The sequence below is a fragment of the Stenotrophomonas sp. TWI273 genome, from assembly GCF_039674765.1.
GTDB lineage: Bacteria > Pseudomonadota > Gammaproteobacteria > Xanthomonadales > Xanthomonadaceae > Stenotrophomonas.
The window spans coordinates 112,711-227,304 of sequence record NZ_JBDJOA010000002.1 but is presented as its reverse complement, the minus strand read 5'-3'; the positions used below and the strand labels follow the sequence as shown (position 1 = coordinate 227,304).

The 114,594-nt window shown below is 67.8% G+C and carries 93 protein-coding genes, 1 tRNA gene and 2 pseudogenes (2 of these 96 cut by a window edge); 52 read left to right on the top strand and 44 right to left on the bottom strand.

The features are described 5' to 3' along the window. The 8 genes from ABE571_RS03425 to ABE571_RS03390 all read left to right on the top strand — a co-directional run. Window positions 1-97, top strand: partial view of a phosphoribosylaminoimidazolesuccinocarboxamide synthase gene (locus ABE571_RS03425; RefSeq protein WP_019185298.1) — the final stretch only. It extends 830 nt beyond the left edge of the window; only the last 97 of its 927 coding nucleotides appear in the window; the start codon falls outside the window, past its left edge; it ends in the stop codon at window positions 95-97. A 179-nt stretch (window positions 98-276) separates the two neighbouring features. Continuing rightward, entirely contained in the window at window positions 277-759 is a 483-nt protein-coding gene (locus ABE571_RS03420; protein WP_121040632.1) for an Mpo1-like protein, read from the top strand. Window positions 760-1,118: 359 nt separating this feature from the next. Then, window positions 1,119-3,947 carry a monovalent cation/H+ antiporter subunit A gene (locus ABE571_RS03415; protein WP_313211055.1) on the top strand — a complete coding sequence of 943 codons (2,829 nt, stop codon included), beginning with the start codon at window positions 1,119-1,121 and terminating at the stop codon, window positions 3,945-3,947. Then, a complete protein-coding gene (locus tag ABE571_RS03410) occupies window positions 3,947-4,330 on the top strand; it encodes a Na+/H+ antiporter subunit C (RefSeq protein ID WP_019185295.1) in 384 nt (127 codons plus the stop codon). The genes ABE571_RS03415 and ABE571_RS03410 overlap by 1 nt, the downstream gene beginning before the upstream one ends. Then, window positions 4,327-5,862 carry a monovalent cation/H+ antiporter subunit D gene (locus tag ABE571_RS03405; RefSeq protein ID WP_123729955.1) on the top strand — a complete coding sequence of 512 codons (1,536 nt, stop codon included), beginning with the start codon at window positions 4,327-4,329 and terminating at the stop codon, window positions 5,860-5,862. Before ABE571_RS03410 ends, ABE571_RS03405 begins: the two co-directional genes overlap by 4 nt. Next, entirely contained in the window at window positions 5,859-6,365 is a 507-nt protein-coding gene (locus ABE571_RS03400) for a Na+/H+ antiporter subunit E (RefSeq protein ID WP_313211054.1), read from the top strand. Before ABE571_RS03405 ends, ABE571_RS03400 begins: the two co-directional genes overlap by 4 nt. Beyond that, window positions 6,362-6,646: a K+/H+ antiporter subunit F gene (locus ABE571_RS03395; protein WP_070472350.1), complete on the top strand. Its 285-nt coding sequence runs from the start codon at window positions 6,362-6,364 to the stop codon at window positions 6,644-6,646. Before ABE571_RS03400 ends, ABE571_RS03395 begins: the two co-directional genes overlap by 4 nt. Next, window positions 6,643-7,056: a Na+/H+ antiporter subunit G gene (locus ABE571_RS03390; protein WP_123729953.1), complete on the top strand. Its 414-nt coding sequence runs from the start codon at window positions 6,643-6,645 to the stop codon at window positions 7,054-7,056. Before ABE571_RS03395 ends, ABE571_RS03390 begins: the two co-directional genes overlap by 4 nt. 75 nt (window positions 7,057-7,131) lie before the next feature. Here ABE571_RS03390 and ABE571_RS03385 read toward each other — a convergent pair whose 3' ends face one another. Both ABE571_RS03385 and ABE571_RS03380 read right to left on the bottom strand, forming a co-directional pair. Then, window positions 7,132-8,088 carry a sodium:calcium antiporter gene (locus tag ABE571_RS03385; RefSeq protein WP_346464443.1) on the bottom strand — a complete coding sequence of 319 codons (957 nt, stop codon included), beginning with the start codon at window positions 8,086-8,088 and terminating at the stop codon, window positions 7,132-7,134. A gap of 100 nt (window positions 8,089-8,188) precedes the next feature. Further along, the gene (locus tag ABE571_RS03380) at window positions 8,189-8,797 is read right to left on the bottom strand and encodes a hypothetical protein (RefSeq protein WP_346493184.1); all 609 of its coding nucleotides are present in this window, start codon (window positions 8,795-8,797) and stop codon (window positions 8,189-8,191) included. A 130-nt stretch (window positions 8,798-8,927) separates the two neighbouring features. Here ABE571_RS03380 and ABE571_RS03375 point away from each other — a divergent pair, with 130 nt between their 5' ends. Continuing rightward, complete coding sequence (locus ABE571_RS03375; RefSeq protein ID WP_346493183.1) at window positions 8,928-9,452, top strand: hypothetical protein; 525 nt, start codon at window positions 8,928-8,930, stop codon at window positions 9,450-9,452. Window positions 9,453-9,459: 7 nt separating this feature from the next. On the opposite strand, the gene hmgA is transcribed toward ABE571_RS03375, so the two are convergent. Together hmgA and hppD are read right to left on the bottom strand one after the other, a co-directional pair. Beyond that, window positions 9,460-10,761 carry a homogentisate 1,2-dioxygenase gene (gene hmgA, locus ABE571_RS03370; protein ID WP_346493182.1) on the bottom strand — a complete coding sequence of 434 codons (1,302 nt, stop codon included), beginning with the start codon at window positions 10,759-10,761 and terminating at the stop codon, window positions 9,460-9,462. Window positions 10,762-10,867: 106 nt separating this feature from the next. After that, on the bottom strand, window positions 10,868-11,983 hold the full coding sequence (gene hppD / locus ABE571_RS03365) for a 4-hydroxyphenylpyruvate dioxygenase (RefSeq protein ID WP_313211049.1): 1,116 nt from the start codon (window positions 11,981-11,983) through the stop codon (window positions 10,868-10,870). A 127-nt stretch (window positions 11,984-12,110) separates the two neighbouring features. Between hppD and ABE571_RS03360 the strand changes: the two genes are divergently transcribed. Next, window positions 12,111-12,599 carry a MarR family winged helix-turn-helix transcriptional regulator gene (locus ABE571_RS03360; protein WP_088433561.1) on the top strand — a complete coding sequence of 163 codons (489 nt, stop codon included), beginning with the start codon at window positions 12,111-12,113 and terminating at the stop codon, window positions 12,597-12,599. 24 nt (window positions 12,600-12,623) lie between these two features. On the opposite strand, the gene ABE571_RS03355 is transcribed toward ABE571_RS03360, so the two are convergent. The 5 genes from ABE571_RS03355 to ABE571_RS03335 form a co-directional block, all read right to left on the bottom strand. After that, window positions 12,624-13,766, bottom strand: a complete 1,143-nt coding sequence (locus tag ABE571_RS03355) for a hypothetical protein (protein ID WP_346493181.1) — start codon at window positions 13,764-13,766, stop codon at window positions 12,624-12,626. Window positions 13,767-13,884: 118 nt separating this feature from the next. Continuing rightward, window positions 13,885-14,493, bottom strand: a complete 609-nt coding sequence (locus ABE571_RS03350) for a thioredoxin family protein (RefSeq protein WP_313219417.1) — start codon at window positions 14,491-14,493, stop codon at window positions 13,885-13,887. A gap of 8 nt (window positions 14,494-14,501) precedes the next feature. Beyond that, window positions 14,502-16,004 carry a peptide MFS transporter gene (locus tag ABE571_RS03345; RefSeq protein ID WP_121040656.1) on the bottom strand — a complete coding sequence of 501 codons (1,503 nt, stop codon included), beginning with the start codon at window positions 16,002-16,004 and terminating at the stop codon, window positions 14,502-14,504. A gap of 243 nt (window positions 16,005-16,247) precedes the next feature. Then, entirely contained in the window at window positions 16,248-17,126 is an 879-nt protein-coding gene (locus ABE571_RS03340) for a tryptophan 2,3-dioxygenase family protein (protein ID WP_346493180.1), read from the bottom strand. A gap of 71 nt (window positions 17,127-17,197) precedes the next feature. Continuing rightward, entirely contained in the window at window positions 17,198-17,836 is a 639-nt protein-coding gene (locus ABE571_RS03335; protein ID WP_346493179.1) for an NAD-dependent dehydratase, read from the bottom strand. 133 nt (window positions 17,837-17,969) lie between these two features. Here ABE571_RS03335 and ABE571_RS03330 point away from each other — a divergent pair, with 133 nt between their 5' ends. The 3 genes from ABE571_RS03330 to ABE571_RS03320 are packed head-to-tail and all read left to right on the top strand — an operon-like array spanning window position 17,970 to window position 20,772. After that, complete coding sequence (locus tag ABE571_RS03330) at window positions 17,970-19,532, top strand: diguanylate cyclase (protein ID WP_346493178.1); 1,563 nt, start codon at window positions 17,970-17,972, stop codon at window positions 19,530-19,532. A 45-nt stretch (window positions 19,533-19,577) separates the two neighbouring features. Continuing rightward, window positions 19,578-20,126, top strand: a complete 549-nt coding sequence (locus ABE571_RS03325) for a sigma-70 family RNA polymerase sigma factor (RefSeq protein WP_346493177.1) — start codon at window positions 19,578-19,580, stop codon at window positions 20,124-20,126. Then, window positions 20,113-20,772, top strand: a complete 660-nt coding sequence (locus ABE571_RS03320; protein ID WP_346464461.1) for a hypothetical protein — start codon at window positions 20,113-20,115, stop codon at window positions 20,770-20,772. The genes ABE571_RS03325 and ABE571_RS03320 overlap by 14 nt, the downstream gene beginning before the upstream one ends. 12 nt (window positions 20,773-20,784) lie before the next feature. Here ABE571_RS03320 and ABE571_RS03315 read toward each other — a convergent pair whose 3' ends face one another. Beyond that, window positions 20,785-21,696 (bottom strand): DUF808 domain-containing protein, encoded by a 912-nt coding sequence (locus ABE571_RS03315; RefSeq protein ID WP_121040668.1) that lies wholly within the window; start codon window positions 21,694-21,696, stop codon window positions 20,785-20,787. A gap of 166 nt (window positions 21,697-21,862) precedes the next feature. Between ABE571_RS03315 and ABE571_RS03310 the strand changes: the two are divergent. Together ABE571_RS03310 and ABE571_RS03305 are read left to right on the top strand one after the other, a co-directional pair. Further along, window positions 21,863-23,518 (top strand): annotated as a pseudogene (locus tag ABE571_RS03310) (AarF/UbiB family protein); the annotation flags it as partial. 271 nt (window positions 23,519-23,789) lie between these two features. Continuing rightward, window positions 23,790-25,892 (top strand): phosphoglycerol transferase I, encoded by a 2,103-nt coding sequence (locus ABE571_RS03305; RefSeq protein WP_346482159.1) that lies wholly within the window; start codon window positions 23,790-23,792, stop codon window positions 25,890-25,892. 163 nt (window positions 25,893-26,055) lie between these two features. Here the strand turns inward: ABE571_RS03305 and ABE571_RS03300 are convergent, their stop codons facing one another. Next, window positions 26,056-28,470 (bottom strand): DUF3772 domain-containing protein, encoded by a 2,415-nt coding sequence (locus ABE571_RS03300; RefSeq protein WP_346465899.1) that lies wholly within the window; start codon window positions 28,468-28,470, stop codon window positions 26,056-26,058. Window positions 28,471-28,588: 118 nt separating this feature from the next. Beyond that, window positions 28,589-28,837, bottom strand: coding sequence for a hypothetical protein (locus ABE571_RS03295; protein ID WP_313212460.1), 249 nt, complete (start codon window positions 28,835-28,837; stop codon window positions 28,589-28,591). Window positions 28,838-29,020: 183 nt separating this feature from the next. Here ABE571_RS03295 and ABE571_RS03290 point away from each other — a divergent pair, with 183 nt between their 5' ends. The 3 genes from ABE571_RS03290 to ABE571_RS03280 all read left to right on the top strand — a co-directional run bounded on the left by ABE571_RS03290 (window position 29,021) and on the right by ABE571_RS03280 (window position 31,339). Beyond that, entirely contained in the window at window positions 29,021-29,515 is a 495-nt protein-coding gene (locus ABE571_RS03290) for a lipocalin family protein (RefSeq protein WP_123729936.1), read from the top strand. Window positions 29,516-29,522: 7 nt separating this feature from the next. After that, the gene (locus ABE571_RS03285; protein WP_346464469.1) at window positions 29,523-30,734 is read left to right on the top strand and encodes an FAD-dependent oxidoreductase; all 1,212 of its coding nucleotides are present in this window, start codon (window positions 29,523-29,525) and stop codon (window positions 30,732-30,734) included. 98 nt (window positions 30,735-30,832) lie between these two features. After that, window positions 30,833-31,339, top strand: a complete 507-nt coding sequence (locus ABE571_RS03280; RefSeq protein ID WP_346493176.1) for a hypothetical protein — start codon at window positions 30,833-30,835, stop codon at window positions 31,337-31,339. A gap of 82 nt (window positions 31,340-31,421) precedes the next feature. Here ABE571_RS03280 and ABE571_RS03275 read toward each other — a convergent pair whose 3' ends face one another. After that, window positions 31,422-31,856, bottom strand: a complete 435-nt coding sequence (locus tag ABE571_RS03275; protein ID WP_313219401.1) for a PepSY domain-containing protein — start codon at window positions 31,854-31,856, stop codon at window positions 31,422-31,424. A 197-nt stretch (window positions 31,857-32,053) separates the two neighbouring features. On the opposite strand from ABE571_RS03275, the gene ABE571_RS03270 reads away from it, so the two are divergent. Genes ABE571_RS03270 through ABE571_RS03260 form a run of 3 tightly spaced genes read left to right on the top strand, consistent with a single transcriptional unit; the run spans window position 32,054 to window position 34,280 of the window. After that, window positions 32,054-32,296: a PepSY domain-containing protein gene (locus ABE571_RS03270; RefSeq protein WP_313212462.1), complete on the top strand. Its 243-nt coding sequence runs from the start codon at window positions 32,054-32,056 to the stop codon at window positions 32,294-32,296. Continuing rightward, window positions 32,296-32,958 (top strand): response regulator transcription factor, encoded by a 663-nt coding sequence (locus ABE571_RS03265; protein WP_346493175.1) that lies wholly within the window; start codon window positions 32,296-32,298, stop codon window positions 32,956-32,958. The genes ABE571_RS03270 and ABE571_RS03265 overlap by 1 nt, the downstream gene beginning before the upstream one ends. After that, window positions 32,955-34,280, top strand: a complete 1,326-nt coding sequence (locus ABE571_RS03260; protein ID WP_346493174.1) for an ATP-binding protein — start codon at window positions 32,955-32,957, stop codon at window positions 34,278-34,280. The genes ABE571_RS03265 and ABE571_RS03260 overlap by 4 nt, the downstream gene beginning before the upstream one ends. A 109-nt stretch (window positions 34,281-34,389) precedes the next feature. On the opposite strand, the gene ABE571_RS03255 is transcribed toward ABE571_RS03260, so the two are convergent. Both ABE571_RS03255 and speA read right to left on the bottom strand, forming a co-directional pair. Beyond that, window positions 34,390-34,713: a DUF6122 family protein gene (locus tag ABE571_RS03255; RefSeq protein WP_313212454.1), complete on the bottom strand. Its 324-nt coding sequence runs from the start codon at window positions 34,711-34,713 to the stop codon at window positions 34,390-34,392. 94 nt (window positions 34,714-34,807) lie between these two features. After that, window positions 34,808-36,697 carry an arginine decarboxylase gene (gene speA, locus ABE571_RS03250; protein WP_313219397.1) on the bottom strand — a complete coding sequence of 630 codons (1,890 nt, stop codon included), beginning with the start codon at window positions 36,695-36,697 and terminating at the stop codon, window positions 34,808-34,810. Between the two features lie 191 nt (window positions 36,698-36,888). Between speA and speE the strand changes: the two genes are divergently transcribed. Next, the gene (speE, locus tag ABE571_RS03245; RefSeq protein WP_313212452.1) at window positions 36,889-37,743 is read left to right on the top strand and encodes a polyamine aminopropyltransferase; all 855 of its coding nucleotides are present in this window, start codon (window positions 36,889-36,891) and stop codon (window positions 37,741-37,743) included. A gap of 270 nt (window positions 37,744-38,013) precedes the next feature. On the opposite strand, the gene ABE571_RS03240 is transcribed toward speE, so the two are convergent. Next, a complete protein-coding gene (locus ABE571_RS03240; protein WP_172407521.1) occupies window positions 38,014-38,919 on the bottom strand; it encodes an aspartyl/asparaginyl beta-hydroxylase domain-containing protein in 906 nt (301 codons plus the stop codon). Window positions 38,920-39,136: 217 nt separating this feature from the next. Here ABE571_RS03240 and ABE571_RS03235 point away from each other — a divergent pair, with 217 nt between their 5' ends. After that, window positions 39,137-40,093 carry an alpha/beta hydrolase gene (locus tag ABE571_RS03235; protein WP_346493173.1) on the top strand — a complete coding sequence of 319 codons (957 nt, stop codon included), beginning with the start codon at window positions 39,137-39,139 and terminating at the stop codon, window positions 40,091-40,093. A 200-nt stretch (window positions 40,094-40,293) separates the two neighbouring features. After that, entirely contained in the window at window positions 40,294-40,947 is a 654-nt protein-coding gene (locus ABE571_RS03230; protein ID WP_313212449.1) for an RIO1 family regulatory kinase/ATPase, read from the top strand. A 30-nt stretch (window positions 40,948-40,977) separates the two neighbouring features. Here ABE571_RS03230 and ABE571_RS03225 read toward each other — a convergent pair whose 3' ends face one another. Next, window positions 40,978-41,316 carry a P-II family nitrogen regulator gene (locus tag ABE571_RS03225; RefSeq protein ID WP_070472404.1) on the bottom strand — a complete coding sequence of 113 codons (339 nt, stop codon included), beginning with the start codon at window positions 41,314-41,316 and terminating at the stop codon, window positions 40,978-40,980. Between the two features lie 126 nt (window positions 41,317-41,442). Between ABE571_RS03225 and ABE571_RS03220 the strand changes: the two genes are divergently transcribed. Further along, complete coding sequence (locus ABE571_RS03220) at window positions 41,443-41,706, top strand: accessory factor UbiK family protein (protein WP_313212448.1); 264 nt, start codon at window positions 41,443-41,445, stop codon at window positions 41,704-41,706. Between the two features lie 23 nt (window positions 41,707-41,729). Here ABE571_RS03220 and yidA read toward each other — a convergent pair whose 3' ends face one another. After that, window positions 41,730-42,569: a sugar-phosphatase gene (gene yidA, locus ABE571_RS03215; RefSeq protein WP_346481703.1), complete on the bottom strand. Its 840-nt coding sequence runs from the start codon at window positions 42,567-42,569 to the stop codon at window positions 41,730-41,732. 160 nt (window positions 42,570-42,729) lie between these two features. On the opposite strand from yidA, the gene ABE571_RS03210 reads away from it, so the two are divergent. Beyond that, the gene (locus ABE571_RS03210; RefSeq protein WP_346493172.1) at window positions 42,730-44,232 is read left to right on the top strand and encodes a YifB family Mg chelatase-like AAA ATPase; all 1,503 of its coding nucleotides are present in this window, start codon (window positions 42,730-42,732) and stop codon (window positions 44,230-44,232) included. Between the two features lie 31 nt (window positions 44,233-44,263). Here ABE571_RS03210 and ABE571_RS03205 read toward each other — a convergent pair whose 3' ends face one another. Then, entirely contained in the window at window positions 44,264-45,214 is a 951-nt protein-coding gene (locus ABE571_RS03205; RefSeq protein WP_346493171.1) for a glutathione S-transferase family protein, read from the bottom strand. Between the two features lie 195 nt (window positions 45,215-45,409). Here ABE571_RS03205 and ABE571_RS03200 point away from each other — a divergent pair, with 195 nt between their 5' ends. Further along, window positions 45,410-46,081 carry a VOC family protein gene (locus ABE571_RS03200; protein WP_346493170.1) on the top strand — a complete coding sequence of 224 codons (672 nt, stop codon included), beginning with the start codon at window positions 45,410-45,412 and terminating at the stop codon, window positions 46,079-46,081. Window positions 46,082-46,145: 64 nt separating this feature from the next. On the opposite strand, the gene ABE571_RS03195 is transcribed toward ABE571_RS03200, so the two are convergent. The 3 genes from ABE571_RS03195 to ubiA form a co-directional block, all read right to left on the bottom strand. After that, a complete protein-coding gene (locus tag ABE571_RS03195; protein ID WP_179459806.1) occupies window positions 46,146-46,289 on the bottom strand; it encodes a hypothetical protein in 144 nt (47 codons plus the stop codon). A 267-nt stretch (window positions 46,290-46,556) separates the two neighbouring features. Next, a complete protein-coding gene (locus tag ABE571_RS03190) occupies window positions 46,557-47,981 on the bottom strand; it encodes a TIGR00366 family protein (protein WP_346481662.1) in 1,425 nt (474 codons plus the stop codon). A gap of 206 nt (window positions 47,982-48,187) precedes the next feature. Then, entirely contained in the window at window positions 48,188-49,081 is an 894-nt protein-coding gene (ubiA, locus tag ABE571_RS03185; RefSeq protein WP_313212439.1) for a 4-hydroxybenzoate octaprenyltransferase, read from the bottom strand. Window positions 49,082-49,239: 158 nt separating this feature from the next. Here ubiA and ABE571_RS03180 point away from each other — a divergent pair. The 3 genes from ABE571_RS03180 to ABE571_RS03170 all read left to right on the top strand — a co-directional run bounded on the left by ABE571_RS03180 (window position 49,240) and on the right by ABE571_RS03170 (window position 50,584). Then, a tRNA-Arg gene (locus tag ABE571_RS03180) sits at window positions 49,240-49,316 on the top strand. Window positions 49,317-49,469: 153 nt separating this feature from the next. Then, complete coding sequence (locus ABE571_RS03175; RefSeq protein ID WP_346493169.1) at window positions 49,470-50,174, top strand: DUF433 domain-containing protein; 705 nt, start codon at window positions 49,470-49,472, stop codon at window positions 50,172-50,174. Next, window positions 50,171-50,584 carry a DUF5615 family PIN-like protein gene (locus tag ABE571_RS03170; RefSeq protein ID WP_346493168.1) on the top strand — a complete coding sequence of 138 codons (414 nt, stop codon included), beginning with the start codon at window positions 50,171-50,173 and terminating at the stop codon, window positions 50,582-50,584. The genes ABE571_RS03175 and ABE571_RS03170 overlap by 4 nt, the downstream gene beginning before the upstream one ends. Window positions 50,585-50,719: 135 nt before the next feature. Here the strand turns inward: ABE571_RS03170 and ABE571_RS03165 are convergent, their stop codons facing one another. The 10 genes from ABE571_RS03165 to ABE571_RS03120 form a co-directional block, all read right to left on the bottom strand. After that, on the bottom strand, window positions 50,720-51,502 hold the full coding sequence (locus ABE571_RS03165) for a SapC family protein (RefSeq protein WP_346493167.1): 783 nt from the start codon (window positions 51,500-51,502) through the stop codon (window positions 50,720-50,722). A 68-nt stretch (window positions 51,503-51,570) separates the two neighbouring features. After that, window positions 51,571-53,301: a putative porin gene (locus tag ABE571_RS03160; RefSeq protein ID WP_346493166.1), complete on the bottom strand. Its 1,731-nt coding sequence runs from the start codon at window positions 53,299-53,301 to the stop codon at window positions 51,571-51,573. A 50-nt stretch (window positions 53,302-53,351) separates the two neighbouring features. Beyond that, a complete protein-coding gene (locus ABE571_RS03155) occupies window positions 53,352-54,044 on the bottom strand; it encodes an energy transducer TonB (protein ID WP_346481659.1) in 693 nt (230 codons plus the stop codon). Window positions 54,045-54,048: 4 nt separating this feature from the next. Then, window positions 54,049-54,462 carry a biopolymer transporter ExbD gene (locus ABE571_RS03150; protein ID WP_088433529.1) on the bottom strand — a complete coding sequence of 138 codons (414 nt, stop codon included), beginning with the start codon at window positions 54,460-54,462 and terminating at the stop codon, window positions 54,049-54,051. A gap of 10 nt (window positions 54,463-54,472) precedes the next feature. After that, entirely contained in the window at window positions 54,473-56,284 is a 1,812-nt protein-coding gene (locus ABE571_RS03145) for a DUF2341 domain-containing protein (RefSeq protein WP_346481658.1), read from the bottom strand. 37 nt (window positions 56,285-56,321) lie between these two features. Then, window positions 56,322-57,944: a ShlB/FhaC/HecB family hemolysin secretion/activation protein gene (locus ABE571_RS03140; protein WP_346493165.1), complete on the bottom strand. Its 1,623-nt coding sequence runs from the start codon at window positions 57,942-57,944 to the stop codon at window positions 56,322-56,324. 151 nt (window positions 57,945-58,095) lie between these two features. Continuing rightward, the gene (locus ABE571_RS03135) at window positions 58,096-71,718 is read right to left on the bottom strand and encodes a filamentous haemagglutinin family protein (protein ID WP_346493164.1); all 13,623 of its coding nucleotides are present in this window, start codon (window positions 71,716-71,718) and stop codon (window positions 58,096-58,098) included. Window positions 71,719-71,907: 189 nt separating this feature from the next. Continuing rightward, complete coding sequence (locus ABE571_RS03130; protein ID WP_346463345.1) at window positions 71,908-72,933, bottom strand: DUF4880 domain-containing protein; 1,026 nt, start codon at window positions 72,931-72,933, stop codon at window positions 71,908-71,910. Then, window positions 72,930-73,460, bottom strand: coding sequence for a sigma-70 family RNA polymerase sigma factor (locus ABE571_RS03125; RefSeq protein ID WP_346463347.1), 531 nt, complete (start codon window positions 73,458-73,460; stop codon window positions 72,930-72,932). Before ABE571_RS03125 ends, ABE571_RS03130 begins: the two co-directional genes overlap by 4 nt. Next, window positions 73,460-74,092: an STN domain-containing protein gene (locus ABE571_RS03120; protein ID WP_346493163.1), complete on the bottom strand. Its 633-nt coding sequence runs from the start codon at window positions 74,090-74,092 to the stop codon at window positions 73,460-73,462. The genes ABE571_RS03125 and ABE571_RS03120 overlap by 1 nt, the downstream gene beginning before the upstream one ends. 203 nt (window positions 74,093-74,295) lie before the next feature. On the opposite strand from ABE571_RS03120, the gene ABE571_RS03115 reads away from it, so the two are divergent. Beyond that, the gene (locus ABE571_RS03115; protein WP_346463350.1) at window positions 74,296-74,643 is read left to right on the top strand and encodes a hypothetical protein; all 348 of its coding nucleotides are present in this window, start codon (window positions 74,296-74,298) and stop codon (window positions 74,641-74,643) included. 3 nt (window positions 74,644-74,646) lie between these two features. Here ABE571_RS03115 and ABE571_RS03110 read toward each other — a convergent pair whose 3' ends face one another. The 4 genes from ABE571_RS03110 to ABE571_RS03095 form a co-directional block, all read right to left on the bottom strand. Next, the gene (locus tag ABE571_RS03110; RefSeq protein WP_346465729.1) at window positions 74,647-75,102 is read right to left on the bottom strand and encodes a hypothetical protein; all 456 of its coding nucleotides are present in this window, start codon (window positions 75,100-75,102) and stop codon (window positions 74,647-74,649) included. Window positions 75,103-75,209: 107 nt separating this feature from the next. After that, window positions 75,210-76,565, bottom strand: coding sequence for a Gfo/Idh/MocA family oxidoreductase (locus tag ABE571_RS03105; protein ID WP_346493162.1), 1,356 nt, complete (start codon window positions 76,563-76,565; stop codon window positions 75,210-75,212). Between the two features lie 53 nt (window positions 76,566-76,618). Then, on the bottom strand, window positions 76,619-79,591 hold the full coding sequence (locus ABE571_RS03100) for a TonB-dependent receptor (RefSeq protein WP_313219383.1): 2,973 nt from the start codon (window positions 79,589-79,591) through the stop codon (window positions 76,619-76,621). A gap of 138 nt (window positions 79,592-79,729) precedes the next feature. Further along, a complete protein-coding gene (locus ABE571_RS03095; protein ID WP_346493161.1) occupies window positions 79,730-83,089 on the bottom strand; it encodes a TIM-barrel domain-containing protein in 3,360 nt (1,119 codons plus the stop codon). Between the two features lie 333 nt (window positions 83,090-83,422). Here ABE571_RS03095 and ABE571_RS03090 point away from each other — a divergent pair, with 333 nt between their 5' ends. The 6 genes from ABE571_RS03090 to ABE571_RS03065 are packed head-to-tail and all read left to right on the top strand — an operon-like array spanning window position 83,423 to window position 90,647. Further along, window positions 83,423-84,580: an SIS domain-containing protein gene (locus ABE571_RS03090; RefSeq protein WP_313209334.1), complete on the top strand. Its 1,158-nt coding sequence runs from the start codon at window positions 83,423-83,425 to the stop codon at window positions 84,578-84,580. A 6-nt stretch (window positions 84,581-84,586) separates the two neighbouring features. Continuing rightward, entirely contained in the window at window positions 84,587-85,513 is a 927-nt protein-coding gene (locus ABE571_RS03085; RefSeq protein ID WP_346493160.1) for an ROK family protein, read from the top strand. Window positions 85,514-85,536: 23 nt separating this feature from the next. Then, a complete protein-coding gene (locus ABE571_RS03080; protein ID WP_346481650.1) occupies window positions 85,537-86,865 on the top strand; it encodes a D-tagatose-bisphosphate aldolase, class II, non-catalytic subunit in 1,329 nt (442 codons plus the stop codon). A gap of 34 nt (window positions 86,866-86,899) precedes the next feature. Further along, window positions 86,900-87,676 (top strand): DeoR family transcriptional regulator, encoded by a 777-nt coding sequence (locus tag ABE571_RS03075; RefSeq protein WP_123729905.1) that lies wholly within the window; start codon window positions 86,900-86,902, stop codon window positions 87,674-87,676. Next, entirely contained in the window at window positions 87,673-88,788 is a 1,116-nt protein-coding gene (nagA, locus tag ABE571_RS03070) for an N-acetylglucosamine-6-phosphate deacetylase (protein ID WP_346493159.1), read from the top strand. The genes ABE571_RS03075 and nagA overlap by 4 nt, the downstream gene beginning before the upstream one ends. 53 nt (window positions 88,789-88,841) lie before the next feature. Further along, window positions 88,842-90,647 (top strand): MFS transporter, encoded by a 1,806-nt coding sequence (locus ABE571_RS03065; RefSeq protein ID WP_313209344.1) that lies wholly within the window; start codon window positions 88,842-88,844, stop codon window positions 90,645-90,647. 23 nt (window positions 90,648-90,670) lie between these two features. Here the strand turns inward: ABE571_RS03065 and ABE571_RS03060 are convergent, their stop codons facing one another. The 3 genes from ABE571_RS03060 to ABE571_RS03050 all read right to left on the bottom strand — a co-directional run bounded on the left by ABE571_RS03060 (window position 90,671) and on the right by ABE571_RS03050 (window position 92,564). Next, on the bottom strand, window positions 90,671-91,171 hold the full coding sequence (locus tag ABE571_RS03060; protein WP_346463366.1) for a hypothetical protein: 501 nt from the start codon (window positions 91,169-91,171) through the stop codon (window positions 90,671-90,673). Window positions 91,172-91,218: 47 nt separating this feature from the next. Further along, the gene (locus ABE571_RS03055) at window positions 91,219-91,779 is read right to left on the bottom strand and encodes an HdeD family acid-resistance protein (RefSeq protein ID WP_313209348.1); all 561 of its coding nucleotides are present in this window, start codon (window positions 91,777-91,779) and stop codon (window positions 91,219-91,221) included. 71 nt (window positions 91,780-91,850) lie between these two features. Then, entirely contained in the window at window positions 91,851-92,564 is a 714-nt protein-coding gene (locus tag ABE571_RS03050; RefSeq protein ID WP_313219373.1) for a ComF family protein, read from the bottom strand. A gap of 70 nt (window positions 92,565-92,634) precedes the next feature. Between ABE571_RS03050 and bioB the strand changes: the two genes are divergently transcribed. From bioB to bioC, 5 genes are all read left to right on the top strand, one after another. Continuing rightward, window positions 92,635-93,669: a biotin synthase BioB gene (gene bioB / locus ABE571_RS03045; protein ID WP_346481648.1), complete on the top strand. Its 1,035-nt coding sequence runs from the start codon at window positions 92,635-92,637 to the stop codon at window positions 93,667-93,669. Window positions 93,670-93,731: 62 nt separating this feature from the next. Continuing rightward, entirely contained in the window at window positions 93,732-94,943 is a 1,212-nt protein-coding gene (bioF, locus tag ABE571_RS03040) for an 8-amino-7-oxononanoate synthase (protein WP_313219369.1), read from the top strand. 16 nt (window positions 94,944-94,959) lie between these two features. Further along, the gene (bioH, locus tag ABE571_RS03035) at window positions 94,960-95,721 is read left to right on the top strand and encodes a pimeloyl-ACP methyl ester esterase BioH (protein WP_313209356.1); all 762 of its coding nucleotides are present in this window, start codon (window positions 94,960-94,962) and stop codon (window positions 95,719-95,721) included. A 60-nt stretch (window positions 95,722-95,781) separates the two neighbouring features. Further along, on the top strand, window positions 95,782-96,564 hold the full coding sequence (locus ABE571_RS03030) for an SDR family oxidoreductase (RefSeq protein ID WP_313209358.1): 783 nt from the start codon (window positions 95,782-95,784) through the stop codon (window positions 96,562-96,564). A 37-nt stretch (window positions 96,565-96,601) separates the two neighbouring features. Next, window positions 96,602-97,486: a malonyl-ACP O-methyltransferase BioC gene (bioC, locus tag ABE571_RS03025; RefSeq protein WP_313209360.1), complete on the top strand. Its 885-nt coding sequence runs from the start codon at window positions 96,602-96,604 to the stop codon at window positions 97,484-97,486. Window positions 97,487-97,582: 96 nt separating this feature from the next. Here bioC and ABE571_RS03020 read toward each other — a convergent pair. Both ABE571_RS03020 and ABE571_RS03015 read right to left on the bottom strand, forming a co-directional pair. Next, window positions 97,583-98,182: pseudogene (locus tag ABE571_RS03020) on the bottom strand (YdcF family protein); the annotation flags it as partial. After that, on the bottom strand, window positions 98,167-99,126 hold the full coding sequence (locus ABE571_RS03015; RefSeq protein WP_346465710.1) for a pyridoxal-phosphate dependent enzyme: 960 nt from the start codon (window positions 99,124-99,126) through the stop codon (window positions 98,167-98,169). The pseudogene ABE571_RS03020 and the gene ABE571_RS03015, both read right to left, overlap by 16 nt. A 148-nt stretch (window positions 99,127-99,274) precedes the next feature. Here ABE571_RS03015 and ABE571_RS03010 point away from each other — a divergent pair, with 148 nt between their 5' ends. The 9 genes from ABE571_RS03010 (at window position 99,275) to ABE571_RS02970 (ending at window position 109,831) form a co-directional block, all read left to right on the top strand. Continuing rightward, entirely contained in the window at window positions 99,275-99,799 is a 525-nt protein-coding gene (locus ABE571_RS03010) for a hypothetical protein (protein WP_346463372.1), read from the top strand. A gap of 492 nt (window positions 99,800-100,291) precedes the next feature. Beyond that, on the top strand, window positions 100,292-102,181 hold the full coding sequence (mnmG, locus tag ABE571_RS03005; protein WP_346493158.1) for a tRNA uridine-5-carboxymethylaminomethyl(34) synthesis enzyme MnmG: 1,890 nt from the start codon (window positions 100,292-100,294) through the stop codon (window positions 102,179-102,181). A gap of 135 nt (window positions 102,182-102,316) precedes the next feature. Beyond that, on the top strand, window positions 102,317-102,847 hold the full coding sequence (locus tag ABE571_RS03000; RefSeq protein ID WP_313209370.1) for a gamma carbonic anhydrase family protein: 531 nt from the start codon (window positions 102,317-102,319) through the stop codon (window positions 102,845-102,847). 121 nt (window positions 102,848-102,968) lie between these two features. Beyond that, window positions 102,969-103,658, top strand: coding sequence for an RDD family protein (locus ABE571_RS02995; RefSeq protein WP_346465704.1), 690 nt, complete (start codon window positions 102,969-102,971; stop codon window positions 103,656-103,658). Further along, window positions 103,655-104,647, top strand: coding sequence for a stage II sporulation protein M (locus ABE571_RS02990; RefSeq protein WP_313209374.1), 993 nt, complete (start codon window positions 103,655-103,657; stop codon window positions 104,645-104,647). Before ABE571_RS02995 ends, ABE571_RS02990 begins: the two co-directional genes overlap by 4 nt. Then, window positions 104,637-106,322, top strand: a complete 1,686-nt coding sequence (locus tag ABE571_RS02985) for a DUF4129 domain-containing protein (RefSeq protein WP_346493157.1) — start codon at window positions 104,637-104,639, stop codon at window positions 106,320-106,322. The genes ABE571_RS02990 and ABE571_RS02985 overlap by 11 nt, the downstream gene beginning before the upstream one ends. Then, window positions 106,319-107,497 carry a DUF4350 domain-containing protein gene (locus ABE571_RS02980; RefSeq protein WP_313209379.1) on the top strand — a complete coding sequence of 393 codons (1,179 nt, stop codon included), beginning with the start codon at window positions 106,319-106,321 and terminating at the stop codon, window positions 107,495-107,497. The genes ABE571_RS02985 and ABE571_RS02980 overlap by 4 nt, the downstream gene beginning before the upstream one ends. After that, complete coding sequence (locus ABE571_RS02975; RefSeq protein WP_346493155.1) at window positions 107,494-108,501, top strand: MoxR family ATPase; 1,008 nt, start codon at window positions 107,494-107,496, stop codon at window positions 108,499-108,501. Before ABE571_RS02980 ends, ABE571_RS02975 begins: the two co-directional genes overlap by 4 nt. A 31-nt stretch (window positions 108,502-108,532) precedes the next feature. After that, complete coding sequence (locus tag ABE571_RS02970) at window positions 108,533-109,831, top strand: DUF58 domain-containing protein (protein ID WP_346493154.1); 1,299 nt, start codon at window positions 108,533-108,535, stop codon at window positions 109,829-109,831. A 3-nt stretch (window positions 109,832-109,834) separates the two neighbouring features. Here the strand turns inward: ABE571_RS02970 and ABE571_RS02965 are convergent, their stop codons facing one another. After that, entirely contained in the window at window positions 109,835-111,013 is a 1,179-nt protein-coding gene (locus ABE571_RS02965; RefSeq protein ID WP_313219357.1) for a glutathionylspermidine synthase family protein, read from the bottom strand. A 3-nt stretch (window positions 111,014-111,016) separates the two neighbouring features. Continuing rightward, complete coding sequence (locus ABE571_RS02960; protein ID WP_259262015.1) at window positions 111,017-111,580, bottom strand: DUF1190 domain-containing protein; 564 nt, start codon at window positions 111,578-111,580, stop codon at window positions 111,017-111,019. A gap of 204 nt (window positions 111,581-111,784) precedes the next feature. Here ABE571_RS02960 and ilvD point away from each other — a divergent pair, with 204 nt between their 5' ends. Continuing rightward, a complete protein-coding gene (ilvD, locus tag ABE571_RS02955) occupies window positions 111,785-113,623 on the top strand; it encodes a dihydroxy-acid dehydratase (protein ID WP_313209533.1) in 1,839 nt (612 codons plus the stop codon). Between the two features lie 164 nt (window positions 113,624-113,787). Here the strand turns inward: ilvD and dinG are convergent, their stop codons facing one another. After that, window positions 113,788-114,594 carry the 3' portion of an ATP-dependent DNA helicase DinG gene (gene dinG / locus ABE571_RS02950; RefSeq protein WP_346493153.1) on the bottom strand. 1,296 nt of this gene lie beyond the right edge of the window, so only the last 807 of its 2,103 coding nucleotides appear in the window; its start codon lies off the right edge, out of view — the gene reads right to left on this strand; it ends in the stop codon at window positions 113,788-113,790.

Sequence of the window (114,594 nt, the reverse complement as noted above, 5' to 3'; positions counted from 1 at the left end):
CGCCCCGGGCCCGAGCATCCCGGCCGAGATCATCGAGCGCACCCGGGCCAAGTACGCCGAGGCGCTGCAGCGCCTGGCCGGTATCTCGGTCGACTGATTCGCCTGCGCCCCCGGCCGTGATGGCCGGGGGTCCCGGCCGTAGAGTCGACCGCTGGTCGACTGCCGCGGACGTTGGTGGCCTATCGCGTGCAGCACGAGGGGTATCGTCTGGGTGAGAGCAAGCCGACCAACGGTCGGCTCTACGGGCGGTATGCTCTGCAGATCCTGGGAGGGAACATGGCCACCACCACCGTCGCACGCCCGATCGACCGCTATTTCGCCAGTTATTCCGACGATCACCGCAATGCGCTGAACCAGCGCATCCACGTCGTGGCCGTCCCGGCGATCGCGTGGTCGGTGATTGCCCTGCTGTGGTGCCTGCCGCCGCTGATCACCTGGTTCCAGAACGGGATCTGGGCCGGCCTGGCGATGTTCGCCGCCTGGTGCTTCTATAACCGCCTCTCGCGCACGCTGGGCTACGGCATGCTGGCGTTCTTCTTCGTCAGCGGCTGCGTCTGCCGGCTGCTGGAAGCCGAGATCGGCCTGGTCAACCTGTTCTGGCTGGCCCTGGGTGTCTTCGCCGTGGCCTGGGTCGCGCAGTTCATCGGCCACAAGCATGAAGGCCGCAAGCCGAGCTTCCTGACCGATCTGGTCTACCTGCTGATCGGCCCGCTGTGGGTCCTGGCCAAGCTCTACCGCCGGATGGACTGGCGCTACTGACCGGTTTTTCCTGAACGAGCGAGGACGCTCACCGGCACTCCACGCCGGACCGTCCAGCATCGTCCGCAGTGGCCTTTCGAGCGACGGTCACCGTTCATCTTCGTGCACGCCCACGCGGTCCCGCAGCCCCTGTGACGACTGGTTCCCGACCCGATTCGACGGGCGCCGGGAGGCCACACTCGGCAAAGTCGCCAGCGGGTCTCCATACGGCGGCCGACGCGCCCGAATGGGGCCACGCGCCGCCCTGAAAAAATGAATCAGCGCACGTTACATGCAATTGAGGGCGTATTCGGGTGTATCGGCAGCAATTGCCTGCCTGTTAGACTGAACGACCTGCTCGTGAATCCCGCATTCCCTGCATGAATCCTAGTCTGCTCCTGCTGCTCGCCCTGCCCTTCCTGATGGCAGTGGCCGTCGCTTCATTCCGCCGCACCTCCCGCTCCACGGCCGCCTGGGTAGCCGCGGCCGCTCCGCTGGGAGGACTGGCGCTGTTGGCGACGATGACCCCGGCCATCATGGACGGCGGGATCGTCCGCAGTTATGGGGAGTGGATACCGCAGATCGGCCTGGCCTTCTCACTGCGCCTGGATGGCCTGGCCTGGATGTTCGCCGGCATGGTGCTGGCGATCGGTGCACTGGTGGTGATGTACGCCCACTACTACCTCAGTGCCCGCGACAGCGCCCACCGCTTCTACTGCTACCTGCTGCTGTTCATGGGCGCCATGCTGGGCATGGTGCTCTCGGGCAACCTGTTGCTGTTGATGGTGTTCTGGGAAATGACCAGCATCAGCTCGTTCCTGCTGATCGGCTTCTGGTCGCATCGCCAGGATGCCCGGGAGGGGGCCCGGATGGCCTTGGTGGTCACCGGCGGCGGCGGTCTGGCCCTGCTCGGCGGCGTGCTGCTGATCGGTCGCATCGTGGGCAGCTTCGAACTGGATGCCGTACTCGCCGCGGGCGATCTGATCCGCGCCAGTTCGCTGTACCCGTATGCCCTGTTCCTGGTCCTGGCCGGCATCTTCACCAAGAGCGCCCAGTTCCCGTTCCACTTCTGGCTGCCGCACGCGATGGCCGCGCCGACCCCGGTCTCGGCCTACCTGCATTCGGCGACGATGGTCAAAGCCGGCGTGTTCCTGCTGGCCCGGTTGCACCCGGCGCTGGCCGGCACCGATCTGTTCTTCTATACGGTCAGCGGCATCGGGGCGATCACGCTGCTGATCGGCGCCTGGAACGCGATCTTCCAGCATGACCTCAAAGGCCTGCTGGCCTATTCGACGATCTCCCATCTGGGCCTGATCACCATGCTGTTCGGCCTGTCCACACCGATGGCGGTGGTGGCCGGCGTGTTCCACATCCTCAACCACGCCACCTTCAAGGCGTCGCTGTTCATGGCTGCGGGCATCATCGACCACGAGACCGGCACCCGTGACATGCGCAAGCTGGGCGGCCTGCGGCGGTTGATGCCGATCACCAGCGCGCTGGCGATCATCGCCTCGCTGGCGATGGCCGGTATTCCGCTGCTCAACGGCTTCCTGTCCAAGGAAATGCTGTTCGCCGAAGCGCTGACCGCGGGCGGTCCGGAAACCATGCGCGTGGTGATGTCGATCGCCGCACTGCTGGCCGGCGTGTTCGGCGTGGCCTACAGCCTGCGCTTCGTGCACGACACCTTCTTCGGCAAAGGCCCGCATGATCTGGACCGCGTCCCGCATGAGCCGCCGCGCTTCATGAAGGTGCCCGTCGAGATCCTGGTCGTGGTCTGCGTGGCCGTCGGCGTCGCCCCGGCGATCACCATCGCCCCGGTGCTGCACGCGGCCGCCTCCTCGATCCTCGGCGCGGCGATGCCGGCCTACAGCCTCTCGGTCTGGCATGGCTTCAACACCCCGTTGATGATGAGCATCGCCGGCGTCATTGGCGGTATCGCGCTGTACTTCGGGCTGCGCCGCCTGATCAACCTGCATGCGGTGGTCAGCCGCAGCATCGGCCGCAACCTGTTCCACAAGCAGCTGGACCTGGTGTTCGGCTTCGCCCACCGGCTCACCCAGGGCCTGGCCAACGGCAGCCTGCAGCGCATGCTGATGGCGCTGGTGGTGGTGGCGATCATCGTCGCCGCCGCACCGTTCGTGGCCAATCCGGCGTCGCCCAACTGGCCCTCGCCGCAGCCGATCCCACTGCTGGGCTGGGCGCTGTGGCTGGTGATGATGGCCTGCGCGCTGGGCGCACTGTTCGTCTACCGGCAGCGCCTGCTGGCGGTGCTGGTGGTCGGCGGTGTCGGCCTGATGGTCTCGCTGACCTTCGTGTTCCTCTCCGCGCCCGATCTGGCCCTGACCCAGCTGCTGGTGGAGATGGTCACCCTGGTGCTGATGCTGCTGGGCATGAACTACCTGCCGATCCAGTCGCCCCCGGAGAAGTCGGTCTGGCGCAAGCGGCGCGATGCGGTGATCGCGATCGTCGCCGGCGGCGGCCTGGCCGCGATGGCCTACACCGCCATGACGTTGCCGCCGAACACAATGGCCGGCGAGCTGCTGGCGCGTGCGCTGCCGGAGGCGTATGGGCAGAACGTGGTCAACGTGATCCTGGTCGACTTCCGTGGCTTTGATACCTTCGGTGAGATCACCGTGTTCGGCATCGCCGCGCTGGTGGTGCACGCCATGCTGCGCCGCTCGCGGATGGCGCCGGAACAGATCATGCCCGGCCCGCCGATCAAGCTGCCGGTGCCGGCCGATCTGGCCCAGATCATGTTCCCGCTCACCCTGACCGTCTCGATCTTCCTGTTCCTGCGCGGCCACAACGCGCCCGGCGGCGGCTTCATCGCCGGCCTGGTGCTGGCCGTGCCGCTGCTGATCCAGTACGTCATCCAGGGCACCACCTCGGTGGAATCGCGCTTCGGCTTCGATTACATCCGCTGCATCGGTGCCGGTCTGCTGATCGCCATCCTCAGTGGCTGCGCGTCGATGCTGTTCGGCGTGCCGTTCCTGACCAGCGGCCATCTGGACCTGCACATTCCGCTGATCGGCGAGGTACCGCTGGCCAGTGCGATCGGCTTCGATACCGGCGTGTACCTGGTGGTGTTCGGCGGCGTGATGCTGATGCTCTCGATGATGGGCACGATCAAGCCCTCGCGCACCCGCAATGCCCGTAAAGGCGAAATCGATCCCAACCGCCGTTCGGCAAAAACCGGGGAGATGCACTGATGGAACTGGCTCTGGCAAGCGCCATCGGCGTACTGAGCGCGATCGGCATCTACCTGTTGCTGCGCGCGCGCAGCTTCGATGTGATCCTCGGCATGACCTTCCTGTCGTATGCGACCAACCTGCTGATCTTTGCCGGCGGCCGGCTGGTGCAGGGCAAGGCACCGGTGCTGCGTGAGGGCATCGACAGCGACCTGGGCAACTACACCGATCCGCTGCCGCAGGCGCTGGTGTTGACCGCCATCGTGATCGCCTTCGCGATGACGGCAGTCAGCATCGTGCTGGCGATGCGCAGCCGCAGCGACAACCACAGCGACCACGTGGACGCGCACGAAGAAGAAGAGCTGCCTGCCGATACCGCGCCGGGCCGGGAGGGCGGCGCATGAATCATGCGGTGATCCTGCCCATCCTGATTCCACTGTTCGGCGCGGCCTGCTCGCTGTTCGTCGAGCATCGCCGCTACGGGCCGAAGGTGCAGCGCACGGTGGCGTGGACCACGCTGACCGCGCTCGCCGCGGCCGTCGCGCTGCTGTTCGCGCAGACCGCTGACGGCAGCATCGCGGTGTACCTGCTGGGTGACTGGCCCTCGCGCCTGGGCATCGCGCTGGTGGCCGACCGCCTCTCGGCATGGATGCTGGTGACCACGCTGCTGCTGGCCATCCCCTGCCTGCTGCACGCCTGCTCGGGCTGGGACCGGCGCGCGCCGCACTTCCATGCGTTGTTCCAGTTCCAGCTGGTCGGCCTCAACGGCGCGTTCCTGACCGGCGATATCTTCAATCTGTTCGTGTTCTTCGAGGTGATGCTGATCGCCTCCTATGGCCTGCTGCTCAGCGGCGGGCGCGGCCTGCGCATGCGCATCGGCCTGCACTACGTGGTGTTCAACGTCACCGCCTCGACCCTGTTCCTGATCGCACTCGGCCTGCTGTACGCCTCGCTGGGCTCGCTCAACATGGCCGAACTGTCCCAGCGCATCGCTGAAGTGCCGGCCTCGCACCTGACCCTGGTCAAGGCGACCATGGGGCTGTTGCTGCTGGTGTTCTGCAGCAAGGCCGCGCTGATGCCGCTGTATCTGTGGCTGCCCGAAGCGTATGCGCGTGCGCCGGCGGCGGTGGCGGCGCTGTTCGCGATCATGACCAAGGTCGGCCTGTACGCGGTGTTGCGGGTCAGCACGCTGTGGTTCGGCGAGGGTGCCGGACCGATGGCCGGCTACGGCAGCCAGTGGCTGCTCTGGGCCGGTGTGGCCACCCTCGTGCTGGGCGGCCTGGGCGTGCTCGCTGCGGCACGCCTGCGCGTGCTGATCTCCTACCTGGTGGTGGTCTCGGCGGCGACGCTGTTCATCGCCTTCTCGGTGCGTACGCCCGAAGTGCTCTCGGCCGGCCTCTACTACCTGCCGCACAGCACCTTCGTGGCCGCCGCGCTGTTCCTCATTGCCGATCTGATCCGCCGCCGCCGCGGCGGTGCCAGCGATCGCAAGGAAGTCATCGCGCCGATGCCGGGCAAGGAAACGCCTGCGGTGCTGTTCCTGATCGGTGCGGTGTCGGTCGCGGGCCTGCCGCCGCTGTCCGGCTTCCTGGCCAAGGCTGCGCTGCTGGCCGGGATGCCGGCGCAGTACACCTGGGCGGTGTGGGCCGCCGTGCTGGGCAGCAGCCTGATGGTCATCGTCGGCCTGACCCGCGGCGGCATCCGCCTGTTCTGGCGCGTGCCGGTGGTCGAAGAAGGCGCACCCAAGCCGCGCAAGGCACCGACGCGCACCGTGGAATTGTTCGCCGCCGCGCTGCTGCTCAGCTATGGCATCGCGATGAGCGTGTTCGCCGGCCCGCTGATGCAGCACACCGATGCGATGGCCACCCAGCTGCTGCAGCCCCAGGACTACGTGGGTGAACTGCGCGCCACAACGCCGGAGATCCGCCAGCCATGACCGGCAAGCCTTCCCTGTACAAGCGCATCCTGCCCTCGCCCTCGCTGAGCGTGATGGTGGTGGCGTTCTGGCTGTTGATGTCCGACAGCTTCACCCTGGGCCAGTTCGTGCTCGGCATGATCCTGGGCGTGGTGGTGCCGCTGTTCGCCGCCCGGCTGGACCGCGAGTTCGCGCGGATCGGCTCGCTCAAGCCCCTCCCCAAGCTGTTGTTCGTGACCCTGTGGGACATCCTGATCTCCAACATACGGGTCGCGATCCAGGTGCTGGGGCCGGAGCGCCGCATCCACCCCGGCTTCATCTGGCTGCCGCTGGATATCGCCAACATCCACGGCATCGCCGCGTTGACCAGCATGATCACGTTGACCCCGGGCACGGTGTCGGCGGCCTTGTCCGATGACCGCAGGTATCTGCTGGTGCACGTGCTGCATCTGGATGATCCGGATGCGCTGATCCGGCAGATCAAATCCCGCTACGAAGCCCCGCTGATGGAGATCTTCCCATGACCGGATACATGTTCATCCAGACCACGATGGTGGTGTGCATGCACGTGGTCGGCCTGGCCATGCTGCTGGCCACCTGGCGCCTGCTGCGCGGCCCCACCGTGCCCGATCGCATCCTTGCGCTGGACACCTTGTCGGTGACGGCCATCGCTGAACTCATGTTGTTCGGCATGTACCTCAACTCGGCGGTGTACTTCGAAGCGGCGCTGATCATCGCCATGCTCGGCTTCGGCAGCACGGTGGTGCTGAGCAAGTTCGTGCTGCGCCGGGACATCGTCGAATGATCACCTTCATCCAGATCGTGCTGTCGATCCTGCTGCTGTTCGGCTGCTTCTTCATCCTGGTCGGCGCGCTCGGCCTGGTGAAGCTCTCCACCTTCTTCAAGCGCCTGCACGCCCCGACCAAGGCCAGCACGCTGGGCGTGGGCTGCGTGCTGGTCGGCTCGGTCTGTTACCACATCTTCCTCGGCGAAGACCCGCAGCCGCGCGAACTGCTGATCACCGTGTTCCTGTTCATCACCGCACCGATCAGTGCGCACATGATGGCCAAGGCCGCGTTGTCGCTGCTGATGGAAACCCGGCCGGACCTGCCGGGCCACAAGACCGCCAAGGAAGAACAGCTGCCACCGCCGGAGCCGCGCCATCCGGGCGACACCGAGGGTGCCGAGGCACCGGTTTCCCGGGACAGCCAGTAGAGCCGACCGTTGGTCGGCTGCATGCAGCGTGGCAGACGGCAGCCGACCAACGGTCGGCTCTACGCATTTCGACGGTCAGCCGCCCCAGACCAGCGCCAGCTCCAGCGCGATCCAGCCGACGAAGGCCACCACCAGCACCGCGCCCTCACGCCGGCTGATCGTCAGATCACCGCGCAGCATCGGGTAGAGCACCAGCACGAAGGCGATCGCCGCCGGCAGCTCCAGTTTCACGAACGATTCGGGCAGCGCCAGCGGACGCAATGCGGCCATGCCGCCGACCACCACCAGCAGGTTGAACAGGCTCGAGCCGATCACATGGCCCAGCACCATGTCGCCCTGGCCACGCCGGGCGGCGGCAATGGCCGCCGCCACTTCGGGCAAGGCGGTGCCGATCGCCACCGGCAGCAGGCCGACCAGCAACGGTGACCAGCCCAGCCCGGCGCCAAACACCGGCGCGGCCTGCACGATCCAGCGCGCGCCGAAATACAGGCACACCGCCGCGAACAGCAGCCGCAGGAGGTTGAGGAACAGTCCCGTGCGGGTCATGGCGTAGCCGGCGATGCCCTCACGCACCGGCTCGACTTCCAGCCGCGCGCGGCGCAGCAGGAACACCAGCAGGCCGACAAAGGCGAGCAGCAGCACGGCCCCTTCCCAGCGTGCGATCACGCCATCCAGGCCGAACAGGATCAGCAGCGCACTGGCGGCGGCCAGGCAGACCAGCAACGGTGACAGCAGGCGCGCACGGACCAGCAGCGGCGCAGCAAGCGCCGCCAGGCCCAGGGTCAGGCCGACGTTGACGATGTTGCTGCCCACCGCGTTGCCGAGCGCGAGTTCTTCCGCGCCGACCACGAAGGCACGGGCGTTGACCACCAGCTCCGGCAGCGAGGTGCCGAAGGCCACCAGCAGCAGCCCGGCCACGAACGGCGACGCGCCGAAGCGCTGGGCCAGACCCGAGGCGGCCCGGACGATGGCGTCGCCGCCCAGTGCCAACAGCACCAGGCCCAGCACGAACCAAACAGTGGCAGCAATCATCTGGTGCTCCCCGGTGACAGATGTGGGCCGATTCTAGGGCCAGCCCACGCCAAACAGTGAAGGCCCGCCCCGGCCCTGTGGCCGGCGCGGTGCCGATGGCTCAGGAGCAGCCTTCCACGTAATCGACCTGCGGGGTCTTGCCGACCCGCCATGCGGTCACATTGCCATCGCCGTTGATCTCGAAGTTGACCAGCGCGCCGCCCTCGGTCGCCGGGCGCACGCGCAGGTTGTGGCCGTGCTCGTCGTACTTGTGTGGGGTCAGGTCGCCGCGATCCGGGTACAGCGTCTGCAGCTGGCCGAGCGACATGCCGACCTTGCCGCCACCGGGGGCGACGATGCGGTCGTTGCGCACGTCGTACCGGACCAGACGCTTGCCTTCGATCATGAAGATCACGTCCTCGGCCTGCGCGCCTTCCGGCCGCAGCGCATGGCAGTAGTCGTCAGCGACGTCGCCCTGCAGGGGTGTCTTCCAGGCCGCCCGGACCTCGTCCAAGGTGCTGCCCAGCGCCACCGGGCCGTAGCCATCCAGGCGTGCAGGACCCTGCGTCACCGTGCCCGGGGCCGACGTGGCAGGCGCTGCCGGCGCGGTGTCCGCCGCCGGTGCAGGCACGGCCGCCTCGGCATCGGCCGACGGCGTCTCCGGCGTGCGCTCGCACGCGGCCAAGGCCAGCACCATCCCCACTGCCATCACGCTTCCCAGCTGTCTCATGCCTGCATCCTCCCGGTGAATGGGCGCAGCCTAGCGCGAGCGCCGTGTGGGCGGCATGCACAGTGTCGCTGTCATCCGCGTTTCACCTGCCGCGTTCAGGCTCGGCCTGCACCGCATCGACCCCGCCCCCATGCAACCGCAGAAGACCGACCTCGCCCGCACCGCTTTGCAGGCCCACCGCGCGCCCCTGGACATGCGCCAGCGCCGGCTGTTGATCCTGTGCGACGGCCAGCGTGACCTGGTCCAGCTGGGCCAGCTGGTGGGCCCGGAAACCCCGGCGATGGTGATCCAGCTGATCCAGAGCGGGTATCTGGTGTCCAGTGCGGTCGCGGAGGCGGCCATTGTCGCGCCCGCCGCCCCCGCGCCGGGCGTGATGCAGACAGCGGCGCCGGTGACCGAACGCCGCCGCTCGCTGGTCGCCGCCCGCATCTATCTGCTAGACATCCTGGAACTGCAGCGTCATCCGCAGGCGGCAGCGCTGTTCCACACCCTGCAGCAATCGCGCAGCGACGAGACGGTCATGGCCGCGCTGCAGGCCGCACTGGATGCGCTGCCGGGCCTGACCTCCACCGGCTACGCCGAGCGGGTGCGGCAGCGGTTGCTGGAGGTGCTGCCGAAGGAGCATGCCGAGCGCTTCCAGATCGCGCTGGTTTGAGCCTGCGTCAGCCCGAGAAATTCGCCTTCAATCCCTGCCAGCAGCGCTGGTACCCGCGCTGGCGGTGCGTCGCGTCCATCGCCTGGGCGGTGGGGCGGATCACGCCGCGGGTTTCGAACATGAAGGCCATGGTGTCCTTGATCACGTCCGGCCTGCTCAGGTCGGCGGCGGAGGCCTTCTCGAAGGTCGCCGCATCCGGGCCGTGGCCGCTCATGCAGTTGTGCAGCGAGGCACCGCCGGGCACGAAACCTTCGGCCTTCGCATCGTAGGCGCCGTGGATCAGGCCCATGAATTCGCTGGCGATGTTGCGGTGGAACCATGGCGGGCGGAACGTGTTCTGCGCGACCAGCCAGCGCGGCGGGAAGATCGCGAAGTCCATGTTGCTCGTCCCCGGCGTGTCGCTGGGCGAATGCAGCACGAGAAAGATCGAGGGATCGGGATGATCGTGGCTGATCGAGCCGATCGTGTTGAAGCGGCGCAGATCGTAGCGGTAAGGCGCGTAGTTGCCGTGCCAGGCGACCACGTCCAGCGGCGAGTGATCGATATCCGCACGCCACAGCTGGCCCTCGAATTTGGCAATCAGTTCGAACGCGCCGTCGATATTCTCGAACGCTGCATGGGGCGTTTCGAAGTCGCGCGGATTGGCCAGGCCATTGGACCCGATCGGGCCCAGGTCGGGCAGCTTCAGCAGCGCGCCGAAGTTCTCGCAGACGTAGCCACGTGCGTCGCCGTCAGGCAGTTCGACACGGAAGCGCACACCGCGCGGGATCACCGCGATCTGCTGCGGCTCGATCTCGATCACGCCCATTTCGGTGAGCAGGCGCAGGCGGCCCAGCTGCGGGACGATCAGCAGCTCGCCATCGGCGTTGTAGAAATAGCGGCCCTGCATGTCGCGGTTGGCGGCGTACAGGTGGATGCCCACGCCAGCGTGGGCGTCGGGCGAGCCGTTGCCGCCCATGGTGTACAGCCCCTCGATGAAATCGGTGGGCGTGCTGGGCAGCGGCAACGGATCCCAGCGCAACTGGTTGGGCGAGACCGGGCCCTGCGCGACGTCTCCGTGCAGGTGCGGCTGGATAAAGGGGGTGAATTCGCCGTGGGTCACCGCGGGGCGGATGCGGTACACCCAGCTGCGGCGATTGCTGCCGCGCGGCGCGGTGAACGCGGTGCCGGACAGCTGTTCGGCATACAGACCATGCGCGACACGCTGCGGGGAGTTCTGCCCCACCGGCAGTGCACCCGGCACCGCCTCGGTGGCGAACTCATTGCCGAAACCGCTCTGGTAGCCGCGCGATGACATCGGGTTGTTCATGGTCCTGCTCCGCCGGAGGCGTGGATGGCAAGGGAAGACAGCCGGTGGCACCCGCGCGGGCGCGGATGCCACCGTTGAAGCGTAACGCGGGTGGCGGCCGAGTGCCTTACAGCACGCCGCGCTTCATCTGGTCGCGCTCGATGCTTTCGAACAGCGCGGTGAAGTTGCCTTCGCCGAAGCCTTCGTTGCCCTTGCGCTGGATGATCTCGAAGAAGATCGGGCCGATGCAGTTGGTGGTGAAGATCTGCAGCAGTTTGCGCTGTTTGGTCTCCGGGTCGGCATCGATCAGGATCTTGTTCTTCGCCAGCCGGGCCACGTCTTCACCGTGGTTGGGCACGCGCATGTCGATCACATCGAAATACGTGTCCGGCGTGTCCAGGAACTCCACGCCCTGGGCGCGCATCGCTTCCACGGTGTCGTAGATGTTCTCGGTGAAGCAGGCGATGTGCTGGATGCCCTCGCCCTTGTAGGCGTCGAGGTATTCGTTGATCTGGCTCTTCGGATCGGAGGATTCGTTGAGCGGGATGCGCACGATGCCGTCCGGGGCGGTCATCGCCTTGGACACCAGGCCGGTCTTGAGGCCCTTGATGTCGAAGTAGCGGATCTCGCGGAAGTTGAACAGGCGCTCGTAGTAATCCGACCACTGCTGCATGTTGCCGAAATACAGATTGTGGGTCAGGTGATCGATGAAGGTCAGCCCGAAGCCCTTCGGGCGCGGGTCCACGCCGTCGATCGGCGCGTAATCGGTATCGAACATGCTGCCGTTGGCGCCGTAACGGTCCACCAGGTACAGCATGCAGTCGCCGATGCCCTTGATGATCGGGGCGGCGACGGCGCGGGTGTCAGGCTTGAAGTCGATCGGTTCGGCACCGTTGCCCAGGGCCATCTGGTAGACCTCATCGCCCGGCTTCTTGAAGCGGATGGCGAAACCGCAGGCGCACGGACCGTGCTTCTCGGCGAAGTCCGAGGCGAACGAGTCCGGCTCTTCATTGACCAGGAAGTTCACGTCGCCCTGGCGATAGACCGTGATCGCACGCTGCTTGTGGCGCAGCACCGCGGTGAAGCCCATCTTGCGGAAATAGTCGTGCAGTTCCGCGCCACGGCCGGCCGGGGCGGCGAACTCGACGAACTCGAAACCATCGATGCCCATCGGGTTTTCGAAGGTGGTGACCTGCATGCCCGGATCGGGTGCGAAGGACGCGGTGCTCGTTTGGCTGGTCATGCTGTGGCTCCAAAGCAATCCGCATCGGAAAAAACCAGGTGCGGTAGGAAGGCAGACCCGCGAGAATGCGGAGTCCGGAACGTAGGTTATAGTTTCACATGAAACCACCATCAAGGTGCACCGCAGCATGAGCCCGCCCGATCCCAGCAGTCACAGCATCCGCGCATCGCACGCCCTGCTCGATCTGGAGCAGTTCCTGCCCTACCGGCTGAGCGTTCTGTCCAACCGCGTCAGCGGCAACATCGCCAAGCTGTACGGGGACCGTTATGGCCTGGCGATCCCCGAGTGGCGGGTGATCACGGTCCTGGCGCTGTACCCGGGCTCGTCGGCCAGCGAGGTGTCCGATCGCACCGCGATGGACAAGGTCGCGGTCAGCCGCGCCGTGGCCAGACTGCTCGAACGGGGCTTCATCAAGCGTGAAACCCATGGCGATGACCGCCGCCGCTCGGTGCTGGCGCTGTCGGCCGCCGGATTCGAGGTGTACGAGACCATCGCGCCGCTGGTGATCGACATCACCCGCAAGCTGATGTCCGTGCTCAGCGAGGACGAAGAACAGATGCTGGAGACGCTGATCCTGCGCCTGGCCGGGGAAGGCCTGCAGCGGATGGACGAGTAGGCAACGACCGTTGGTCGTTGCCGCTCAGCTCAGGTGCTTGCGCCGCGCATGTACCCACGGTGCGGCCAGCGCGCCGATGGCACCGCCGGCAAATCCCAGCGAGGCGGCCACGGCGGCCGCTTCGATCGCACCCGGCAGGGCCAGCGCGGCGACCACCAGCAGCAGCGATGGCAGGCCGATGAAGGTCGCCATGAAGTAGCGCCAGCGCGGTGACCACGTGCCGACCTGGAGCAGACTGACCGGCATCCAGGTTTCGCCGGAGGCGTCCTGGGCAACCTTCGCGGCCACCTTGCCCAGGTCCGCTTCGACCGGCCCCTTGCCGCCACGCGCGGCAGCCAGCATCGCGGCCACCTCTTCAACCGCCGGGAAGCTGGTCGGCCAGGTCTGCGGGGCGTTGACTCCGTAGGCAGTCAGCAGCGGCAGGCTGATCCAGGGCGCCAGCAACGGACGCACCTTGCGACGGTCCAGCACACACCAGATCTGCGTCACGCCATGCGCGGTCACGCTGTACAGCGCCAGCTGCGCCGCCGCCGGATACGGCAGCAGGTGCACGCGCGCGGCCATGCTGTCGTAGCCCATCTCACGCAGGAAGCCCGGGCGGGTACGGCCCTCGTGCGCCCAGGCCAGGCCGAGCGCGCCGACCAGATACACCTCGGCCGGATCCTTCGTGCCGGCGGTGGCGCGGTCATCGCTGGCCAGGAAGAACGCCAGCGATTTGGGTTCGGCGACGTCGTGCTGGTCCCAGCGCCCGGCGTCGCCCAGCACATGCTTGAGCGGCAGGCGCGCCGGGGCGGTTTCGTCCTTGCTGGCGTTCTGCAGGAACGGCACCACGCTCAGCACGAAGCCCTGCAGGTCCACGCCGCGCAGGCCGCCGCCCTGCCACTCGGCCGGGATCAGGCCGGGCAGGCTGCCCTGGCGTGCCAGCGTGTCCAGCTGCGCCTTCTGCTCCACCAGTTTCTGCACGGCCGCCTTGAGCAGTACGTTGTCGGGCACGGAGACCATCGGCAGGCGGTAGCGGATCGCGCCGGGCGCCGGGGCCTGGCCGTCGCCATCGAGCGCATCCGGCGCGGTGTGGTCATCCAGCAGCACGTCGACCGGCGGCAGGCTCACGCCGGCCGGCGCATCAAGGGAAACATCGGTGGTGCTGTCGCTGGTGCCCGGCTGCATGCGTCGATTCCGTCGGTTGTCCGCCACGAACAGCGCGGCATGAGGTCCTTGGGGGTAGCGGCCGGGTGGCGCGGAAATTGAGCGCAAAAAAAAGCCGCGGAATCCGCGGCTTTTTCGATCACGACGCCTTGGGTGGCGCCCATTGCTTCATGAAGGCGAAGAAGCGGCCACGGTCGTAGCCCTTCTTCTGCCCCTTGTCCGCTTCCAGCTCACCGGTGAACTGCGAATGCAGCAGCGTGCCGTCGGCATCGAGCACGAACAGGTGCGGGTAGCCCTTCACTGCCGGGAACTGCGACAGGAACGCCGCGTTCTCGTTTTCTTCGCTGTAGTTGACCTTCATCCAGACGTAGTTCGCATCGCGGAAGCGGCGGATCTCCGCATCCCCTTCGATGAAACCGTCCATCAGATGGCACCACGGGCACCACTCGCCGCCCACATCCACGATGATCCGCTTGCCGCCGCGCTGGGCCTCGACCTTGGCCGTGGCCAGATCGGCGACCGGATCGCGGGCCGGATCGAACTGGGCATTGAGCGCCGCGATCGCGGCGATGTCCGCCGCGGCCGGGGTGTTGCCCGAGGCCACCGGTTCGCCGGGATCGGCGACCGGGGCCTTCTGCTCGGAGGTATCCAGCGGCTGCGCAGGCGCTGCGGTAGGCGCCGACGACGGCGAACAGGCGGCCAGCAGGCCGGCCACGATCATCGACATTGCCACGGCTTTCATGCGCATCGCCTTCCTCACTTGACGCCGTGCATCAGCTTGTTGATCAGCGGTGCGACCAGGAACAGGACCACGCCGGAGATGATCAACGCCCAGAAGCCGAACGTGTAGCCCTTCAGCGCCGATTCCACGGTCATGCCGCCTTCGCCGCTGACCACGCCGGCGAAGATGCCCGACATGTTGTTGCCGATGCCGGTGGACAGGAACCAGCCGCCCATGCCGAAGCCGACCAGGCGCACCGGGGCCAGCTTGGTCACCATCGACAGGCCGATCGGCGACAGGCACAGCTCACCGACGGACTGGATCACGTAGACCATGAACAGCGTCCAGAACGGAATCTTGCCGTCCACGACCATGCTCGACAGGGCCACCATCAGCAGCGCGAAGGCCGCACCGTTGAACAGCAGGCCCAGGCCGAACTTGCGCGGGATCGACGGGTTGGCGCGGCCCAGCTTGATCCAGATCCAGGCAATGATCGGGGCCAGCGTGATGATCGCCACCGAGTTGACCGACTGGAACCAGGCGGTCGGGAATTCCCAGCCGCCCAGGTTGCGGTTGACGATGTTGTCGGCCAGGAAGGTGAACGAGCTGCCGGCCTGTTCGAAGAACATCCAGAACATCACGTTGAAGGTGAAGATGATCAGCATCGCGATCACGCGGTCGCGCTGGACCTTGCCTTCACGGATGCCTTCGACCAGCAGCAGGATCGCCAGCGCGATGAACATCGCGCCCAGGATCCAGGCCAGCGCGGTGGCGCCGGTGGAGAGCAGGAAGAACGCGATCGGGATCGCCACGATCGCACCGATGAACACCATCACGATGCGGCCATAGCCCTCTGCACCGGCCGGCGGGGCGCCGATGCCCTTGAGGCCGGCACGGCCAACGTAGAACCAGGCCAGGCTGATCAGCATGCCGATGCCCGAGGCGATGAAGACCATCTTGTAGGACGGCATCGCCTGGGTGCCGAACACGCGTTCGGCCAGGTACTGGGTCAGCACCGGGGCGATCATTGCGCCGATGTTGATGCCCATGTAGAAGATGGTGAAGCCCGAATCGCGGCGCTCATCCTTCAGGCCGTACAGCTTGCCGACCATGGTGGAGATGTTGGGCTTGAACAGGCCGTTGCCGATGATGATCGTGGCCAGGCCCAGTTCGAAGATTTCCTTGTTGGGCATGGCGACCATGAACAGGCCGGCGGCCATGATCACCGCGCCGGTCAGGATGGAACGCTGGTAGCCCAGCACGCGATCGGCGACGTAGCCACCGAAGATGGCGGCGGCGTACACCAGCGCCAGATAGGCACCGTAGGTCCGGCTGGCGGCGGCCTGGCCGGCCGAATCACCGTCGAAGAACTGCGCGACGATGTACAGCACCAGGGCCCAACGGATGCCGTAGAACGCAAAGCGTTCCCAGAATTCGGTCATGAACAGCATCCACAACGGGCGCGGATGGCCCAGCGTGGTCTTGAACTCCGGCAGCGCCGGATCGGGAACGGATTTCGCGGCGGCGTCTACGCTCATGCGGGATTCCTGGGTTCGGTGGAAGACATGCACGTCCGATGTGCGAAAGCAGCGCGGGAGAATCCCAGACCAACCACGTTCACGTCAAATACACGCTGATGTGGACCGCTGGCAGCATGGTCGCTGAACTTGCATCTGCAACTTCCGGGCAAAACCCGGCAGCGCAGCAACGGCGGGGCCTGCCGCACCGTACGGCGGATGGGGCAGGTAAATATGAATAGGCTTATTGCGGTCGATGCCGGATCAGGCGTCCGGCGGCATCGGGTCGTCGTTGCGGATCGTGGTGCGCACCTGGAACAGCTCCGGGAAGAAGGTCAGTTCCAGCGCCTGGCGCAGGAAGCCGACCCCGCTGGAGCCGCCGGTACCGCGCTTGAAGCCGATCACCCGCATCACGGTGCGCATGTGGCGGAACCGCCACAGCTGGAAGGCCGTCTCCAGATCGACCAGGTCCTCGCACAGCGCGTATTCGCGCCAGAAGCGGTCGGTGTTCTGGTAGATCCGCTCGAACACCGGGTGCAGGGCATCGTCGGCCACGTGCGGCTGCTGCCAATCGCGCCCCTGATAGCCGGCCGGGACCGGATGGCCGAAGCGGGCCAGGTAGCGCAGGAACTCCTCGTACAGGCTGGGGGCATCAAGCACTTCCTGCAGCTGGGCCTGGCCGGCCGGGTCGTGCGAGAACACCTGCAGCATCTGCGCGTTCTTGTTGCCCAGCAGGAACTCGATGTAGCGGTACTGCAGCGACTGGAAGCCCGAGGACGGGCCCAGCACATCGCGGAAGCCCATGTATTCGGAGGGGGTCAGCGTCTCCAGCACCGACCACTGCTCGGTGAGCTGGCGCAGCACCTGCTTGCTGCGCGCCAGCACCTTGCGGCACTGCCAGACCTCGTCGCGCTGCAGGAACCCGATCGCCGCGCGCAGCTCGTGCGCCAGCAGCTTCAGCCACAGCTCCGAAGTCTGGTGCTGGATGATGAACAGCATTTCGTCATGGTGCGGCGGGCTGGACAGCGGCTGCTGGGCCGACAGCAGCTGATCCAGGCGCAGGTAGCCGCCGTAGGTCAGCCGCCCCTCCAGATCGGTGTGGATACCAGCTTCGAGATCGCGTTGGTTCTTGTCGACGGACATGGCAGGGACCGCTTGAGGGGCAGAAAGGGTAGCGCAGTGGCCGGGGGGCCGCGCATCCGGCCGTCAGCGGCTCAGCGCGCCACCAGATCGGCCGAGCCCACGATCCTGACGCCAGGCGTCGGCACCAACGCCGCCTCGACCAGCGCGGCGGCGATGGTCTCGGCCGGATTGATCCGCCAGGCGCGCGGCAGGACCGGACCGAGCACACCCAGCACCACGCTGGCCAGATGCTCGCCGGTGCGCCGCTCGGCACGCTCGCCCCCGATCAGCCCGGGGCGGACCAGGGTCAGGGAGGGGTAGCCCAATCCCCGCAGGTCCTGCTCCAGCCGGCCTTTGACCTGGTTGTAGAAAATCCGCGCGCCGGGGTCGGCGCCCATCGCCGAGTTCAACGCGAAGGCATGCGCGCCGCGGGCGCGTGCCCGCTGTGCCACGGCCAGCGGAAAATCATGGTCGACCCGCGCGAACGCCTCCTTGCTGCCGGCCTGTTTGATCGTGGTACCGAGCGCGCAGATCACGGCATCCACCGCCCACCAGTCGGCCTCGGCCGGCAGCTGCGCGAAGTCCACCACCGGATTGAGCAGCGCCGCATCCGTGGTGTCCAGCGGGCGGCGGGTCGGAGCGACCACCGCATCGCAGCGCGGGTCGTCCAGCAGTTGCCGCAGCACATGACCACCGACCAGCCCGGTCGCCCCCACCAGCATCACCTTCATCGCACTCTCCTGCCGTCGCCGTGCTTACCATCCTGCCATGCATGACCGGTTCAAGGCCGGCCGCACTGCGCCGATACTGTTCCCACCTCTCCACCGCTCCGGCCTCCGGCCGTGCCCTGCAAGGATCTGCCGCATGACGGACCCGCACGACGCTCCCCCCAGCCCCGGCACCGCCGTCGGGCGGCTGTTGTCGCGGCGGCAGAGCGTGGGCACGGGGGTGGAGGCCGCCAGCGAGCCGGCGCCCGGCCCCAAGGGGGGCAGCAGCGCGATGCTGCAACGGTTGTTCGCCGGCATCGATGCGCCCGAGCCGCTGCTGGCTGCGTTCGCCAATGGCATGTCCACCCTGCCCGGCGAGCTGGGCGACATGGGCCTGCGCCTGCAGTCGGCGCAGCGCAGCGCGGATTGGGTCAGCTATGGCCGCGCGATGCGCCAGCTGATCGACAAGTACATCCGCACCATCGAGCAGGAATCCCCGGATGGCCAGCCCGACAGCCTGCGCCTGCGCGAGCTGCTGCGGCATACCGTCGGGGTGACCGTGGCCAGCCTGCTGCAGAACATGCCGGAACTGCGCGAGGAGCCGGTGCAGCTGGCCGGTGAACTGCGCCACTGGCATCCCGGCCAGCCGCTGCAGCCGATCGAACAGCGGCTGCGCGAGCTCTCGCACCAGATCGGCGTGCGCAGCGATGGCTGGCAGGAACAGCAGGAGCTGCTGCTGAGTCTGTTCGATCTGCTGTTGGACAACATCAGCGAGCTGCTGGATGACAGCAGCTGGCTGCATGGCCAGGTCCACGCGGTGCGTTCGCTGATCGGCGGCCCGCTGGATCGCGATTCGGTCGAACAGGCGCGCGCCAACCTGCGCGAGGTGATCTACAAGCAGGGGCTGCTCAAGCAGGGCATCGTCGAATCCAAGGCGGCGATGAAGAACGTCATGGGGGGCTTCATCGAGCGCCTGGACGGCATGGCGGTGAGCACGGGCGAATACCATGACCGGATCAGCAGCTACGCGCTGGCCCTGAAGGAAGCGCGCAGCATCGCCGACCTCAACCAGCTGCTGCAGGACGTGCTGCAGGACACCGGCCGCGTGCAGGATCAGGCCCTGCAGGCGCGCGATCACCTGGGCAATGCACGCCGTGAAGTGGAACAGGCCGAACAGCGCATCGCCGAGCTGGAACAGGAGCTGCGCGAGGTCGCCGGGTTGATCCGCACCGATCCGCTGACCGGTGCGCTCAACCGCCGCGGTCTGGACGAGCTGCTGGAGCGCGAACTGGCGCGTGCCGCCCGCCACGGCCATCCGCTGGCGCTGGCCCTGCTGGATCTGGACGATTTCCATCAGACCAATACCCTGCATGGCCATGCCGGTGGCGATGCGGTGCTTCGCCACCTGGTAACCGTCTGCCAGCTGCACCTGCGCAGCAGCGATGCCATCGCCCGGCTCGGCGGCGATGAGTTCGTGCTGCTGCTGCCGGAAACACCTGCGGCGGACAGCATGTCCACCCTGCTGCGGCTGCAGCGCTCGTTGGCACAGCGGCCGCTGCCGCTGGACGAACAGCGCGTGCCGGTGCATTTCAGCGCCGGGCTGGCGCAATGGCAGCCCGGCGAGCCGGCCGAGGCGCTGCTGCGGCGCGCCGATGCGTCGCTGTATGCGGCCAAGCGGGTCGGCAAGAACCGCGTACTGGCGGCCGAGCCACCGCGCTGAGCCCGCGCCTGTGATATTCCGCGCACCGGCGCGAATCATCCGGGTATGGACATGACACTGCCCGCTACCGACATCGATCTGCGCCCGCGCTTCGCCGCGCTGCTGGAACAGCACCGCGGCATCGTGCTGAAGGTGGCGCGCGGCTATTGCCGCCACCCGGAGGATCGGCTCGATCTGGTCCAGGAGATCAGCGTGCAGGCGTGGGCGGCATTCGAGGATTTCGACCCGGCGCGGGCGCGCTTCTCCACCTGGCTATACCGGCTTGCGCTCAACGTGGCGATCTCGCAATGGCGTCGCCAGCAGCATCGCCAGCGCCACCACACGCCGCTGGACGACGCGCTGCCTGCCGCCGACGACCGTGCACCGCCCGAGCAACGCCATGCCCTGCACCAGCTGGAGGTCGCCATCCATGCGCTGCCGCCACTGGACCGTGCCCTGATGCTGCTGCACCTGGACGATCACGACCACCGGCAGATCGCCGAGGTACTGGGCATCAGCGTCGCCAACGTCTCCACCCGCCTGCACCGCCTGCGCCAGCAACTGCGCACGCGCCTGAACCCCACCGACCGAGGCCCGCGCCATGCAACCGGATGAACTCAAGCAGCTGTGGAACAGCGTCGGCAAGCCCACCGATGCGCAGGAGGGCTTCGCGCTGGAGGCGTGGCGCAGCCATCGGCACCGCAGTGTCCAACGCCAGCTGGGCCTGTTCAGCCTGTGGCAGGGGCTGCAGCTGGTGGTCTGGCTGGCCGTGGCGGTGTACTGCGGCAGCCAGTGGTGGCAGCACCCTCCGCTGGCGGTGATGCTCAGTGCGTTGGCGCTGCATGCCTATTGCATCGCGGTGATCATCGCCAGCATCACCCGCCTGCATCGCCGCCGGCAGTTGCAGCCGACGCAGACGGTGCTGGCGCAATCGCAGCAGCTGGCGGCGCTGCGCCGCCATACCGCACTGACCGAGCTGCTGCTCGGCCTGCCGTGGTGCTGGCTATGGTTGGCCGTGCCGGTGCTGTTGGCCTGGCAGGCGTGGGGCGTGGATCTGGGCGCCTTTGCCGCACCGTGGCTGCTGGCCTCGCTGGGCGCGGGGACGCTGGCCATGCTGGCCGCGTGGGTCGTTGCCCGCCGCTGGGCCCAGCGCGCACCGGCCTCACCGTGGCTGCAGCGCGCGATCGACGCGCTGTCCGGCCGCCGGCTGGCCCGCGCCCGCGCCGAGCTGGAGGCCCTGCGCGGCTGGGAGCCGGCCTGATGGGGTCGCCCCTCAGTGCGCGGGCTTGGCCCCGCGCAACTTCTGGAACCCGGTCACCGCTGCCAGGACCACCGCGCCGATCACCACGCCGACGATCACGTTGCCCAGCGCGTTGATCAACCAGCCCCAGCTGCCATCGCCGCCCATCGCTAGGATGGCGTGATGCAGCGGCGCGATGCTGTGCACCAGGATGCCGCCCCCGACCAGGAACATCGCTGCGGTACCGGCCACCGAGAGGAACTTCATCAGCCACGGCGCCGCCACCAGCAGGCCCCGGCCCACCGCAGCCAGCGCCGCGCCCTTGCGCGATAGGTACAGGCCCAGATCGTCGAGTTTGACGATGCCGGCGACCAGGCCGTAGACAAACACCGTCATCGCCAGCGCGATCACCACCAGCGCGCTGACCTGGTTGAGGAACGGCGCGCTGGAGACCACGCCCAGCGACAGCACGATGATCTCCGCCGACAGAATGAAGTCGGTGCGGATCGCGCCCTTCACCTTGTCCTTCTCCCACGCGACCATGTCCACCTTCTCGTCGGCCAGGGCCTTGGCCCGCTCGGCCTTGCGCTGCTCATCCTCATCGCGCGAATGCAGGAAGCGGTGCGCCAGCTTCTCCACGCCCTCGTAGCAGAGGAAGGCGCCACCGATCATCATCAGGGGGGTGATCGCCCACGGCAGCCAGGCGCTGATCGCCAACGCGGCCGGCACCAGGATCGCCTTGTTGACCAGCGAGCCCTTGGCCACTGCCCACACCACCGGCAGCTCACGGTTGGCGCTGACGCCGGTCACCTGCTGGGCGTTCAGCGCGAGGTCGTCGCCGAGCACGCCGGCGGTTTTCTTGGCCGCGACCTTGGTCAGCACCGACACATCGTCCAGCAGGGACGCAATGTCATCGAGCAACGCGAACAGACTGGCACCGGCCATGGTGGATCCAAAGGAGGAAGCGGGAGCGCCGATTCTGACCGATCCGACCCCTGTCGCGGTAGCCGGAGCGGATTCACCAGTCCACCACTGCCGCCCGGCCACACTGCCGGTGATCGTCGCCCCGGAGTCCTGCTTGAACACCACGCCCGTCCTTCCCGGTTCGCCGTCGCTGGTCAAGGGCATGAACCGCCGCAGCCAGATCCTGCGCCTGCTGTTGCGCTACCGTAATTCCGGCGTGTTTTCCGGCATGAACCTGGACGCAGGTGCGGTCCACGATGTGCCACCGGAGGGCAACCCGGAACAGTTCGTCACCGACCTGGAATCGCTGGGGCCGACCTTCGTCAAGCTGGGCCAGATGCTCTCCACCCGCCCGGACATGGTGCCGGTGGAATTCGCCACGGCCCTGGAGCGCATGCAGGAGAACGTCGCGCCGATCCCGGTCGAGCGCGTCGCGGCGATCATCGAAAAGGAACTGGGCGCGTCGGTGTCCAAGCTGTTTGCCAGCTTCGACCCCGTCCCGCTGGGCTGCGCCTCGATCGCCCAGGTGCACCGCGCCGAGCTTCACGATGGCCGCCAGGTCGCGGTCAAGGTGCAGAAGCCGGAGGTCGCCGCCCAGCTGCGCTCGGATCTGGACGTGCTGCGCAGCTTTGCGCTGGCCGCCGACCATCTCACCCAGGTCGGACGCCGCGTGCGCCTGCGCGACTGGCTCAATGAGTTCGCCAAGACCCTGATGCAGGAGCTGGACTACCAGGCCGAGGCCGAGAACCTGCAACGCTTCGGCCAGCATCTCAAGCCGTTCAAACCACTGTGGGTGCCGCAGCCGATCTGGGATTACTGCAGCCACCGCGTGTTGACCATGGAGCTGGCCCAGGGCGTGCGCGTGGACATGATCCCCGACGTGCGGCGCACCGAGCAGCCGATGGCGCCGCTCGCTGCGGCATTGATCCGTGGCTATGTGGACCAGATCTTCGTGCATGGCGAGATCCACGCCGATCCGCATCCCGGCAATCTTCGCGTCACGCCGGCCGGTCGCCTGGCGATCTTCGATCTGGGCATGGTCGCGCACATGCCGCCACGCCTGCGCGAGCGCCTGTTGAAACTGCTGTTCGCGGCAGTGGATGGGCGCGGCGAAGAAGTCGCCGATGAGATCATCGGCATCAGCACGCGGCTGGAGTTCTTCGATGAAGAACGTTACCTGCGCGAGACTGGGCAGATCATCGCGCGCTATGCCGCCAACAGCAGCTTCTCCGAAGGCCGGGTCGTTCTTGATCTGGTCCGCATCGCCACCGCCAGCGGCCTGCGCACCCCGCCGGAGCTGAGCCTGCTCGGCAAGGCGCTGTTGAATCTGGAAACCGTGTGTCGGCTGCTGTCGCCGGACCTGGATACCCGGCGCATCGTGGAGAAACAGCTGCAGCACGTGATGCGGGCGCGACTGAAGAAATCCCTGTCCGCCGCCAATCTCGCCAGCGAGGCGATGGAGATGCAGCAGCTGCTGCGCGATGGGCCGCGCAAGATGACCGACATCCTCGCGCTGCTCGCCGAGAACCGCCTGCAGATGAAAGTCACCGGGCTGGAAGAATCCCGCCTGATGGAGAACCTGCAGAAGATCGCCAACCGCGTCTCTGCCGGCATCGTCACCGCCGCACTGATACTCGCTGCGGCGATGATGATGAAGGTCGATACCGGCTGGCATCTGTTCGGCTATCCGGCGATCGCATTCACCTTGATGTTGATCGGCGTGGTCCTCGGATTGGGCATCATCCTCAGTGCGCTGATCTTTGATCGTCGCGCACGCTCCAAGGAAGAACGCGGGCACCGGTGACACGTTCGCACGCACGTCACGCCTTCAGCCGACCCTGAACACGCGCGATGCAGTGCAGCATCGCGCGCGCTTCTTCACGCGCGTTTTACGTCGCATATCGCAGTGCGAAGCGGGATGTTCATTGTCGTTTTCAACAAACATTTCAGTCAGGTTCGTGCAGGCATGATCGAGTCATCGGCTTGTCATGCATGTGTGGTTGGGACAGCCGGTCGGATGGGACATACGTCGTCATGGCGTCCATCACCACCTGTCTCCACTGCCAAAAGTGCTTATGCTCTGGATCCTGCTGCTGTCACTGTTGCTGCTCGCCTGGCTGTTCCTCGCATCTGACAAGTGGGTGTGGTGGAAGGCAAGCCTCATGTCATTGCTGCTGCTGACCCTCAGTGCGTGGTGGTTGATCAACAAGTTGTCCGGTGACGGTCTCAATGCCGCCACGCTGTACCACCTCGGCGCGGACATGGAAGGCGCCGGTGTCGCCGACTTCAAGCACTACATCGCCGGCTTCATCGCGCTGGCCCTGGTCTCGCTCACCCCCTTGCTGCTGGCGCGCCTGCGTCGTCGGCACCGCCCCGCGCATGGCAAGGCGGTGTTTGCCGGCTTCATGGCGATGTGGCTCGTCGCCATCGTGGTGAGCCCGCTGTACAGCGATGGCCAGCGTCTGTACCAGCAGATGCGCCCGGTCGACTACAGCATGGTCAAGGCCGAGTACCGCGTGCCCACGCAACCGCTGACCAAGCCGCGCAACATCGTGTGGATCTACGGCGAAAGCCTGGAGCGCACCTATCTCAATGAAGAAACGTTCCCGGACCTGATGCCCAACATCAACCGTCTGGCCGCGCAGTCGCTGGACGTGCGCGGGCTGGTCTCGGCCGAAGGCGGTGGCTGGACCATCGCCGGCCTGGTCTCCTCGATGTGTGGTGTGCCGCTGACCACCGCCAAGGAAGACGAAAACAGCATGGGGCGCATGGGCAGCTTCCTGCCCGAAGCGGTCTGCCTGGGCGATTACCTCAAGCAGCAGGGCTACACCAATCACTACCTGGGCGGGGCCAACGGCCAGTTCGCCGGCAAAGGCCAGTTCCTGGCCACGCATGGCTTCGATACCGTGGATGACCTGGCCTGGTTCAAGCAGCAGAAGATCACCCGCGCGCACTTCTCGCCGTGGGGCGTGCATGACGATGTGCTGCTGGACAAGGCATACGACCGCTTCGTGCAGCTCTCGCGCAAGGGCGAGCCGTTCATGCTGACCACGCTGACGATGGACACCCATCACCCCGCCGGGCACCTGCCGGTGGCCTGCAAAGGCACCCGCTACCAGAGCGAGCACGGCAACATCGGCATGCTCAATGCGCTCAAGTGCACCGACGGGCTGATCGCCAAGCTGGTCGACCGCATCCAGGCCAGCCCGTACGGCGAAGACACCCTGATCGTGATCGCTTCCGATCACCTGGCCATGCCGAATGATCTCAGCCACATCCTCGCCAAGCAGGACCGCGAGAACCTGCTGCTGTTCCTGGGCAAGGACATCGCCCCGCGCCAGCTGACCGCGCCGGCCGGTTCGACGCTGGATTCGGGCGCGACCCTGCTGAGCCTGATCGACCCGGCCATCGATTCGATCGGCTTCGGTCGCTCGCTGCTGCACCCGGAACGTTCGGACAGTGCCAGCGCCGCGGTGTTCCGCGATAACGGCAAGGACTACCCGCGTTACCTGGCGTTCTCGCGCTCGCTGTGGCTGGGCGACAAGACCCGCCAGCTGCGCATCGATGACGACAACCAGGTGGTGATCGGCCTGCAGCATGTGCAACCGCCGGTGCTGCTGGAGTACGACAAGCATTGGGATCTGAAATCGGTCTACCTGGAGAACACTTCCAAGCAGTTCGATCTTGCCGATCCGTCCAATACGTTGGCCTACGTGGATCGCTGCACCGCGTTCGAGGACGGCTCGGCCGATGGCGACTGGTGCGCGATGCTGGTCAACCAGGACAAGGGCATCAAGCTGTTCCGCGATGACCAGCTGCGCGGGGGCGTGGCGGTGGATGGCCCGCTGGATCCGTTCAACGGCCCGCGCCCGAGCATCCGCCAGGCGCACATGATCACGCAGAAGGGTCGCCGCACCCGGGCCGGCCAGTACATGGTGCAGCTGGTGACCAAGCAGTCACCCGACCGCGGCTTCTGGATCGAAGCGGTCTCCTCGCAGCGCAAGGTGGTGGTCGCCCAGCAGTGGGTACAGCCGGATGCCGAGGGTCGCATCAACCTGAGCTTCGGCCTGGACCACGAGGTCGATGATCTGGAAGTACGGGCGTGGTTGAACCACGCCGAGAAGCTCGCCGTGGATACCTTCGCGCTGGTGCCGTCGCGCCGCGGCAACCGCGGCTGATCCGGCCCTCCCGACCGACATCGGGGGCGGTCCGCCGTTCGTGTCGGTAGTGCCGGCCGCTGGCCGGCTCCCGGTTCTCTCTGCATCGTGCAGCTGCCGGCCAGCGGCCGGCACTACCTGGATCGCGACGGTACCGGTCAGCGGCCGGTACCTGCCGGCCTTGTTATGCGTCCGGGTCCGGCGTCGCCGCTGGATCCCGCACCAGATGGATATCGGTCGGCGAAGACAACGCGATCCCGGCCGCCGCAAACTTCTGCAGCACCGTGAAGTACAGCTCGCTGCGCGCGCCGTATACCGCACGCGGGCCTGACACGTAGGCAAAGCTGTTGATCGCGATCTGCCCATTGGCGATCGAGTCGATGAACACCGACGGTGCCGGGTCGCTCAGCACGCCCGGGTGATCGGTGTAGGCATCCAGCAGGATCTGCCGCAATGCGGCCACGTCCGTGTTCAACGGCACCGAGAACTGGATCTGGATCCGGCCCTGCGCGTTCCCCATCGTCATGTTGCGGATGGTCTTGGTGATCAGCTCGGAATTGGGCACGATCAAGGTGGACTTGTCGCCGACCTGGATCTCGGTCGAGCGCACGCTGATCCGCTTGATGTCGCCTTCCTGGTCGCCCAGCTTGACCCAGTCGCCGATCTTGACCGGCCGCTCGGCCAGCAGGATCAGGCCCGAGACGAAGTTCTGGGTGATCGCCTGCAGACCGAAACCGATACCGACCGACAGCGCGCTGACCACCAGCGCCAGCTTCTCCAGGCCGATGCCCAGCGCGGTGACGCCCCACAGCACCGCGGCGATGATGCCGAGATAACGGGTGACGGTGCTGATCGAGTTGCGCGCACCGGCATCCAGCTCGGTCTTGGGCAGATAGGTATCGCTCAGCCAGCGCTGGAAGGTCTGCATCACCGCCCACACCACCAGGAACACCAGCACCGCATACAGCACGCTGCCCGGCCGGAGCGTGGTCTCACCGATCTTCAGGCCGCCGGACAACGAGTCCAGCCCGCCCAGGAAAGCGTTGAGGTTGCCGAATGGCGCGGCCAGCATCAGCACGCCCAGCACGATCACCCCGACCCGCAGCACCGCCGAGAGCAGCACGCCGGCCTGCTCCACCCGCGACTCACTGAGCCCGGTGGTCAACACGATGGTCTGCCCGGCACGGCTGCTGGGCGCGAGCACCCAGGTGGCCAGGTCATCGGCAAACTTGAGCAGCAGCGAGACCGCCATGAACACCACCGCGACCCAGACCAGCTGCTGGGCCACGAACAGCGCGAAGTTGAGATACCCCAGCAGTGTGGCGATCACCGCCGCAGCCACGGCGATGTGGCCGACCAGGCGCGCCAGCACGATCCAGCCACTGCGGCGAGGCGCCCCGCGCACCTTGCCATCGCCACCGGCGCGGGGATCGGCCCGTGCTTCGGCCTCGGCGGCCTCGGCCGCCTGGCGGTTGTGCATGCGCGCCAGCGAGGTCAGGATCGCGATGATCAGCCCCAGGTAGGTCAGCGCCATCAACCCATCGGCGGCCACCGTGGTCACCTCGCTGGTGCGGGCTGCATGGTCGAGGGCAGCCAGCATGATGCTCAGCCAGGTCAGGCCGGCCGCGCCCCACGCGTACTTGCGCAGCCGCAACGCCGCACTGTCATCCAGCGGCAGCAGCCGCCACGACGGGCGCTTGGGTACCAGCAGACAGGCGCTGAGCGCAGCGATGAAAGCCGCCACGAAGGTGGCCATCTCGAACGTCTCGGCCACCTGCTGCAGGCGCGGCGGGATCGCGCCGATCGCATCCAGCGACTCCACCAGCGCCACCGCCGCCAGGCCCGGCAACAGCGTGCCGACCAGCAGCAGCCACACCGCCAGGCCAGAGCGGCGCAGGCGTCCATCGGGTGCACGCTCGGAGGCGGCAAAGCGGCGCCCCAGCGCGCGCAGCCACAGCCGCAACGGGAAGAACATCACCAGTGCGACCGCCAGCCCGATCAAGGGCGCGTTCCAGCCATGCTTGGCAATGGCCTTGCGGGCCGCGTCTTCGCCCAGCCGATAAAGAATGGCCAGGCGGTGCACATCGTCCGGCACATCCTTGGCGAAGCTGCGCCACAGCGCAGGCGACAGCGGTGAGGCGACCTTGCGGCTCAGCTGTTCGCTGAACTGGGTGACCCGCATCTTCTCGATGCGCTCGCCGAGCTGCTTGGCATCCACTGAAAGCAGCTTGGCGCGGGCGATCTGCGCGGTGATGTCGGCCTTCTGCTGGTTCAGCGCCTTGCGCTGCCGGCTCACTTCCGGCGGCTCGACGGTGCCCTCGGCGACCTGGCCAAGCTGCTCAAGCCGCGCATCCACCTGCTGAAGCTGCGGGTCGAGGGCGCTCTGCAGGCCGTCGGCATCGCGCTGGACGGCCAGGGCGCGGTCGGACAGCGCCTTCAGGGTTTCAGTGGTGCCCGCATCCTCCAGCGCATCACTGGTGGCGCGCAGCGCTTTTTCGGCCTGGACCAGTTGTTTGGCCGTATCCGGGGGCGGATCCGTGGCCTGCCCGAGAGCGACCGGCGCGGCGCCAAGCCAGGCGAACAACAGCAGCCACGACAACGACCGCACCACAAACGAAGAATGACGAAGCGACACGCCAGCACCAACGGTTCGCGCGGACCACCGCGCCTGCCCGCGACTATAAACCGGGCCCCGTTCAGAACAGGTATGCGGCCCCTCAGTACTTCAGGCGGAGCTCTTCGACCTGCGGCTGCAGGCGCGCATACCAGTCCTGGAACTCTTCCTCGGTGATCTCTTCGGGCGCGTAGACCGCGATCTCGTCCCAGGCATGATCGGTCGGCAGCGGCTGCCGCGGCCCGGCGCGCAGGGTGTAGGTCACGCCTTCATGGTCGACCACATCATCGGCCGTCTCCCGTTGTTGGCGGGCAACGCCATTTTCGCTCTTGAGCAGAATCAGCTGGTACATCCGCATCTCCATCGCTGTTGAAAGAAGCGCTCATGGCGCCCCGCCCCAGCATAGCGCCGCCCACGCGGCCGGAGCATGACGCATCGACAACGCAGCGTTCTCGACACCGCACTCGCCCCGGCTTCACCCGGCCGTGGCAGCAGCCCCGGCATCGTGGGATCGCATTCCCACCAGCCGTTGCCCATGACCACACAGCCCGACCTGAAAACCGTTCCCGACCTCAAGCTGCCGCGTTACCTGGGCACCTGGTACGAGATCGCCCGCCTGCCGATGAAGCACGAGCCGGAAGGCTGCACGGATGTCTCCGCGCATTACAGCCTGAAAGACAACGGCCATGTCGCCGTGGTCAACCGCTGCCGCATGGGCAACGAGATCGAGGAAGCCGATGGCGAAGCCTGCCCCGTGGACAACGACACCGCGCGGCTGGAGGTCAGCTTCCTGCCCAAAGGCCTGCGTTGGCTGCCCTTCACCAAGGGCGACTACTGGGTGATCCAGATCGCCCCGGATTACAGCGTCTCGCTGGTCGGCAGCCCGGACCGCAAGTTCCTCTGGCTGCTCTCGCGCACCCCCACGCTCGACCGCACCACGCAGGAGCACTACCTGGCCCAGGCGCGGCTGCAGGGCTTTGACCTGACGGAGCTGATCCAGACCCCGCACACCGGCCACCCCACCGCCTGAGGCTGCCATGGATCTGAAGAGCGGATACCCGTTCTGGGCCGTGCGCAACGGCCTGATGCATGCGTTTCCACCGCTGGAGAAAGATCTCAACTGTGAGGTGCTGGTAGTCGGCGGCGGCATCAGCGGCGCGCTGATCGCCGACGAGCTGTGCGCGCACGGGCACGATGTGGCCCTGATCGAACAACGCGACATCGGCTGGGGCAGCACGGCGGCCAGCACCGCGCTGCTGCAGTACGAGATCGACACCCATCTCATCGATCTTGCCCAACGCTATGGCGAGGACGCCGCCGTGCAGGCCTACCAGGCCTGTGCCGAGGCGATCCCGGCCATCTGCGCGGTGGCCGCGCCGTTCCGCGACGTGGATTGCCACCGCATGGCCAGCCTGTACTACGCGAGCAAGCGCGGGCATCAGGCCGTACTGGTTGAAGAATGCGCGCTGCGTGCCAGGCACGGCTTCGATGTGCGCTGGCTGGACAGCGAGGCGGTCGCAGACGAGTACGGTATCCGCGCACCGGGCGCGATCCTCAGTGCGCTCGCCGCACGCATCGACCCCTACCGGCTCACCTACCGGCTGCTGATGCGGCTGCACACGCGCGGCTGCGGCGTCTATGACCGCACCGTGCTGGATACGCTCACCCCGACCCCGCGCGGCGTCACCGCGACCACCCTGGGCGGCGCGCGCATCCGTGCCCGCCACGTGGTGCTGGCCACCGGCTATGCCGGGCAGCGCTGGTTGAAGCCCTCGGTGGCCCGCAACCGCAGCAGCTATGCCTTCATCACCGATCCGATCCACCCGGACCTGCTCGGCCCGCTGCGCGAGACGATGGCCTGGGAATCGGCGCGCCCCTATCTCTACCTGCGCAGTACCGGCGACCACCGGCTGCTGATCGGTGGTGAGGACGATGCCATCGATCTCCCGGCGCGGCGCGACCGGCGGGTGGAGAGCAAGACCGGCAAGCTGCTCAAGAAGACCGCCAAACTGTTCCCGCACCTGCCGCTGCAGCCGGCCTTCTCCTGGGGCGGCACGTTCGCCGAGACCCACGATGGCCTGCCGTTCTTTGGCCCGCACCCGCAATGGGGGCCACGGGTACTGTTCGCGATGGCCTACGGCGGCAACGGGATCACCTACTCGATGATCGGCGCCGGACTGCTGCGGGCGCAGATCGAACGCCGCCGGCATCCGCTGTCCACGCTGTTCGGATTTGACCGGTTGGGCTGAGTTCCCCTTGCAACACACGCCATGACAGGCATCATTCAAACTACGGCTGCTAGCGTCAGCGCTGTCGGCCGTCCCGCCTGTCTGCTCCGGAGCCTCTCATGATCCGCCTGCTTCTCCTGCTGCTGTGCCTGTCCCTGCCCGGTGTGGCGCTGGCCCAGTCTGCCGCAGGCGCCACCGGCCCGCAGTCCTCGACCGGGCTGGACCTGAGCATCCCGGACGCCCCCCTGCAGTACCTGAGCGATCAGTCGCTGCGCGGCGATCCGCCGGGCACGTTCTACGGTGACCGCACCGGCCGGCGTTCCACCGACCGGGCCGCCAACGGCATCGCCCACGTGACCGATGACAAGCTGCGGGTCAACGGCAGCTTCACCACCGGCATCGGCTATTCCGAGAATTACGGCAACAGCCATTACAACGCGGCCGAGCTCAATCTGAGCAAGAACTACACCACGGACGAGGGCAACACCCGCAACGTCAACGTCAACATCCGGGTGAGCGAGGGCAAGGGCCCCGGCTTCTTCGGCCCGTACGGTTACGACGGTTTCGATGGTTACGGCGGTTACGGCCGCGGCCCGGGCTACTGGGATTACCCGGCGCGCTGGTAAGCGCTGCCGCCCCCAGGCACATGCGCGGACGGCCGGGGAAATCCGGCCGTTCGTACATCCAGCGCGCGGTGGCGCGGCCGGATCAGTCCCACCAGCCATCGCGCTTGCTGGCCAGCACGCGGCCGTCGTGACCGCTCATGCGTACTTCCACGCGCTGGTTGCGGGCATTGCGCGCATCCAGGGTCCAGGTGGCGCCATCGCGCTCGAGCGAGTCGATCTGCGTCAACCCGGCCTTGCCGGCCAGCGCCAGGATCTGCCCGGCGTCCAGCACGGCGCGGCCATCGCGCGGATCGAAGATCTCGCCCTTGGTGTCATCGATGATCACTTCATCGACCGTGCCATCCTTGCGGGTCACGTCTGCTTCCCACACGCCATCGTCGTGCTCCAGCTCATGCACCTGGGTGTAGCCGGCCGCGCTCAGCTTGGCCTGGACCTGGGCAGCCGACAGGTTGGCGGCGAAGGCCGGGGTGGCGAACAGCGCAGCGGCCAGGGCGGTAGCGGCAATCATCGTCTTCATGGGAATCCTTGAGGGGGGCACCGGTCCATTCCGGCACCGCCAGTCTGGCCACCGCGCCTAACCGGACCATGAGGGGGACTGTTAGATACTGTTTAGACAGCCCGGGTATACCGGTGCCCGCCCTTCGCCTGCGTGCCCGCATGTCTGCCCTGTCCCTGATCCTGCCCCTGCTGCTGACCCTCGCCCCGCAGGACCCGATGCGGGTCCTCGACGGTGGCAGCCATCAGCAGGACAGCGTTCGCCAGGCGGTGCGGCAGGGCCGGTTCGTGCCGCTGGAGCAGGTCGTCGCCGACGCGCTGCGTCGCTACCCCGGCAAGCTGATCGAGGTGGAACTGGATGACGGAAAGTACGAGATCGAGATCCTTGGCCCGGAGGGCGTGGTGATGGAGTTGGATTACGATGCCGCCACCGGCCGCCTGCTGAAGATGGAAAAAGACTGATGCGCGTGCTGCTCGCCGAAGATGACGCCCTGCTCGCCAGCCGGCTGCAGACGCTGCTGGAAGAGGCCGGCTATGTGGTCATCCACAGTGCGGAGGGCCGGGATGCCGAGTACCAGGGGCAGATCGAGGACATCGCCGCGGCCGTGGTCGATCTGGGCCTGCCGGGCCTGGACGGGCTGAGCGTGATCGAACGCTGGCGCCAGGCCGGGCGCGACTTTCCGGTGCTGGTACTGACCGCCCGCGCCCGCTGGCACGACAAACTGGCCGGCTTCGATGCCGGTGCCGACGACTACCTGACCAAACCCTTCCAGCCCGAAGAACTGCTGCTGCGCCTGCGCGCCCTGATCCGCCGCAGTGCCGGTCACGCGCATCCGCGCCTGCAGTGCGGCCCGCTGGTGCTGGACGTCAACGCCGGCCGCTTCGAGCTGGACGGCTCGCCCCTGGCACTCAGCGCGCAGGAGCACCGCATCCTCAGCTACTTCATGCATCACCCGGACACGGTGTTGAGCCGTTCCCGGCTGGGCGAGAACGTCTACGAAGACGGCTTCGATCCAGATTCCAACACGCTCGATGTACTGATCGGCCGCATCCGCCGCAAGCTCGGCAGCGAGCTGATCCACACGCATCGCGGCCAGGGCTTCCGCCTCTCGGCGACGCCATGACCACCGGCTCGCTGCGCACCCGCCTGCTGGTCGCCGGTGGCCTGGGCCTGGTGCTGGTCTCGGCACTGGCCACGTGGTGGCTGGGCGCGATGTTCGAGCGTTCGGCGCGCACCGCGATGGATGAGCGCCTGGGCAACGATCTGATCGCGGTACTGGCACTGGCCGAGAGCGATGCCAACGGCCAGCTGCAGTGGCGCGACACCTTGGCCGACGAGCGCTACCGCCGTGTGTTCTCCGGCGACTACTGGCAGGTGCTGGACCCGCAGGGCCGCCCGCTGGGGCAATCGCGCTCGCTCTGGGACGGCTCGCTGGCCGCGCCGAGCGCACTGCAACCGGGGCCTGCGCAGGCCTTCGATGCTCGCGGCCCGCTGCAGCAATCCCTGCGTGTGCTGGCCCAGCAGGTCACCCTGCCCCGCGCCGCCGCGCCGGTGATCGTGATGGTCGCCACCGACCGCAGCCCGCTGGATGCCCAGGTCGCCAGCTTCCGGCAGCGCACCGCGCTTGCCTTGGCCGTGCTGATCGCGCTGTGGTTCGGCGTGCTGGTCACCCAGGTGCATTACGGCCTGCGGCCGCTGGCCGAACTGGGCCGCATTGCCGGGCAGGTCCGCAACGGCGAGAACGTACGCTTTCCGCAGCAGGGCCTGGTGAAGGAAGTCGCGCCACTGGCCGGCCAGCTCAACGCGCTGCTCGATCATCACCAGCGCATGGTGGTGCGCGCACGCCGCAGCGCCGAAGACCTCGCGCATGCGCTGAAGACGCCGCTGACCGTGCTCACCACCGAGGCCGAGGGCGACGGCAGCGACTGGCGGCAGACCCTGCGCAGCGAGACCGCGCGCATGCAGGCCAGCATCGATCGTTACCTCGCTGCAGGCCTGGGCGCGGACAGCCAGCAGCGCACGCCGGTGGCACCGGTGGTGAGCGCACTGTGCGGGCTGATGCAGCGCGTGCATACCGCGCGCGGGCTGCGTTTTGCGTGCGACAGCGACACCGCGGGTGTGTTCGCTGGTGCGCGCGAGGATCTGGAAGAGATGCTGGGCAACCTGCTCGACAATGCGGGCAAGTGGGCCGCGCAGGCAGTGCGCGTGGACGTGGCACGGGAGGGTACGCAGCTGCGCATCACCGTGGCCGATGATGGTCCGGGACTCCCGCCAGAGCAGCTGGAGCGTGTGCTGGAACGCGGCGTGCGGCTGGATGAGCGTGCTTCGGGGAGCGGCCTGGGATTGTCGATCGTGGCGGACATCGCCGAGAGTTACGGCGGGACGCTGGTGCTGGCCAATGGCGCGCCGGGGTTGCGGGCGACGTTGACGTTGCCGGCCGGCTGACCAGCCACCGGGTAGAGCCGACCGTTGGTCGGCTGCTTTTCGCGAGCACCCGAACGCGCCCAGGTTTGCGTCAGCCGACCAACGGTCGGCTCTACCGGGGACCGGTGGTTCAACGGGTCTGGTGCATCCACCAGCAATCAATGGCATCCAGCACGATGTGGATCATCAGCCCGATCCCGAACAGGCGCGTCTTCTTCGGTACACACAGCCCCGCATACACCGCGATCGCCGGTGCAGTGTGCAGCGGATGGAAACCGATGCTGCAGCGGTTAGGGGCGTAGATCGGGTCGGCCAGCAGATGGTCCAGATCGATGATCCAGCCCAGCAGCATCAGCACCCAGGCGGACATGAAACGCTTGCGCCAGAACATCCACGCCAGCACCGCCGGCACGGCTGCATGCAGGAACAGATGAAAGATCGCGCGGGCGCTCATGGGGTTTCCAGGTGCCTTGAGGGGGCCGCCAGGCAGTGCCCGACGCTACGGACGGCCGGGTGAGGCCCGAAGGCCATCACCCGTCGCCACCGGTTTACGCCAGGGGCTCGTCGGACAGGTAGGTGTAGCCGGTCAGACCCGCTTCCAATGCCTCGGACAGTTCCTGCGCGCGCTCGGGCGAGAGCTTCGCGGCCGCCACGCGCTCGGCGTAGCTGGCGCGCAGGTCGGCCAGGCTGTAGCCCACGTAGTCCAGCATCACATCGGTGGTATCCCCGCGGCGCTGCTGGGTGATCGCGTAGCCATCGGCATCGGCCAGCACTTCCACCGCGTCGGTATCACCGAACAGGTTGTGGATATCGCCCAGGATTTCCTGGTACGCGCCCACCATGAAGAACGCGATGCGGTAGCTCTCACCGGACTTCAGCGCATGCAGCGGCAGCGAGGTATCCAGGCTCTCGTTCTCGACATAGGTTTTCACCATGCCGTCCGAATCGCAGGTCATGTCCGCGATGATGCCGCGACGCTCGGGCTGCTCGTTCAGGCGCTCGATCGGCACGATCGGGAACACCTGGTCGATCGCCCACGCATCGGGAATCGACTCGAACACACTGAAGTTGACGAAATACTTGTCCACCAGGCGTTCGTTCAACTCGTCCAGCGCCGGGCGATGGCTCTTCTCGTCGTAGCTCAGGCGCGCACGCACCGCATGGGCGATGGCGTAGAACAGGTCATCGATGCGCGCACGCTGCGGCAGGTCGATCTGGCCCAGCGCATAGCTGGACAGGCCTTCGGCATGGAAGTGCTGCGCTTCCTGGAACAGCTCCACCGCCGGGCGCTCATCGAGCTCGGCGTGGATCTCACGCAGGTGGCGGATCGCCGCCGGCTCGTCGTCGTGCTGGTCCGGCACGCGGCCTTCCTGCGCCTCTTCCACCTCGGAGACGTTGGCGATCAGCACCGCGTGGTGCGCGGTCATCGCGCGGCCGCACTCGGTGACGATCCGCGGCGGGGTCAGGCCGTGCTCTTCGCAGGCATTGGCCAGCGGCTGCACGATGTTGCTGGCGTACGAATTCAGCCCGTAGTTGATCGAGCAGAAGCTGCGCGAGCGGGTGCCTTCGTAATCCACGCCCAGGCCACCACCGACGTCCACGTGGGTGATCTTCGCGCCCAGGCGCGACAGTTCCACGAAGTAGCGGGTGGCTTCGCGCATGCCATTGGCGATGTCGCGCACGTTGGAGATCTGCGAGCCCATGTGGAAATGCAGCAGGCTCAGGCAGTCGGCGTATTCGGTATCGCGCAGCGACTTCCACAGGTCCAGCAGCTGGCGCGGCGAAAGACCGAACTTGGCCTTGTCGCCACCGCTGTTCTGCCACTTGCCCGCGCCCAGCGAGGCCAGGCGCATGCGCACGCCCAGGCCCGGCTTGACGTCCAGCGCCTTGGATTCCTCCAGCACCAGCTTCAGCTCGGACGGCTTCTCGATCACGATGAAGGTCTGCAGGCCCAGCTTGCGGCCGATCAGGGCCAGGCGGATGTACTCGCGGTCCTTGTAGCCATTGCAGACGATCAGCCCGCCCGGGCGCGACAGCGCGAGCACGGCCATCAGCTCGGGCTTGCTGCCCGCTTCCAGGCCGAAACCCTCGCCGTGGTGGCTGGCCAGGGTGCCGGCCACGCCACGGTGCTGGTTGACCTTGATCGGGTACACGGCGGTGTAGCCGCCCGGGTAGTCCCAGTCGGTCTGCGCCTGCGCGAACGCGGCCTGCAGCTTGCCCAGGCGCTGGCCCAGGATATCCGGGAAGCGCACCAGCAGCGGCAGCTTGGCGCCGGCCTCGCGGGCGGCGTCCACGATCTTGGGCAATGACACCACCGGGCCGTCCTGGCCAGTCGGTCTCACCACCATGTGTCCTGCCTGATCCACGTCGAAGTAGCCATCCGCCCAATGCGGAATCGAGTAGGTCTTGCGGGCTTGGTCGAGGGACCAATCGGTCATTTCAGTGGGCCTGGTTGGTAAAAAAGGGGGTGCATGATAACGCCTATGTGGCGACAGCTCCGTTATCATGCGCGCCCGCGCCCGTGCTCAGGCTTGAAACCTGAACGGGCAACCCGTCCGGACGTGGCTTGCGCCACGCGGCACCGCCGCCAGCCCGGCTCCAACACCCTTCCGAACAGGACTGCTATTCCATGACTGACAACAACAACTGGTACATCGAGCATTTCGAGCGCACCGGCTCGGCCATCGGCTACCGCCTGACCGGCAAGCTGGATGAAGTGCAGTCGCCGTTCCAGAAGATCGAGATCTTCGCGACCACCGATTGGGGCAACCTGATGACCATCGATGGCGCCATCATGTTGACCAGCAAGGACAACTTCTTCTATCACGAGATGATCAGCCACCCGGTGCTGTTTACCCATGCCGCGCCCAAGCGCGTGGTGATCATCGGCGGCGGCGACTGCGGCACCCTGCGCGAAGTGCTCAAGCACGAAGGCGTGGAGAGCGTGACCCAGTGCGACATCGATGAGCAGGTCACCGTGATGGCCCGCAAGCACTTCCCGGAGCTGTGCGATTCCAACGACGACCCGCGCGCCGAGCTGATGTTCGACGACGGCGTGGCCTACATGGCCAACTGCCCGGCCGGCAGCGTGGACGTGGTGATCGTGGATTCGACCGATCCGGTCGGCCCGGGCGAAGGCCTGTTCAACAAGGCGTTCTACGAGAGCTGCTTCAAGGCCCTGAAGGACGACGGCATCCTGGTGCAGCAGTCCGAATCGCCGCTGATGCAGCTGGACCTGATCAACGAAATGCGCACCGAGATGGGCAAGGCCGGCTTCGGTTCGTTCAAGACCCTGCCGTTCCCGCAGCCGTGCTACCCGACCGGCTGGTGGAGCGTGACCCTGGCCCGCAAGGGCGAGAGCAGCTTCGACTTCCGCCAGGCCGATTCGGCTGGCAAGTCGTTCGACACGCTGTACTACACCGCCGCGCTGCACACCGGCGTGCTGGTCACCCCGCCCTTCGTGGCGGCGGCCCTGAAGGGCTGATGCGTCAAGCGTCGGTGTCGATCGTTGCCGCGCTTCGCGCGGTCAGCCGACCAACGGTCGGCTCTACCGGTCGGCTCTACCGGTCGCCTTCGGCCCGGGTGTTGATCGGCCGGCCCCGGCAATGAAGGGGTAGGCACCGACCGTTGGTCGGTGCGCCCTGAAACCGCGATGCATGCGGACAAACAAAAAACCCGCGCTGGCGACAGCGCGGGTTTTTTGCGTTTCCGGTAGTGCCGGCCGCTGGCCGGCAACCCCCTGAACCCCAAGGCCTCAGATCGCCCAGATCCCAGCAATCACCGCCACCACCAGGCCCCACTTGATCACCTGGTAGGCCACCACGCTGCGCTCGCGCAGCGCCTTGGCCTTCAGCCGCACCTTGTACACGCCGCCAAACGCCTTGTTGACCCCACCGGTGGGGTCGCCCGGCAGGTTCGGCGAGGCGCCACCGGCCAGCAGCGTGGACGCCACCGCGCGGTTGAACAGGCCCGGCAGGCCGAAGCGCAGCGGGCGGGCGATGTCGCAGAACAGGATCACGCGGTCGTCCGGCGTCTCGTTGTGCGCGTGGTGGATGTAGGTCTCATCGAACATCATCCACTCGCCATCACGCCAGCTCTTCTTGATGCCATCCACCACGATGTAGCAGCCATCGTCGTTCGGCGTGGCCAGGCCCAGGTGCAGACGCAGCGAGCCGGCGAAGGGATCGCGGTGCGGGCGCAGTTCGCTGCCCGAGGGCAGCTGGGCGAACATCGCCGCACGCACGTCCGGCAGTGATTCCAGCAGCGCGGTGGTCTTCGGGCACAGCGCCTTGGCCGAGGGGTGCGAGGGGCCGTACCACTTCAGATAGAAGCGCTTCCAGCCACGACGGAAGAACGAGTTGAAGCCGGCATCGTTGAACGTGCTGGACGCGGCGATCTTGTCCGCGTCGCGCAGGGCCAGCGCTTCGTCGCGGATCATCTGCCAGTTCTGGCGCAGCGGCTCGAGCTGCGGGAATTCCTTGCCCGGATCCAGGAACGGCGTGGTCGGTACCTTCGAGAACGCGTACATGATCACGTTGATCGGGGCCATGAAGCTGGAGTGGTCCAGCAGCTGGCGCGACCAGCGCGCACGCACTTTGCCGCGGTAATGGATGTACAGCACGCAGGCGATGAACAGCCCTGCCAGCACGATCTTGATCATCAGTCTTCCTCCGGCATGGCCGGACCCGAAATGGTGGGGGCGATGCACGGCAGTGACCGGCATCGATAGGGCGGCAGGAGGCGGGGACGTGCCGGGGAGGGGCGGCCGCCGATGTCGCGAGCAACAGCATATGGTCGGCAGCGCCCGCGTCGCGGTCAAGCACGAGGTGGGCGGCGTTCAGCGCAGCGTGGCTGAACAGACCGCCTAGACTGTCCCGATGCACGGTCCGGCCGCCTTCGATCCCTACCCCGCCCTCAGCCAAGCCTACCAAGGGTTTTTCGACCCGGTAGCCGGTGCTGTGGCGGCACGTGCGGAGCGCATTGAAGGTCCCTTCGGCGCGCTGCAGCTGGATCGCCATGGCCCGGCCGATGCCCCGCTGAGCGTGGTGCTGGTGCATGGCGCCGGCGGTTACGGGCGGATGTTCGCGCCCTTGGCACAGCGGCTGGCGGTGGCAGGCCATGAAGTATTGGCCCCTGATCTGCCGGGCTATGGGCTCAGCCCGGCGCCCTGGTCACAGGTGGACTACGCGGCGTGGAAGCGCAGCCTTCTGGCACTGATCGAGGCCGAGCAATCCCAACGTGCGCGGCCCTTCGTCCTGCTGGGTGCCAGCATTGGCGGCTATCTGGCGTATCTGGTGGCCGCCGAATCGCCGTGGGTGCGCGGGCTGGTGGCCACCACCCTGGCCGACCCGCGCGATCCGATCGTACAGGCCGCACTGGTGCGCCAGCCCTGGATGCGTCGGCTGCTGCCCACCCTGCGGCCCTTGAGCCGCCTCACCCGGGGCCTCCGCCTCCCCGTTCGCTGGTTTACCCACATGGACCGGATGTCGCGCGATCCCGCGCTGTCAGCGCTGGTCTGCCGCGACCCGCTGGGCGGCGGCAACCGGGTACCACTGGGCCTGCTCGCGTCCTTGTTCGACACCCCGCCGGCCGTGGAGCCTGAGCGGTTCACCCGGTGCCCGGTGCTGATGGTCCATCCCGCGTGCGACGCGTGGACGCCGGTGCAGATCAGCGACCGCTTCTTCGAGCGGCTGGCCGCGCCGCGCCAGCGGGTACTGCTGGAGGCGTGCGGTCACTTCCCGATCGAACAGCCCGGTCTGGACCAGATGCGCGACGCACTCCTGCCGTTCCTTCAACGCATTGCTCAATCGCCCGCTACCCAAGCAACTGATTGAAAACGAAATTATTCCAAACGATACAAGATTGTCCGCTTCAGCGTGACGAACTGTTCCAGGCTGCGCTACGACATTTCTCCGACATCGTCTGGATTCGTGTACTGGCGAGTACTAAAATTAACGAAATCTTTAGTTCCCCACAGTAAGCAGCACCGGTACGCCTGACGCATTGCGCCGACCGCCGGGTCGCACAGACCCCTATGAACACAATTGTTGCCCCGTGTGTCGATGACACCGCCCCCGCCGAGCTGCTCAAGCGCGGCGAACGCCTCCTGGAACCTGACGTCTACCGCACCTGCCTCAATGGCCAGCCCGCGGTGGTCAAGGATTACACCCGGTATCGCGGCACCCCGCTGTCGCCGATCGCCCGCCTGCTGGTCCGCCGCGAGGCGCGCATCCTGCAGCGCCTGAGCGGCTGGAAGCACGCGCCGGCCCTGCTCGGCACCATCGGTGGCCTCGCGCTGGGCATGGAGTTCATTCCCGGCCAGACCCTCAGCGCGGCCCAGTCGGTCGGTATCGAGGTCTTCGAGCAGCTGCAGTACGCGCTCACCCGCCTGCATGCCGCCGGCATCACCCACAACGATCTGCATGGCACCAACGTGATGGTCAGCGGTGGCGTGCCGGTGCTGGTGGATTTCACCTCGGCCTGGCGCAGCCCGCGCTGGCTGCCGGTGCACCCGGTCTCGCGCCAGCTGCGCCGCAGCGACATGAAGAACCTGCTGAAGATGCGCCAGCGCCTGACCGGCGAGCGTCCCAGCCCCTCCGAGGCGGCCCAGGTGGCCGACCCGCGCTGGGTGGCCGGCGTGCGCGTGGCCTGGAAGCGCTTCTACCGCTGGTTCAAGGGCCACGCCTGACAGCGGGCGGCCTGGGAATGCCGGCGCGCGTTACAGCGCGTCGGCGTCCAGCTCACCGGTGCGGATGCGCACCACGCTGCCCAGGTCGTACACGAACACCTTGCCGTCGCCGATCTTGCCGGTGCCGGCGGCTTTGACGATGGCTTCCACCACCTCCTCGACCTGGTTGTCGACGACGGCCACTTCGATCTTCACCTTGGGCAGGAAATCGACCACGTACTCGGCCCCGCGGTAGAGCTCGGTGTGGCCTTTCTGCCGCCCGAAGCCCTTGACCTCGGTGACCGTGATCCCGGTGACGCCGCGCTCGGCCAGCGCTTCGCGCACGTCGTCGAGCTTGAACGGCTTGACCACCGCCATGACCATCTTCATCCGTCTGCACTCCTGTCTCTCAGGCTGCGAGGATAACGCCTGTCCGCCGGTGAACGCGATGCGCGCGGTCCGTGCCGCCGGCAGCGTGGCAGCTTATCCTTGGCGCATACCCCGCGGAGCCGCAGCATGATCGACCTCAACCACCTCGATGACCTCGCCCGCCGCCTGAGCGACATGGTCCCCCCGGGCCTGCGCCAGTCGCGCGAAGAACTGCAGGCCACCTTCAAGACCGCGCTGCAGGCTGGGCTGGGCAAGCTGGACCTGGTGACCCGCGAGGAATTCGACGTGCAGCGTGCCGTGCTGCTGCGCACGCGCGAGAAGCTGGAGGCGCTGGAGAAGGTGGTGGCCGAGCTGGAAGCGCGGGGTGTATCGGCTGCGCCGCGCGAATAAGTCAGGCTCGGGCGGCGCGTTGCTTACGCGTCCTGCAGCACGAACCGCTCGATCGCCAACGCCACGCCATCGTCGGCGTTGGTCGCGGTCTCGAAGCGCGCAGTCTGCTTGACCGCCGCAATCGCGTTGCCCATGGCGACGCTGGTGCCGGCGAACTGCAGCATGGTCAGGTCGTTCTCCTGGTCGCCCACCGCCATCACGTTGGCCCGGTCCACGCCGAGGTGCGCGGCCAGCTTTTCCAGGCTCGGTCCCTTCCCGGCCCGGTGGTCGAACACCTCCAGGAAGAACGGCGCGCTCTTGAGCACCGCGAAGCGGTCAGTCAGTTCCGAGGGCAGTCGCTGGATGGCGGCATCCAGCACGGCCGGCTCATCGATCATCATCAGTTTGATGAACTGCATGGCCGGGTCCATGTCCGCCACCCGGCGATACGACAGTGGCACGTTCGACAGGTGCGAATCGGCCACCGTGTAGATACTGATGTCCTGGTTGGGCGTGTACATGCGCCGCCCATCAAGCGCCTGGAAGTGGATACCGAGCTCGCGTGAGATCCGCTCGCAGAACACGAAGTCCTCGAAACTCAGCGGAAACTCGATGACGCGCTGGCCGCTGCCGATGTTCTGCACCACGGCGCCATTGCAGGCGATGCAGTACTCCTGCTCGCCCTCGATCCCCAACTGCTGCAGGAACGGTGCCATCCCCGACACCGGGCGGCCACTGGCCAGTACCACCTGGACGCCCTGCGCGCGGGCGCGGGCGATGGCCTGCATGACCCGGGGCGTAAGCGTGTGCGCGGGATCGAGCAGGGTCCCGTCCATATCGATGGCGACCAGTTCGATGGGGCCGGAGCGGTGGTGCATATCCATGGTGTTCGACGGCGTGGTGCGTGGGGGCATCCAGTCTAGCGGGAGTGCCTGGACACTGCGCCAACGTTTGGCTACCCCACGGCGGGGCAAGCGCTGATGGATTGCGGTCTCCGTGCCCTGCCATTGTTCCTGGCATGCCGCAGACCCCGGAAACAACCGCATGAGCCTCGCGCTGGTGCACAGCCGTGCCCGCGCCGGCGTCAAAGCGCCGGCCGTGCGGATCGAGGTATTCCTGTCCGGCGGGTTGCCGCATACCCAGATCGTCGGTCTGCCGGCCGCGGCCGTGCGGGAATCACGCGACCGCGTGCGCGCCGCGCTGATCTGCGCTCGCTTCGAGTTTCCGCAGCGGCGGATCACCATCAACCTGGCCCCGGCCGATCTGCCCAAGGAGGGCGGGCGATTCGATCTGGCCATCGCGTTGGGCATCCTCGCCGCCAGCGGTCAGATCAATGCGCAGTCGCTGGACAGGTTCGAGTTCCTGGGCGAGCTGGCCCTCACCGGTGAACTGCGCGGGGTCGACGGCGTTCTGCCTGCTGCGATCGCTGCCGCCCGGGACGGCCGCAGCCTGATCGTCGCCGCCGCGAACAGCGAAGAAGCCGCGCTGGCCCAGCATGCCGACGTACGCATCGCCCGCACCCTGCTGGAGGTCTGCAGCGCCCTTGAGAGCGGTACGCTGCCACCCGCCGTGGCCGCTGACCCCCTGCCGGTCAGCATCCCCGACCTGCGCGATGTGCGCGGCCAGCTGCAGGCGCGGCGGGCGCTGGAAGTGGCCGCCGCCGGCGGACATCACCTGTTGCTGCTCGGCACGCCGGGCTGCGGCAAGACGCTGCTGGCGTCGCGTCTGCCCGGCATCCTGCCCGCGGCCAGCGAGCTCGAGGCTCTGGAAGCGGCGACCATTGCGTCATGCAGCGGCCAAGGCATTGATGCGGGGCGCTGGCGGCAGCGGCCCTATAGAGCGCCGCACCATACCGCCAGCGCGGTGGCGCTGATCGGCGGCGGCTCGCATCCCAGGCCAGGCGAGATCTCGCTGGCACACAATGGGGTGCTGTTTCTGGACGAACTCCCCGAGTGGAGCCGGCATGCACTGGAAGTCATGCGCGAGCCGATCGAATCGGGTGTTGCCGTGGTCAGCCGCGCGGCACGCACCGAGCGCTTTCCTGCCCGGTTCCAGCTCGTTGCGGCCATGAATCCGTGCCCGTGTGGCTGGGCCGGTGATCGCAGTGGGCGCTGTCTCTGCACCGAGGAGGTCATCCGTCGTTACCGCGGGCGGGTTTCCGGGCCGTTGATGGACCGCATCGACCTGCATGTGGAAGTGCCTCGGCTGGACCCGCGCGAGCTGCGCGATGACGCGCCGCTGGGTGAGGACAGCGCGAGTGTTCGTGCGCGCGTGGTGGCCGCGCGGGAGGTGCAGCTGTTGCGCAGTGGGAAGGCGAATGCACACCTGCTGCCATTCGAGCTGAGCGCGCATTGCCGGTTGTCGGAGGAGGATCAGCAGCTGCTGGAGGACGCCGTGGAGCGGTTGCAGCTGTCAGCGCGCTCGATGCATCGCATTCTGCGGGTGGCGCGCACGGTGGCGGATCTGGGTCATGCGCGGGACATCGCAACTGCGCATGTGGCGGAGGCGATCGGGTATCGGCAGCTGGATCGGGGAGGTAGCGGGTGAGGCCAGACGCCGTGATGCCCGGAATGCTGGCTCAGTATGCGCACTCCGGCCCCACCGGCACGATCCCCGACGGATTGAGATGCCGGTGACTCCCGTAATAGTGGTGCTTGATGTGCTCGAAGTTCACCGTATCCGCCACCTCCGGAATCGCCATCATCCGCGCCACGAACGCATGCAGGCCAGCGAAGTCTGCAATGCGCCGCACGTTGCACTTGAAGTGCACGTAGTACACCGAATCAAAGCGGATCAACGTCGTGAACAGACGGATATCCGCTTCCGTCATGACATCGTCCACCAGCCACTCGCTTTGCTGGAGCCGCTGATCCAACCACGTGAGCGTCTCAAACAACGGCCCAACAGCCTCTTCGTACGCCTGCTGCGTTGATGCAAAACCCGCTTGGTACACACCGTTGTTGACGGTCGCATAGACCCGCTCGTTGATCGCATCGATTTCAGCACGCAGCGCCACCGGATAGAAATCACCGGCCTTGGCACCCAGTCCGTCATACGCGGTGTTGAACATCCGGATGATGTCCGCCGATTCATTGCTGACGATCCTGCCCCGCTCGCGATCCCACAGCACCGGCACGGTCACCTTGCCGGTCATTCCCGGCTTGGCGGCGGCATAAAGTTCATGCAGATAGCGCGCACCGCGCTCTGGCTCCGGCGTCACCTGCGGGCCGGGCTCAAAGGTCCACCCCTGATCGCCCATGTGCCAGTTGACCACCGACACCGGCACCAGATCTTCCAGGCCCTTCAGCGCGCGCACCATCAGCGTGCGGTGTGCCCACGGGCAGGCGAGACTTACATACAGGCGGAACCGCCCAGGCGCAGCTTTGACACCAGGCTCGCCATTCGGGCCAGCACTGCCGTCGGCGCTCAACCAATCGCGGAAGGTGGATTCCTCGCGCTTGAAATGACCGTCCTTGTCAGCGGCACCCGCGGTGCCTTCCTGCCATGTTCCGTCGACCAGCATGCCCATCGCGGGAGTACTCCTCTGATAGCGGTGTGTGATGCGCCGGTGGTGCGTCCCGGCTTCTACAGCGTGTTGTAGCAAACGCATCGGCAATGCCCGGTGATGGGCCTTCGCAGCCGGTGCATGTTTCATGGCGTTCATCGCTGAAGCACACGCATCTGCGGCAGAATGTGGATGTATCTATGTGAGCCATCCATCACCATGCGCATCCACCAGATCGATCTTCCCGTGTCCGATGTCGCCGCTACCGTGGCGTACTTCCGCGATGAACTTCAGCTGCCGGTCGAGGGCCCGGCCGTGCGTATCGGCTGGAGCACCCTGCAGCTGCACCCCGCCGGATCGAATCCGGTCGGCGGTGTGCATCTGGCCTTCAACGTCCCGGCCAATCGCTTCGAAGCGGCCACCGACTGGCTGAAAGCACGCGCCATCCTGCAGCGCGATCTGAAGGGCCATGACCATTTCACCTTCGATGGTCGCTGGGATTCCGAATCGATCTATTTCACCGGGCCGGACGGCCTGATCCTGGAATTGATCGCGCGGCGGCGCTTGCCTGCCGGCGTGCGTCAGGGCGAGTTCCATGGCAGCGAGATGACCTGCATCAGCGAGGTTGGCCTGCCCGCTGAAGACGTGGGTGAGGTGCAGGCAAACGCACAGAACGCCTTCGGGCTGGCGCCGTTGTCACAGCCGACGCCGCACTTCGCACCGCTCGGCGATGATGAAGGCCTGTTGATCGTGGTCGATGCCACGCGCCGCTGGTTTCCCGAGCAGAAAGTGCTGCCGAATGCGCGCGGCATCCGCGTCGTGCTGCATGACGTGGTGCCTGGCGCCGTTGTCGAAGACCACGCACTGGGCTGGCACCTGCGCTCGGCCTGAGCAGGCCCGGACGAACGAAGCCCCGCCGGAGCGGGGCTTCAGTTCACACAACAGCCGGCTGGGCTCACTCTTCCTCGTCCTGCTGGCCGCCCTGCTGCTGGTTCTGGTTGCGCTGCTGCTGTTCCTGCTGCTGTTGCTGCTGCTGGTCGCGACCGCGTTCCTGCTGCTCACCGCGCTGATTCGGGTTCTGCTGGTTCTGCTGAGCCATCTCGATTCTCCGGTTGCCGCAAACGGAATGTCGCGGTCGGGGCCATCCTCTGCAGCGGCAGGTTAACGACGTGTGCGGGTTTGCATACGGAAACGTCAACGCGTCCGTTCCGACGTTTCCTGCCGTGCGGGAGCCCGTGTCGCAGTAAGCGTTGGCCTGCATATGAACGGTTCGAATTCCCTTATGCCGCTACGCGCCAACCGGCTTGCCGTGCGACTGAACAGGCCATCCCGGCACCGCCCGGTGCGGATGACGCGCAGATGACGATCACGGCATCACCGGCGGCACGTAAGTCAGCGTCATGCCGAGCAGCCACAGCAGGCCGAGCACCAGCGGGATGTGCACCAGCAGCTGGATGAAGGTGAAGCCGACGATGTCGCGCGCCTTCAGGCCGAGCACGCCCAGCAGCGGCAGCATCCAGAACGGGTTGATCAGGTTCGGCAGCGCCTCGGCGGCGTTGTAGACCTGCACCGCCCAGCCCAGGTGGGCCTTGAGTTCGTTGGCCGCCTGCATCACGTACGGCGCCTCAATGATCCACTTGCCGCCGCCGGAGGGCACGAAGAAGCCGAGCACCGCCGAGTAGACGCCCATCACCAGCGCGAAGGTGTCGGTGGTAGCGATGTGCACGAACAGCGTGGAGAGGCGATGGGCGAGGGTCTCATCGCCACTGCCGGTGGCGTGGGTGAGGATCATCGCGATGCCGCCGTACAGCGGGAACTGGATCAGCACGCCGGTGGTGCTGGGGACGGCCTTGGCCACCGCGTTGAGGAAGCTGCGCGGGCGCCAGTGCAGCAGCAGGCCGAGCGAGATGAACAGGAAGTTGTAGGTGTTGAGGTTGGCGATGGCGGTGACCACCGGTTTGCTGGCGAACTCGCCGAACAACCAGCCGAACGCGAGCAGCGAGAGCAACACCGTCAGCAGCGGGCTGTACTCCAGCCACTCGCCCGGGCGGGTGCGCGGCTGCAGCGGCTCGGCCTCGGCGCGGGCAGCGCCTTCGAAGTCCTTGGCGGTGCGCGCAGTGGCGGCGCCGGGCGCGGTCAGCCAGGCAATCAGCAGCGACACCAGGATCAGTGCGGATGTCAGCGCGATCGACTGCCACAGGAAGATGGTTTCGGTGAAAGGCAGCACGCCGGTGATTTCCACCAGGCCGGGCGGCATGCTCGCCGGGTTGGCCTGCAGCTGGGCGGCCGAGGAGCTCAGGCCCATCGCCCAGACCGCGCCGAGGCCAAGGTAGGCCGAGGCACCGGCGGCGCGGTAGTCCATGTTGAGTGCTTGGCGACGCGCCAGTGCGCGCACCAGCAGGCCGCCGAACACCAGCGAGAAGCCCCAGCTCAGCAGCGAGGCGAGCATGCTGATCAGGCCGACATAGACCACCGCGCCACGGCCGGTCTTGGGCACACGGGCCAGCAGTTCGATGAAGCGCGCGACGATCGGCGCGGTAGCGACCGCATAGCCGCCGATGACCACGAAGGCCATCTGCATGGTGAAGGGGATCAGGCTCCAGAAGCCCTCGCCGAAGGCGGTGGCGGTGGCCTGCGGGGTCGCGCCGAAGCCCATCGCGGCGGCGGCGACGATGACCACGCCGAGCACCGCGAACACGTAGGCGTCGGGGAACCATTTTTCCGCCCAGGCCGCCGAGCGCAGTGCCGCGCGCGCCATCCAGCCGTCCTGTACCACCGTCGACGTGTTCATCGTCCCGCCCTCCCCGATCATTCAATGGGAGGGATTCTGGGCGTTGGGCGCGGCGCTGTCAGTCGCCTAATGGTCGTAGTGCCGGGCGCTGCCCGGCTCTGCGAGGGGGTCGGGCGCCGGCCAGCGGCCGGCACTACCCATGTGCGCGTTACCGGACATCACCGTGCGCTCGACGGTAGCACCCGACCGTTGGTCGGGTGGCCCCCTCAGCGCACCGCCAACGACACCGCGATGCCGGCGAACAGCGCGGCGCCGACCCAGTTGTTGTGCAGGAAGGCCTTGAAGCACGGATCGCGCTCGCGCTTGCGGGCGATCCAGAACTCGTAGGCGATCAACCCTGCGGCCACGCCGACGCCGAGGCCGTAATAGACCCCCAGCCCGGCGCGCAGGCCGACCAGCGCCATCGTGCCCAGGAACAGCGCGTAGAGAATGCCCTGGATGACCAGGTCCAGATCCCCGAACAGGATCGCGGTGGAGTGCGAGCCCATCTTCAGGTCGTCATCGCGGTCAACCATGGCGTACCAGGTGTCATACGCGGTCGACCACAGGATGTTGGCGCCGTAGAGCAGCCAGCCGATCACCGGCACCTCGCCCTGCACGGCGGCAAAGGCCATCGGGATGCCCCAGCCGAAGGCCATGCCGAGATAGACCTGCGGCAGGTGGGTGTAGCGCTTGAGGTAGGGGTAGCTGGCGGCCAGGAACACGCCGATGAAGCTCATGCCGATGGTGAGCCAGTTCAGGGTCAGCACCAGGGCGAAGGCGACGATCATCAGCCCGGCGAACAGGGCCAGCGCCTCGCGCCCGGAGACAGCGCCGCTGGCCAGCGGGCGGTCCTTGGTGCGCTTGACGTGCGGGTCCAGCCAGCGGTCGGCGTAATCGTTGATCACGCAGCCGGCCGAGCGGGTCAGCCAGACGCCGGCGGTGAACACGAACAGCGTCCACAGCGGCGGCAGCCCGCCCGAGGCCAGCCACAGCGCCCACCAGGTGGGCCAGAGCAGCAGCAGGGTGCCGATCGGACGGTCGGCGCGCATCAACTTCCAGTAGTGCCGCCAGCGCGACGGGGGCGCCGCCTCGGGCGCCTCAAAACGTTCGTAAGCCATCGGTAAAGGATACCGCCTGGGCTGGCCGGGCGCGCCGTCGCCCGGCGCATCGGTGCGGGGGGCAGACCTGCGCGGCGTTTACGGATAGAATGCTCCTCCCGCGCCGCTTTGGCGGTCCGTGGCCCCATCAGGCGGCCCGGCGGGACGCAGGACACAACGCGCTCGTAGCTCAGCCGGATAGAGTAGTGGCTTCCGAAGCCATTGGTCGGGGGTTCGAATCCCTCCGGGCGCACCATCCTCGCCACGCTTTTGGCTGTGCGTGCCAGTCAGAGACCTGCCGCTCCCGATACCGCCATAGCCGGCATTCCGTCGTATCGGTTGTGATGCGCACGTCCCAAGTTGGGCTCCAGGCACCTCCGTGCTGCCAGACATTGAGTAGACTCATCCCATGGGAACCGCTCTGCCAGCGCAGGAGACTTTCGGCCTTGGCCTGTACTCGTATGCGGATGCCGCACGGTTCATCGGTGGCAAACCAAGCGAGTTGCGACGCTGGCTGAAAGGCTATTCAAGTCGTCAGGGAGAGCAGAGCGCTCTGCATGCCCCACTCTGGCCGCCACAATGGGCTGGTAGCGGAATTGACGGGATTGGGTTCCGCGATCTGATCGAACTTCGCTTTGTCAGGACCTTCGTAGCATGCGGCGTGCCGTTGAATCTTGTCCGGCGCACGATAGAGGAACTGCACGAGCGGCTCGGCAAGCAGTACCCGTTTACCAGCACCACGTTCAAAACTGACGGGCGCCGTATCTTCATGGAACTGCTCGATGGGAGTGGTGATGCCGCCCTGGTTGACGTGGTCAGGCGTCAGGACGTGATGAAGAAGATCATCGCCCCTTCACTGCGCGAGGGCGTCGAACTCAGCGTCGACGACAAGGCGGCACGGTGGTTCCCGATGAAGGGCTCTCGCGCCGTGGTCTTCGACCCGGAGCGCAGTTTCGGCCAACCCATCCTTGAACAGTCTGGCGTGCCGACCATCGCCATCGTGGAAGCACTGCGTGCCGCAGATGGCGATGAACATCGTATCGCTCGACTTTACGATGTGCCGCTGGCAGAAGTGCGCAAAGCCGTTGCCTTCGAGAGGCAGGTCGCGCCTTGAGGGCGCAGATTGACGAGAATCTGCCGCCGGCTCTGGCCAGGGCCATCGATTCGATTGCCCGCGTTGACGGTCATGAAGTCGTACACGTCCGCGATTTCGTATCCAAGGGAACAAAGGATCTGGCGCTTTTTGACGAAGCCATTCGCCGCGGCATATCCGTACACGTCACCCAGGATCATCATCATCGTCGGCCTGCCGAACGGGAAGCGATAGCACGGCTGGGTTTGACGGTATTCGTACTAGCCAAAGGCTGGCATACGCTGAGCCCTTACGATTTTGCAGCAAGATTGCTGGAGTGGTGGCCCAAGATGATGCAGTTGGCGGAGCTCACCAGTGCAGGCTCGCTGTTCAAGATCCCGCACCTGCGAGCGTCGAGCGGCCGAATCAGTCCGATTAAATCGACGCGATAGTCTGCTCGCCGTTCATTGCAGGACCGCGCCCCAGAACGCACCGGATCGGGTGCCGCACAGATGACGCCACTCGAAGGGCTGGTCTTCCCACCGGCCTGGAGTGACGGCACCTGCACGGCGCCCCGGTAGAACAGGTCAGCCTGTGGCGAGGTCGGCGAAGCGACCCAGCGAAGCCAGGTGGAAATACACTGGCGCCAGCCAGCCCTGGCGATGCCAGTGCACGAGGGTGGCATCCGGCAGCGCATCCAGACGCGCGGGATCGACGACATGGAAGCCCTGCAGGCTGTGGCGGCGGCCATCGGCGAGGACCACGTCAACCTGGCGCTCGATCAGCACGCCGGCCTCGGCCAGGGCGGCACTGAAGGCGCGGGTGGCGATGTCTTCGCGGGTGAAGGCTTCGCAGAACTGCAGGGCATGACGCGTCATCGCCGAAGGCTGGTCGCCCTCGAACAGCGGCAGCCCTTCCTCGCCCTCCTGCACGATCATGTCCGCATCGGCATCGATGGCCAGCACGTAGCCGTCCGGCTCGCTGGTGCGCGCGAACACGAACGGGTAGCGCCGCACGTAGGCGGGAATGTAGGCGCCGGCCTGCCATTGGTCGGCGATGACGAAGCGGTTCTGCTCCGCCTCCAGGCCGAGCACGGCGATCGGCAGATGATCGGGACCGGCGAAGACCAGCGGATACGCGCGCGAGGCCGCGGCGAATTCCCCGATCATCACTGGAATCGAGTGACTGCCGGCGGCGAACGCGGCGCCGGTCTGGCGCACGCGCCAGTGGGCATGAAGCTGCGACGACAGCACGACCGGGCGGCGGTAGAGCATGGGCCAGCTGGCCGGCGGCGTGATGCTGTCGGCCGCTGCCGAGACGGCATCGACGTCGTCGCCGGCATCCGGCGCGAGGGAAGTGTCGGTGTTCATGGTGAAAATCCAATGTGGGGCAGCAAGGGAGGCGGCACGCCGCCTCCCGGAGACAGGCGTTGCGTCGGTCAGAAGCCTGCGTTGACTTCCAGCTGGAAGACGTCGATCGACAACGGGGCGCCGGTGACCTCCTTGGCGGCCATCCAGCGCCCGGTCAGCCACACGTTCCGGTCGAACATGTAGGAGCTGCTCAGGTAGTAGCCCTTGGCATTGGTGCCACCGAGGTGGAAGTTGGAATCGTTGTAGGCATCGGGCAGCGCATCGCCTTCCAGGCGTTTGTAGCCCACCGCCAGGTTCCAGTCGCCGGCCTGCTTCATCACCAGCTGGCCGAAGGTCGCCTGCGCCATGTACGCCATGTCACCGCTCTGGATGTCCTGCGGCCCGGCCACGCCGTTGGCGGCAGTGCCCAGGTTGGTGACGATGCCGCCCTGCGCGCGTTCCCACATGCGGTTGGGATCGTAGGCCAGGTTCTTGATCGCGTGCCCTTCCAGGCGCAGGGCATTGCCCGCGAACAGCGGCGTTTCCCAGGCCAGGTTGAGGTCAAGCAGTTCGAACTCCGAGGCCAGGCCGACGTACTGCGGCATCGGGGTGTTGGCCGGGTCGAGTGGATTGAGCGCGATGTTCCGCAGCAGCATCAGCGTGTTGCCCTTCTGCATGAACGCAGGGCGCGACCAGTCGCTGCTGCAGAAATCCGCACCGGCATACAGCGCGCACGGCTGCGAGTACTCGCCGGCGGTGTTGCGGAAATCGTAGTAGCCCACCGCGGCGCGCAGTTTCTGCGCATCGCCGAACTGCCACTCGGCGCCGACCTGCACGCCGTTGAGCCACTTGTTCTCGCTCTTCATCTTGTCCTGGCTGGTGTTCGGGAAGCTGTCGGAGGAGTACTCCAACGGCGTCAGGCCCAGCGTGGCGAACAAGGACAGGCCGTCATCGCCGATCGGCTGCGCGTACTTGAACGCCAGGCCATCGAAGTTGAGGTCGTTGGAGAACAGCGTGTCGGTGGACCAGTACGGATTGCCGAAGCGGCCACCGAGGATGTCCAGGCCCGCCACCGGCGACCACGACAGCCATGCCTGGTCGAGCCAGGCGTCTTTTTTGGCCAGGCCACCGCCCAGCGTCTGGGTGGAGGACACCGGGCCGTTGTCGTTGCCGGTCGCCAGGCGCACGCCGGCACGGGTGTGCTCACCCAGTTCGGCGATCACGCCCAGGCGTGCGCGGATCCGCCAGGAATTGTTGCGGTCCTGGCGGGTATTGCGCAGCGGCGGCAGATCCAGGTTGGTGTTGCCGTTGACGTCGTAGCCGTTGCCGGCGTTGATCCGCGCCCAGTCCACTTCGATGTCGCTGTTGCGCTCGGAATACAGGCGGCTCTCGTTGCGCACGCGCACGTCACCCTGCACGCGCAGGCGCTGGGTCCACTCGGGCACCTGGTCCGGCGCCGCCCAACGCTCGGCCTTGGCCTCGGCCATGACGCTGGCCTTGACCTCTTCGCGGATCTCATCGCGCACGGTCTGCGGGATGTAGGGCACGCGCACGTCACCGGGCTGCGCGGCGATCGCGGTGGACGCCGGCGCTGCGGGAGCTGCGGCCGATTCGCGCTGCGCCTCCAGCAACAGCGCCTGGCCGGCCTCGGGCTTGAGCGCACCGCTGTCCATCAGGCCGCGGATCAGCTTGATCATGGTGCTCTCGCCGCCCGTGGCCTGGGCGTGGGCACCGCCGCTGACCAGGACCAGGGCGACACCGGTGGCGATGGCGGTGCTGCGCAGTCCCAGCAGCGCGGAGTGGAGGGTTGAACGGGTCATCGGCTTGCTCGCAGAAAGGAAAGATCAGGGAAGAAGAAAGACAGCGCAGCTCATCCGGCCGGGCGACGGCCCTGCACCAGCACGCGCGCGGGGAAGCTCAACGACGCCGGTGGCCGCTCGTCGATGCGGCCGATCGCGCGGATCGCCTGCAGCACCGCTTCATCGGCTTCGGTGTTGCCGCTGCCGCGCGCGAGCTCGACGCGGGTCACCTGCCCGGCCTCGTCCAGCCAGACGTTGACGGTCAGCTGGAAGGCCAGGCGCTGCACCTTCGGGTCGCGCGCCACGGCCTGTTGCAGCACGTAGCCCAGGTAACGCCCGTAACTCGCGTTGCCGGCGCCACCGGCACCGACGCCACTGCGCCCGCCGCCGGAACCGGACTGGATACCGAAGCTGTCGCCGCCGGCCTGCGCGTCGGCATCCATCGTCACCGGGTCGGCGGTGTCGGGCGTCGGCGCTTCTTCGGTGGGCTTGGGCACCTCGTCCAGCGGCTCGGGCTCGGGCATGACCTCTTCAGGGGTCACCTCCGGCTCGGGCTCGGGCTCCGGTGGGGGCGGCGGCGGTGGCGGCGGCAACATCACCATCGGGATCTCGGCCACGGGCCGGCGCGTACTGGCGGTGTCCTTGAACAGCAGGTACCAGAGGAGCAACGCCACGGCCGCCAGGCCGACGAGCAACGCCGCCACGGGCCACCAGCGGCGCCACGCGGGCACGCTGTCACCGCTGCGGGAGTGGAGGGAAGTCACGCCCTCACCCCTGCACTTTGCCGGTGACCAGGCCGACCTGGGTCAGCTCGATCTTGCGCAGCAGGTCGAGCACTTCGACCACACGCGCGTACTGCACCTGCGCATCGCCGCGCACGATCACCGGGATATCCGGGTTCAGTGCCTTCTCCGTGCGCAGGCGATCCTCCAGCTCGGCCAGGCTGACCGGGTAGGCGTCCAGGAAGATCTGGCCGGCGTTGTCCACCGTGATCGCCTTGGTCTTGGGCTTCTCCAGCGCCATGCTGGAACTGGCCTTCGGCAGGTTGACCTCGATCCCGGGAATGGTGGCGTTGCTGGTGAGGATGAAGATCACCAGCACCACCAGCAGCACGTCCACGAACGGGGTGACGTTGATGCCTTTCTCGCGTTTCTTGATGCCGAACCGCTTTGCCCTGGCCATGGTGGTCTCCTCAGGCCAGCGCCGGGCGCGCTGCGGCGGCCGGTGCGGTGCGATCGAACTCTTCGGCCAGGCGCGCGGTGAACTCATCGACGAACACCGACATGTCCGCCGCGATCGCTTCAGCGCGCGAGGCCAGCCAGTTGTAGCCAAACAGCGCCGGGATCGCGACGCCCAGGCCGGCAGCAGTACACAGCAAGGCGGCTGCCATGCCCGGGGCCACCGAATTGATGTCCACCGCGCCGGCCATCGCCGCCACCGCAAACACCAGCATGATGCCGATCACGGTGCCGAACAGGCCGATGTACGGCGCGCCTTCGATCGTGGTGGACAGCCAGTTCATGCGCTTGGACATGCGCTCGGTCTCGCGCGTGACTTCGGCATCCATCGAGGCGCGGATCGAGGTGATCGCCGCGGCGGTGAGACCATGGTGGTGCGAGCCGCGTCCGTCCATTTCTTCCATGGCGATGCGGTACAGCCGCCACAGCGTGGAGTTGTCGCGAATCTGCGGGGCCAAGCTGCCGGTGCGTTCCAGTGCCTGCAGCGAAGCGACCGGTGCACCGGTGACCTTCTTGTACTGGACGGTGAAGGCCTCGTTGGCCTTGGCCACGGTGCCAAAATAGCGGCTCTTGGCGATCATGATCGCCCACGACAGCAGCAGCATCAGGCCCAGCACGATCACCACCACCCAGGCATCGACCGGCATCGCCTTGAGGATGAAACCGAAGTGGCTCACGCCGGCCGACTGCTCGTCTTCGCCGAAGGCGATCAGGCGCGACTCGGCGCCCTGCGCGGTGGCATCGGCCAGCAGCGCGGTGGCCGGGCGGGCCACCTTGGACACACGCACTTCATCGATCACACCGAGGAACGGCTGCGCGGCCGGAATGGCAGCCGCATCGCCCGCCGCACCCGCGGCGAGTGCATCGCCACCGAGCAGGGCCTCACCGGTGAAGGCCGGCAGGCCGGTGGCCAGACGTACCGCTTCGCGGCCGGCGACGTAAAGGATCACGGCATTTTCGCTGCTGGTCACCGCCACGTGTGCCCACTGGCCCGCCACCAGTGCCGGAATCGGCTGGCTGCGCTGCTCGTTGACGCGCACGTAGGGCACGCCGTTGTCGAGGCCGACGAGGAAGACGTTGTCGCCTTCGCGACGGGCATAGATTGCCTGGTCCGGGCCGAGCTGGTCCGGCTTGATCCAGGCCGAAACGGTCATCGCACCGTTGGCAGCCACCGCCAGCGACGGTGCACCCGGCAGATGCAGCGGCGTGCCGGCCAGTTGGGCACCGCGGCCGATGATCGCGCCGTCGGCAGGCTTGAACTCACCGGTGAGCGTATTGACGTACGCGGTGGTGTCGCGCGCCTCGGTGCCGCTGTCGGCGAAGTGGTAGACCGCGCTGTAGTCCGGATCGAACACGCGCTGGCCATTGGCCGCCGCCGGCGCGCCGGCGTTGCCGTAGTACATCCAGATCGTCTGCGCCGCGGTACCGCTGATCGTGGGCACATCCACCCAGATCAGGGCCATGCCCAGCGCCGCGTCGTACTGCTCGACCTGGTGGTTGAGCACCGTGTGGCCATCGGCCCCGACGAAGCGCAGGTCGTTGCCGCCCTCGGCAACGCCATCAAAGGCGAAGTTGCCGGTGTGCAGGCGGATGAGCACGGGGGTGCGCCCGAGATTGCCGCCCAGGGCGGCACCGTTGGGGCTGGCATCGAGCGTGATCGGTTTGCGGTACTTCCAATCGGCCTGCCACCACGCGGTTTCCGCGTGGGCGACGCCGAGCGTGGACATGCTCAGACAGAACAACAACAGGGCAAGAAGGCGTTGCATGGACGGTATCTCCGGAAAATGCTTGGGAAAGTCAGGCTCAGTAGCTGGCGCCGACGCTCAGGTGCAGGCGGTTGGCATCTTTGGTCGTGGTCGGGCCGTCGCGCAGCGTCCGGCCGTAGTCGAAGCGGAGGTTGTAGTGCTCACCGATGCGCAGGCTGCTGCCCACGCCGATGGCGCTCATCGCGGCGCTGTCGGCCTGCTCAGGCAGCGGCCGGCGCAGGCCCAGCCAGGCGCCATCGAGGAAGCCGTAGAAGCGCCAGTCCTGCAGGCCCCACAGGCCAAGCGGACGCGTGCGCCATTCCAGCGTGGCCAACGCGCCGTAATCGCCGATGCCTTCGGCCGAGCGGTAGCCGCGGGTGGTGAACATGCCGCCGGCAGCGAACTGCTCGCCGGAGACCAGCGGCTGGTCAGTCATCTGCGCCGAAAGCCGCGCGAACCACTGCGCACCACTCTCCAGCGTGTAGGTATCACTCAGCTCCAGCTTGAGCGCGAAGAAGCTGGGATCGGCATACGCGCGCTTCCAGTCGAACTCGTCATCGGTACTGCCATAGCCGAACAGGCTGCGCGCACCGAACACCGCCTGCACGCCCACATTGAGCTGGTGCTTGGTGCCCTGGCGGAAGCCGCTGTAGGCCACGGTGACCGGCGCGTATTTGAGCGGGGCGAAGTCCGAGGCCTGGCCGACCATCGCCACCGATTCGTCCAGGTCCTTGAAGTCGACACCGGCCGAGAGCTGGTGCCACCAGGCGCCCGTCATCGGGAAGGTGTGGCTGAGCTTGACGCCGACCGCGTGGCCCTTGCCGGTGACATTGGTCTGGCCGGTGGACACCACGTTGCTGTCGGAGCGGTAGCCGGAGAAATCCAGCATCCAGTCCGGGCTGCCCAGCGGCAGACCGTAGGCACCGGACCACACGTTGGCCTGGTCCAGGTCCTGCGGCGCGGCGAAGAACGTCAGCGAGGCGGTGTGCTCGCGCTGCCAGAGGTTGTCGTGGCCGACCGTGAGGATGCTGCGCAGTGGCTCGGTGTCCACGCTGTGGTCGTTGTTGAGCGTGGCGCTGTAGCGCCAGGGGGACGTGTCATCGACCTTGAGCTCCACATCCATCGTGCCCTCAGCGGCGCCGGGCTTGACCAGCGGCACCACCTGACGCTTGCCGCCTCGGTTGAGTTCGGTCAGCTGCGCCTGCGCGCGTTCGAAGTCCGGCACGGCGCCGGCCTGCAGCGCCGGCACGCGCTCGGCCAGGCGCGCGGGATCGTTGTGCTCGGCCCCGACCACCTTGACCTGGCCGATGCGGGTCTCGGTGACCTGCAGGATCACCACGCCACCGCTGACCTGCTGCTCGGGCAGATCCACATACACAGACTGGTAGCCCTTGCCCTGGTAGGCCGACTGCAGCGCCACGCGCGCCGCTTCGACATCCTGCAGGGTGCGGTCCGGGCCGAGATGCGGGGAGACCGCCTGCTCGATATCGCGCGCGCCGAGCACGGTGTTGCCGCGCACCAGGTACTCGTTGATGTTGACGCGGGCAGCCGGGGCGGCCGCGGCCGCCATCGGGGCAGCGTCGGCATCGGCAGGCGCGGTCTGCGCGTTGGCCAGCGAGATCGCGCAGAGCAGGCCCAGTGGCAGGGATGCCCGTGCCAGCGCCGGGGAGATTGAAGACATCAGTGGCTTCTCAATGCGGAAAGGGATTCAGATGCGCAGGAGGTGAGCGTGCGCAACGGCGGTAACAGCGCCGTTGCACCGGCAAGGCAGTTGCGTGCGCGCGCATGGCGTTGGCCACGCGCGCTGGCCAGAGGCAGGAAAGACGTCGTCATCACTGTCGCTTCGTCGTCGCAGCATCGAGGCGGGCGCGCTGCTCGATGCTCAGCTCGCCCATGCCGACCACCTGCACCACGCTGTCTGGGTCGTAGCGGTCCTCGTGCTTCGGCGGTGCCACGCTGCTGGTTTCGCTGCCGAAGCCCAGCACCTGCACGCTGATGGTGGAGGGACGGGTTTGCTGGGTCTGGCGCTTGACCATCTCCTGCGCCGCCTGCACCGCGGTGTTCGCCGCCGCGCTGGCCGAGGTCAACGCACTGACGTTGACCGCCGCGACCACCGGAATGCCCACTGCCTTGCCCTGCACCTGGATGTTGTCGGCATTGAGCACCTGCAGCGCGGCCAGGTTGACGTTGCCCGAGACGCGGATGCCGGCCTCGCCTGCATCGATGGTGCCCAGCGGCGCGATCAGGTCGATGTCGCCGGGCGGAATCTCCGCGATCGGGTTGAGGGTGGCGATGCCCGCACCGGTATTGGGGGTGTTCGGCGACAGCGCGACGTTGCCTACGGTGTCGTAGACGCGGCGCTGCGGGGTGTAGACCACCGTGGTCTTGCTGCCGCGGCCGGCATTGATGTCGCCCTCGGCCGACCACGCCAGGATGTTGCCGCCGAAGGTGGTGAAGATGCGGCTCTGCCCGAGCAGCAGGCTGCCGCGCGAGTAGATGTTGATGTCACCCTCGCCCTGGGTGAGCACACCGGAACCGGCCCCCGGCAGGAAGCCACCATCCACGCCCACCAGGGTGCGACCGCCGGGCACCAGCAGATGGATGTCGCCGCCGAAATCGGTGTGGATACCGGCGTCGTTGACACGGTAGTAGCGCACCCCGGTGGTGGGGCGGCCGGCGGCAATCCAGTCCGCTTCGCTCAGGTAGGTCTGACCCGGCTTCGGGCGCCGGCCCGCCGCCGATTCGAGCACGCCCTCGTAGTACAGCGCACTGCTGAACATGGTCAGGTCGCCCTGGTAGGCGATCTCGCCCCCCTTGGCATCCTTGGTCGGCAGCAGCGTGGCGATCGCCTCGCGGCCACGCAGATAGCTGCCTTCGCGCGGTCCGTCGACGGCGGTGTACTCACGGCCGGCGGCCTTCAGCTCCGCGTAGTACACGTTGCGCAGGAAGGCGCTCTGCTGCTCGGCGGGCAGCGCGGCGAAGAAAGCCTGCGCGTCCATGCTGGCGGCGTCGAAGTGCAGGCCGCGTCCGTTGGCACCTCCGAAGCGGCCGGTCAGCCAATTGACCAGGTGCAGTTGGCTCTCCAGCTTGAACTCCCGGGCGAGGTCGCGGCTGGCGGCCGTGCCGCCGCTGGCCACCGCCGTGGCGTGCGCCTGGTCCAGGGCCTGCTGCTGTTGTGCCAGGAACGCGGCGGCACCGGCCTCATCGCCGCCGTAGCCGAACTGCGCCTGCAGCCATTGCGCCAGCGACACCGCGCCGCCGTAGACACGGACCACCTTGCCGTCCTGATCGCCCAGCGCGCGGCCGGGATCGGCGAGGTTGGCCGCATCCAGATAGCGTGCGGCGAAGGCGTTCCAATCCGCGCCGTGCTCGCCAAGACCGGCCGCCACCGCGATGCTGGCGCCGCTGCTGCGGTCGCCGGGCGTGGCGCCGGTGACCGGTCCCAGGCTGCGCAGTTCGCCCTTGTCGGCCATGTACACGTCGCGCCCGGCGCTGATGTCGAGCAACCCTGGGCCGGCGACGTAGAACGTGCTGAAGCGGATGTCGCGCCCGGCCTGCACGACCGACACGTCATCGGCACTGGTATGCACGATCAGGTTGCCGCGTGCGGTACCGCTGGCGATCGCCGTGGGCCGGGGCTCGGCGGCAGGATCGCCGCGGTTGATGGTGCCCATCCAGCCCAGCGCACCATCGGCATTGCCAAACACCGTGCCGACGTTGTCGAAGGCACCCAGCGGAGTGCCCGAGTTGACGATGTCCCGGCCGGCACGGATGGCGACGGCACCACCACCGTCGTACCAGGTGTTGGTGATATTGGTGGTGACACCGTTGTTGAAGACGCCGTACTGGGTATCGACCACGCTGCCGCTGCGCAGCCCGACCAGGTCGCCGTGGAGCGCGTAGTAGCGCGAAGGCGTCTGGCCCACGTGCACGTAACCGGACGCGGTCGGCGAAGTGAAGGAGAACAGCGGATAGATCTGCAGGGAGCCGTTGGCGCGTTCGCCTGAGATCAGCACGCTGGGCGCCAGGGCGCCGGTACTGACGTTGTGCAGGAATTGACGCCCGTACCACATCTCCTGCCCCAGCCCGACGAAGCCGGGATTCCAGGGATTGGGCAACGCGGTCGGGTCTGCGCCGGAGGTGCCGAAGCCGGTGCCGTTGGCGTAGATCGAGCCGGCCGCGAGCAGTTCCAGTTGACCGGTGCCCTGTGCGTCGAACTGCCCGTTCACCGGCGACGGCGCCAGTACCACGCCCGCCACGAAGTCCTCGTTGTTGGTGCCGGCGGTCGGGGCCGTGCGGGCGCGACCGTAGTAGATGCTGCCGCTGGCAGCCACCGCGCGCAGGACCGACGGATACACGTGATTGCCGTCGGTCGCCCGGGCGTCGGTGCCAGCGTTGCGGTCCTGCATCGCCAGCGACGGCGTCAGGTTGCCGCCGGCGGCCATCAGGTCCACCGCGGTGGACGGGGTCCACAGCGAGAACCAGCTCCAGCCGCCGTCCTGGTAAGTGTTGCCGCCCACGCTGAAGGGGGTGCCATTGTTGAACTGGGCGACGCGCCCCGGATCGGAGACGGTGCCCAGCACCAGGTCGCCACGCGCATCCAGACGGGCGCCGGCATCACCGAGCACCAGCACCGGCCCACCGGCTGCGGTAGCGGCCGTTGCGGTGTACACGTCATAGGGACGCGACTCCTTGGCATCCTGGCGCTTTCCGTAGCGCAGTTCCACACCACCCACAGAACCGGCTTCCAGCCGCAGTGCCCCGCGCAGGTTGGTGAAGCTGCCGTTGACGTCCAGTCGCTGCGCGTCGTTGACGGTGATTTCGTTGGCCACCGGGGCGCTGTTGCTGCCCGTGAAGGAGCGCAGCGCGGGGTCGGCATTGAGGCCGCCGCCGATGCGGATGTCCAGATCGCCGCCGCCGGTCTGTACCAGCGCGCCATCGGCGCCGACCCTGCCGGTGCTGGCAACGGCCAGGTTCAGGCCCGTGCTGCGGGTGATGTACGCCGCGCCATGGTCGCCGCGGCTTTGCAACATGCCCGCATCGCCGCCCGCCTCCAGCAGCAGGTTGCCACCACCGAGCGTGCCGAAGCCGGTGAACCCGATCAGCTGCGGCATGTTGACGAAATTGTTGTTGTAGTTCGCGTTGTCGGGTGCGGCAACGTACGTGCCGAAGTTGATCCACCAGGCGGTCGGCAGGCCTTCCGCACCGGGCTGCACGCTGCCGGTACCCTGTCGCCACAGCCAGTTGCCCACCGATGCGCTGGTGCTCAATCGCGGTGTGGCGATTCCCAGCGTTTCCGTACGCGTCAGCGCTCCCTGACGCCCGATGCTGTCGCCCGAGATGTTGCCACCGGCGCGCAGCAGCAGGTTGCCACCTGCTTCGGGATACCACGCCTGGTACAGGCTCTGGCTGCCGCCATCGACAAGGTGCTCGAACACCTCGCCGGCATCTCCCAGCACGCTGTTTCCAAGCGGATTGGCATTGCCGGGGGCGACGCGCGCGCGCGCCTGGTTGTACGGATCGCCCCCATTGCCGGCCAAGGCAGCCGACGGAGTACCGGCGGTGTAGACGCCATACAGCGAGGTGGTGGCGATGTCCTTGCCGGAGACCAGACGCAGGTCGCCGGTACCGGTGCGCACCACGCTGGGCAACTGTTCGCGCCCGGGCAGTGTCCTGAACTCGGTGTCAGGCGGAACCTCTGGCGAGTCGATGGCAGCCACACCGTCGAAACCGAACTCGTTGAGGTTCTCCGGACCGCTGTACACGAAGCCCCACATCATCAGTTCGCTGAGCTGGTCCTCGGTGAACGCAGTGCCCGTGGTGGGGACGAAGCTGACGATGTACTCGCCGTAGAATTCCACGACCAATCGTTCGAACGCTTCGGTGTCGCCCCACAGGTAGGTGGCCGGCGAGCCGGTCCCGGGAATCTCCACCACGGCGCCACCCTGGCCGTAATGCGGATCGGACAGGCGCAGGCTGCCGGTGCCGGCAGGATCCACCGTCAGGCGATCCGCGGCGGCTGTATCGGCGCCCGCCACCAGGCTGATGTCCCACGATTGCGACCCGGCCGCCAGCATCGGCGCCAGTGCCCAGATGCGACCCTGGTTGCCATCGGCGTCCACCGGTCGCAGGTTCACCGTGGTGGCGTCGCCGGGCAGCTTGACCTCGGTGTCGCTGGGAATGAAGGCGCCCTTGGCCAGGCCGAGGTCAGCGGCCAGGGTGACCAGATTGCCGAGTGGCGACGCCGGCAGGGCCACCCCGGCCGGCCAGGTCATCGCCGCGATGCGGGCGGCCAGCGGCAGGCGCAGGCCGGCCGACAGACGCGCGCCCTGCGGCAGCGTGACCGCATCGGCCAGGACCGTGCCTGCCGCATACAGCAGCGCACCGGAGGCATCGTGGACGGCCGCGCCCAGTACGGTGCCCTTGGCCAGCGCCAGCGGCAGCGCGAGGCGGGCGTCGGCGGGCAACAGGGTGCCGGCGGCCATCTGCATGTCGCCGATGGGCAGGTCGTAGTTGAGCACCTTGCCCGAATTGAACACGGTGCCGGCGGCAAGCGTGACCAGGCCCCCATGCGGAACCACCACGTCGCTGCCAAACAGCTGGCGGCCGGCGGTGAGGTACCAGCCGTTGTCGTCGAACGTGGTACCCAGGCGACTGCCATCGAAACCATCGCTGATGCTGCCGAACACCTCCAGGTCGCCCTGCGCGCGCAGCACCAGCGCACCGGCCTCACCGGAGCCGCGCACGCCGGTGCGCTGGCTGCCGGGGTTGAGGCTGGCGTAACGGTGCGCCGAAAGATCCAGATCGCCATCCACGTGCAGATTGCCGTCTGCATTCACCGCCAGGTCGGCCACGACCTCCACGCCCGGGCGCAGGTGGAACGCGTCGCCGTACGCGCGCAGGCCCGCCAGGCGCTGGTCGACCAGTGCGCTGTTGGCGAGTGCGGCGTCGATGAAGGTGGTGCTCTGGGCATGCAGGCGGTCCAGGTACGTCTGGTCGATGACCTGGTAGCTCTCGCCGCGGGTGCTGGCCTCCGTGTCTGCCGCTGCGCTGTTGTCGGTGATGAAGGCATTGAGCTGGATCGTCTTCGCACCGTCGATGCTGATCGGGCCGCCGGCCGCGATCGCCACGTCGTTGCCGCCCACGCGCGGCGCGTTCAGCGCCACCGTGCCTGCATTCCTGCTGCTGCCGGCCACGCGCAGGTCCATGCGTGCGCCACTGGCGATGGACAACGTGCCACGCCCCGAATCGATCTCGATGGTGGCGCGGTTGGGCGCATCGATCGCTGCCCCGTAGCTGTCGCGGCGCAGTACGCTCGCGCTGGCATCCAGCACGGCCGCGCTGCCGAGGGTGACGCCATTGCGCGCGGCCAGACGGATGCTGCCGGCCTGTTCGCCACTGGCATCGACGGTGCCGTTGACCCACAGCTGACCGTTGTCCAACGCGATGTTCACCTCACGCGCCACCACTTCGTCGCCCAGCGCAAGATCACCCTCGCCGATGCGGAAGCTGCGCCCGCCGGTGACGCCATCGCGGGTCAAGCGCGAATTGAGCCCACTGAAATCGTTGATCCCCTGCCCGTGCAGGTCGATGCGCCCGGCGCTGTACGGCACCTCGGTGCCACCGGCGTCGTAATGCCCACTGCTGCTGCCCAGCAGCTGGCCGGCCAGATCGAGGGTGCCTGCGGCGGCGTGTGCGGTGAACGTGCCGGCGCGGTTGTTCTGCGCGGCCAGGCTGATCTTCGCGCCGCTGTCCTGCTGCACGTCGCCCTGCCGGCTGTCGATCAGCACGTCACCGCCCCAGCTGTACTTGGCGGTGTCGAAGAAAGCGATGCGGCGGCCGGCGAGGTCCAGCTGCGCGCCATCGGCGAGGCGCACGTCGCCCTGCGCCGCGAGGCGCAGTTTGCCGCTGGGCAGCAGCACGGCGGTGTCCAGCAGCAGGCTGCCGTCGCGGCTGTCCAGCGCGATCTCCGCGCCCAGCGCGGCGGCCAGGGTCGCGTTGTCGGGCGCGACGGGCGCGCCGTTTCCGGTGACATGCAGGTTGCCCCCGGTGGTGATCGTGTTGAGCGACCCGGCTGCGCCGGTCAGCAGCGGCGTGTTGAGGAACAGCTCGCCGCCACTGCGGGCATAGGAGCGGGTATCCGCATTCCAGTCACCCTGGGTCTCGAAGATGCTCAGGCTGCCCTTCTGGTTGGCGGTCACGCGGCCGCTGGCGTTGAGGTGCACGCCGGCGAAGCCCAGCGCAAGGCGGTCCTGCGTGCGTACGGTATCCGGCTGGGTACGCGGGCCGTAGCCGAACACGATGTCGCGGGCATCCACCACCAGCTGGCCGTGACCGGTGCCCGGGCCGTCGGCGACGATGCTGCCGGCCGGCGCAAGTGCACCGCTCCAGATCAGGGTATCGGTGTGGATGCGGGCCACGGCATCGGCATCGCCATACCCGTAGATGGCCGGCGTCCCCAGCACCAGCTGCTGCAACGCCGATTTGCCGGTGACTGCATCGTAGGTGGACAGCGATACATCGCCGTAAAAGTTGACCGACTCGCGTGCGGTCAGCGACAGCGCTTCCAGTGCCGGCGCGCCGACGCTGGTGTCGCCCAGCAACAGCCGACTGAGCACGTCCTGGTTGAGCGTCATGCCGGCCGGCAGCGTGCCGCGCGCGGTGGCGTCGGCGATCGCCTCGGCACTGCCGACGTTGATGCCACCGACCGCCAGTGCCAGGTTGCGGGTGCCATAGCGCACCGCATCGCCCAGCACGAAGCGGTTGTCGGTCGCGGTGGCGATGGTGCCTTCGGAGTACAGACGGGTCGTGCCCGCGCATCCGCTGAGCACCGCACAGGCGCCGATCTCGATCGCGCCGGCGCCGTTGCCCTGGCCGTCGACCGCTTCCGGCGCCAGCAGGTTGATCTGCCCGTTGGAGACGGCCAGCAGCGCAGAGCGGCCCGGCGTATAGATGTAACCCTGCGCGGCGTCATAGGCGGCGGCGCCCTGGCCGAGCGTGTTGATGCCCGCGCCCTGTTCCAGGGTGATGCCACCCGCCTGGCGGCCAGTCATCAGGAAGACCTCCGCCGCCTCCAGCTGCGCACCGGCACGCATCACGATGCTGTTGCTGGACCCGCCGCCATCGATGTTGATCACGTTGGCCGACTGCAGCGAGCCGTTGGCCGGATTGGCGTAGGTGCTGCGCAGGCGGCCGCCGATTTCCAGGCGCGCTGCGCCGACCCGGTTCAGCTCGCTGGCATGCATGGAAATACCCGCGAAGTCCTCGGTCGCTTCCGTGCCGTCGGCGAGAATTTCGTAGTTCGTTGCATTGAACAGACGCGCGACCGAACCGGTGCCCGCCGTGGTGGGAACATCCAGCACCGTGGCGTTGAACCGCAGCGAAGGCAGGTCCAGCGAGCCGGCCACATCCGGGCTGGTCACCATGAAATTGACCGCCTTGGCGTCGCGTTCCAGCAGCGGGCGCGGCGCCCCTTCGCGCGCGGCCTGCTGCAGCGCGAAGGTGGCGTAGCTGGTTTCGTTGTACTGCGAATAGGTGCGCAGGGTGTCGGCGGCGGTCACCACCCACTGCGTGGGGAGCGTGTCGCTGCTGCCGGTGTTGGCGATGCTCTGCCGCGCCGAGGTGCTCCACGAGCCGTTGCGCATGGCCTGGGTCGTGCCGAACGCGGTGGCACTGCCGGCAAGGCCGTTGCGTTCCACGCGGAAGGCACCCGGCAGCAGTGCATAGCTGGACGGCAGCAGCGTATAGGTGCCTGCCGGCAGCCCGGGGATGCCGGCGCCGAGGGTGATCTGCTGGCCGATGGCCGGATCGCCGGCACCGCGCTCGGCATCGAGCGGAGCCTGCCCAGCCTGTACCCCGGGCAGGATGGCGTATACCGGGTTGGTGGACAGGCCCGGCAGCGTGAACCCATCGCGGTCCATCTGCACCAGCGGGTTGAGGCGCGCATCGGTGGAGCCACCGCGACCGGAGAGGAACGCCGCGCCGGTCAGCTCGCCGCCGCCGGACAGATCCAGCACCGCGCCGGCCTGGGCGTTCACCGCGTGCGAGCGGAACTCCACCGCCGGTTCACCGCCCACGCCCTGGTAAGCCACGTCGACGCCATTGTAGTTGTAGACCAGCCCGTCGACCGTGCCGCCGTAGGGCATCACCAGGCCGTTGGCGCTGACCGAGGTGACGCTGCCCGGCAGCAGGTTGACCACGCCGGTGTAGCCGGTGCCATCGGCGCGCCCCAGAATGATGTTGCCCAGCGGTGCGCGCAGTACCCCGCCCTGGTTGATGGTGGCGGCACTGAAACGCATCGTGCCGAACACGCTGTAGGGCTGCGGCGGCAAGGTATTGCCGATGCGCTGGATGTCCAGCATGCGGTCCGGATCCAACTCCGTCGTGAGGGTGCCCCATTCGTTCAGCAGGGTCCGCAGGCCCACCGTGACATTGCCGCTGCCGTAGATCTGCGCCGCCGCCAGGGTGGTGTCGCCGGGCGAGAACAGGTCGGCCTCGCGCAGGCGCAGGTCGCCCTGACTTTCGATGCGCACCGCGCCGAACGCGTCGCGCTTGACCGCCAGCGGGTCGACCGCGTTCTGCACGATTTCACCGTTCGCGCCGAAGCCGACCATGCCCACCACATCGACCAGACTGCCTGCGAGCGTGATCGACGCCGCGTCGGCGAGCGCGGCCACGCCCAGCGAACCGGACGCCGGGCTGATATTGCGCGAGCCGGTGACCGGGTTGGGCATGATGGTGTTGTCCGGCTGGCGGCGCGCCGAGCCGGCCAGGCGCAGGTACGGTGCGGCCAAATGCACCTGGCTGTCGCGCGTGGCATCCGTGGACAGCCCCAGAGCGCTGGCCGTGAGGTACAACGCCTGGCGCATGTCGAGCGCTACATCGCCATCGAAGCTCAGCAGGCCATTGACGTACAGCGAAGCGGTATCGAAGCCACCGGCCTGGATCGCGTCCACGCCGTAGCGGGCCTTGCCATAGACCAGGGTTGGATCGAGCTCGCCGGCGACGGCCTCCGTGCCCAGGCCGCTGCCGCTGTAGTGCTGTTCGATCACCAGCTCACGCGGGACGCGCACGCCGTCGGCGACCTCGATGCCCTTGCCGCTGAAGCGCTCGACCGGCCCGTAGATCGGCGTTTCAAGATTCAGCGCCAACGTGCCACCGCGCGCGCCGCTGCCACCGGCGGCGGCATGCAGGGTGCCGTCGACGAACAGCCCATTGCTGGCACTCAGCGCGATGATGCCGCCGTGGCTGGCAATGGGGGTCGTGCCGAGATCGGGCAGGTCCAGCACCGCCTGCGCACCGGAGGCGTCCAGGCGGGCGCCCTCGCGCACCACCACGAATGCATCGATCGCCGGGAGGTTGCGCGATGCGAGGTCATGCCGTGCGCCGATCTCGATCGTGCCGCCCGCCAGCACCTGGCCGTGCCGACCGCCGGCTTCATCCAGGGCCGTATAGGCCATGCCGGACACGTCGAGCACGGCCTGCTCACCGATCCAGATCGAGCGCGCGTTGGGCGTGCCCTTGGGCAGGTTGAGCAGACTGCCTTCGCCCAGGTCACCGCCAAGTACCGTGATGCGTCCACCGCGGGCCTGCAGGGCACCATCGAGGGTGATCTGTGCGTTGCCGGTCAGGGTGATGGCCTGGCCGGGATCGACGTTGATCCGGCTGTTGCGGCCGATCTCCAGGTCGGCCGCGTTCTGCGGCGTGCCGGCGGTCAGTGACAGCCCGGCGCCCTTGCGCAGAATGACCTCGCCGCTTTTCGGATCGTCCTGCTGCAGCGGTGGCAGCCAGACCGACAGGGCATCGGCAGGATCGGCACCGGTGGCCAGCGCACGCGCGGCAGCGAGGTCGACCTGCAGCAGCGGCATCGCCACGTCCAGGTGCGCCCCCTCGACCACCTTGACGCCATCGCGGCCCACCACGTTGTACTGCTTGAAGCCGCTCTGGAAGAGACCGGTGTCCAGCGCCAGGAACGACTGCACCGGCACATCGCGCTGCCAGACCGTGCCGACCGGCAGGCGGGTGCCGGCCGGGACCGTGACCGCGGCAGTGGCCACGGTACCGGCGACATAACGGGAGGTCTGTGCCGGAATCGGCAGACCACCGGGGAATACATTGGCCGGCACCACATAGCCGGCCGGCAGGTCGGTGATGGTCCACAGGGTGGTGCCTGCCGGCAGGATCTCGCCGGCGGACCGGACCGGGCCGTAGTCGGCCAGCTGCACGGCAGCCGGCAACAGCCACGGTGCCTGGGTGGTCACCGGCTTGGTGCTGCTGACCTCGGGCCGGATCGTGAGCGGCATCGGTTTGCCGCCGGCCACATGGGTAATGGTGATGGAGAAGCTCAGCGGGATCACGTCGCCCGGCTGGAGCGTGACGTCGGCGGCCAGGCGTACCGGCAGCGTGCTGGCCTGGCCGGCGGCCAGCTGCTCGATCGCATCCGGCACGTCGCCGCCGATGCTGACCATCGTGCCGTTCTCGATGTTGAGCGCCCCGCCGCCCTTCATGCCGTGGGCTCGGATGCTGCCATCCAGCGACAGCACGCCGCTCCCCATGTTCTGCCCTGCGGCCAGGGTGACGCTGCCGCCCTTGCCACCGGTTACATCGCCCTCCTCGCCCATGGCCGCACCGGAGGACACGTCGATCACGCTGCCCTTGCCCAGGGCCACGTTGCCGGTGCTGCGCACCGCCACGCTGCCGCCGTCGAGGAACGGCAGTCCGTCGATGGCCGCCGGGTCCTGCGCCTGGTTGGTCCACAGGCCACGCGCATCGAGGGTCACGCCATCGCCGACCAGCACCTGGTGCAGCAGGGTATCGCCGGGACGCGCGCTGATCGGCAGATCCTGCCACTCGATGCCGCTCGAGGTGCGCTGCACGACCATGTCACCCAGTGCGATGCTGCCGCCCCTGGCGCGCAGGTCGGCGTTGATGCGGACATCGCTGGCATGCAGGGCGATCGTGCCGCCCAGCGCAACCTCGAGCGCCTGGTCGACATCGATGCCGGCGTGCGCGTACACCTCCACGCCGCCGAAGCGCTGCGCGTTGAGCCAGGCCGCGTCCAGACCGATGACGCCGATGCCGGAGACACTGGCTGCATCGCCACCGATGGCCACATGTTCGGCCAATGCGGCCGGGCCGAAACGCTGCTGGCCGCTGTTTTTGTCGTAGTACGGCAGGTAGCTGCCGATCACCAGCTGACCCTGGCGTGCAACGCTGGTCTGTCCCTGCTGGTAGCCATCCAGCGCGGCATCGCGGGCGCGTTGCTGGCGGTCGCCCTGGAAGGTCGTGGTGTCCACGTCGCCCTGCAGCTGCGCTGCACGGGTGGCGACGATCAGCCGGCCGGCATCGCGGCCGACGGTGTAGCCGTTCTCCAGCCTGCGCTGCGGTGCGATCAGCGGGTTGTAGTAGAACTCGGTATTGCCCCAGCGTGCATGGGTATCTTCGAACCCGCGGTACAGCCCGCTGTAGAGCAGATCGCCCGGCGCGGTGGAGGCGTTGTAGAGCTTGCCGTCGGCGCCCTTGAGGTGGGTCAGGTTGACGTAGCCGGTCTGCACGTCCAGCGCGCCACCGGAGAGGTTGATGTTCGAGCCACGCTGCGTGGTCACGTTGCCGCCGGAGAACTGCACGGTCCCGCCCTGCGCCGACCACTCACCGATGCCGTGGCCGGTCACCCCGAGGTAGCCGCCGACTTCCAGCAGGCCACCGGCGGTGTACCAGCGATCGGTCTCATAGCCGTTGGTGCCGGCCGGAACCAGGACCAGGTCGCGGCGGTCAAGCCAGATGTTCCTGCTGTTGAGCGATTTGTCGTCACGGTTGAGCGCGGCGTCACGCTGCTCGTTGCCCTGCACGTTGATCTGGACGTTGTTGGCCTCCATCGCGATCTTGACCCCGACGTAGCCGGCCACGTCCAGGCGCGCGCCCTGGCGGACCTCGCTGTCGGCGGCGTCGACGAAGATCTGCCCGCCCGTCGCCAGCGTCAGGCTGTCGTCATCGAAGGCGACCTTGCCGCCGGTACTGATCTGCACCAGCGACTGGTCGCGGCGATGGGCGATACCGTCGCCGACCTTGTCCGATTCCTGCACCAGCGTTTCGCGCTGGACGTCCAGCGCGGTGGTGGCGCTGGCATCGAGCACGATCGCGGTGGTGCTGCCCTGGTCCAGCAGGACGCTGCCGGTGGTATCGGCACGTTCGTTCTGCAGATGCACGGTGCCGCGGGTATGCACCGAGCTGGTCGACACCACTGCACCCTGCTGCCGCACGTCATGGCCGGCCAGGGTGATGTCGCCGGTGCTGGCCTGGATCAGGCCGCTGTTGCTGACCACGCCACTGGCGGTGGCCACGACGGCATCGGCTGCCACCGGCTTGCGCAGCGTGGTGACGACGTTGCCACGGGTGGTGGAGGTCTGGTTCTGGTCGGTGCCCATGCCCTTGCGGATCACGAACGCATCGCCGGCGGCCAGCGTGGTCTGGCCATTGGCGGTGGTGATCTGGCCGTGGTTGTGCACCTGGCGGCCGAGCAGCAGCACGTAGCCGCCGCCTTCGGTGACCGAGGTGGGCACCGCCGTGGTGATCTGCGCACCGCGCTCCACCACCACGTCACCGGTGGCCGCACCATGGGCGAAGCCGTTGGTGGTGGTGGTCAGTTCGTTGCCGAAGGTCGGGATGAAGGCATTGCCCTGCGCGTCGCTGTACAGACCCTTGCGGAACTGCGCATCACTGATGTTGACCGCCGAGGCGGCCAGGTTCTTGACGTTGACCTGGCTGCTGCCGTCGAACACCACGCCATTGCGGTTGACCAGCATCACCGTGCCCTGGCCCTGGATGCGGCCGAGGATCTGCGACGGGAGCGCGTTGGGATCATTGACCCGGTTGAGCAGCGACCAGCTCGCCTGCTGGTCGAAATCGACCACGGTGTTGCGGCCGACGTTGAAGGTCTCCCAGTTGAGGATGGCCTTGTCGCCGGTCTGCGCGATGCTGACGGTGGTGGTGCCGTCCTTGCTGCTCTGGGTCGGAGCGCTGGCGTTGAACCAGCCGCGCGTCAGGGTGTCGTCATCGATCTTCAGCCCGCCCTCGCCCAGCCCATCGGGCACCTGGCCGGCGCGCAGCCGCGCGGCATCGCGGGCGGTCTGCTGCATGCGCTGCTGCATGGCGATCGCCTGCGCGGCAGTGTTGAGGTTCTCCAGCGAGGTCTTCAGCGTGTCGCGGGCCTGCTGCGCCTGCTGGTCGGTACGCACCAGGTTGGACGGCATGCCGTTCGGCAGGCGGCCGGTCTGCGCGGCGGTCTGCTGCTGCACGCCCTTGTTGGCGAACCATGCCGGACTGAAGGCCTGCTGCGCGTTGACGCCCGCCGCGACGCCACCGGCCATCAGCAACACCGCGATGGCCTGCGACAGCGCGCGCACCTGCGGCACCTGCGGGGCCGTGCATCCGATCGAACCGCTCTGCTGCTTCACCATCGCTGTCACCCGTCGCAATATCGTTCGCTGATAAGGGCAAGCGCGTGCTGCCGTCCTGCAGCGCGATCCCGTCCATGGCAGGAGCGAGCGTGGCAGTGCAATGCGTTGCGCTTGTTACGAGGGATAAGACGGGGGCAGGTGACAACGACTGAACCGTTGCAACAAAAAATTCATCTGCGCACGCGCCGCTCAGCTCAACAGCACGACGCCACCGGGCATGCTCACCACCTTTGCGCCATAGGCATCGCGCACCAGATCGATGAAGGTATCGATGCGCGCCAAAGGGATGCGCGCCTGTACGCGCCGTGCCGGCAATGCGCTGCCGGTCAGCACGATACGGCCGGTGCGGTAGCGGTTGATTTCGTCCACCACGTCCTGCAGCGGCTGATCATCGAAGACCAGCCAGCCGCGCCGCCAGGCGTCGATGGTGTCGGCCGCGACCGGCGCCACGGAAGCGATCCGGTCCGCCGTCAGGCGTGCCTGCCAGGAGGGCTGCAGCACCACGGTACGCGCGCCCCGCACCAGTTCGGCTCGCCCGGCCAGGCAGGTGATGCGGATGTCGCCACCGACGCAACGCACGTTCACCCGCGCACCCGGGGCCGGCATCAGTCGCGCACCGTCGACACCGATCACGAAGCTGGCAGCGGCCGAGGCCGGCACCGCGAACTGGGCTTCGCCCTGGCTCACCACGATCCCGGCCGAGCCATCGGCGGGACGGCGCATCGTGGTGCGCGCGGCCATGGCCACGGCCACGCTGCCGATGCTGAGGTCGCGGCGCTCGCCGGTCGCGGTGCGGTAGTCGGCACCCAGCGCGTCCAGCGCCGGCCACAGCCCCAGCGGCGACTGCACCGCTACCCAGCCGACCGCGGCGGCAGCGGCAGCGCCGCCCAAAAACGCACGTCGGCCTGGATTGAAACGACGGGGGCGCTGCCGTACCGGGAGGACGGTTGCGGATGCGGGCAGCGGCACGCCGGCGTTCGGCACCGTGGCCTCGGCCGGACCCGTACTGGCCTGCAGCGCCGGCGCCAGCGCCGACCACAGTCGGCGCGCCCGGGCGAAGGCCACGGCATGACGGGGATCCAGCGCACGCCAGCGTCGGAACGCGTCCGCGTCGGCAGCCGTCACCGGGCCGGTCTGCAGGCGCAGCAGCCAGTCATGCGCTTGCGCCTGCACATCAGCGGGCGATGGGGATACGGAGGTCTTCATATCAGTCATGACGGTTTTCCCGCCCCGGGACCGAAACGCTGCACCAGCGGCCGGTCCAGCCGTCCTGCGCAATGCTGCAGGGCTTTCTTGAGGTCCTTGCCGACCATCCGTGAGGAGACCCCGTGCTGGTCGGCGATGGTATCGATGGGCTGCTGGTCGATACGCGCGGCGATCAGGATGGCGCGCTGGCGCTCGGGCAGCTCGCGCAGGGCATCGGCCAGCGCCGCGAGCTCGGAACGCCCGTGCGCCACATCGGACGGGTCCAGGTAATCCGGGGCTTCATCCATCAGCGCCTCCACCTCGGCACCGGTCAGCACCCGGCCGTGGGCGATGCGCTGGTCGGTAGCGGCATTGACCGCCATGCGGAACAGGTAGGCCACCGGGTTGCGCTGCGGCTGCGTACTGCCCATGCGCTCCACCCGCAGCCAGGTCTCCTGCAGCGCGTCCATGGCCAGGTCATCCGAGCCCAGCCGGCGCCGCAGGCGTTTGCGGAAGGCTTCGTAGTGATCCAGGAACAGGGTGCGCAGACCGGTCATCAGCGGGCCCGGCACGGCGGCGTCGCGCCCGGTGTTTCAGGCAGCAACAGCAGCGTGATGGGTTGTGGCAGGCCAGCCGGAAGGCCCGGTAACGGCAGGTCGCGCAGGCGACTGACGATCGCCGTGTCGCGTGCCAGGTCACCGGTGGATTCCAGCAGCTCCGGTGCGCGGATGCGTTGATCCCGTTCGGTCAGCCAGAAGCGCACGCTCGCCCGGTAGTCACCCGGCCGCGTCAATGCCGTGCCGCACAGCGCCTGCTCCAGCGAGTGCTGGATCACCCGGGCACCGCGCTGGCGGGTCCGCTCGGGCAGGGACGGTGCACGCATGGGTGTGGCATCGGGCAGCACCTCGTCGGCGGCCACGGATCCCACCGGCACCAGGGTGAACGCACCGTTCTCCACGAAATGCGGAACGAGTCCGGTACCGCTCAGCATCCGCTGCAACGCGTCGCGCCGGGCGTACCGCCCCGACAGCGCGGTCGAACGCAGGCCACCCAACAAGCGGGCATCGATCAGTACCGCCACCCCGGTGATCTCCCCATACAACTGCAAGGCCTCCGGCAGCGGCTGCGCCGGAACATCGAACGTGTACTGCGTGTGCGCGGCATCGATGGCGTCCTGGGCCAGCGCCATCGCCGGCGGCCAGGTCATCGCGAGCAGGAGAAACAGCCAGCCACACGGGCGCAGAGAGTTCCTGCGCCGGCCGCCGATGCGTTTGCCTGCCCGCCCCTGTTGGTCATGCGCCCCGGTGTCATCAAACTGCATGCAAGACGCGCCAGCATCACAACGCCAAGCCGGTCACGTTAGGTCGGTTTCATTGCAGAGCGGTGACAGCCATGCCGGACCTTCGATCACTTACCGCAGCGGGCCTGTGCATCGCCCTGCTGGTCGTGCCCTGGGTCGCCCGCGCGCAGGCAGACCCAGCGCCGGCCTGCATCGAGGTGGAGGTCAACGGCGAGCGCATCCGTGATTACGATTGCTTCAGCCGGCTGCTCGCGCCTGCGCCGGCCTCGGCGGCACCCGTACAGGCACCCGGCTCGCTGTTGATCGTCCGCCAGCCGCCATCGGCGCTGGGGCTGGCCCATCGCGCGGCCACCCAGCAACGCATGGGCAACACCTTCGGCATATCCACCCAACCACAGCGTCCGCCCCCGCCGCCACCAGCGGTCAGGCCAGGACGATGACGCTCAGGGGATGGGCGTGTCGCCGGCCGCAGTGGGGATGAGTGAGAGCCCCAGATTCAACGGCTGGCGCATGTCCGGCGGTGGTGCGACGGGCAACGGCGCAGCACTGAGCAGCGCACGCAGCTCGGCATCTGCCGCGGCATCGCCCAGTGACGCGAAGCGGCTATCGATGATGTTGCCGGTGGCATCGATCCACAACGACACGGTCAACGCGGCACCCGGATCCTTGCGCTCGGCAAGACGGGCCTGCAACCGCTCCACGCGCGGATCGCCGGTGTTGCTCAGGCGCTGCGAGAGCGCCTCACCCGACTGCGCGGCATAGGCCATCCAGTGCGCAGGCGCGGCATCGGCGGCCGTCGCGGCGCCAGCAACGACCAGCCCACCCAACACGCTCCAGCGGCGGGCCCGCTGCCACCATCGGTGCAGCCGCTCTTTCCACCCATACGTATGTTCCGCCACTGCCGTCATGCTGCCCGTCCCCGAAATGGAACCGGGCCGCGCAGGGCGGCCCGGTGGGCGATTACTGTGCGACCCGTCCGTGACAGGACGATGGCGGGCGATGCCGCTCAGTACGATCCGTCGAAGGCGAAGATCGGCTTGCGCTGCTTCCACAACCCGGCGGTGAAGTCAGGGAACTCCAGCGTCTGGAAGCTGTTGGCGATGGACTGCTCGGACAACGGCGTAATCGCGCTCCAGGTGATCGCGTCGTAGATGTCGATCGGCATCGGTGCCTTGGCCTTGAGGGCCTCCACAAAGGCATGGATGACGAACCAGTCCATGCCACCGTGGCCGGCGCTGGCAGCGGTATCGGCATGCTGCTTCCACAGCGGGTGCTCATACTGGTCCTGATAGGCCTGGAACGGTTCCCACTTGTGCGGCGGGCTGCGGCCTTCGATGTGGATGGACTGGTTCACATCCATCCACAGGCCCTTGGTGCCCTGCACGCGGAAGCCCATCGAGTACGGGCGCGGCAGCGAGGTGTCGTGCTGCAGCAGGATGGTCTCGCCGTTTTCGCAGGCCAGGGTGGTGGTGACGATGTCGCCGAGCTTGAAGGCTACCTTGGTGCTCGGGTGGGTGGTGCCACCGCTCTTGGCCACGGTGTACTCGTGCAGCCCACGTGCCTTGCTGGCAAATGCGTTGATGTGGGTGAAACGGTTGCCGCGATTGATGCCGGTGTACATCGCGCACGGGCCGATGCCGTGGCTGGGGTACAGCTCACCGTTGCGCTTCACCGAATGCTCGGTGCGCCAGCGTGCTTCGGACCATCCCTTGACACCGAACTCCACGCCGCTGTCGTAGGGCTGGCTGGGGTCGCCGGAATTGAACTTCACCCCGCGCAGGTCGTGCTGGTAGCCGCCCTGCAGGTGCACCAGTTCCCCGAACAGTCCCTGGCGCACCATCTGCAGCGCGGCCATCACATCGCGGCGATAGCAGACGTTTTCCAGCAGCATGTACGGCGTGCCGGTGGACAGCTGGGTCTTGAGCACGTCCCAGTGGTCCTGCAGGGTGATGCCGGCGACCACTTCGCAGCCCACCGCGACCTTGGCCTGCATGGCCGCGATCGCCATCGGCGCGTGGTATTGCCAGGGCGTGGCGATGACCACGCCATCCAGGCCGCGCTGCTCGATCAGCCGCTTCCAGGCGTTGACGTCGCCGTCCTGACCATACGCCTTGGGCGCCGGCTTGCCGGCCTTGGCGACCATGTCCATGCCGCGCTTGAGCATGATCGGCTCGATGTCGCACAGCGCGACCACCTCCACGTCATCGCGGCGGACCAGTTCCTTCAGCAATACCTGGCCGCGCATGCCGGTGCCGATCAGGCCCAGCCGTACCTTGCGACCGCGCGCCCAGGCGGGCGTGTTCGGCAGCAGGCTGGTGGCGGCGACGGCCGCGCTGGCGGCGATGAATTCTCTGCGTTTCATGGACAGTACCTCGTGTGAAGATCGCGCCGGCCAGGACCGGCGCGAGGGGAGCATCAGAACTTGTAGCCGACGGTCAGACTGTAGCCGCGACCGAAGATGGTGGCGTAGTCGCTGGAATCGCCGAGGAAGCTGTTCGGGTCATAGAACGGCAGGCGGTCGAAGAGGTTCTTGATGGTGAAACCGACGTTCCAGTGGGCATCCGGGCGCCAGGCCACGCTCAGGTTGGCGGTCCACCACGACGGGGCGCCATCGCACTTGCTCTGCTCCACCGGCAGGTAGCCGGCGGTGCAGGTCTGCGGGTTGTTGTCTTCCTCGTCGATCTGCTGCAGCGCCCACTTGGTGCCGCCCACGTAATTGACGAAGACGCTGGTGGTGACCTGCTTGTAGCTCCAGTCCGCGTTCAACGTGGCGCGCAGGCGCGGGTTGTTGTAATAGCCGACCAGGTCGCCGTAGTACCAGCCGCTTTCATCATCCAGGTAGGAACGGTTGCGGTTGGCGATGGTGGCGGCCACGCCGATGTTGAGGTTGCCCCACTCGCCCAGCGAGAAGCGGCTGCGGGCGTCGATGTCGAAGCCGTCGATCAGGGTCTTGCCACGGTTCTTGTACTGGCCCACCACGCTGGCCACGTTGCCCACGCTGTAGCCGGGCAGCGTGCCGGGACAGGCGACGCCGCTGGCCGGGTCGGCGCACATCGCCGCCAGCGCGGCCAGGTTGGCGCGGTCACTTTCGGTGATCGGCGAACGGGTGGAAGAGATGATGTCTTCGTCGCGGGTGAAATCCGGGGCAACGATTTCATTGCTGCGGTAGATGAACCAGTAATCGGCCGACACCGAGAGCCACTGCGTCGGCTCGTAGACAAAGCCGAGGGTGGTGATTTTGGCCTTCTCCGGCTTCAGGTCCGGGTTCGGCTGGGTCATGCGCGCCACGGTGCGGCTGCAGTCGGTATTGAGCAGGGACTTGCCCAGGTCCACGTCACCGCCGCGCTGCGACCGCAACAGCAGGTTGGCGATCGCGTTGGTCTCGTTGCAGCGCACTTCATCGCGGTAGCCCCCCAACTGGGCGAACACGCCGCCGTTGCCGGACTCGGCCAGGCTGGGCGCGCGGAAGCCGGTGGAGTAGGTGCCGCGCAGCATCAGCTGATCGAACATCTGGTACTTCAGGCCGATCTTCGGGGCCAGGTTGGCGCTGAAGTCCGGGTACTTGTCCACGCGCAGTGCGGCGTCCAGTTCCAGCTTCTCGGTGAGCGGCGCCACTGTCTCGGCGAACAGCGCATAGGTGTTGCGCTTGCCGTCGAACCACGAGCCGCCCTGCTGGGTGATCAGGCCGTTTGCCGCATCCGGGTTGCCCGGGGTGTAGAAGGTTTCGCGGCTGGCGTTGAAGCCGAAGGCTGCACGCACTTCACCGGCCGGCATCTGGAACAGCGGACCTTCGATCTTGCCATCCAGCGTATGCAGGCGCGTCCAGGACTGGATGTCGAAGGTCGGGAATGCTTCGCGGATCAGCGCGGCGTTGGCCTCGCTGATCTCACCGAATTTGTACGCCGGGTGATCGGAAATGATGACGCGGCCGGTGCCCGGATCGACGGAATACGGGCCGAAGGCCTTCTCGAAGCCGGCCAGGTTGACGTTGGTGGTCTGGTAGGTGACCGAGTGGCTGCCGGCGGTGGCGAAGGCGGTTTCCCAGTTCCAATCGCCGACATCACCGCGCATTCCGGCCACCACCCGATAGCTCTGATCGGTGTTGCGCTGGCCGAAGTGGTTGGCGCCCACGTCCTGCAGCAGATACTGCAGGCCGACCACGCCGCCCATCAGTGCCTTCAGTTCGGGCGAGGCATTGTTGTATTCGTTGTTCGGGCCCAGGTACGGATACAGGAACTGGTTGACCGTGGTGCCGGTATTGCGCGAGAACCAGCTGGTCGGGTTGCCGGTGGTGGTGCCGTAGGCACGCGGCGTACCGCCGTTGGCGGTCAGGTCGATGTCGGTGTACGTGGCTTCGGCGAAGGCTTCGGTGCTGTCGCCGATCAGGAAGTGGGCGTTGACGTAGGCGGTGTTGCGCTCGGACTTGGCGCCGGCGTCGATCTCGTTGTTCATCCACGTCTCCCAGATACAGCGCGGGCCGGCCGCTTCGCTGGTGAGTACGTTGTTGCAGCCCGGGGCGGCTTCCTGCACGCGGCGGCCGGTGACCGGATCGAAGGCGAAGTAGCTGCCCGGGTTGAACTCGCCCGGCTTGCTGCCGGTCCCCAGGCGCAGGTTGGGCAGGTAGTTCGGGTTGTTGACGTAGTACTGGTCGGGCCGCTTGTCGTAGAAGTCGCTCAGCGGGATCGCATCGCGCCGGTACAGGTTCACCGAGGCGTAGACGTTGTAGCGGTCTTCATCCAGGTCGCCGAAGCCGGCGGTGATGCTGCCCTGGTGTTCGCCGTAGGAGCTGATCCGCGAGGATTTGTCGGTGGTGAGATTGATCTCCGCACCCTGGTAGGAGCGCTTGGTGATCACGTTGATCACACCGGCCACCGCATCGGTGCCGTACACGGCCGAGGCCCCGTCGGTCAGCACTTCCATGCGTTCGATCGCTGCAGCGGGGATCGCATCGATGTTGACGAACTGGGTCTGGAAGCCGGCCGGCGCGCCGTAGTAGGACAGGCGACGGCCATTGAGCAGCACCAGCGTACCCTGTGCGCCGAGGCCGCGCAGGTTGGCCTGCGAGGCACCATCCGAACCGGTGAACAGCGAGCGCGCATCCTGCTGACCCGGACGTGCCGCCGGCAGATTGTCGAGCACCTGCAGCAGGGTGCGCGCACCCATGTTCTCGATGTCCTGCTTGCTGATCACCTGCACCGGCGAGGCGGTTTCCACATCACTGCGGCGGATGTTGGAGCCGGTCACCTCGATGCGCGACAGCTCGGTGGCCTTGGTATCGGGCGTTGCGTCCTGGGCGCTGGCACTGCCGACCACCGCGACGGCCAGGCCGAGTGCGATGGACAAGGGGGTGGCGGTGATGCGGCGATGGCGATGGCGTTCGGTCAACATCTTTGGCTCCTTGTTCGATCCGCAGCGTGGGGCTGGCGGTGGATGGGTGTTTTCGGGCAAACGTCCCCCGTGCCGCGGCCAGACGGCCGCAGACGGGAAACGGGAGAGAGCTGTTTTTCTGAAAGCGTGTTTCTTCGGTTACGGCGACACGATGCTGGCGGTATCGCCCTCCTGTCCGATCAGGGCGGCATTGGCCCAGTTGCCACAGACCTGCGCGGGTCGATCGCCCTGCGCCCCGAGCGTGCGCAGGCTCAGCCGCTGCAGGCCGCGTACGTCCAGCTCCGGTTTGACCACGCCGGGTGCGTTGACCAGGCCGCTGTCGTACAGCAGCCGACCGTCACCCCACACCTGGAACTGCATGCCGCCCGCGGTGCGGCACTGATCATCGATGCCCAGGTCGGCGCGCAGCAGGCGCCAGCTGCCCGTGAGTTCCAGATCGATCCGGCTGCTGGCATTGACGCCCAGGCCGCGGCGGAAATGCAGACCGTTCATGCGCATCTCGGCCTGCCCACCCAACGCGTGGTCGGCAGCGACGCTGGCCTTCAACGGGGTCGGCATGGGCAGCGCGGAGAGATACAGCTGCTGCACCGGGCCTTCCGGCTGCGGATGCTCCAGCACGTGGAACGTGGACAGCACGATCGGGCCGACATCGCGCGGCTGCAGCGCATCCACCGCACGCGCCACGCTGCCCTGCGCCGCGGTCACCATCGGGTCGGCAGCGCTGGCACCGTCGCCTTCCGGGTTCTGCGTGCTCAGCACGCGGAAGCGCAGCAGGCGGCCGGCGTGGGCGGGGAAGTCGATCTGCTGCATGCCCTGCTGCAGGGTCAGGCGACCGCGCTTGATCGGTTCGCCCCACTCGCCGTTGCTGTCGGCCATGTAGATCTCGTAATCGCGGATCTGGCCGTTCTTCCAGTGCGGGTCGTTGCGCGGCGCCAGTTCGATGCCGTCGATCAGCTTGCGTTCGCCGAAGCCGAGCACCCACTCATGCGCACCGGTCTTGACCGCCTGGTTGCGCACGGTGCGGAACCACGTGGCCGGATCATCGTCGAAGGCTTTCTCCATCTCATAGCCCTGCTCCTCGGCCGGCCGGTTGACCACCAGCAGGCTGTCGGAGGGCAGCGCGCGGCCCAGTTCCGGTGCGGCCGGGAAGGCATCGTCGGCCGATGCGGCGGCGATCGGCAGATCCAGCTGCAGCGTGAGTGCCTGGCGGATGTCGGTCGGCGCGGTGCGCACGTGCAGGGTGCCGCGGCGCTCTGCCGCATCGAAGTACCAGCCCTCGCCCGCACCTTGCCACGCTGCCTGGTCGGCCAGCATCGGCAGCGCGCGTCCGCCCAGCGTCACCGTGGCCGGGCGCTGGCGGCTGAGCACGCGCAGCGCATAGCGGCGCTGCGGCAGCTGGCCGGCGTACTGGCCCTGCACCGGATCGATGCGCACCTGCACCGGGCCAGTGCCCTGCGCCGGGGCCTGCACCGTGATCGCCTGCGTGCTCGATTCGCCTTTCTCATAGCGGCGGGTGGCGCCATCATCTTCGTACAGCGTGTACTGCGACGTGCCTTGCGGGTACAGATCGAAGGTCACTTCATCCAGCGGCTTCTCACCGTCGTAGAGCATCGCCGGGTACATCGGGATGATGGCGCCGGCGCGCACGAACACCGGGATCGTGGCCAGATCGACCGGACGATCCAGCGAGCGCCCCTCGGCGCCGGTCTGCAGCTGGCGGCCATCCCAGTAGTCGATCCAGCGGCCCTGCGGCAGATGGATGTCGCGGCGCCAGCCACGGCTCGCGGCCTGGCTGCGGTACACCGGTGCGATCAACAGCTCGCGGCCGAGCAGGAACTGGTACTTGTGCGCTTCGGTGTAGGCCTGCGGGTCCTGGGGGTAGTCCCACATCAGCGCGCGCAGCAGCGGTGCACCGCTGGTCGCTGCATCGTGTGCCAGCCCGTACATGTACGGGGTCATGCGCATCTTCAGCTTGAGGTAGTCGCGGTTGACGCTGCGGTAGGGCTCATCGAACCACCACGGGTGCTTGCGCGCATTGCCCGACCAGCCGGACATGCCCATCAGCACAGGGGTGAAGCTCTTCCACTGCAGGTCGCGGGTGAAGGTCTCGGCGCTGCCGCCAAAGATCGCGTCCACGTCGCCACTGGCGTAGGCCATGCCGGACAGGCCCGAGCCGATCAGGGTCGGAATGTGCCAGCGGATGTAATCCCAGCTGCTGCTCTGGTCGCCGGTCCAGGCCACCGCATAGCGCTGGATGCCGCCCCAGCCCATCACCGTCCACAGGAACGGGCGCGAATCTGAGTTGTCCATGATGCCGTTGAACGCGGACTGGTTGGCATCCATCGCGAACTGGTAGCCCTTGCCGGTCCAGGCCACGTCCAGCTTCTGCACGCGGCTGCCGGCGGTGCCCACTTCCCAGGCGATCTTGTCGACGCCGTTCTCGGTCCACAGGCCGGTCTTGAAGCCGTACTTCGCCAGCCCCTGCACGGTCTCGGGCAGCTTTTTGTAGCCGCAGCCGTAACCATCGTTGGGAAGGATCCAGCCCCCCGGCATGTCGTGCTCGCGGTACTGCCTGGCCACGCTGTCGACCACGTCGGGCGTGGTGCCGGTCGGGCCGTCGCTCCAGCCGTCGGGCACGCTGCCCGGCTTCTTGATGTTGTTGCCATCGTTGTAGCAGTCGGCGTCGCCATAGGAGAACGCCCAACGCGGCAGCAGGCCGGCGCGGCCGGTCAGCGTGGTGTAACGGTCCAGCAGCGTATGCAGGCTCGGCCCGACGAAGTAGTACGCATCGAAGCGGTCCTCGCGGTGCAGCAGCGTGGCCTGGTCGGCCTGGCGCAGATCGTAGGTGCCGTCGCTCCACGTGTTGCGCAGCATGCCCCAGCCCCGCGAGCTCAGCAGCATCGGCGCCGGGTTGGGACGATCGCCTTCTTCCCAGCCGCCGGAGTACGAGACCTCCAGTTCGCGGCCCTTGAACTCGAAGCGCCCGTTCTGCTGGCCACCACCGTAGAAGTGCTCATCGCTTTCGCTGGAGAGCACCTGCACGCTCTGGTCCTTGTCCAGGTCCAGCGGCTGCAGTTCGCGCCACAGCGCGACGTCGCGGTCGCCCTCGCGGCGGACCAGCGACAGGAGCAATGGTTGGCGCTGGATGTGCAGGACCAGCGCATCGGTGCGGATGCGCACCTCGTTGGCATCCTCTTCCAGTTGGACGGCGACCTTCGCGGGCGGCTGCGGCAGCACGATCGGGGCGGCCTTGTCGCCGGCACCGGTCAGCGTGCCGTTGCGGCCGGCGCGCACGCGCAGGACGTCATCGCGCAGCAGGTCCACGCGCAGCGTGGCGCCGGTATCCGTGCTGAGTGTCCAGCCGGCGGCGCCGTCTTTGGCGGGGGCGGCGGTGATCGCACGGAGGTTGCCTACCGGCTCAGCGTGGGCGGTGGCAGCCAGAGCCACTGCGGTGAGCAGTGCGATCGTCAGACCAGTGCGTCGAAACCGGAAGTCCACCTTGCCCCCAAGCCCGCGGTCAGCGGGAAACTGAAACCAGTGCGGCCGACTCTAGGGCACGGTCTCGAAAGATGTCAACAAATTGCAAAGAAAAAGAAAGGATATTTTGGTATAAACGAAAGATTCGGCAACGCCGCGCTTTCCAAACCCCACCTGAATACGCATTTTTGGAGTGCTGAAACTGTGGTGCAACGCGGCATTCGCGCGCATCTCCCGCCGGTCAACCCCGAATGAAAGACGAAAACTGTGACCGACAGACCTTTTCTTTATCTTTCGATATTTGACATTTCGAAAGAAAACGCAGAAGGTGCGGTCGCCCAACAGGAATTGCGAATGGACGCTTCTCTGCTCCCTGATTTGCCCACATGGCAGCGCCTCGGTGGCGCCTATACCGCCGAAGAAATCGCCCAGCAGCCCCGCTTGTGGGCCGCGCTGGCGAGCCTGCTGGACGCTGCGCAGGTACGCATCAATGGCTTCCTCGGGGAGGCCCTGCGCGATCCCGACCAGTTGGTGATCTTCACCGGCGCCGGCAGCTCGGGCTTCATTGCCGAGATGGTGGCCGACCAGATCAATGCGCAGTGGCCGGCCGAGGTGCGCGCTGTGCATACCACCAGCCTGCTGACCCATCCGGCGCTGTACCTGCGCCGCGAGCGCCCGACCCTGCTGGTGTCGTTCGGGCGCAGCGGCTCCAGCCCGGAGAGCGTGGCCGCGGTGGATCTGGTCCGCGACCAGGTCGAGCACGCGCGCTTCGTCGATATCACCTGCAATGCCGAAGGCGAACTCGCCAAACGTGGCCACGGCCGCAGCGATACGCTGTCGCTGCTGATGCCGCCGGCCAGCTGTGATCGCGCCTTCGCCATGACCAGCAGCCTGAGCTGCATGCTGCTGGCCGCGCTGAGTGCGTTCGACAGCGCCCCGTGGGCAGCGCGCCTGGAGCGTCTTCGCACGTTGGCCAGCCATGGCGAGCGTGCGCTGGATGCCTGGGATGCCGCGGTGGCGGCCTTGGCCCAAGCGCCGTATTCGCGCGTCATCTATCTCGGCAGCGGTCCTCTGGAAGCCGTCGCCCGCGAAGCCGCGCTGAAGGTGCTCGAACTCACCGCCGGCCGCGTGCTGGCACTGGCCAATACACCGCTGGGGTTCCGCCATGGGCCCAAGTCCACCCTCAACGGTGAAACGCTGGTGGTGATGCTGCGCAGCGCGCAGCCGCTGGCCCGCCGCTACGAGCAGGACCTGTTGCACGAACTGCGCCGCGACGGCATCGCCGGGCGGGTGCTGTCGATCGGGCCGGACGACGCGGACCGCGCCGACGGCGACTTCGTCCTGGCCGCACCTGCACTGCCCGATCCGTGGCTGGCCCCGCTGTGGCTGCTGGTGCCGCAGTGCTATGCGCTGCAGCGTTCGGCCGCGCTCGGCATGACCCCGGACAATCCCTTCCCCGACGGCACGGTCAACCGTGTGGTGCAGGGCGTGACCATCCACCCCCACGGCTGAGCACGCATGCAGACCTGGTATGGCATCGACATCGGCGGCACCAAGATCGAACTGGTCGCGTGCGACGCCACGCTGAGGGTGCACCACCGCCAACGCGTGGCGACGCCGACCCGCGACTACGCCGCGTTCCTGCAGGCGATCGTCGATCTGGTCGCCGCGGCGGATGCCGCGCTCGGCCAGCGCGGCCTGGGGGTCGGCATCGGCCTGCCCGGCGTGCGCGATCGCGTCAGCGGCCGCCAGCTCAGTGCCAACGTGCCCAGCCTGACCGGTCAGACCGTCGGTACGGACCTGCAGGCACGCCTGCAGCGCCCGCTGGAGCTCGGCAATGACCTGCAGTGTTTTGCCTTGTCCGAGGCCCATGACGGCGCCGCCGCCGGCTACCCCAGCATGTTCGGGGCGATCCTCGGCACAGGGGCCGGCGGTGGCTTCTGCGTCGGCGGCCGGCTGATCGCCGGTCACAATGGCATCGCCGGCGAGTGGGGCCACTGGAGCCTGCCCGCCACGCTGCAGCAGCGCCACGACCTGCCCGTGCTGGACTGTGGCTGCGGCCTGCGCGGCTGCCTGGAGCGTTACGTGTCCGGCAGCGGCCTGGCGATGATCCATGAACGCCGTGGTGGCCACGCGCTGGACGCCGCCGAGGTGGTCGCACGGGCCCAGGCCGGCGATGCGGTCGCGCAGCAGGCGCTGGCCATCCACCGCGACCTGCTCGGCTACAGCTTCGCCAGCCTGATCCTCGCGCTGGACCCGCACGTGATCGTGCTCGGCGGTGGCCTGTCCAAGCTGGAACAGCTCTACCGCGACCTGCCTGCCTCGATCGCGCCCTACCTGTTTGCCGGTGTGCGGGTCCCCCCGATCCTGCCGCCCACCTTCGGCGATGCCGGCGGTGCGCGGGGCGCGGCACTGCTCGCGCGCCAGCACTTCCCCTCCCCCTGAACACTGTTGTTACTGGAGTTGCCATGTCCGCCGTCCAATCGTTGATCGCCGCCCATCGCCAGGGCCACCCCGTCGGGCTGTACAGCGTCTGCTGCAGCAACGCGCAGGTGCTGCTGGCGGCGATGCAGGTCGCGCAGCGTTACGACACCCTGCTGCTGATCGAGGCGACCTCCAACCAGGTCGATCAGTTCGGCGGCTATACCGGCATGACCCCGCCGCAGTACCGCGACTACGTGCTGCAGCTGGCACGCGATGCCGGTTTCCCGGCCGAGCGGCTGGTGCTCGGTGGCGACCACCTCGGTCCGAACGCCTGGCAGAAGGGCCCGGCACAAGCTGCAATGGCAAACGCGCGCGAACTGATCGCCGCCTACGTCGCCGCCGGTTTCCACAAGATCCACCTGGACTGCAGCATGTCCTGCGCCGACGACCCGACCCCGTTGCCGGACGCCATCGTCGCCGCGCGCTCGGCCGAACTGGCGCGCATCGCCGAGCGCACGGCCGCCGAGCACGGGCTGCCACCACCGGTCTACGTGATCGGCACCGAGGTACCGATTCCCGGCGGTGAAGCCTCGCTGGCCGGCGGCCTGCAGGTGACCACGCCGGCGGCCGCAGCGACCACCCTGGCGATCCACCGTGAGGCGTTCTCCGCCCCGGACCTGCTGCCGGCCTGGGAGCGCGTGATCGCGATGGTCGTCCAGCCCGGCGTGGATTTCGACCACAGCAGCGTGCACTACTACGATCCGGCCGCCGCCACCGCGCTGTCTGCCTTTGTCGAGCAACAGCCGGGCATCGTGTTCGAAGCGCACTCCACCGATTACCAGACCGAAGCCGGCCTGCACGCGCTGGTCCGCGATCACTTCGCGATCCTGAAAGTCGGCCCGGCGGCGACCTATGCCTTCCGCGAGGCGGTGTTCGCGCTGGCGATGATCGAATCCGAACTGCTGCCGGCCGCGCAGCGCTCGAACCTGATCGAGGTGCTGGACCGCTGCATGGTCGACGCACCGGGCAGCTGGCGCAGCTACTACCAGGGCGACGAGCACGAACTGCGCCTGCTGCGCGCGTACTCGCTCAGCGATCGCAGCCGCTATTACTGGGGCGAGCCAGCGGTACAGGCTGCGCTGGACACGCTGGTTGCCAATCTCACCGCGCACGCGCCGCCGCAGATGCTGCTCAGCCAGTTCATGCCCGAACAGCTCAAGGCGATCGAGGCCGGTGAGCTGCGGCCGGCGCCGTTGGCGCTGATCCAGCACAAGGTGGCGCTGCGCCTGGCCGAGTATGCCCGGGCCTGCAATCGCAACTGCTCAGGGGCGGATAACGAAACCCGTCAGGCCAAGGAGCTTTCGGAACGGTAAGCTTCGGCTTTCCCTTTCGAACGGAATCGCCCCCATGCGAAACACCCGGCAGCGCCGCCAACAGATCCTCCAGACCCTGGTCGAGCACGGCAACGTGCAGGTCAGCGAGCTGGTGGCGCGCTTTGCGGTCTCGGCGGTCACCATCCGCGCCGACCTGACCCACATCGAGTCGCAGGGGCTGGCCACGCGCACCCATGGGGGCGCGACGCTGGTGCGCACGCCGCCACAGGAACAGGACATCCACGAGAAGGATGCCTTGAACCTGCCGATGAAGGACCGGATCGGTATCGAGGCGGCCAAGCTGGTCAAGGCCGGCGACAACATCATCATCGACTCCGGCTCGACCACGATGACCCTGGCGCGGCACCTGCGCGGGCATCGCGACGTCACGGTCATGACCAACGGGCTCAACATCGCCTGGGAGCTGGCCAATGCGCCCGGCGTGGAGCTGCTGCTCACCGGCGGGTTGCTGCGCAAGCAGTCGCTCTCGCTGCATGGCAGCCAGGCCGAGGCGAGCCTCAACACCTACAGCTTCGACACCCTGTTCCTGGGCGTGGATGGCCTGGACCTGCAGTTCGGCCTCACCACCCACCATGAGGCCGAAGCCAGCCTCAACCACCGCATGGTCGAGCGCGCGCGCCGCATCGTGGTGCTGACCGACGCCTCCAAGTTTGGCCGGGTCAGCCTGCACCGCATCGCGCGGCTGGACCAGGTCCATACCATCATCACCGACGGCAGCATCGAGCCCGAGTACCTGGAAGGGCTGCAGCGGCTGGGCGTCGAAGTGATCATCGCCGAGTCCCCGCCTTGACCGAGTCCCGCTTCCTGCACGGCCGCCTGCTCACCGACACCGGTTGGGTCCGCGGCGATATCCATTTCGACCAGCGCATCACCGCCATCGATACGGTGCACGCCGATCCGCGCGGCGACAATGAGGTGCCGCTGATCCTGCCCGGCTTCATCGACCTGCATGTGCATGGCGGTGCCGGGGTGGACATCATGCAGGGCGGCACGACCGCGCAGACGGTGGCCCGCGCGCACGCCCGGCACGGCACCACCGCGCTGCTGGGCACCACCATGACCGCGCAGGAAGACGACATCACGCGCGCGCTTGAAGGCCTGTCCACCGCGATCGCCACGCGCGCACCCGGCATGGCCCGCGTGCTCGGTGTGCACCTGGAAGGCCCCTTCATCAGTGCGCAGCGCCTGGGCGCGCAGCCACCGCTGGTGGTGGAGGCCACCCTGGCCGACGTGCAGCGCCTGCATGCGATCGCCCCGATCAAGGTAATCACTCTCGCCCCGGAAATCGGCCAGCACCTCGCGCTGATTCCCGCGCTCAGTGCGCTCGGCATCCGCGTGCAGCTCGGCCACAGCGCCGGCAGCTACGAAGACGGCGTCGCCGCATTGAACGCCGGTGCGGCCGGCTTCACGCATCTGTTCAACGGCATGACCGGCGTGGACCACTACCAACCCGGCATCGCCACCGCCGCGCTCGCGCACGCGCAGTACGCCGAACTCATTCCCGATCTGCAGCACGTGCATCCCGGCGCGATCCGCACCGCCCTGCGCGCGATCCCGCGTCTGTACTGCGTCACCGATGCGACCGCGGCGACCGGCATGCCCGATGGCGAGTACGCGCTCGGCGTACAGCGTGTGCACAAATGCCTGGGGTGCGTACGGCTGTCGAGCGGCTCGCTGGCCGGCAGTGCGCTGACCATGGACCAGGCGCTGCGCAACCTGGTCTCGCTCGGCCTGGACATCGCCGATGCCTCCCACCGGCTGTCGCGCTACCCGGCCGACTACCTCGGCATCGACGACCGCGGCCGCATCGCGACCGGCGCCTGGGCGGACCTGGTGGTGCTCGGCCACGACCTGCGCGTGCGCGGCGTGGTGGTGGAAGGCGACGACATCGCGCTCGACTGAGCGTGGACTCCCGCGCCGCCATGGCGCACGCACTTGCAGACAGGACCGGCACGATGAACGACGTTTCCGCAGCCATGCCCGTGCACGCCGGCGCCTCCGCGCCGCGCTGGCCGGTACGCTATCTGTTGTTCATCGGCGGCATGGGGGGGCTGCTCTACGGCATCGACATCGGCATCATCGCCGGCGCCCTGCCCTATCTGGAGGCCACCGCCACCGCGAGCTGGCACCTGACCAGCCAGCAGCTGGGTTTCGTGGTGGCCGCGGTGCTGCTGGGCAGTGTGCTGTCTTCGCTGTTTGCCGGGATGGTCGCCGACCTGATCGGCCGCCGTGGCGCGATGCTGCTGGCCGGCGTGCTGTTCACCGCCAGCATTCCGGTGATGGCCCTGTCCGATGGCTATGGCGCGCTGTTGATGGGACGCCTGCTGCAGGGCATCAGTGGCGGGCTGATCGGCGTGGTGGTGCCGCTGTATCTGGCCGAAGTGCTCAGCCCGGAACGACGCGGGCGCGGCGCGGCGATGTTCCAGCTGCTGCTGACCATCGGCCTGGTGCTGGCTGCGGTGATCGGGCTGTACCACGCGCATGCCGTGGATGCCGCGACCGCCGCGGTGCGCCATCTGCCCGGTGCGGAGCAGCAGCGCCTGCTGTTCGACGTCAAGGACCATGCCTGGCGCACCATTTTCTGGAGCTGCCTGCTGCCCGGCCTGGTGTTCACCGGCGGCGTGCTGCTGATCAGTGAATCCCCGCGCTGGCTGGTGCGCCGTGGCCGCATCGAGACAGCGCGCCACGCCCTGCAGCGTACCGTCGCCGCGAGCGACGTGGAGCCGACCCTGCAGCGCATGCAGGCGCCGGAGGAGCTCCAGATCGGCCGCAACGGCAAGCGCGACCCGCTGCTCAGCCGCCGCTACGTGTGGCCGTTCGTGCTGGCCTGCCTGGTGCTGGCCTTCACCCAGGCCACCGGCATCAACTCGGTGCTGGCCTACGCGGTCAACATCCTCAACCAGGCCGGCCTGCCCGGCTCGGTGGCCAACGGCGCCGATGTGGCGATCAAGCTGCTCAACGCGGTGATGACCGTGGTCGCACTGGTGCTGGTCGACCGCAAGGGCCGCAAGTTCCTGCTGATGCTGGGCAGTGGTGGCATCACGCTGTCGCTGCTGGCGGCTGCGTTGTTGTTCGTGCAGAGCGAGCGCGGGCGGCTGGATGTGCAGGCCGCGCTGCAGCAGCAGGTGAGCGGCACCACCCTGTTGCTGCCGCTGGATGCCGCGCAATGGCAGCGGCTGGAGGGCAACGCCGGCGGCGCGCCGCAGCAGCTGACCGTGTCGTATGCCTACGGTGGCTTCAGCAACGTGCGCTCACTGCGCAGCGACAACCCGATCGACGCCACGCTGCAGATCCGTCGCGAAGACGCGGTGTCGGCCGACAGCGTGATCGGCCGCTTCTTCCGCACGCTGCATCTCAATCCCTTCCCGGATCCCGCCCAGGCCGCCAACGCGCCGCTGGTGATCGAACGTGCGGTGATCGGCCCGGTGCCCTCGCCCACCCACGGCTGGCTGGTCGCCGGCTGCATTCTGCTGTTCGTCGCGTTCTTCGCGGTGGGCCCGGGCGTGTGCGTGTGGCTGGCGCTGTCCGAGCTGATGCCGACCCGCATCCGCTCCAACGGCATGAGCATCGCACTGCTGATCAACCAGTTCGTCTCCACCGTGATCGCCGCGATCTTCCTGCCCACGGTCGGCCATCACGGTTACGCCAGCATGTTCTTCTTCTGGGCCGGCTGCACGTTGCTGTATTTCCTGATCGCCGCGTTCTGGCTGCCGGAAACCAAGGGCAAATCGCTGGAGCAGATCGAAGCGAATTTCCGCTGAGGCCGTCAACAGCGGCGAGGCACTCAAGGCGCCTTGCCGGTGACCTCGGTATACAGCCGGTGGGCGTCGGCGGTGCTGTCCAGCCCGGTCACCTGCATGGACTGCGCGAAGGGGCCGGCGATGACGGCGACATTGAGGACCTGATCGCCGACGGTAAATGCCACACGCTTGGCGACGCGCGCTTCGGTCGCGGCGAGGATGCGCGGTGCCGCGGCCTCCGTGAAGCGCAGGATCAGGGTCCCGTGTCCGGTAGACCCGTCGCTGCCCACGGCCACCGTGGCGATGTCGGCCGTGGTGATGAAGGCCGGCTCGATCAAGGACAGCGCGTTGCCGTCGCGGTCCTTGAGCGTGGTGACGCCGGGGTGGCGGGCATCCTCGGCCACCTCACGCATCTGGATGCGTGCGTTCGCCAGCGGTGCGACGCCCGCCGGCGTCTCGGACGCGGCGGGTGCGGGCGGCGCCTGGGTGCAGGCGCTGAGGCCGGCCCCCAGCGCCATCGTTACGATCAACAGACTGCTGCGCATGCGTGTCTCTCCATCAGGACGGGCACGAGTATCGCCGCTGCGCGTGCTCAGCGCAGGCGGCGGATGCGCCAGGCGACCATGATCTGCAGCACGCCGTAGAGCAGGCTGCCGATGCCGACCCACAGCGTGGTGACGGCAATGCCTGCCATCGGATTGGCCACCATCATCGCGCCGAGCACGATCGCCAGCACGCCGCTGAGGATCAGCAGCCACTCGCCCTGGATTTCCTTGCGCACCCGGATCGCGAACACGATGCGGTAGATGCCGGCGACGATCAGCCAGGCGGCCAGCAACAGGATCAGCACACTGGCCGTGGCCAGCGGGTTGAGCACGGCCAGCACACCGAATGCCACCGAGGCCAGCGCGTAGACCAGCAGCCACCCGCGCGGCACGCCACTGCGGCCAAACAGCGCGAACAGGCTGATCAGGCCTTCCACCAGCGCCATCACGCCGATCGCCCAGGCCAGTGCGGTCGCGGCCGAGAGCGGCCGTGCAATCGCGATCAGGCCGAAGACCACGGCGACCGCGCCGTACAGCATCAGCACCCACCAGCTGCGGCCGATGGCAGTGAGAAGCGGTGAGGTGCGCGGATCCGGCGGCAGGTTCATGGGACGTCCTTGCGAGGGTGATGACCGCCCGATGGTACGTCCTGGCAGCGTGCAAGGCGCGGCAACGGCGCTTACGGCACCCGCGCACAGACCCAGACCTGCATCGGGCCGGCACCGGCGTACTGCAGCGCGCGCAACGCGGCATCGGTGGTTGCCCCGGTGGTCATCACATCGTCGAGGATCGTCAGCCCGGCGGGTGGATGGCCGCGTACTGCGAACGCATCGCGCAGATTGCAGCGCCGGGCATCCGCATCCAGGTTCGATTGCGCCACGGTCTCGCGGGTACGCTGCAGCCCGTTCCAGAGCGGGCAGCACAGCCCGCGCGCCAGCGGCTTGCTCAGTTCCAGCGCCTGGTTGTAACCGCGCTGGCGCAACCGGCGGCGGTGCAGTGGCATCGGCTGCAGCGGCCCGGCCAGAAACGGCGGCACGCGCTGCAGCATGAGCTGCGAGAGCAACCGTCCTGCGGCCAGGTCCTGGTGGAATTTGAACCGGATCAGCAACCGGTCGATCGGCGGCGCGTACAGGAACGCGGCACTGGCCGCCGCCTGGCGGGGATACTCGTCCACGCAACGCTCGCAGTGATCCCCCGCTGCATCACCGGGATCGTTCGCCATCAACGGCAGTGCGCAGCGACGGCAGGCACGGTCGTTCCACGGTAGCGCCTGATGACAGGCGCGGCACAGATCCATCCCGTCCTCGCCCGGGCACTCGCAGACCAGGCAGCGCAGCGGCAGGATCTGCCAGCCGAGCCAGCCCAGGGCTCCGTAAACTTTTGATAAGGCCATATGGTTGACAGATGCAGGCAGCCTCACCAGACTGCCGCCCTTTCGTTCCACTATCTGTCAGGACACCCCCATGGCTTCTGTCATCCGACACGACTGGCACCGCGAGGAACTGCTGGCGCTGTTCGCGCTGCCCTTCCCGGTGCTGCTGCACCGCGCGGCCAGCGTGCACCGCGAGCAGTTCGATCCGGCGGAAGTGCAGGTCTCGACCCTGCTGTCGGTCAAGACCGGCGGCTGCCCGGAAGACTGCGCGTACTGCCCGCAGGCGCAGCGCTACAGCACCGGGGTGGATGCACAGAAGCTGATGGCCACCGACGACGTGGTCGCCAAGGCCCGCCAGGCCAAGGCGGCGGGCGCCTCGCGGTTCTGCATGGGCGCGGCCTGGCGTTCGCCCAAAGACCGCGATATCCCCAAGGTGGCGGCGATGATCCGCGAGGTGAAGGCACTCGGCCTGGAGACCTGCGCCACGCTGGGGATGCTCAGCGGCGAACAGGCCACCGCCCTGCGCGACGCCGGGCTGGACTACTACAACCACAACCTGGATACCGCGCCGGATTACTACGATTCGATCATTCACACGCGCCAGTACCAGGACCGCCTGGACACGTTGGCGCACGTGCGCGATGCCGGGCTGAAGACCTGCTGCGGTGGCATCGTCGGCATGGGCGAGACCCGCGAGCACCGCGCCGGCCTGCTGCTGGCGCTGGCCACCCTGCCCGCGCACCCGGATTCGGTGCCGATCAACCGGCTGGTGCAGGTGGCCGGCACGCCCCTGCACGGCACCGCCGAACTGGACCCGTTCGAGTTCGTGCGGATGGTCGCGGTGGCCCGCATCGCCATGCCCCGCGCGATGGTGCGGCTCTCGGCCGGGCGCGAGGCGATGAGCGACGAGCTGCAGGCGCTGTGCTTCCTGGCCGGGGCCAACTCCATCTTCTACGGCGAAAAGCTGCTCACCACCGGCAACCCGGACACCGAACGCGACCTGGCCCTGTTCGCGCGGCTGGGCCTGCGCCCGATGCCGGTCACGGTGGATGCCGACGGGCACGACCACCCAGGCACGGTCCACGCCGACATCACCGCCGGCGGCCGCGGCGGGCGGGCGGCCTGAGCCCCGAGCAGCGGGCCCGGCAACCGGGTACGCTAACGGCCCACCCGGACCCCCTGACGACCATGGCCCGCCCTGACCTGCACGACCGCATCCAGGCCCAGCGCAAGCTCCGCGACGCGCAGGGGCGCCTTCGCGTGCGCCGCGTGGTGAACCGGCGCGATGGCGTGCGGCTGGACGTCGATGGCCAGTGGCTCACCGGTTTCTGCAGCAATGACTATCTGGGCCTGTCGCAGCAGTTCGGCGTGGTCAGCGCATTGCAGGATGCTGCCGCGCGCGAAGGCACCGGCGCCACCGGATCGCACCTGATCTGCGGCCACCACGCGCTGCATGACGCGCTTGAACGGGAAATGGCCGATTGGCTCGGCTATCCCCGTGCGCTGCTGTTCGGCAGTGGCTTCGCCGCCAACCTCGCGGTGCAGCAGGCGCTGCTCAGCGAAGAAGACGATGTCTGCGTGCAGGACCGGCTCAACCACGCCAGCCTGCTCGATGCATCGCGCCTGGCCGGTTGCCGCCTGCGCCGCTACCCGCATCTGGATACCGAAGGCGCGCTGCGCCAACTCAAGCACGCGCCCAACGGCGCGGCGATGCTGGCCACCGACGGCGTCTTCAGCATGGACGGCGACATCGCCCCGCTGCGATCCCTGTCGCTGGTGGCGCGCATGCAGGAAGCGCTGCTCTACGTCGATGACGCGCACGGCATCGGCGTGGTCGGCGAACACGGCCGCGGCTGCGTGGCCGATGCGGGCCTGGGTGTGAACGATGTGCCGCTGCAGCTGGCCACGCTCGGCAAGGCGCTTGGCGGCAGCGGTGCGGTCGTGCTCGGCGACGAGGCGATGATCCAGCACCTGGCCGAAACCGCGCGCCCCTACATCTACACCACCGCCGTGCCGCCGGCGCAGGCCGCCGCCGCCCTGGCCGCGGTGAAGCTGGCCCGCCGCGACGACTGGCGCCGCGAAAAGCTCACCGAACTGATTGGCATCTTCCGCACCGGCGCCCGCCAGCACGGCCTGGAACTGATGCCATCGGATACCCCGATCCAGCCCCTGCTGTGCGGCGCCGAATCGACGGTGATGGGCATGTCGGCCGCGCTGGAAGCCGCCGGTTTCCTGGTCAGCGCGATCCGTCCGCCCACCGTACCGGAGGGCAAGGCGCGCCTGCGGGTGACCCTGTCCGCCCTGCACGCACCCGCCGAGGTACGCGCACTGGTCGATGCGATCGCGCACGCCCGCGACACCGTGGTGCAGCCGCCATCGCTGACTGCCCTGACCGCGTGACAGCGCTGGGTTGAGCATGCAGATCGATGTCATCGGCCAAGGCCCCGCGCTGGTCCTGATCCACGGCTGGGCCCTGCACGGCGGCGTGTTCGCGCCGTTGGTGGACCGCCTGTCGGCGCACCTGCAGCTGCACCTGGTGGATCTGCCCGGCCACGGCGCCAGCCGCGATGACACCACGCCGCTGCGCCTGCCGTACGTGGTCAACGCCATTGCCGCCGCCACGCCGCCGGCGGTCTGGTGCGGCTGGTCGCTCGGCGGGCTGTTCGCGCTGCATGCGGCCGCGACCCTGCCCCAGGTGCGTGCCCTGGCGATGATCGCCGCCACGCCGCGTTTCGTGCGCGGCGACGATTGGCCGCATGCGGTGGAGCCGGCGGTGTTCGAACAGTTCGGTCAGGACCTCGCGCAGGACTATCGCGGCACGCTGGAGCGCTTCCTCGCGCTGGATGCGATGGGCTCCGAACACGCCCGCCAGGAACTGCGCACGCTGCGCGAGATGCTGGTCGCGCGCGGTGCGCCGGCCCCACGTGCGTTGCAGGAGGGCCTGCGCCTGCTGGAGAACACCGATCTGCGGGGCGCCCTGGCCCAGCTGGGCAAGCCCAGCCTGTGGCTGGCCGGCCAGCGCGATCGGCTGGTCTCGGCGCGGGCCATGCAGGCTGCCGCCGCGCTGGCGCCGGGCGCGCAGGCGCATGTGATCGCCCAGGGCGGGCATGCGCCCTTCCTCGGCCATACCGACGAAGTGGCCGCGCAGCTGCAACACTTTGTTGCCGCGCTGCCTTGACCTGTTCCGGCCGCGCATCGCCGATCATGTACGCCTGCCTTTCCCCACAGGACTGACCCCATGGATCTTGGAATCGCCGGCCGCTGGGCCCTGGTCTGCGCCGCCAGCAAAGGCCTCGGGCTGGGCTGTGCACGCGCACTCGCCCGCGAGGGCGTCAACGTGGTCATCGCCGCGCGCGGTGAAGCGGCCCTGGAACGCGCCGTGCTCGAACTGCAGGCCCTGCCGGGCGCACGCAGGGTGATCGGCGTGGTTGCCGACATCACCACGCCGGAAGGCCGTACCGCCGCGCTGGCCGCGTGCCCGCAGGTCGACATCCTGGTCAACAACGCGGGGGGCCCGCCGGCGGGCGATTTCCGCCAGTTCACCCGCGAGGACTGGATCGCCGCGCTGGATGCCAACATGCTGGCCCCGATCGAGCTGATCCGCACCACGGTGGATGGCATGATCGAGCGTGGTTTCGGCCGCGTGGTCAACATCACCTCTTCTTCGGTGAAGGCCCCGATCGACATCCTCGGGCTCTCCAACGGGGCGCGCTCCGGGCTGACCGGGTTCGTGGCCGGGCTGGCACGCAAGACCGTTGCCCACAACGTCACCCTCAACAATCTGCTGCCGGGCCAGTTCGATACCGATCGCCTGCGCGGCAACTTCGCGTACCTGGCGCAGCAGCAGGGCATCGATGCCGGCCAGCTGGCCGAGCGCAAACGCACGCATATTCCCGCCGGCCGCTTCGGCACCGCCGATGAGTTCGGTGCCGCCTGCGCCTTCCTGTGCAGCGCACAGGCCGGCTATATCACCGGGCAGAACCTGCTGATCGATGGCGGCGCCTACCCCGGCACCTTCTGAGTCCACCCGCACCACCGTTTTGAGCCGTGAGTACCCCATGACGTCCAGCTTCGATCCCCATCATGTCCGCCGCGCCTTCTCGCGCGCCGCCAGCAGTTACGACGCCGCCGCGGCGCTGCAGCGCGAGGTGGAAAAGCGCCTGCTCGAATCGCTGGATTATCTGGAAAGCCGCCAGCCGCAGGTGGTGCTCGATGTCGGCAGCGGCACCGGCCATGCCAGCGCGCTCATGAAGAAGCGCTGGCCGAAGGCACAGGTGATCGCGCTGGACCTGGCCCAGCCGATGCTGCGCGAGGCGAAGAAGCAGGCCGGCTGGTGGAAGCCGTTCTCGCGGGTGTGCGGCGATGCGCAGGCGTTGCCGGTGCTGGACCAGAGCGTGGATGTGATCTTCAGCAACCTGTGCCTGCAGTGGGTGGAGGATCTGCCGGCGGTGTTCGCCGGGTTCCGCCGCGCGCTCAAGCCCGGGGGCCTGCTGCTGGTCTCCACGTTCGGGCCGGAGACCCTGATCGAACTGCGCGATGCGTTCGCCGCCGCCGACGACGTACCGCACGTCAGTCGCTTCGCACCGATCGCACAGTTCGGCGATGCGCTGATGATGTCCGGCTTCCGCGATCCGGTCCTGGACCGCGACCTGTTCACCCTGACCTACGACGACCTGACCGCGCTGATGCGCGAACTGCAGGCGATCGGCGCCACCAACGCGCGCCAGGACCGCCGCCACACGCTGACCGGGCGCGGGCGCTTCGATGCCGCGCGCGCAGCCTACGAGCCGCTGCGGCGCGAAGACGGCAAGCTGCCCAGCAGCTGGGAAGTGATCTACGCACACGCGTGGGCGCCGGAAGGCGGCGCGCCGATCCGCGAGCGGGGGCACGATGTCGCCACGGTGCCGATCTCGGCGATTCCGATCCGCCGCAAAACGCCCTGAGCCGACCACGCTGATCGCGTAGAGCCGACCGTTGGGGGGCGGGGCCCCCGCGCCCCCAAGCGTCCAGCCCACCAACCGTCGGCGCAACGACGGGAACAGATCGCGATGGAAGAAGTAGATTTCCTGCGCCAGGAACCGCCAGCTGGTGTGGAAGCTGCGGAAGCGCGTGCTCGGCGTGGACGAGGCCAGCGCATCGATGCCCAGCTCGCGGCACAGGCGCAGCGCGCGGGCCATGTGCAGCGGGTCGCTGACGATGATCACGCGGTGCAGCTTGCGCTGATCCATCAAGCGCCGCGCCTCGATCAGGTTCTGTCGCGTGGTGCGTGAAGCGGTCTCGATCAGGATCGCATCGTCGGGGACGCCCTGCTTGAGCGCGTAGCGGCGCGCCACCTGTGATTCGGAAAAGCGTGCGCCGGTGCCGCCGTAGCCGCCGGTGAAGATCAGCAGCGGCGCATAGCCCTGCTGGTACAGGTCCAGCCCGTGCCGGATGCGCTCTTCGAACACCGGCGACGGCTTGGCGTCATAGGCCGCGGCGCCGAGCACGATGATCGCATCGGCCTTCTGCGCCTGATCGCGCTCGCCGATCCAGACGATCCACGCGGTGACCCCAAGCAGCCACACCGCCAGCACGATGCACAGCCGCCACAGCCACCCGAACAACCCCACCCGCGTGCGCCGGCTCATGCCGCGCCCCACGGCAGGGCATCCAGATCGACATTGCCACCGGACAGCACCACGCCGACCCGTTTGCCGGCAAAGCGCGCCGGTTCGGCGAGGATCGCCGCCAGGGCGATGGCCGAGGATGGCTCCACCACCTGCTTGAGCACCTGCCAGATCTGCCGCATTGCGGCCACGGTGGCCGCATCGGCGACGGTGATGACCTGCGCCGCGCCCTGCAGCAGGGCGAAGTTGGGCGCGCCGAGCGTCCCGCGCAGGCCATCGCAGACGGTGTCGGGGGTGAAGTCGATGCGGCGCTCGCCAGCCGCCAGCGAGCGTGCGGTATCGGCCGCGCCCAGCGGTTCGGCCAGCACCAGCCCGGTCGCCGGGGCGACCGCCTGCAGGGCCAGCCGCGTGCCCGAGGCCAGGCCACCGCCGCCCACCGGCACCACCATCATGTCCAGGCCCTCGCTGGCGTGCAGCAGCTCCAGCGCAGCCGTGCCCTGGCCGGCAATGACCTGGGGGTCGGTATACGGATGCACCAGGGTCGCCCCGGTTTCGGCCTGGACCTGGGCGCACATCGCTTCGCGCGCGGCGATCGAGGCATCGCAGCGCCACAGCGTGGCCCCGTGACGGCCGATGTTGGCCAGCTTGGCGGCCACCGCGCCGTCGGGCACGACCACGTGGCAGGCGATGCCGCGGGTGCGGGCGGCCAGCGCCAAGGCCGCGCCATGGTTGCCGGAGGAGTGGGTGACCACCCCGCGCCGCGCCTGCGCCTCCTCCAGCGCCCAGACGGCATTGCAGGCACCGCGGAACTTGAACGCCCCGCTGCGCTGCAGATGCTCGGCCTTGAAGAACACGGTGGCGCCGGTCATCGCATCCAGCGTGCGCGAGCGCAGTACCGGCGTCACGCAGGCGTGCACGGCAATGCGCGCCGCCGCCGCCAGCACGTCGTCAACACAGGGCAAGGGTGAATCGCTCATGACGCAAGATTAACGTATGCCCCACGTCCACACCCGCCTGGATGAACGTGTCAGCATGGCAACCATTCATTCGGATCGGGCCGAGTTAAGGGCCGATTCAATGCCCTGGGCGGAAGCTGGCCCTACAGCCCTTTGGGGGGACCCCATCATGAAAATGCGCCTTGTTCTTGCCGGTGGCCTGTTATTGGCCCTGTCCGGCTGCGCGACGTACGACTATGTCGGCGGTGGCGGCGGCAATGGCTACTACCACGGCGCACCTTCGGTCGAGTATCGCTACCCGGCCGGGTATCCCTACGGATACGGCAGCGGCTACTACGGGGGTGGCTACTACGGTTACGGCGGTGGGTATGGCGGTGGCTACGGCTATCCGGTGTATCGCCCGTACCCGAACTATCGCCCGCCGCACAATCATCGGCCGCCGCCGCGCCCCGGCAACGGCAACGGCAACCCCACCCGTCCGCCGGATCGCCCGCGTCCGAACAACGGCGGCTCGCCGTGGCGGAACATGGATTCGGTCGGTGGCCCGCGCCGCCCGCAGCAGCGGCAACAGCAGCGCCCGTCGCCGCCGCCCCAGGCACGCCCGGCCCAGGCACCGCGTCCGTCTGCGCCGAGGATGAACGGTTCCCCGTGGCGGAATCTCAACAATGCGAACCAACGCACAGTTGAGCCTTGAGATGGCTTGATTTTCACGCGCCCGGCAGTTCACTCTAGCCGGGCGGTGACAGTCACGGTCACAAAGTGCCAAAAGCGACAAGTGGCGTCACATTCGGCTCTATGTCGATATCCGCCAGGAACATCTGGATCCCCCCTGTTCCGGCCCTGTCGGATGTCGGCACCTACAACGCAGAAGGCCCCGCCAATGGCGGGGCCTTTTGTATCTGGCGCCCATGAAACCGGCGCGGGCCGGCAAAAAAACAGGGCCGGCAGTCCCCCGACTACCGGCCCCTCTGCTTCCCCACGATGCGCTTGGACCGGCCCCTGTTCCAATTCCGGTCCGTTACGCACAAGGCGCATGCCATCCTGGGTGCTATTGGGTTATCTGCAGAAAACGTGCCAACTTGAGGGTGGATGTCATGGCCCCCGACGAATGGCGCTAAAATCGCCACCCGCGCCCTGCCTCCAGGGCTGATCCGGGCTGCCCGGCCCCGTCCCGAGTTCCTCCGCCATGACTGACACCTTCTACCGCTACGACGTGATCGTCATCGGCGGCGGCCACGCCGGCACCGAGGCCGCGCTGGCGGCCGCGCGCAGCGGTGCGCGCACCCTGCTGCTGACCCACAACGTGGAAACGATCGGCGCGATGAGCTGCAACCCGGCCATCGGCGGGATCGGCAAGGGCCACCTGGTCAAGGAAATCGACGCCCTGGGCGGCGCGATGGCGCATGCCGCCGACCGCGCCGGTATCCAGTGGCGCACGCTCAATGCCTCCAAAGGCCCGGCCGTGCGCGCCACGCGCTGCCAGGCCGACCGCAATCTGTACCGGATGGCGATCCGGCAGATCGTCGAAGCCCAGCCCAACCTGACGGTCTTCCAGGCGGCGGTCGATGACCTGATCATCGAAGGCGATGCCGTGCGCGGTGCGATCACCCAGACCGGGCTGCACTTCAGCGCGGCCGCGGTGGTGCTTACCGCCGGCACCTTCCTGGCGGGCAAGATCCACGTCGGTGAAACCCAGTACGCCGCCGGTCGCATGGGCGACCCGCCGGCAACCACGCTGGCCGCGCGCCTGCGCGAGCGCCCGTTCGTGATCGACCGCCTCAAGACCGGCACGCCGCCACGGATCGACGGCCGTTCGCTGGATTACACCGTGATGGAAGAACAGCCCGGCGACGATCCGCGCCCGGTGATGTCCTTCCTCGGCAGCGTGGACGAGCACCCGGCGCAGGTGAGCTGCTGGATCACCCACACCAGCGAGCGCACCCACGAGATCATCCGCAACGCCCTGCACCGCTCGCCGCTGTACAGCGGCCAGATCGAAGGCATCGGCCCGCGCTACTGCCCCTCCATCGAGGACAAGGTGGTGCGTTTCGCCGAAAAGGCCAGTCACCAGATCTTCGTCGAGCCGGAAGGGCTGGATGTGGTCGAAATCTACCCCAACGGCATCTCCACCTCGCTGCCCTTCGATGTGCAGCTGGAACTGGTGCGCAGCATGCGTGGCTTCGAGAACGCGCACATCACCCGCCCCGGCTACGCGATCGAATACGACTTCTTCGATCCGCGCGGGCTGAAGAACACGTTGGAGACCAAGACCGTCGGCGGCCTTTTCTTCGCGGGCCAGATCAACGGCACCACCGGCTATGAAGAAGCCGCCGCGCAGGGCCTGCTGGCCGGGCTCAACGCCGCGCGCTTCACCCGTGACGACGCCGGCTGGTGCCCGCGCCGCGATGAGGCCTACCTGGGCGTGCTGGTCGACGATCTGATCACCCACGGCACCAACGAGCCGTATCGCATGTTCACCAGCCGCGCCGAGTACCGGCTGCAGCTGCGCGAGGACAACGCCGATGTGCGCCTGACCGGCCTCGGCCGCGAGCTGGGCCTGGTCGACGACCGCCGCTGGGCCGCCTTCCAGACCAAGCAGGACGCCGTGACGCAGGAAACCGCACGGCTGCGTGCGCTGTGGGCCACGCCGGGCAATGCGCTGGGCCGCGAAGTGGAGGCCACGCTGGGCGTGGCGGTCAGCCGCGAAACCAATGTGCTGGATCTGATCAAGCGCCCGGAACTGGACTACGCCACGCTCATGCAGGTGCCCTCGCTTGGCCCGGCCGTGGCCGATGCCAAGGTCGCCGAGCAGGTCGAGATCGGGGTGAAGTACGCCGGCTACCTGGACCGCCAGCGCGACGAGATCGAACGCCAGCAGCGCCACGAGAACACCGCGATCGCGGCCGATTTCGATTACGCCGGCGTGCGCGGCCTCTCGGCGGAAGTGCAGCAGAAACTCGAACGCGTGCGGCCGCAGACCCTCGGCCAGGCCCAGCGCATCCCCGGCATGACCCCGGCGGCGATCTCGCTGCTGCTGGTGCATCTGGAGCGCGCGCGCCGCACCCGCGCCGCGTAACACAGCACCCACCGCCGGTAGAGCCGACCGTTGGTGTACGGGTATCGGCGGGTGGCGGGCGCCCCCGCGCTATCATCGGGGGCCGGGACAACGCTGCAGGCGGCGTCCCAGCCCCTGCGTTGCCGGAGTTTGCGCATGTCCCCGATCCGCCCCTTCCTCGACAAACTGCCCGTGCTCGGCGAGCGCGTCTACATCGATCCGGCCTGCACGATCATCGGGGATGTAGTGCTGGGCGATGACGTCTCGGTGTGGCCGGGCACGGTGATCCGCGGCGATGTGAACCACGTGCGGATCGGTGCGCGCAGCAACATCCAGGACGGCACCATCATCCACGTCAGCCACCACAGCCCGTTCAACAAGGGCGGCTACCCGACGATCATCGGTGAGGGCGTCACGGTCGGCCACGGCACCATCATCCATGCCTGCACGATCGGCGATTACTGCCTGATCGGCATGGGCGCCTGCATCCTGGACGGCGCGACGGTGAGCACCCATGGCTTCCTCGGCGCCGGCGCGGTGCTCGGCCCGGGCAAGGTGGTCGGCGAAGGCGAACTGTGGCTGGGCAACCCGGCACGGCTGGCGCGCACGCTGAGCGACAAGGAGATCGAGTCGCTGCATTACTCGGCCGATCACTACGTGCGCCTGAAGGACCAGTACCGGGGTTGATTGCGGTAAAGTCCTCAGCCGACCAGGAAGCAGTCGAGAACCGCATGCCCCCGCTGGCAGACCGGAGAGGAATCCGGCGTCCCCCGTGGCCTTCCGTACGATCCACCGTGAAGCGCCGCCGATGAGCGCACCCATGCTGGATACCTACCGGGAGGTCATCACCCCTGAAGGCGTGCCCCTGCACCTGCCGGTCGCCGGGCCGTTGCCGCGTGCGCTGGCGTGGGCGATCGACTTCGTGATCCGGGTCGGCGCATTGATGATGCTGAGCATTCCGCTGGCCTTCCTCGGCGGGTTCGGCCAAGGGCTCTACCTCGGCCTGATGTTCCTGCTGATGTGGGCCTACACCATCGTCCAGGAAGCCTGCTGGGGCCGCACGCTGGGCAAGCGCGCGATGGGCCTGCGCGTGGTCGCGCGCGATGGTGGACCGATCGGCTGGATGAGCGCGATCACCCGCAACCTGCTACGCACCGTGGACATGCTGCCGTTCGGCTACGCGCTGGGACTGCTGTCGAGTCTGTTCGATGCGCATGGCCGCCGCCTTGGCGATCTGGTCGCCGGCACCGTGGTGATCCACCAGGGCGCAGCGCCGCTGGGGGGTACCGTGCCGGTCGGCAGCGTGCTGCCCCCGCCGCAGCCCCTGCAGCCGGCCGAACAGGCTGCCGTGGTCGCCTTCGCCGAACGCGCGCCGCGGCTATCGGCCCCGCGCCAGCAGGAGCTGGCCGACATCGCGTCGCCACTCACCGGCAGCCACGGCCAGGTCGGCGTGCTGCGCCTGTATGCGATGGCCAACTGGCTGCTGGGGCGGCGATGAGACAGGAGCAGTTCGTCGCCCGCTACCAGGCCGAATGGCAGGCGCTGGAGGAGTGGCTGGCCCAGCGCGGTGAGCGCCCGCGGCAGGCGCGCCGGCAGCCGGTCCACGAGGGCCTGGACGATGGTGATTTCCCGCAACGCTACCGCCGCCTGTGCCAACAGCTGGCACTGGCGCGTCGGCGCGGTTACAGCCCGCAGCTGGTGGCACGCCTGCAGCAGTTGATGCAGCAGGGCCACACGTTGCTCTACCGCACCCCGCGTCCGCAGTGGCAGCGTGCACTCGCCTTCCTGTTCGCCGATTTCCCGCAGCTGGTGCGCAGCCAGGCGCGCAGCATGTGGGTAGCCGCAGCGTTGTTCGTGGTGCCGCTGGTGGGCAGCTTCGCGCTGATCCTGTGGCGCCCCGAGCTGATCCATCTGCTGATGGACAACGCGCGCATCGCCGAATTCGAACGCATGTACGACCCGGCCTCGCCGAACCTGGGCCGCGACAGCGGCACCAACTGGACGATGTTCGGCTACTACATCATGAACAACATCAGCATCGGCCTGCGCACGTTCGCCTTCGGGCTGATCGCCGGCGTCGGCACGGTGTTGGTGATGCTGTTCAACGGCGTCGGCATCGGATCGGTCGCCGGCCATCTGCAGCACGTCGGCCACGGCGATCCGTTCTGGCGCTTCGTGGCGGGCCACGGCGCGTTCGAACTGACCGCGATCGTGATCGCCGGCGGCGCTGGATTGCAGCTGGGCATGAAACTGCTCGCGCCCGGCCGCCGGCGTCGCATCGATGCGCTGGTCGAGGGCGGTGTGATCGGGGCCAAGCTGTGCGTTGGGGTCGCGGCGATGTTGCTGATCGCCGCCTTCATCGAAGCGTTCTGGTCCTCTATCGCGGCGATTCCGGCCTGGGGCAAATACAGCGTGGCGGCCGTGCTGTGGACCGCGGTGTTGGTGTGGTTGTGGCGCGGCGGACGCGGAGGGGCCGATGCAGATTGACCGGCTCAACATCGTCCTTCGCGCACGCTCCGGCTGGGAAGCCATGGAGCTGGGCATGGCCCTGGTGCGTCGGCATGCCGCGGCGATCTGGGCGCCGTGGGTCGTCGTGTCGCTGCCGGTGTTCGTGTTGCTCAACGCGCTGGCCTGGTGGACCGACAGTTTCGGCTGGGCCTGGTTGGCGATGTGGTGGCTCAAGCCGTTGTTCGAGCGCATCGCGTTGTATGTGATCTCGCGCGGGGTGTTCGGCGATGCATCCACCACCCCGCAGACATTGCGCGCGCAGCGCACGTGGGGCTGGGAGGGCTTCTGGGGCTATCTGGGCTGGCGGCGCCTGAGTCCGCTGCGCTCGGTGCTGCTGCCGGTGAATCTGCTGGAGGGCACCGACGCCGCGCATCGTCGCCAACGTCGGCGCGCCATCGCCGGTGGCGCGATGGGCCATACCGTACTGCTGACGCTGGTGTGCATGGTCTTCGAGATCGTGCTGGTGGTCGGCGGCATCGCCGCGGTGTTCCTGTTCATCCCGGTGGACCTGTTGTCCGAGTCCTGGCGCGCGGCGTGGGAACTGGCCAAGCAGGACATGCCGGCGTGGATGCAGCTGGGCGTGAACCTGCTGTTCTGGTTGGCCGCCACACTGATCGGGCCGTTCTATGTCGGTGCCGGCTTCGGCCTGTATCTGGACCGGCGTACGCAGATGGAAGCATGGGACCTGGAGATCGCCTTCCGGCGCCTGCATGCACGGTTGCAGCGCGCTGCGCCACTGCTGGTGCTGGCCCTTGTGCTGGTCTGGCCGGGCGCGGCACTGCACGCCCAACAGGCACCGGCGCAGTCGAACACCAAGGGTGCGTTGCCGACGCCGGCCGATGACGCTCCGTCGCCTGCGCAGGACGCCGATACGGCTTCGGACGCGGACGCGGTCGCGGATGCCGACGGTGGCGACGACGATGACGCCGATGACCCGCCGCGTACGTACGACAATGATCCGGACAACACGCCCCCGGTCATCTTTGGCGCTGAAGCGGTGGATACGGCTGGCTTCCGCCAGGCCGTGCAGCGCGCGTATGAAGACCCGCTGCAGAGTCCGACCCGTGAGGTCACCGAGTGGACGCGCATCGAGCGCGATGCAACCGAGGCGGAGAAGGCGAAACGTGAGGCCGCGGCCAAGGCCAATGGCCAACGCGGCAGCAAGGGGCCGCTGTTGCCGGCCCGGATCGCCGAATGGACGCTGTGGGCGGTGGTCGGGGTCCTGGTGTTGCTGCTGCTGGCCACCGCACCGCGCTGGCTGCCGTGGCTGCGCGGCTCCGGCCAGCGCCGCCGGGCAAAGGCGGCGGCCGTGGTGGAAGAGCCGATCCGGGTACCGGACGTGGCGCCGCCCGATCCCGCCGCGCGTGCGCGTGCCCTGTGGCAGGAGGGCCGCCCACGCCAGGCGCTGGCGCTGCTGTACCGCGCGAGTGTGGAGTCGATGAGCGAACGGGCGCAGATCAACCTGCCCCCGGGTGCGACCGAGGCCCAATGCCTGCGGGCCTCGCGACGGATGCCGGCCGAGGCCGACCGCAGCCTGTTCGCGCGCATCGTGCGGGTCTGGCAATACGCGGCCTATGCCGGCCGACTGCCCAGCGATGATGACTTCGATGCGCTTGCGACGATTCTGCAGGCCCAGTTCGGGTGGCGCGCGTGAGCGCCCGCCTGCGCTGGCTGCTGGTCGGCCTGGGCCTGCTGGTGATCGGCGTACCGCTGGCGATCCTGTTCCTGCGCACCCACGAGCGGGTGACGCACACAGAGCACCTGCCGCCACAGGGCGAAGCCAGCTACAACCCGCTGTACGTCCTCGGCCAGGCGCTGCGTGCGGACGGGCTGACCGTGCAGTCGCGGCCACGCCTGGACCTGACCCGGATGCCGCTGGCGCCGGGCGATACCCTGGTGCTGCTGCAGGACAGCGCGGAAGTGCCCGCACCTGCCGTAGCAACGCTGATGGCCTGGGTGGAGCGTGGTGGGCACCTGATCGTGCGCACGCCACCGGTGGGCAAGGACACCGCCCGCAATGGCCCGCTGCTGGACGCGCTCGGCGTGGACAGCGCGGACCGCGGAAGCTATTGCCAGCAGTTCCACGTGCGCGATGACCCGCAGCATGTGGAGTTCTGCACTGGCCGCCGCTTCGCGGTGGAGCCACCCGCGGGCATGGGGCTCGAGCGCGAGTGGGGCAACGCGGCCAATCGGGTCTTCGCCCGCCTGCGCCACGGCCAGGGGCGCATCGATGTGCTGGCCGACATGGCCTTCATGCAGGGCAAGGGCCGGCCCAACCCGACCGTTCCGCCAAACGCTGCCAACGCCCTCGTTGATGGCCTGCACGACAAAGCCCACCGCGATCTCACCCGCTACGTGCTGGCGCCCAACTACGGCAAGGGCACGATGTGGCTGGTCTACGCTTCGCGCCCGCCGTCGTTGTGGAACCGCGTGTTCTACCTCGGCTGGCCGGTGTGGGCGCCGTTGCTGCTGGCCCTGCTCGGCTGGCTCTGGCAGCGCACCCAGCGCCTGGGCAGTGAACTGCCCTCGCCTGCCGCGGAACGCCGTTCGCTGCTCGAACACATCCGCGCCAGCGGCGACCACCTGTTGCGCTTTGGCAAGGCACCGCTGTTGTATGACGCGGTCCGCCGCGCGTTCCTGGCGCGTCTGCGGCGGCGTTCGCCGAGTGCGGCCGCACTGACCGGCGAGGCCCGGGTACAGGCCGTCGCCACCTTGCTGCAGTGGTCGCACGAGCGCGTGCAGACTGCCTTGACCCCACCCGCTTCCCACGACGTCGCCGGCCTGCGCGACCGCATCCGCCTGCTGATCCAGATGAGAAACCTGCTATGACCGAGCCGACGCTTCCGCCGCCGTTGTCCCCGCCTGCCGTGACGCCATCCCCATCGCCGTTGTCCGAGCGCGTCGATGCCGTGCGCGAGGCCGTGGGCCGCGCCTTCATCGGCCAGCCCGAGGTGCTCGACCAGATCCTGATCGCGCTGCTGGCCGGCGGCCACGTGCTGATCGAAGGCGTGCCCGGGCTGGGCAAGACCCTGCTGGTGCGCGCCCTCGCCCAGGCGTTGGAACTGGACTATGGCCGCGTGCAGTTCACCCCGGACCTGATGCCCAGCGATGTCAGCGGCCATGCGGTGTACGACCCGAAGACCGAGAGCTTCAAGATCCGTCGCGGCCCGGTGTTCACCAACCTGCTGCTCGCCGATGAAATCAATCGGGCCCCGGCCAAGACCCAGTCGGCCCTGCTGGAAGTGATGCAGGAAGGCCAGGTCACCATCGAAGGCAAGGCGTTCGCGCTGTCCCCGCCCTTCCTGACCCTGGCCACACAGAACCCGGTCGAGCAGGAAGGCACCTACCCGCTGCCCGAAGCACAGCTGGACCGCTTCCTGCTCAAGGTGCTGATCGATTACCCGACGCTGGACGACGAGAAGCGCATGGTCGATGCGATCACCACCGGCCGCAGCGCGGCCGACTTCGATCTCTCGCAGGTGCCACGCGTGCTGAGCGGGGCCGAGGTGGTCGCGCTGCAGCAGGCGACCGCGGCGATCACGGTCGATCCGGAAGTGATCGACTACGCGGTGCGGATCGTGGCTGCCACCCGGCAGTGGCCGGGTATCGCCCTCGGCGCCGGGCCGCGCGGCAGCATCGCGCTGGTGCGTGCGGCGCGTGCGCAGGCGGTGCTGTCCGGCCGTGATTTCGTCATCCCCGATGACGTACGCGACATCGCCAAGCCGGCGTTGCGCCACCGCATCGCCTTGGCACCGGAACTGCAGATCGAAGGGCAAAGCGCCGACGATGCCTTGACCGCGCTGCTGGCCAAGGTGGACGCACCGCGCAAATGAGGGCGCGCGTCCTCCATCGCGAGCGATCGGCATGAGGCCGGGCGCGCTGCTGCTGGCATTGCTGGCCGGCTGGGGCCTGCTCGGCGTGCCGGTGGTGCTCGGCGCCTGGCCGCATGCGGTCTGGTGGGCGATCGGTGGCGGCGTGGCGCTGATTGCGCTGGTGGACCTGCTGCGCCTGCGCCGCCAGCCCTCGCCGAGTGTGCACCGCGAGCTGCCGGAGTCGCTGGCACTGAACGTTGAACGCGAGGCGACGCTGCGGCTGGAATCGAGCCGCCACCAGCGCGTGGACGTGTTCGATCTGGTGCCCGGCGGCTGGAGCCTGCAGGGCCTGCCGCGGTCGCTGGCGCTCAAACCGATGGTCGCCAGCAGCGTGGCGTACCGGCTGACCCCGACCGCGCGTGGCCGTTTCGTCTTCGAGGGCGTGCACCTGCGCATGCACAGCGCGTGGCGGCTGTGGCATCAACGGCGGCAACTGCCGCCGGCGCTGGCGGTGCGCGTGTACCCGAACTTCGCCCCGCTGACGCGCTTCGCATTGTTCAGTGCCGAACAGGCCTCGCGCCTGGTCGGCGCGCACCTCAAGCGCCGCCGCGGCGAAGGCACCGACTTCCACCAGATGCGCGAGTACCGCGTCGGCGACAGCCTGCGCCAGATCGACTGGAAGGCGACCGCGCGGGCGCGCAAGCTGATCTCCCGCGAATACCAGGACGAGAAGAACCAGCAGTTGGTGCTGATGATCGACACCGGCCGGCGCATGATGGCCAGCGAAGGTGGCCTGTCGCACTTCGATCATGTGCTCAACGCGGCGCTGGTGGTGTCCTACCTCGCGCTGCGCCAGGGCGACGGTGTGGGCCTGTTTGCGGCCGGGGGCGACAGCCGCTGGGTCGCGCCCAGACGCGGCATGGGCACCATCGATACCCTGCTGCGCGCCAGCTACGATCTGCAGGCGCAGCCGGTGGCCACCGATTACCTCGCCGCTGCCACCGAGTTGTCGCTGCGTCAGCGCCGGCGCTCGCTGGTGATGCTGGTCACCAACGTGCGCGATGAGGACATCGAAGACCTGCTCGCCGCAGTGCGCCTGCTGCAGCGCCAGCACCTGGTGTGCGTGGCCAGCCTGCGCGAGCGCGCGCTGGACGATGCGCTGGCCCAGCCGGTGGAGACCCTGCAGGACGCCACCCAGGCCGGCGCGATCGCGCGTTACCTGCAGCAGCGCAGCGACGCACATGACGCGCTGCGCAGCCACCGGGTGATGGTGCTGGATGTCACCGCCGAGGCCCTGCCCGGCGCGCTGGTGGAACGCTACCTGGCGGTCAAGCGGGATGGGTTGCTGTAACGCTCAGAGATAGATGCGCGTCGGCGCTTCGTCGATGATCGCGTGCGGTACGAAGCGGGCGCTGTCGCGGGTGATCCGGCTGTTGTCTTCGCGGATGCCCATGCCACAGGCGTGGTCACCCACCACCCAGCTGCCGATCAGCGGATAGCCGCCATCGAACGCGGTGAGCGGATGCGCGGCCTGGCGGATCGCCGGGCCGGTGTACGGGCCTTCGCTTTCCTGCCAGCTGCCATCGGCCAGGTGCATGGCCACATTGGCGCCCTCGCGTGAAAACAGCGGCTTGCGCACCCAGCCACGCGGCAGCTCGCTGCCATCGTCGAACTCGGCGGCGAGCAGGTTCGGGTGGCCACGGTGACGCTGCCACAGCAGCGGCAGCACGCCCTTGTTGCTGAGGATCGCCTTCCACGCCGGTTCCAGCAGCTGCACGCCCGAGGCGGGCAGCGCCTGGCCGAACGACTCGGTCATCAGGTCTTCCAGCGGGTACAGCTTGAACAGGCTGCCGATCACGGTGTCGTCGAGCGCAGTGAAGCGCCCGTCCTCGGACAGGCCGATATCTTCGATCGCGATCGCTTCGCCGCGCAGGCCGGCCTGGGCCGCGCAGTCGCGCAGGTAGGCGACCGTGCCCTGGTCTTCGTCCGACGCACCCACCGCGCTGAAATACAGCGGCGGCGGCAGCTGCGCGGCCAGTTCGCCGAAGCGTTCGACCAGCGCCTCATGGATCGCGTTGAACTGATCGGCATCCGGCGGCAGCCGGTTCTGGTTGCGCTGGTCCTCCAGCCACTGCCACTGGAAGAACGAGGCTTCAAACAGCGAGGTGGGCGTGTCGTAATTCAGCTCGTAGAGTTTGGCCGGGCCGGTGCCGTCGTAGGCAAAATCCAACCGCCCATACAGATGCGGCTCGCGGCGACGCCAGCTGTCAGCGATCCAGTCGCGGAACGGCGGCGGGATCGCCAGCTGGTCCATCAGCTGCTGGCTGCCCACCACCTCGTCCACCAGGTCCATCGCCATCGCATGCAGCTCGGCGCTGGGATCTTCGATGTCCTGTTCGATCTGGCGCAGGGTGAAGGCGTAGTACGCGGTTTCATCCCAGTACGGCAGGCCATCGATGGTGTGGAAACGGAAGCCCGACTCTTCGGCCCGGGCGCGCCATTGGCTGCGCTCGGCGATACGCACGCGCTGCATCGATCAGCCGCCGACGCTGCTGCGGTTGCTGCTGGTGTTGCCGAAGCCACCGCGGCTGGCGGTGACCGCCCGGTTCGGGGTGGCATTGACCGGGGCCAGGCCGGCCTTGCCGGCGCCGATACCGCTGGCGGTGTTCATGCCACCGGTCGACGGACCCGGGCGTGCCCAGCCCTTGGCCTTGTCCTGGTAGGCCGGGCTCGCGGCCGGCTGCTGGGCCAGGCCTGCGCCGCCACGGTTGCTCAGCATCTGCGACATGAAGAAGCCCATCATCATCGGGCCGATGAACGAATGGCCGGTGGAGGTCTTCTGTTCCACGCACTGCTCGGCGTTGTATTCGGCCTCGCAGGCTTCACGCGTGGCGTACTTGGGGGCGGCATCGGCCGACTGCTTCTGCGCCTCGGCGAAGGCAGTGCGGCAGCTGGACGGATCGCCGGTGGCTTCGGTACAGGCCTGCACCGAGGTGTAGAGCCCTTCCTGCACCTGCACGGCCTCGTTCTTCTGGCAGGCGGTGAACAGCAGCGGCGCGGCGCTCATCAGCAGCAGCGCAGTGGTCCTGGAACGTTTCATGGCGTCATGCCCCCTAGTACGGTTATCTCCCCAATCATGCCTGATCGGGGCGAACAACCAAAACCGGCAAAGTCGCCCAGCTGAACGCGGTTTCAGGTTTTGCCCGGAAAACACCGGTGGCAACGGTTGCAAACGCAACCGGAATTTTTCGGCAGAATCGAGGTGAAACGCGCCCCCACGGCCCGCCAGATCCTGCCAGCCACCATGCCTGAATACCGCTCCCGCACCTCCACCGCCGGCCGCAACATGGCCGGCGCCCGCGCCCTGTGGCGCGCCACCGGCATGACCGATGGCGACTTCCACAAGCCGATCATCGCCATCGCCAATTCGTTCACCCAGTTCGTGCCCGGCCACGTGCACCTCAAGGACCTGGGCCAGCTCGTGGCGCGCGAGATCGAGCAGGTCGGCGGCGTGGCCAAGGAGTTCAATACGATCGCGGTGGATGACGGCATCGCGATGGGCCACGACGGCATGCTGTATTCGCTGCCCAGCCGCGAGATCATCGCCGACTCGGTGGAGTACATGGTCAACGCGCATTGCGCCGATGCGCTGGTGTGCATTTCCAACTGCGACAAGATCACCCCCGGCATGCTGATGGCCGCGCTGCGGTTGAACATCCCGGTGGTGTTCGTCTCCGGTGGGCCGATGGAAGCGGGCAAGACGCGCTTGTCCGAGCACAAGCTGGATCTGGTGGATGCGATGGTGATCGCCGCCGATGAAAGCGCCAGCGACGAGAAGGTCGCCGAGTACGAGCGCAGCGCGTGCCCGACCTGCGGCTCGTGCTCGGGCATGTTCACCGCCAACTCGATGAACTGCCTGACCGAAGCGCTGGGGCTGTCCCTGCCCGGCAACGGCTCCACGCTGGCCACCCACGCCGACCGCGAGCAGCTGTTCCGCCGCGCCGGCCGCGTGGTCGTGGAACTGTGCCACCGCTGGTACGGCGGCGAAGACGTGGGTGCATTGCCACGCGGCATCGCCACCCGCGAAGCGTTCGAGAACGCGATGACGCTGGATATCGCCATGGGCGGCTCCACCAACACCATCCTGCATCTGCTGGCCGCGGCGCAGGAAGCGGAGGTGGACTTCGACCTGCATGCCATCGACGAACTCTCGCGCCGTGTGCCGCAGCTGTGCAAGGTCGCCCCGAACACGCCGAAGTACCACATGGAGGATGTGCATCGCGCTGGCGGTGTGTTCGGCATCCTCGGCGAACTCGCGCGCGGTGGCCTGCTGCATACCGACGTGCCGACCGTGCACAGCCGCACCCTGGCCGAGGCGATCGCACGCTGGGATGTCGCGGTGAGCACCGATGAAAAGGTCCACGATTTCTTCCGTGCCGGCCCCGCCGGCATCCCGACCCAGGTCGCCTTCAGCCAGGCCACGCGCTGGCCGACGCTGGACGTGGACCGTGCCGAAGGCTGCATCCGCGCCGTCGCGCATGCCTATTCGGCCGAAGGCGGGCTGGCGGTGCTGCGCGGCAATCTGGCCGTCGATGGCTGTGTGGTGAAGACCGCCGGCGTCGACGAATCCATCCACGTGTTCGAAGGCAACGCGCGCGTGTTCGAGAGCCAGGACGCCGCCGTGGCCGGCATCCTCGCCGATGACGTGGTGGCCGGCGACGTGGTGGTGATCCGCTACGAAGGCCCGCGCGGTGGCCCGGGCATGCAGGAGATGCTGTACCCGACCAGTTATCTGAAATCCAAGGGGCTGGGCAAGCACTGCGCCCTGCTCACCGACGGCCGTTTCTCCGGCGGCACCTCGGGCCTGTCGATCGGGCATGCCTCGCCGGAAGCGGCCTCGGGCGGCACCATTGGCCTCGTCCGAAACGGCGATCGCATCCGCATCGACATCCCCGCACGGCGCATCGATCTGCTTCTGGATGACGCCACGCTGGCCGCACGCCGCGCCGAGCAGGATGCACTGGGCTGGAAGCCGCGCGAGGCGCGCCCGCGCAAGGTCACCGGCGCGCTGAAGGCCTATGCGTTGCTGGCCACCAGTGCCGACAAGGGTGCGGTGCGGGACTTGGCGAAGCTGGAAGAGTAGGTCGACGCCATGCGTGGATGCGTGCAGTTTCAGGCTGCGGCGCGTTCTCATCGGAGAGCAGCCACGCATGGCGTGGCTCTACCCCGTTCTGATCGGAGAGCAGCCACGCATGGCGTGGCTCTACCGTTGTGAACGCCACGGCCACGTGGCTGTCTGATGCATCCCTACCCGATCACCCGCTTGAACGGTGGCAGTGAATCGATGATGCGCTTGCCATAGCGGCGGGTCAGCAGCCGCGAGTCGAGGATGATCACGCGGCCGGTATCGGTGGAGGTGCGGATCAACCGGCCGGAGAACTGGGTCAGCGTGCGCAGCGCATGCGGGATCGCGATCAGGTTGAAGGCATTCAGGCCGCGGCTTTCGAACCACTCGCTCAGGGTGGAGGTCTGCGGATCGGTCGGCACCGCGAACGGCACCTGGGTGATCACCACCGTGGTGCAGGCTTCGCCGGGCAGATCGAGGCCCTCGCCGAAGGAATTGAGCCCGAACAGCACCGAGCCCTCCCCGGCCGAGGTGCGCCGCAGGTGCTCATCGATCATCTTCTGCTTGGCCGTTTCGCCCTGCACCAGCACCTGCTTGCGCTGCGCGGCCGGCATCAGCTCGGCCACCTTTTCCATTTTCCAGCGCGAGGTGAACAGCACGATGCTGCCCTTGCCCCAGTCCAGCTCCTTGACCAGGTACTTCGCGATTTCCTTGGGGTGACCTTCCTTGTCATCCGGGGTGACCGGGAATGCCGGCACGATCAGCTGCGCTTGGTTCGGCAGATCGAACGGCGAGGCCAGCGAGACCATCTCGGCCTCGGCCGGAATGCCGTTGTCGATCGCCAGCGCCTGGAAATCGCCACCGCCGGTGAGCGTGGCCGAGGTCATCACCACCGAGTCCACTTCGTCCCAGAGCAGCTTGCGCAGCACGTTCGCGGCCGAGACCGGTGAGCCATGCAGAATCAGATCGCCATCGCGCGCGAGGGTGAT

What these genes read in the sequence shown, in the direction of transcription:
- ABE571_RS03420 (WP_121040632.1), top strand. Translation starts at nt 277, where the DNA reads ATGGCCACCACCACCGTCGCACGCCCGATCGACCGCTATTTCGCCAGT.
- ABE571_RS03415 (WP_313211055.1), top strand. Translation starts at nt 1,119, where the DNA reads ATGAATCCTAGTCTGCTCCTGCTGCTCGCCCTGCCCTTCCTGATGGCA.
- ABE571_RS03410 (WP_019185295.1), top strand. Translation starts at nt 3,947, where the DNA reads ATGGAACTGGCTCTGGCAAGCGCCATCGGCGTACTGAGCGCGATCGGC.
- ABE571_RS03405 (WP_123729955.1), top strand. Translation starts at nt 4,327, where the DNA reads ATGAATCATGCGGTGATCCTGCCCATCCTGATTCCACTGTTCGGCGCG.
- ABE571_RS03400 (WP_313211054.1), top strand. Translation starts at nt 5,859, where the DNA reads ATGACCGGCAAGCCTTCCCTGTACAAGCGCATCCTGCCCTCGCCCTCG.
- ABE571_RS03395 (WP_070472350.1), top strand. Translation starts at nt 6,362, where the DNA reads ATGACCGGATACATGTTCATCCAGACCACGATGGTGGTGTGCATGCAC.
- ABE571_RS03390 (WP_123729953.1), top strand. Translation starts at nt 6,643, where the DNA reads ATGATCACCTTCATCCAGATCGTGCTGTCGATCCTGCTGCTGTTCGGC.
- ABE571_RS03385 (WP_346464443.1), bottom strand. Translation starts at nt 8,088, where the DNA reads ATGATTGCTGCCACTGTTTGGTTCGTGCTGGGCCTGGTGCTGTTGGCA.
- ABE571_RS03380 (WP_346493184.1), bottom strand. Translation starts at nt 8,797, where the DNA reads ATGAGACAGCTGGGAAGCGTGATGGCAGTGGGGATGGTGCTGGCCTTG.
- ABE571_RS03375 (WP_346493183.1), top strand. Translation starts at nt 8,928, where the DNA reads ATGCAACCGCAGAAGACCGACCTCGCCCGCACCGCTTTGCAGGCCCAC.
- hmgA (WP_346493182.1), bottom strand. Translation starts at nt 10,761, where the DNA reads ATGAACAACCCGATGTCATCGCGCGGCTACCAGAGCGGTTTCGGCAAT.
- hppD (WP_313211049.1), bottom strand. Translation starts at nt 11,983, where the DNA reads ATGACCAGCCAAACGAGCACCGCGTCCTTCGCACCCGATCCGGGCATG.
- ABE571_RS03360 (WP_088433561.1), top strand. Translation starts at nt 12,111, where the DNA reads ATGAGCCCGCCCGATCCCAGCAGTCACAGCATCCGCGCATCGCACGCC.
- ABE571_RS03355 (WP_346493181.1), bottom strand. Translation starts at nt 13,766, where the DNA reads ATGCAGCCGGGCACCAGCGACAGCACCACCGATGTTTCCCTTGATGCG.
- ABE571_RS03350 (WP_313219417.1), bottom strand. Translation starts at nt 14,493, where the DNA reads ATGCGCATGAAAGCCGTGGCAATGTCGATGATCGTGGCCGGCCTGCTG.
- ABE571_RS03345 (WP_121040656.1), bottom strand. Translation starts at nt 16,004, where the DNA reads ATGAGCGTAGACGCCGCCGCGAAATCCGTTCCCGATCCGGCGCTGCCG.
- ABE571_RS03340 (WP_346493180.1), bottom strand. Translation starts at nt 17,126, where the DNA reads ATGTCCGTCGACAAGAACCAACGCGATCTCGAAGCTGGTATCCACACC.
- ABE571_RS03335 (WP_346493179.1), bottom strand. Translation starts at nt 17,836, where the DNA reads ATGAAGGTGATGCTGGTGGGGGCGACCGGGCTGGTCGGTGGTCATGTG.
- ABE571_RS03330 (WP_346493178.1), top strand. Translation starts at nt 17,970, where the DNA reads ATGACGGACCCGCACGACGCTCCCCCCAGCCCCGGCACCGCCGTCGGG.
- ABE571_RS03325 (WP_346493177.1), top strand. Translation starts at nt 19,578, where the DNA reads ATGGACATGACACTGCCCGCTACCGACATCGATCTGCGCCCGCGCTTC.
- ABE571_RS03320 (WP_346464461.1), top strand. Translation starts at nt 20,113, where the DNA reads ATGCAACCGGATGAACTCAAGCAGCTGTGGAACAGCGTCGGCAAGCCC.
- ABE571_RS03315 (WP_121040668.1), bottom strand. Translation starts at nt 21,696, where the DNA reads ATGGCCGGTGCCAGTCTGTTCGCGTTGCTCGATGACATTGCGTCCCTG.
- ABE571_RS03305 (WP_346482159.1), top strand. Translation starts at nt 23,790, where the DNA reads ATGCTCTGGATCCTGCTGCTGTCACTGTTGCTGCTCGCCTGGCTGTTC.
- ABE571_RS03295 (WP_313212460.1), bottom strand. Translation starts at nt 28,837, where the DNA reads ATGTACCAGCTGATTCTGCTCAAGAGCGAAAATGGCGTTGCCCGCCAA.
- ABE571_RS03290 (WP_123729936.1), top strand. Translation starts at nt 29,021, where the DNA reads ATGACCACACAGCCCGACCTGAAAACCGTTCCCGACCTCAAGCTGCCG.
- ABE571_RS03285 (WP_346464469.1), top strand. Translation starts at nt 29,523, where the DNA reads ATGGATCTGAAGAGCGGATACCCGTTCTGGGCCGTGCGCAACGGCCTG.
- ABE571_RS03280 (WP_346493176.1), top strand. Translation starts at nt 30,833, where the DNA reads ATGATCCGCCTGCTTCTCCTGCTGCTGTGCCTGTCCCTGCCCGGTGTG.
- ABE571_RS03275 (WP_313219401.1), bottom strand. Translation starts at nt 31,856, where the DNA reads ATGAAGACGATGATTGCCGCTACCGCCCTGGCCGCTGCGCTGTTCGCC.
- ABE571_RS03270 (WP_313212462.1), top strand. Translation starts at nt 32,054, where the DNA reads ATGCGGGTCCTCGACGGTGGCAGCCATCAGCAGGACAGCGTTCGCCAG.
- ABE571_RS03265 (WP_346493175.1), top strand. Translation starts at nt 32,296, where the DNA reads ATGCGCGTGCTGCTCGCCGAAGATGACGCCCTGCTCGCCAGCCGGCTG.
- ABE571_RS03260 (WP_346493174.1), top strand. Translation starts at nt 32,955, where the DNA reads ATGACCACCGGCTCGCTGCGCACCCGCCTGCTGGTCGCCGGTGGCCTG.
- ABE571_RS03255 (WP_313212454.1), bottom strand. Translation starts at nt 34,713, where the DNA reads ATGAGCGCCCGCGCGATCTTTCATCTGTTCCTGCATGCAGCCGTGCCG.
- speA (WP_313219397.1), bottom strand. Translation starts at nt 36,697, where the DNA reads ATGACCGATTGGTCCCTCGACCAAGCCCGCAAGACCTACTCGATTCCG.
- speE (WP_313212452.1), top strand. Translation starts at nt 36,889, where the DNA reads ATGACTGACAACAACAACTGGTACATCGAGCATTTCGAGCGCACCGGC.
- ABE571_RS03240 (WP_172407521.1), bottom strand. Translation starts at nt 38,919, where the DNA reads ATGATCAAGATCGTGCTGGCAGGGCTGTTCATCGCCTGCGTGCTGTAC.
- ABE571_RS03235 (WP_346493173.1), top strand. Translation starts at nt 39,137, where the DNA reads ATGCACGGTCCGGCCGCCTTCGATCCCTACCCCGCCCTCAGCCAAGCC.
- ABE571_RS03230 (WP_313212449.1), top strand. Translation starts at nt 40,294, where the DNA reads ATGAACACAATTGTTGCCCCGTGTGTCGATGACACCGCCCCCGCCGAG.
- ABE571_RS03225 (WP_070472404.1), bottom strand. Translation starts at nt 41,316, where the DNA reads ATGAAGATGGTCATGGCGGTGGTCAAGCCGTTCAAGCTCGACGACGTG.
- ABE571_RS03220 (WP_313212448.1), top strand. Translation starts at nt 41,443, where the DNA reads ATGATCGACCTCAACCACCTCGATGACCTCGCCCGCCGCCTGAGCGAC.
- yidA (WP_346481703.1), bottom strand. Translation starts at nt 42,569, where the DNA reads ATGGATATGCACCACCGCTCCGGCCCCATCGAACTGGTCGCCATCGAT.
- ABE571_RS03210 (WP_346493172.1), top strand. Translation starts at nt 42,730, where the DNA reads ATGAGCCTCGCGCTGGTGCACAGCCGTGCCCGCGCCGGCGTCAAAGCG.
- ABE571_RS03205 (WP_346493171.1), bottom strand. Translation starts at nt 45,214, where the DNA reads ATGGGCATGCTGGTCGACGGAACATGGCAGGAAGGCACCGCGGGTGCC.
- ABE571_RS03200 (WP_346493170.1), top strand. Translation starts at nt 45,410, where the DNA reads ATGCGCATCCACCAGATCGATCTTCCCGTGTCCGATGTCGCCGCTACC.
- ABE571_RS03195 (WP_179459806.1), bottom strand. Translation starts at nt 46,289, where the DNA reads ATGGCTCAGCAGAACCAGCAGAACCCGAATCAGCGCGGTGAGCAGCAG.
- ABE571_RS03190 (WP_346481662.1), bottom strand. Translation starts at nt 47,981, where the DNA reads ATGAACACGTCGACGGTGGTACAGGACGGCTGGATGGCGCGCGCGGCA.
- ubiA (WP_313212439.1), bottom strand. Translation starts at nt 49,081, where the DNA reads ATGGCTTACGAACGTTTTGAGGCGCCCGAGGCGGCGCCCCCGTCGCGC.
- ABE571_RS03175 (WP_346493169.1), top strand. Translation starts at nt 49,470, where the DNA reads ATGGGAACCGCTCTGCCAGCGCAGGAGACTTTCGGCCTTGGCCTGTAC.
- ABE571_RS03165 (WP_346493167.1), bottom strand. Translation starts at nt 51,502, where the DNA reads ATGAACACCGACACTTCCCTCGCGCCGGATGCCGGCGACGACGTCGAT.
- ABE571_RS03160 (WP_346493166.1), bottom strand. Translation starts at nt 53,301, where the DNA reads ATGACCCGTTCAACCCTCCACTCCGCGCTGCTGGGACTGCGCAGCACC.
- ABE571_RS03150 (WP_088433529.1), bottom strand. Translation starts at nt 54,462, where the DNA reads ATGGCCAGGGCAAAGCGGTTCGGCATCAAGAAACGCGAGAAAGGCATC.
- ABE571_RS03145 (WP_346481658.1), bottom strand. Translation starts at nt 56,284, where the DNA reads ATGCAACGCCTTCTTGCCCTGTTGTTGTTCTGTCTGAGCATGTCCACG.
- ABE571_RS03140 (WP_346493165.1), bottom strand. Translation starts at nt 57,944, where the DNA reads ATGTCTTCAATCTCCCCGGCGCTGGCACGGGCATCCCTGCCACTGGGC.
- ABE571_RS03135 (WP_346493164.1), bottom strand. Translation starts at nt 71,718, where the DNA reads ATGGTGAAGCAGCAGAGCGGTTCGATCGGATGCACGGCCCCGCAGGTG.
- ABE571_RS03130 (WP_346463345.1), bottom strand. Translation starts at nt 72,933, where the DNA reads ATGACTGATATGAAGACCTCCGTATCCCCATCGCCCGCTGATGTGCAG.
- ABE571_RS03125 (WP_346463347.1), bottom strand. Translation starts at nt 73,460, where the DNA reads ATGACCGGTCTGCGCACCCTGTTCCTGGATCACTACGAAGCCTTCCGC.
- ABE571_RS03120 (WP_346493163.1), bottom strand. Translation starts at nt 74,092, where the DNA reads ATGGCGCTGGCCCAGGACGCCATCGATGCCGCGCACACGCAGTACACG.
- ABE571_RS03115 (WP_346463350.1), top strand. Translation starts at nt 74,296, where the DNA reads ATGCCGGACCTTCGATCACTTACCGCAGCGGGCCTGTGCATCGCCCTG.
- ABE571_RS03105 (WP_346493162.1), bottom strand. Translation starts at nt 76,565, where the DNA reads ATGAAACGCAGAGAATTCATCGCCGCCAGCGCGGCCGTCGCCGCCACC.
- ABE571_RS03100 (WP_313219383.1), bottom strand. Translation starts at nt 79,591, where the DNA reads ATGTTGACCGAACGCCATCGCCATCGCCGCATCACCGCCACCCCCTTG.
- ABE571_RS03090 (WP_313209334.1), top strand. Translation starts at nt 83,423, where the DNA reads ATGGACGCTTCTCTGCTCCCTGATTTGCCCACATGGCAGCGCCTCGGT.
- ABE571_RS03085 (WP_346493160.1), top strand. Translation starts at nt 84,587, where the DNA reads ATGCAGACCTGGTATGGCATCGACATCGGCGGCACCAAGATCGAACTG.
- ABE571_RS03080 (WP_346481650.1), top strand. Translation starts at nt 85,537, where the DNA reads ATGTCCGCCGTCCAATCGTTGATCGCCGCCCATCGCCAGGGCCACCCC.
- ABE571_RS03075 (WP_123729905.1), top strand. Translation starts at nt 86,900, where the DNA reads ATGCGAAACACCCGGCAGCGCCGCCAACAGATCCTCCAGACCCTGGTC.
- ABE571_RS03065 (WP_313209344.1), top strand. Translation starts at nt 88,842, where the DNA reads ATGAACGACGTTTCCGCAGCCATGCCCGTGCACGCCGGCGCCTCCGCG.
- ABE571_RS03060 (WP_346463366.1), bottom strand. Translation starts at nt 91,171, where the DNA reads ATGCGCAGCAGTCTGTTGATCGTAACGATGGCGCTGGGGGCCGGCCTC.
- ABE571_RS03055 (WP_313209348.1), bottom strand. Translation starts at nt 91,779, where the DNA reads ATGAACCTGCCGCCGGATCCGCGCACCTCACCGCTTCTCACTGCCATC.
- ABE571_RS03050 (WP_313219373.1), bottom strand. Translation starts at nt 92,564, where the DNA reads ATGGCCTTATCAAAAGTTTACGGAGCCCTGGGCTGGCTCGGCTGGCAG.
- bioB (WP_346481648.1), top strand. Translation starts at nt 92,635, where the DNA reads ATGGCTTCTGTCATCCGACACGACTGGCACCGCGAGGAACTGCTGGCG.
- bioF (WP_313219369.1), top strand. Translation starts at nt 93,732, where the DNA reads ATGGCCCGCCCTGACCTGCACGACCGCATCCAGGCCCAGCGCAAGCTC.
- bioH (WP_313209356.1), top strand. Translation starts at nt 94,960, where the DNA reads ATGCAGATCGATGTCATCGGCCAAGGCCCCGCGCTGGTCCTGATCCAC.
- ABE571_RS03030 (WP_313209358.1), top strand. Translation starts at nt 95,782, where the DNA reads ATGGATCTTGGAATCGCCGGCCGCTGGGCCCTGGTCTGCGCCGCCAGC.
- bioC (WP_313209360.1), top strand. Translation starts at nt 96,602, where the DNA reads ATGACGTCCAGCTTCGATCCCCATCATGTCCGCCGCGCCTTCTCGCGC.
- ABE571_RS03015 (WP_346465710.1), bottom strand. Translation starts at nt 99,126, where the DNA reads ATGAGCGATTCACCCTTGCCCTGTGTTGACGACGTGCTGGCGGCGGCG.
- ABE571_RS03010 (WP_346463372.1), top strand. Translation starts at nt 99,275, where the DNA reads ATGAAAATGCGCCTTGTTCTTGCCGGTGGCCTGTTATTGGCCCTGTCC.
- mnmG (WP_346493158.1), top strand. Translation starts at nt 100,292, where the DNA reads ATGACTGACACCTTCTACCGCTACGACGTGATCGTCATCGGCGGCGGC.
- ABE571_RS03000 (WP_313209370.1), top strand. Translation starts at nt 102,317, where the DNA reads ATGTCCCCGATCCGCCCCTTCCTCGACAAACTGCCCGTGCTCGGCGAG.
- ABE571_RS02995 (WP_346465704.1), top strand. Translation starts at nt 102,969, where the DNA reads ATGAGCGCACCCATGCTGGATACCTACCGGGAGGTCATCACCCCTGAA.
- ABE571_RS02990 (WP_313209374.1), top strand. Translation starts at nt 103,655, where the DNA reads ATGAGACAGGAGCAGTTCGTCGCCCGCTACCAGGCCGAATGGCAGGCG.
- ABE571_RS02985 (WP_346493157.1), top strand. Translation starts at nt 104,637, where the DNA reads ATGCAGATTGACCGGCTCAACATCGTCCTTCGCGCACGCTCCGGCTGG.
- ABE571_RS02975 (WP_346493155.1), top strand. Translation starts at nt 107,494, where the DNA reads ATGACCGAGCCGACGCTTCCGCCGCCGTTGTCCCCGCCTGCCGTGACG.
- ABE571_RS02970 (WP_346493154.1), top strand. Translation starts at nt 108,533, where the DNA reads ATGAGGCCGGGCGCGCTGCTGCTGGCATTGCTGGCCGGCTGGGGCCTG.
- ABE571_RS02965 (WP_313219357.1), bottom strand. Translation starts at nt 111,013, where the DNA reads ATGCAGCGCGTGCGTATCGCCGAGCGCAGCCAATGGCGCGCCCGGGCC.
- ABE571_RS02960 (WP_259262015.1), bottom strand. Translation starts at nt 111,580, where the DNA reads ATGAAACGTTCCAGGACCACTGCGCTGCTGCTGATGAGCGCCGCGCCG.
- ilvD (WP_313209533.1), top strand. Translation starts at nt 111,785, where the DNA reads ATGCCTGAATACCGCTCCCGCACCTCCACCGCCGGCCGCAACATGGCC.